The organism is Methanothrix thermoacetophila PT (genome assembly GCF_000014945.1).
Classification (GTDB): Archaea; Halobacteriota; Methanosarcinia; order Methanotrichales; family Methanotrichaceae; genus Methanothrix_B; species Methanothrix_B thermoacetophila.
The window spans coordinates 976360-1091702 of record NC_008553.1; the positions used below are offsets into that span (position 1 = coordinate 976360).

The following is a 115343-nucleotide window of genomic DNA, read 5'->3' on the forward strand; positions in this document are numbered from 1 at the left end:
GCCCAGGAAGCGAAGGAGGTTGAAGGTCGCTCACCCAGAGAGATGCATCGGATGTCTGAGCTGCATGTTCGCATGCAGTCGGATAAACACAGGTCGCGCATCGCTTGAGCGCTCGGCGATAAGGATAAAGACGCAGGGTGGGATCGAGGGGGACCCAATAGTAGTGGTATGCCATGCATGCGAGGATCCAGCATGTGTCAGGGCATGCCCGACAGGAGCTCTCTCCAGGAAGGAGGATGGAAGCGTTGTCTTTGATAGAGATCTCTGCGACGGGTGCGGCAGGTGCGTGGATGCCTGCCTCATAGGAGCGATCTCCCTCGACAGCGAGGGCAAGGCTGTGAAGTGCAAGCATTGTGGGGCGTGTGTTGCCTTCTGCCCGCATGATGTGCTCAAACTGATCGAGGTTGATTAGAGGTGTTCAGATGCTAAGAAGAGTTCTTTACATAGATCTCACCCGTGGCGAAAGCTGGGTCGAGGAGAAGCACGACCTCTTCGAGGAGTGGCTCGGTGGGACAGGGGTTGCAACACAGATTCTGCTAAAAGAGACACCCGAGGGCGTTGATCCCCTGTCTCCTGATGCCCCGATCATCTTCAGCATAGGCCCGCTCTCAACGATGTTCCCGGCAATGACGAAGACCGTGGCCCAGTTCAAGTCCCCGCTGACAGGAGAGCTCGGGGAGTGCTATGCGGGCGGAAGGCTCGCGATGGCGATGAGGTTCGCTGGCCACGAGTCGATTGTGATCAGGGGCAGAGCTGAGCGACCCTGCTACATATCCATAGAGAATGATGTGGTAAGGATACGGGATGCCACATCGATATGGGGAATCGGCGCTGCTCGTGTTGGCGTTATCCTGAGAGATGTCGAGAAGGGTGTGGGAAGAAGGAGCATAATCAGGATAGGGCCAGCTGGAGAGAGAATGGTAAGATACGCCTGTGTGGTCGTCGACACATACAGGCACTTCGGCAGGCTCGGCCTTGGCGCCGTCTTCGGATCCAAGAACCTAAAGGCCATTGTGATATCGGGAACAGAGGATGTTGCGATTCCGGATCCGAAGAGATATCGAGAGGTCTACAACCGGATATACAGAATGGTCGTCCAGACAGACGCGATGGAGAAGTACCACGACCTCGGCACCCCCATGAATGTGAACGTGCTGAACCTGCTGAAGGGTCTGCCGACACGCAACTTCCAGTCGACATCGTTTGCGGAGGCAGAGAACATAAGCGGCGAGCGGCTCGCGGAGGAATACCTCTTCAGAAGGGTCTCATGCGCGCACTGTCCGATAGGATGCATCCACGTAGCGATGCTGAAGACGGCGTTCACCCCCCATCACGAGTTCGAAGTGAGAAGGGTCAGCTATGATTACGAGCCGATATACTCTCTGGGGAGCAACCTGGGGGTGACGACTGCCGAGGGGGTGCTGGTGCTGATAGACACATGCGAGCGTCTGGGACTAGATGCGATGAGCACTGGCGTGGTGCTCTCATGGGCGACAGAGGCCTACGAGAAGGACCTTATCACGCCCCAGGAGACTCTAGGAGTGCCGCTCCAGTGGAACAACGTGAAGGGTTACATAAAGGCGATGGAGAATATCGTGGCTGCTCCAAACGAGTTCTATGCCGCGCTTGCGAGGGGTGTTGAGTTCGCAGCTTCCAGATACGGCGGAATGGATTTCGCGATGACCCTGGGGGGCAACGAGGTCTCCGGATACCATACAGGTCCTGCATCGATAGTCGGCCAGCTTGTGGGCGTGAGACACTCACATCTTGATAACGCAGGATACAGCATAGACCAGACTGCTGCGAAGAAGCAGCTCGATTTGAGCTCTATGGTTGATCAGATAATCAAAGAGGATGACTCTAGAAGCGTCTTCAACTCTCTCGTCGGATGCCTCTTCGCAAGAGGGGTTTACACAGAGGAGAACATAATCGATGCTCTGGGCTCAGTGGGCATAACAAAGAGCAAAGAGGAACTGACAGAGCTCGGAAGAAGGATCTTCATGGAGAAGTACAGATTCAAGACCAGAGAGGGCTTTGATCTCTCGAAGGCGAGAATACCCAGGAGGTTCTTCGAGACCGTTAGCACTCTTGGACGTATCGATCCGGAGACCGTGGAGAAGATGATCGCTCTCTACAAGGAGAGACGCGGGTGGGTATGATGCACAACCCCCGGAATCGGAAGATTCTCATGCACAGGAGATGCACGATGAACATCCATATGGCCGAGGTGGAGACCCTGGATCTGCCAGGAGTCCATCAATGACGGGAGATGTGCCATGAACAGCATGCAGGCGATAATACTTGCTGCTGGCGAGGGCTCCAGGATGCGGCCCCTCACCGCGAGCAGGCCGAAGGTCATGCTCCCTGTAGGCGGAGCCCCGCTGCTCGAGGAGCTCGTACTGAGATGCAGAGAGGCGGGGATAAACAGGTTTGTGTTTGTTGTTGGCTATCGCAGAGATGTGGTAACATCCTATTTCAAGGATGGCAGCGATTTCGATGTGGATATCAGCTACGCGGTGCAGGAGAAACAGCTGGGCACAGGACATGCACTAATGACCGCGAGAGACCTCTCAGATGATCGATTCTTTGTCATAAACGGAGATGTGCTTCCAGACGTCCAGGCGCTCAGACGTATGATCTCAATGGAGGATCTAAGTGTTGCAACGCACAGGGTAGTGGAGGCGAGCCGTTACGGCGTGTTTCTGCTCAGAGATGGGCTTGTGGAGGGGGTCGTGGAGAAGAGCCCGTCGCCGCCGTCTGACATGGCAAACGCTGGAATATATCTGCTTGACAGGGAGATCTTCGAGCTCATGGAGGAGGTGCCTGTCTCAATCAGGGGAGAATACGAGCTCACCGATGGAATTAATGCACTTGCGTCCGCTGGCAGAAAAATCTGGGCCATTGAGCTCAGCGAGTGGGTTGAGGTTGGCGTTCCCTGGGATATACTCACGGCCTCGAATGCTGTGCTCTCGAGAAAGGTCCCTGTCATGGATGGGGATGTGGAGAGCGGCGCCACGCTCAAGGGAAACGTATCAATCGGCAGCGGCACACTGGTGAGAAATGGCGCCTACATCGAGGGCCCGGTGTGGATCGGGAGGAACTGCGACATAGGGCCGAACTGCTACATTCGCGCAGGATCATGCATAGGGAACAGCGTGAGGGTCGGAAATGCGGTCGAGATAAAGAACTCGACCATCATGGACGACACCAAGATCGGCCATCTATCCTACGTGGGGGATAGCGTCATCGGGTATGGCTGCAATCTCGGGGCCGGCACCATCGTATCGAATCTCAGGCATGACAACAGAAACATCCGCTCTTACGTCAAGGGCGTGCTTGTGGACACAGGCAGGAGAAAGCTTGGTGTTATAATGGGTGATGGCGTTAAGACGGGAGTGCATACCTGCATCTATCCGGGAACCGTGATAGAGCCCGGCTATCTCTCGAGGCCGGGCGAGGCCCTCAGGGGATACGTGAAATCCATATAACAGAGCTGTGGGATGAATCCTGGAAGTCGGAACGGTGCGCAGCACATGTTGATGGATGGAGAGCAGGGTTGCAGATTCTCCTCGCTCCTATCCATCTGATAACCTGCCTGTGGAGACGCTGGGCATGCTATGCGCTCCCCGCAAATGGATAATTGCTTATGTATCTAGCAACGTGAGAGCGCAAAGATGTTTGCTGGAAGTACTCATTCATTTGTTAAGAATAGCAGCCCCATTGCCTCTCCTGGACAAATCATCAGATGAACAGTAGTAATTGCTACCATCGACCGACCTGAATGCCAGCAGAGTTGCTGAATATATACGAGATTCTCTTCACATAAAAAACACCCATGACCCAAGGTCACCCATGTGGATGAAAATGGACCTTTGCGAGAACCACTTTCATACCACACGACATGGGTGGTCAACCTCATGTGCCTTGTCGTTCTTGAGCAGGGCTGACCACATCTCAAACGATTTCATCATTTTGGCACGCCTCTGCTGTCGCATGTGGGGTTTACATGAAAGCACTACACTCAGGATTAACCTCCCGTATCGGCACGTCTTTGGGGGAAACCGACCATCATCACAGATGCTTTCATAATTCGCTCTTATGTCTCTTAGCAACTTGAAGGACATACTGGTTGCTGAAATCATTCAGCATCCAGAAGTGCATAGCAGGACCAGTGTCTATTCTGGCAAGTCATCATATGGATAAGAGCGTCATAATTTTGGCATGCCTTTACCGTTGCATGCGGGTTTTCGGTGATTCAAGTCCATAACTACTTTTGCGGTATGACCTATACCATGGTGTATCCACTACCATATAAATAAGACCAAACTGTTGAGTTCTCGGTCTGTTTCAGCTGACCCACCAAACTTTATTTGATCACAGAGCAGTGCTGGCAGACTTGGATGTCTCCGAATAACAGGTTTGAGCCAGAGATACGAGCCTTACAGCTCTTATTCGCCATAGAGCTCATCAAAAAATACATAATGCTCTCGAATCACCCTGAGTATCGCTCTTGGCCACACTGAACAACACAGCCGTGCTCTCTGCCAGGACTTCGGAAGCAATTTTGGAACGACCACATGAGCACTCCATCTTCATAAGGAAATCGTCTCGAAACTATTTAAGCGACGATGTTGATCTGCATCGATCCTGCGCGGAAATACAATCCGGTCGTGTACCCGAATAGCTGAACAGGCTCTCAAAGGCCAGCATGCTTTGGCATAATATTGTATTACCTCCACGGGGTTGCATGTTTCTGATTTCAGTGATACACCCACACGACCTACAATCCAATACGCCCGGGAATTTGAGACGACTTCAAGAGTCCGTAGACTTGGACCTCTCCGAATAAGGACTGAGGATCTCCTCCATCCAAAAGCAACAATCCACAGATTTTCGAATTCAGCTCTTATTGATCCGCAGACTTGACCGATAAGCATATATTCTTACAGGAATAGCAACCTTGCCAGGGGGCAGCAAAGCCTCGGGCGATTGATGGTGACCTGAAATGCCGTCCAGACGCAGCAAAGCGCAGATCATGTCGGATATACTGGAGATATGCATTGATGGGGCGAACAAGACGAAGATAGTGTATGATGCAAACCTGAACTTCAAGATGTTGAATTCATATCTTGATACGCTTACAAAAAAAGGCCTTCTTCATGTCAGGAATGATCGCAGCAATGAATACGTGACCACAGAAGAGGGGCTCAGAATACTCGAGACGTGCAGGTGCATAGATCTCGAGCTCGGGCAGTAAGGATCTCTCATATTCTCATATCGTCTGCCCATCCAGGGTATCTGGAGTTTGACTTTTGCAAAAGCATATTGCTGGACGCAGTCATTCGCCGGCTTGCATTGTTAAACAGCTAATCCATTGGACGAAGTCGTCGGATGAATAAGAATGTCTGTAGCTACTGTGTCGATGTGAAGGAAAACCCATTCAGGGATGCAAACGCCTCATTCACCACGCAGGTTCCCGAAGGCTCTCGCCACAACCTCGCTTATCGCCGGGTGGATAACCTGCGATCTTGCCATCGGCGTTACATCCTGATTCTCGGCGTTCATCAGATACGTGACCTGCTGCACAAGCTCCGGTGCAGAGGATCCTATGACGTGGAACCCCAGGATCCGCCCGCTTCTGGCATCGACTATCGCCTTGGCCATGCCGTCCTCATCCATCGCATAACCCATGGCTGTCTGTTTGTAGTAAGCACGCCCGACGAGGATATCGTACCCGTTGGCCCTCGCCTGCTCCTCTGTCATTCCGACGCCCGCGATCTGGGGATATGTGAAGATGGCATGCGGCACTGCATGGTAATCCACCTTTACCTTCTCCTTTTCTCCTCTGGCAGCATTGATGAGATTGTGGGCCACGATCGATGCCTCGTAGTTCGCGGTGTGCCTGAACATGTGCTTTCCAGTGATGTCTCCGAGGGCCCATATCCCGGGAGCTGTGGTCTCCAGGTGCTCATTCACCCTGACCCAGCCGGCCCTGTCAATCTCCACTCCGCTCTTTTCCGGCTGCAGCATGTCGGTGTTCGGACGCCTGCCGGCTGCCAGGAGTATCTCATCACCCACAAAGCTCACTGTCTCACCCCTGGATCTATCGATCGCTGTCACGACCTTCTTCCCGCCCTCCAGATCCACACGTATCGCCTCCATGTTCGTGTGGATTCGCATGTGTTTGGATAACGCCTTCAGCGCCATATCCGATATCTCGTGATCCTCTGATTTGAGAAGCCGGGGGTTCCGCCCCACTATCGTGACATCAGAGCCCATCGCGGAGAAGAAGTGCCCGAACTCGCATGCGATGTATCCCCCTCCCAGGATGATCAGGCTTTCAGGGGGTTTCGCTAATGAGAAGACGGAGACGTTATCCAGATACCCCGCCTCGCCAAGACCTGCCACAGGAGGAACAAGCGTTCTGGCACCAGCTGCGATGACGATCCAGGGAGCTGTTATCTCCTCCTCACCTACCCTGATGAGATGATCACCGACAAAAACACCTGTGCTGCGGTACCAGCGGAGCTGCTCCTCCTCCCCGATCGCCTTCTCCATCTCCCCCCGCTCGGCCTCGATCAGATCCCTCATTCGTTTCATGATGAATTCAAAATCTATCGAGTCGACGTGTGCCTTTATGCCGAGCCTGCTGCCATCCTCCACCATCCTTACGATATCAGCTGGATGTATCAGCATCTTCGAGGGGATGCATCCGGTGTTGAGGCATGTTCCGCCAAGAGGGCCGTGCTCGATGAGAGCCACCCTGAGCCCCTCAAAGAGAGCCCTCTGCGCAACTATGAGCCCGGCTCCGGATCCGATCACTATTACATCGTATTTGTCATCCATAAAGCACCTTCCTGCAGAGGCATGCTGCGAGGCGCAGGCCGCATGCCAGCATAATTGAACTCAGACGGATGTTATTCGGGCACGCGCTGAATCATTCCTGCAATCCATGCCAGCCGGCTATCGCACTCTGTGATGCAGGATCTCACAGCTGAGATGGTGCGCGCCCGGAACTCAGCATTTTGCTCAGCTCAGATACTTCTCCGGATCCTTATCGAACGCTTTTTTGCAGCCGGGAGAGCAGAAGTAGTACCTTCTGCCTCTGTACTCGCTCACAAACTTCGCGGTCCCCTCGTCGACCTCCATCTTGCACACAGGATCTATTGCCATCTTGAAACCTCTCAATTATTTTTGCACATCTGGTATATACCTTTTGAGCATCAGCGACAGGGAGACGACGGTGACCGAGGAGAGAGCCATCGCGAAACCTGCCAGCTCCGGCCTGAACGTTATCCCGAAACCCGGATAGAGAACGCCTGCCGCAACCGGTATCAGAGCTGTGTTGTACGCAAACGCCCAGAATATGTTCTGCTTTATCCTCGACATCACCTTTCTGCTCAGCTGTATTCCTCTCACAACATCCATGAGATCATCTCTTATGAGAACGATCTCTCCGGCCTCTATGGCGACATCTGTTCCCGAGCCGATCGCTATCCCCAGGTCGGCCTGTGCGAGGGCTGGCGCGTCGTTTATGCCGTCGCCGACAAATGCTACCGTCCTGCCAGCCTGCTGGAGCTTCCTGACCTCAGATGCCTTGTCCTGGGGCAGCACCTCTGCATGAACCTCCTCGATCCCGATCTGCTCTGCCACAGACCTCGCGGAGCGGATGTTGTCCCCTGTTATCATGACGACATCAAGCCCCATGCTCTTCAGCTTCTGCACAGCGGCTTTCGCTGAGTCCTTGATGGCATCGGATATCGCGAAAGCTCCTGCTGCAGCGCCGGAGACAGAGACGAAGAGCACCGTCTGCCCCAGCTCCTCAAGAGCGCTAGCTCTCTCCAGCATATCATCAGGTATCCTGGTTCCGCGCTCCGAGATGAAGGATCTGTTCCCCACAGCAACCTCCACGCCATCCACAACGCCAACAACACCCATGCCAGGGAATGCGTAGAAGTCCTTTGTCTCTGGGATATCGATCCCCTTTGAGATCGCCATGCGCACGATCGCCTCGCCGAGGGGGTGCTCGGATCTGCTCTCGATGCCTGCCGCCAGCCTGAGCATCCGCTCATCACCCACGATCTCGGTGACCTCAGGCCTCCCCACTGTGAGCGTCCCTGTCTTATCGAATATCACTGTGGTGAGTTTGTCTGAGGCCTCAAGTGCCTCTCCGCTCTTGATGAGTATTCCGAGCTCCGCACCTCTTCCTATCCCGACGGTCACTGCGGTTGGTGTGGCAAGGCCGAGCGCGCACGGGCATGCCACAACGAGGACAGAGATCATCGAGGAGATTGCGAACATGAGGATCCTGTCCTCAGGCAGATAAGATCTCCCGAAAAAGTACCATGCCAGGAATGAGAGTATTGCGATTGAGAGGACGATGGGAATGAAAACGCCCACGACTCTGTCCGCCAGCCTTTGAATCTCCGGCCTCGATCCCTGCGCTTTATCGACGAGATCGATTATCTGCGCCAGGAATGTCTCCCTTCCGACGCGCATGGCGCGCATCTTCAGAGCAGCGTTTTTGTTCAGCGTGCCTCCGATCACCTGTGACCCTGGCTTTTTCAAAACAGGAACCGGCTCTCCTGATATCATCGACTCGTCCACATACCCTTCTCCCTCGATTATCTCGCCATCTGCCGGGACCCTCTCACCGGGCCTTATCAGGATGATATCTCCCGGCTTCACCATCTCCGCCGGTATCTCCTTCTCACTGCCATCAACGATAAGTGTCGCAGTTCTCGGCTGGAGTGCGACGAGCTTCTTGATCGCGTCTGAGGTCCTCCACTTCGCTCTGGTCTCCAGATACCTGCCCAGGTTGAGGAAGGATGCCAGCATCACCGCGGTCTCATAGAAGATGAAATCGTGTGACAGAATGCGGAATGTGCTCAGGACGCTGGAAACGAACGCCACGCCGGTGCCCATTGAGTACATCACATCCATGTTCAGGTTTCTGTTCCTGAGCGCCCTGTGAGCAGCTCTGAATATACCGCTACTTACGTACACGAAGGCCGGGGTCGCCACACACATCATCACTATGCTCATGGTGTGTGTCATCGGTGCCAGATACATGAGCGCCATGAGGAGAGCGCTCGCCCCGAATCCCACGATTATCTTCCGCATCCTCTCCCTGAGATCCCTGGCCCTGATCTCGGCCTCGAGGCTCTCGGACTCCTCGCCAACCACGCCCAGGTACTGATATCCGGCGTCCTCCACCGCCCTCCTGATATCATCCAGGCTGACGACTTTGGGATTGTAGGTGACATACGCCTTCTCTGTGCTCAGGTTCACAGTGACATCGGAGACGCCATCAATCTCGCGAATCGCATCTGCGACCGTCGATTCGCATGTGGCGCAGACCATGCCGCCCACCTTCACGGTCGCTCTCTCGTTGATCACATCATATCCTGCATCCCTTATCGCCCTCTCCAGCTCCGAGAGCTTCAGCCTGGATGGATCATACTCCACGTGAGCCGTCTCGCTGCCCAGATTCACGCTGGCGCTCTCGACTCCCTTCTCTCTCAGAGCGCTCTCTATCGTAGATGCGCATGTGGCGCATGTCATTCCGGAGATCCTGATCTCGGCCCTTTTCCTCATTCTCTTCCCCGTTTTAGATCCTCTTTCATCCTGAGGTACTCATCCCTCGTCAGCTCGCCTCTCGCATATCTCTCATCCAGGATCGACTCTGCGTTCCTGATCGAACCGCCTATCTCCTCCCTCTTCAACAGGTAAATGAGGAGAAACAGCATGCCGATCCATGGAAGCACGACGAGGACCGCCCAGAGCAGGCCGTTCATACCCCTGGCTTCAGCATCTTTGTAGACAAGATACGCTATGACCAGAAACACCAGCCAGTATCCGATCATCCAGATGAAAGGGAATATGCCCCATGTGCCCCACCACATCGGCCCCCAGTCCATCATGTGATCCCAATCCATAATGTGATATGATATCATGTTATCTCCCCTAATGGAACTGATTCAGCGCCCTCCGGCGATGGAGTGCTGTGCGCACAATTACATGAACCTCTCGAACCTCTCCCTAGAGGCCTTGCATATCGGGCATATCTCCGGGGGCTCATCTCTGGCGCAGAGATATCCGCAGACCCTGCACCTCCACACTGGCTTGGACAGACCTTCGATATGCGGCTCAGCGGTCTCAGAGGCTGGCCGGGAGCTCCTGGATCCACGCCTCTCCGGCACCGGTCTCAGCCCCTCCTCGCCCCTCGCGACGCGCTCAGAGACATACAGAGCACAATAGCACGCCCCGAACTCCGCGAGATCCTGATCCCTGTAGTCGCATGGGCAGATTATGTCCAGATCCTCTTCCCTCTTCCCGGATGGCAGCCTGCAGGGGCATGCCATGTACCCGAAGCGCTCCTCATTCGTCAGGAGGCCTCGAACGACCCCCATGACGAACTGCCTGTCGGAGTTGAGATGATACCCTGCGGATTCGGCATCATCTTTGAGCCTCTGGTACAGCCGCTCCACATCCTCATCGCTCACCACCTATAATGCCCCCAGCGCGCTCATTATCTCCTTCTCTTTGAATCCAATGATAACCCTGCCATTTGCAACGAGCGTCGGAAAAGTGAGATCCGGGTTGAATTTCCTGAGCTCATCAATTAGCTCCGCTCTCTCAGCGCCACTCGTCAGATCCACGTAAACATAATCGTAGCTCACGCCGAGCTTCGAGAGAAGATCCCTCGTCTTCTTGCACCACATGCATGTGCTCAACGCATAAAGTGTCACAGCACCAGCATCGTGCCCATCGACATGTACCTTTCCCATTCGTATACCCTCTGATATTTACATGAGATCGCCCAGCATGTACTTAGCCAGGCCTCCGCTTCTGGTAGCGTGCAGCTGTGTAAGTGAAATGTGGCACATCCTGAGATTTATATCAACTGTTGTTCTCTGCTTGCGTATAAATGTAATCCATGGACTTCGCATCGCATGAGAGAGTGGCATGTCGCAAACTCCAATCTTCTGAGAGTAGCTCACGCTGACATCTTCGCCGGACAGAGCTTCACGAAATCTAGTACGTCTCGATCAAATCTCCTCGACCGTGCAGAGAATGAGGAAAAGCCGGAAAACCCTGATGGTGCTGCTAGAATTGCTGCGTTGAATAATGTTTGGAAATCCAATTGCAGAGAGCTAATTCATATAACATGAGACTTTAGTAGGAATCGATAGCTATTGGCCACAAGGCATCGAATTATTCAACACAGCAGCTAAAATGAAGCATTTTTATAGCACCTGCCCCCAGCTATCATTGTATCGGCTATATCTGCTGTAAAGAATGAAATGGTGCAGAGCAGGCGGCTTTCGCCCAGACTGGAGCTTCTGCGCCGGTGAGGTGTTATGAGGCACTTTATTGAGACAGTTGCAATACTGCTCATCATGAGCATGCCGATCTGCAGCCCCGCAGGATCCGGTGATGTGCTCTTCCAGGTCTCCACGATATCCGCACTCATGGATGGTGCTTTCGATGGATCGGTGGCATTTGGTGATCTGAAGAAGCACGGGGACTTCGGACTCGGCACATTCGATGCGCTCGATGGTGAGATGGTTGGGCTTGATGGTCGGTTCTATCAGGTAAGAGCCGATGGTTCTGTTCACGAGGTCAACGATTCCATGCTCACGCCGTTTGCAGATGTCACGTTCTTTGATCCCGATGATGCGGTTGCGCTCAGCAGCTCAAACATGACCGAGGTGGAGAGATCCCTGGAGGAGCTGCTGCCGACAAGGAACATCTTCTACGCGATCAGGATCGATGGGACGTTCAGCCATGTCAGAGCCAGAAGCGTTCCTGCTCAGATCAGACCATATACGAATCTCACGATTGCTGTTACAAATCAGAGCATCTTCGAGCTTTACAATCAGAGTGGCACAGCCGTCGGATTCTGGACGCCATCATATGCAAGTGGGCTGAATGTTCCAGGATACCACCTCCACTTCATAAACGACGAGAGAACAGCAGGCGGTCATCTGCTCGATTTTCATTTGACGAACGGTAGCGCTTCCATCGATTACACAGATATCTTCATGATGGTCCTGCCGGCCAATGAGGGGTTCCGCAGAGCAGAGCTTGAGGGGATGGATCTGGAAGCTACGAAGGATGTGGAGAACGTGAGGACCGGATGAGAATCCACATGCAAGAGTAGAGGTGTGCCAAAAGGGTGAAAGCATTTGGGATACGGTCGGTTTCGTCAACAACCCGAGGCAGGAGATTGCTCGGCGAACACCCTCAGCAGAACCTGTCCGAATAAGAGCCGAGGCCAGAAATTTTGACCTTACTGCTTCTGCATCAGAAACACGTAATTCTTATTCGGACACCTCCGCTCAGCATAACATCATGCTTAAATAGCATACCCACAGACCGGACAGCGGGATATGTATGATGCGAATCTCCATCCTGTTCATGGCTCTGATCGTATCTCTGATCTGCGCTGATGCAGCTGACTGGCTTGAGGGAGGGTACGTAGGGTCACCTGACTACAGCGAGATAAGGCAGTACTTCACAGACCCCATATTCTATACAAAGGTCCCCATATCGCAGCCGCTGAGCTTTTACAGACCATACACCGGCGGGTTCTCGTATCCACTAACTGCAGTACAGTCGGACTTCAGAAACAAATCTCTGGCCGCGATGATCTGGGAGCCGTTTGAGGTGAATTGGACGAAGACCATGTTCACAGCAAAGAGCACATCCTCGCTGCGGGTCTTCAAAAATGGAACCTGGCAGAGCCTGTGATGCCTGGCTGAGGTCTCTATATTTTTGAGAATCGAGGCATATTAGGGGCGAGTGAGCTGGAGTTCTATCGAGTGATCCACATATTCCACATATGCAGGTGTTCGATGTCTGGTGATATTCTCGTTAAAGTAATCGAGATCCTGGAGAGAGCCTATGGCGTGCCTGAGGTCCAAAGCGCAGATCCTGTTGATCTCCTGGTTCTGACGATACTCTCACAGAACACATCTGACATAAACTCCAGCAGGGCGTTTGAGCAGCTGAAGAGGAGATTCGGGAGCTACACCGAGATCCTGAATGCCTCCGAGGAGGAGATCGCAGATGCAATCCGCCCAGGAGGCCTGGCCGATATTAAGGCCGCCAGGATCAAGGGGGCTCTCGAGAGGCTGAGAGATGACTTCGGGTCTGTCGACCTCTCGCCGCTGAAGAGGATGAGCGCAGTGGAGGCGAGGAACTACCTCAAATCGATTCCTGGAATCGGACCAAAGACCGCGTCGGTGCTCATGCTCTTCGGATTCGGCATGTCTGCGATGCCGGTTGACACGCACGTATACCGCGTCTCAAGAAGGATGGGACTGGTACCAGAGAACGCGAGCATCGAGGAGACGCAGAGGATCCTGGAGGAGATCACGCCACATGAGAAGTACATCTCACTTCACATCAACCTGATCCGTCATGGCAGGCTAGTCTGCAAGGCCAGAAATCCGCTCTGCAAGAAATGCGAGTTGAAGGGACTCTGCAGATACGCACAGATGCAGCAGTGCTGATTCCAGAGACGCAGGGTTCAAATCTGACCGCATCCCAAACGCTTCACTCCCATTTGCACGTAACTGATCTCGCAGCAGGGTTCGTACTCAGCCGGACTGGAAAAACACCCATGGCCCAAGGTCACCCATGTGGATGAAAATGTACCTTTGCGAGAACCATTTTCATACCAAAGGTGTCCAGTTGTAAATATCAACGCTCATATGTGCGTAGCAACTTGTAGGGCATGCGATCTGGTTGGTGATAGCACTCATTCATTCGCCACGAACGCATAGCATGACCACAGCTCCTTCCGGCAAGTCACCAAATGGATAAGAGCGAAAATCAAATCCTTCCGGGCCTTACCTGAAGAGATCTGTTTTGTGCAGACCTGAGAAGCAGACCCTGTCGCACCTTCCGCATCCAACGCAGCCGAGCATTCCGGTGCGCACCGGCATGTGCTCCAGCTTCTCCATGTACCATGATAGGAGTCTTTCCTCAGGTCTGGCCCTTGGGTTGGCTCCGGATGCCATTCTGTGAAACCCTGAGAGGATGCAGGAGTCAGCACACCTGATTCTCTCTCCATCAGGCAGGCCGAGGTCTGCGATTGTGAAACAATGGCACGTGGGGCAGACAAAGCTGCATCCTCCGCATGAGATACATTCCTTCGACAAAGATCTCCAGTCTATCTCTCTGAGCCTAGGTCTCATGTGGTCCAGAGAGAGCCATGGCCTTGCGCTAACAATCCTCTCGCAGCTTTTTCTCATCAGCTCCCTTTTTCGCACGATCATTTCATCATCCGCTACCTCAAGAAGCTCCTCTGAGACCCTTGCGAGCATGATGCCATCTGGCGATCCTGCCTCCAGGAGGTAGCGTTCCCCCAGATCAGTGAGAAGGAGATCAAAGCCCTCCTGCGCCTCAGGTCCGGATCCCATCTGGGCACAGAAGCAGCTCTCAGAGGGCTCTGTGCAGTTCAGAGCTATGATCGCAGTCGATCTCCTCCGTTCGGAGTAGAGTTCATCAGCAGGCTCGGAGAGCATTATCCTGTCAAGCAGGGAGAGGGCACGGAGATCGCATGGCCTCACCCCCACGATCAGCCTCTTCCTCACATCCGGTACCTCGAAGGTGTAAAGGCCGCTCTCCTGAAGGTATGAGAAGAGCGTCTCACGCGGTGGGAGGAACAGCCGCGTGGGCGGCATGAGCGGATTCGAAGCGCTGAGCGCCAGATCCTCCCCATTCCAGGTCACAAGCTGCGGCTCTCCATTTACGAGGACCGGCGCGATGATCTCGAAGATTGTGCCAGCCCTTCTGAGCATCTCAGGGAGGTCCTTCTTTTCGATGAAGAACATCATGCACCCTCCCTCCTGATGCTGACAGATGTGATCTTCAGACCTGGAATCCTCGAGTGTGGATCGAGCTGCCATCCTGTGAGCATGTTCGCGGGCGATTCCCTGAAGTGGAATGGTATGAACAGTGTGCCTCTTTTGACGTTATCGCTCAGCCTGGCCCTCGCCCGTATGGTGCCGCTCTCCGACTCCAAGATCACGCCGGTCCCGTTTCTTATTCCAAGAGCCGCAGCATCCTCTGGATTGATGTCAACAAACGCCTCAGGCACCTCGCGTTCCAGGATGCATACCCTCCTGGTCATGCTCCCTGTGTGGAATTGGTACTGGCTCCTGCCTATGATGAGCGTGAACTTGTGATGCTGATGCTCACACTGATCCACATGCCTGAACGAAGCATGCCCTCGCGGAAATCCGTCTCTGTAAAGCACTGGCGTTCCGGGATGATCAGGCGTCGGGCATGGCCAGTGGATTCCGCCACCCTCCAGGCGCTCATGTGTGATACCTCCGTAGCTCGGGGTCAGCGATGCTATCTCCCTCATCACATCAGCCGAGGAACGGTAACCGGATGAGAGACCGAAGGCCTCTAAGAGCTTAGCTGCCACGACCCACTCAGGCAGCGCACTCCCTGGAGGATCGATCGCCTTTCTTATTAGCTGGACCTTTCTCTCGGTTGATGTGACGGTTCCATCCTTCTCTGCAAATGATGCGATTGGAAGAACGACATCCGCCATTCTCGTAGTCTCTGTCGGAAAGATATCCGAGACCACCAGGAGATCGAGGGACTCCAGCGCCCTCCTGATTCTTGAGCTGTTCGGGTAACTCAGGAGAGGATTCTCTCCCGAGATGTACATCCCCCTGATATCAGATCCCGCTGAGCCCATGATCTCCACCGCCGTATTGCCCTGAGATGTGGGGAGCTTCACATCCCATGCGTCCTCGAACTTCCCTCTGAATTCAGATACCCTCTGATATCCTGTGTAGTAATCGGGAAGCGCGCCCATATCGCACGCTCCCTGGACATTCTGATGGCCCCTAAGCGGATATATGCCAGATCCATCTCTGCCAAGATTACCGGTTGCAAGCGCAAGGTTGACGATCGCCTGGACGTTGTCCGTGCCATGCGTGTGCTGGGTTATACCCATCGCGTACACGATCGCAGCATTATCTGCTCCTCCGTATAACACAGCAGCATCATGTATGAGATCAGCAGGCACACCGCATATCCGCTCCGCTACCTCAGGAGTGTATTCTGCGATGCGATCACGCGCAGCATCGAAACCCTCTGTCCTGGAGCGTATGAACTCCTCATCGATCATCCCCTCCTGGACCAGGACATTCAGGATCGCGTTTAAAAGGGCGATATCAGTGCCAGGCCTCAGCTGGAGGTGCAGATCCGCGATTTCAGCTATCTGCGTCCTCCTCGGATCTATCACGATGATCCTAGCACCGTTTCTCCTGGCTTCCATGATGTGAAAAGCGACAGCAGGATGCTGCTCTGTTGTGTTCGACCCTATGATCATTATCGCATCAGAGTGGAGCAGGCTCTCCATCGGGTTCGTCATCGAGCCACTTCCCAGAGATGATCCCAGGGCGAAGAGCGTGGGAGCATGGCAGAGGCGCGCGACGTTGTCGATGTTGTTTGTCCCAAATGCTGCGCGGCACAGCTTCATGAGAAGATAGTTCTCCTCGTTGGTCGCCTTCGCAGATGTGAGAACCGCAAGTGCATCCGGTCCGGAATCCCTTTTTATCTCAGAGAAGGATTCTGCTATGTATGAGAGCGCCTCGCTCCAGGACGTCTGAACATAACGGTCGCCCCTGCGAATCAGCGGCTCTCTGAGCCTGTCAGGGTGGTTCACAAAGCCATGAAGGAGCCACCCCTTTGCGCAGAGCCTTCCGCGGGCGGGTGGCTTCAGGGATGGTGTGACAGCTATGACCTTGCTGTTCTCGACGTGGAGATAAAGGCCGCAGCCACAGCCGCAGTAGACGCAGGTCGTCTCGATCGCATCCAAAGCAATCACCCTATATGCACAGGCATTTTCATCGCCATGTGGCTGACTCCGATCACCTGTAACACCGACCCATGCCGCCGTTCGTCTGAATCTGCACAAGCCTGTGCCAGTTCCGCCTCTCCCATAATCTCTGGGAGAGGTCCTCCTCGCCGACCAGCTGCTTCATCCTGTTCGTGAGCATCCTCCAGTTCACCAGATGACCATCGAAATCCGGCCCGTCTACGCATGCGAACCTTGTCTCTCCTCCCACCTCAACCCTGCATGCGCCGCACATTCCTGTCCCATCGACCATTAGGGGCGTGAGGCTGACCACGGTCTTCACTCCAAAAGGCCTTGATGCCTCTGACACAACCATCATCATGAACGGGCAGCCGTGAACGAAGATCCTGTCAACCCTGTTGCCCTCAGACAGATATCTGGAGATGAACTCGTTCGCCCAGCCAGGCTCGCTGCAGCTCCCATCACCCAGAACCACATGCAGCTTGTCACTGAGGCTCCTCAGTCTGTCCTCCCAGAATATGAAGCTCCTGCTGCGCCCCTCCACCACAGTAACAACACGGTTTCCCGCATCCTTCAGAGATTTTATAAGGGGAATTGCCGGCCCGATCCCGAAGCATCCGCAGGCGCATATAACATCGCCGAAGTGGGAGATCTCAGTCGGTTCGCCCAGAGGGCCTGCAAGATTGAGAACACAATCCCCCTCCTTCAGGGATGCAAGCTTCATAGTGCTCGTGCCGAGAACGTAAAACACAACATCAACTGTGCCCTTCTCCGGATCCCATCCGGCCAGGCTCAGCGGCAGCCTCTCGCCCCTCTCATCCACTCTCACGATGAGAAACTGACCTGGACGGGCAGCCCCGGCGATACGCGGCGCCTCGAAGCACATGTGGATTATGTTGGGCGCAAGAACCTCCTTCTCACATATTCTGTACATGCTGCGACCCCTGGATCTTTCTTATGCGAACCGCACAGAACTTGAGCTCCGGTATCTTTGCCACAGGATCTAGACATCTGGATGTTAATACATTTGTGGGAGTCTCGGAGAAGTGGAACGTCATGAACACCGTTCCTTTCGGAGATCTGTCTGTGAGCCTGACCCTCGCCCTGACCGACCCTCGCCTGGATGCGACCTCTACAAGATCGCCCTCATTCAATCCCAGGTTCGCTCCATCCTCGGGGTTTATCTCGACGACCTCCTCGCCGCGCAGGTACTCCAGGTCGTGGACCCTTCTGGTCATCGTGCCTGTATGATAATGGTAGAGGATTCTACCGGTGAGGAGCACCATTGGATACTCGCTGTCCGGAAGCTCCTCCGGAGGCCTGTATCTCAGAACGCTGAATCTGCCTCTCCCATTGGCAAAACCATCCCTATGCAGATATGAGGTCCCCGGATGCTCTGGATCTGTACATGGCCACTGTATACCACCACTCTCAAGCCGCTCGTGGGATATGCCGCCGTATATCCTCGCGACCCTGGAGATCTCATTCATTATCTCCGCCGTGGAGCTGAAGGAGAATCCCTTTCTGTAGCCCATCCTGAGCGCGATCTCCTGGAGAATCCACCAGTCTGGCCTTGCATCCCCGGGCGGAGCCAGGATCCTGCGAACCATCTGGACCCTCCGCTCTGTGGATGTGAACGTCCCGTCCTTCTCAAGGGAACATGCAGCTGGTAGCACAACGTCCGCGAGCTGTGCTGTCTCCGTAAGGAATATGTCCTGCACGACAAGAAAATCCAGATCTCCCAGAGCCTCGATGACATGCCCTGCATCTGGCTCGCTCAGCACCGGGTTCTCTCCTATGATGTACATCGCTCTTATCCTGCCGCTTCTCGCCGCATCGAACATCTCTACGAGCGTCAGACCCGGACGCTCAGGTATCCTCATCCCCCATATGCCCTCGATCATGGCCCTGGCCTCAGCGCTCAACACGTTCTGATACCCTGGCAGCATGTTCGGAAGCGCGCCCATATCGCACGCGCCCTGCACATTGTTCTGCCCGCGGAGCGGATTTATCCCACCTCCGGGCACGCCTATGTTGCCTGTCATCATCGCCAGGTTCGCGAGCGCGAGGACGTTATCGGTTCCACATGCATGCTGCGTTATGCCCATCGAGTAGACTATGGAGGATGGGTTTCCGTTTGCGTAGAGCAGCGCAGCCTCCTTGATGAGCGACTCATCAACACCTGTGAGCCCACAGATGACATCCATCTGAAGCTCATCGAGAGATCGCGCGAAATCCTCGAACCCCTCGGTTCGATCCCTGATAAATCCCATGTCCGCAAGCCCAGCGTCTTTTATGGATTTGCACATCCCCAGAATGAGGGGCAGATCTGTGCCCGGCCGGTTCCTGATCCAGACGTCTGCGATACCACAGAGCTCGATCCGGCGCGGGTTTGCAACTATGATCCTGGCGCCCCTCCGCTTTGCCTCTTTTATGCGAAGGCCGATCACAGGATGCTGCTCTGTGGTGTTTGATCCTATGACAAGTATGCACCCAGCGTTCCTGAGATCATCTATGGAGTTGGTCATCGCGCCGCTGCCTATTGCAATTGACAGACCTGAGATCGTCGAGGCGTGGCACAGCCTTGCGCAGTTATCTATGTTGTTTGTGCCCATGACAACTCTGGCGAATTTCTGAGCCAGATACACCTCCTCATTGGTGCACTTCGCAGAGGCCACCATGCCGAACTCATCGCCTTTGTAAGAGCTGAGACGCTCTGCGATCAGATCCAGCGCCTCATCCCAGGTGGCGCTCACGAGCACACCATCTCTTCTAATCATTGGAGTTTTGAGGCGATCCGTGCTCTCTGCGAACTCCAGCCCGAACCTCCCCTTCACACAGAGCTGCCCCTCATTCGGGCCTCTTTGACCCCTGACCCTCACGATGTGGTTGTTCCTGGCGCCAACCTCGATCTGGCAGCCGACCCCGCAGAAGGGGCAGGTCGTCACCGCGCTATGCTCAGCCCGCTCCCACTTCTCGATCCTCGCGTACAGAGCGCCTGTAGGGCATGCATCGACGCATGCCCCGCAGAACTTGCAGGTGCTCTCGATGAGCGAGTCCGGGCCGATCCAGCTCCCTCTGTGATAGTCTGCAATCATCTGCAGAACACCCTCACCCCTCAGCTCGGAGCATATCCTGGCGCATCTGCCACACATTATGCACAGATTGTAATCCCGGTCGAAGAATGGCTCCCTGAACACCGGCAATCCCTTGTATGAGACAGGGTATCTGATCCTCTCAAGACCAAGATATTCCGCTGCCCTCTGGATCTCACACTCTCCATCCTTCGGGCAGTACTTGCATCCCACAGTGGCTGGAAACTTCCGCATGCACTCCTTTAGCTCTGAGCAGTCGCGCTTGCGCTCGCATATCAGGCAGCTCACAGGGTGGCTTGTAATCGCAAGCAGGAGTTCCAGCGTGTTCCTCCTCATCTCCTGTATCTCAGAGGTATCGGTGCGGACGACCATCCCGTTCTCCGCATATGTTGTGCATGATGTCGGATACGTCTCCCAGCCCGCGATCTCGACTATGCAGAGCTTGCAGATGCCTATGGGCTTCAGATCCGGGTGATCGCAGAGCGCCGGGATGTAGATGCCGGCCTTCCGTGCTGCATTCAGGATCGTTGTCCCTCTCGGGACACTCACCTCAACACCATCGATCGTAAGGCATATCTTGTCCATGTCAATACCGCTCGCGAGATCACTCCGCCGCGGGTTTGGGCTGATTGTATTAGAATATTGCCAGTGAGCCGCTGCGCGTGTTCGCAGTCTCTTAATTCGGACCTGTCCAAATAAGATATGATTTAAGAAATCTGTGGCTCACTTTGGATGGAGGAGAATACTCAATCATTATTCGGAGAGGTCCCTCAATTCAATCGCAAACCTGCGATATGAGGCTGGATGATCTGCTGCTCGAATAGTGGTGCAGCAAAACCGGCATCCATCGCATTCATTCCTGAATGCAGCAGATATCGATGGCTGAAAAAGAAGATGATGCGGGCTGAGAGGACTCACATCATGCCTGGTGGAAATCCGCCCATTCCACCCATTCCTCCCATTCCACCCATCCCACCCATTCCCGACATCTGGCCCTCCTTCTCCTCGCCTTCTTCCTTCTTCTTGGCAGCGATCACATCATCTATTCTCAGTATGAGGGAGGCAGCATCTGTCGCGGAGTAGATAGCCTGGACCTTGACCCTGAGAGGCTCGACGACACCGATATCCCACATGTCCACGATCTCGCCTGTGTATGCGTTGAGACCGTAAGTGCTGCCAAACTTCTCGTGCTTGCTCCTCAGAGCGACCATCTTGTCGATAGGATTGAAGCCAGCGTTCTCTGCTAGCGTCTTTGGCACAACCTCTATCGCCTCGGCGAACTTCTCGACCGCAAGCTGCTCCCTCCCCTTGAGAGAGGCAGCATACTCTCTCAGCTTTATGCCCACAGCAGTCTCTGGTGCGCCACCGCCTGCGAGAAGCCTGCCGCTCTCAATCGCTGTTGCGACCGCGTGGAGTGCATCATCCAGCGCCCTCTCCAGGCTGTCCACAACCTGCTGTGTGCCGCCGCGGAGTATCAGCGAGAGATACCCCGGATTCTTGCACCCTGTGACGAATGTCATGGGTCCAGCGCCCACAATCCTCTCCTCTACGAGAGCGGCCTCGCCGAGATCCTCTGGCTTCATCTCATCCAGGTTTGTTATGAGCCTGCCTCCAGTGGCGCGGGAGAGCTTCTCGAGATCGCTCTTTCTTATCCTGCGGTACGCCATGATCCCCGCTTTAGCCAAGAAGTGCTGAGCGAGATCATCGATGCCCTTCTGGCAGAAGACAACATTGGCGCCGCTTCTTATGACCTTGTCCACTACCTTTTTGATCTCCTCCTTCTCATGGTCCATGAAGAGCTGGAACTGGTCTCCGGATGTGATCGATATCTCCGCCTTCGTCTCCGTGTCTCTCCTCTCGATCGGGACGTTCAGCAGCGCGATCCTCGCGTTCTCCACCCTTCTTGGCATGTTCTGGTGGACCCTCTCCTTGTCTATGATCACTCCGCGGATTAGCTCAGAGTCCTCGATCCCGCCGCCAACCCTCTTCTCAACCATAACATTGTCCAGATCGACGACCGTTTTCCCATCAAACTTGTCAACTGTTGAGAGCACAAGATCGACAGCATACCTGGCCACTTTGTGGCTCGGAGTCTCAGCGAGCTTTCCAGTCATCGCGGTTATCGCAACCTTCTCCAGAAGCGCTCTGTCCTTCTCTGAGACGTCTCGCGCTATGCTGTTAAGATACTCCACAGCCTTTTCTGCTGCCATGCTATAGCCTCGCGCAATCACCGTGGGATGCAGACCCTTCTCCATGAGCTCTCTCGCATGCTTCAGCAGCTCGCCTATCAGTATGGCCACTGTGGTGGTGCCATCTCCTACCTCCTTGTCCTGGGTCTTCGCTGCCTCCACAACCATCTTGGCAGCTGGATGCTGCACCTCCATCTCTCTGAGTATTGTGACACCATCATTGGTTATCGTGACGTCCCCGAGCGCGTCGACAAGAAGCTTGTCCATGCCTTTAGGCCCCAGAGTCGTCTTAACGGCATTTGCGACTGCACGTGCAGCCATTATGTTGTTCTCGATCGCCTCCCTGCCGGATTCCCTCTGGGTGCCCTCCTTGAGTATGATTACCGGTACTCCTCCTAACGCAGCCATAAGCTCGCCTCCACTATCGCAGGATCACAGTATTTGATCTTCTATAAAAGAATTTCCAAGCCTGTCTGGGAGGTGTCTGAATAAGGATTACGTGTTTCTGACATGCAGAAGCAGTAAGGTCCAAATTTCTGGCCTCGGCTCTTATCCGGATAGATCCCCTGTCTGCCCGAGGCAAGTCGATAACAGCAGCAGGTATGTTTCCTGTGTATGGCCTGCAGCGCTCGATTGGTCTGGGTTGCTGTTCAGGTCATGTGCTTGAATTATTGATGGAATTCCAGGAATCGATATTATGGCACAAGATCATAACCCCTGTGAGACCATATGCTGTTGGTTCAATTATCTACAAAACCGTGTTGACCGTGTGCCTGTTCGACTGAATTGCTTTTGGTCTGGGTCTCGAATAACTGGTGTGTATTCGTATCAGCGCCCGCCTCCAGCAGCCAGCACCCCCTCTCCTGGAGATTGGAGTTTGCGCCCTGCTATCCCCCATCAGCCCGGAGTTGTGGGATATATCGCCCATAGCTCTCGATTCGGCAGAATCATTCGGCTGCTCGAGGCCGCGATCCAGTTTCGAGACGAACTCAAATCAAACATCTGATTATATCTGAAAATGATCACCTGGCCCCCAAGTTTAAAATACTTTGAGGTTGCATGGGGGAAGCGTGCGTTCCTATCGTCTTCCCACCCCGGCTGGAGAAAACAGGAAGCTTCACCTATCATACACTGGCTTTTTTGGAGATATGATGCAGTTCATCACCCCGATTTTATCCATGAATGAAGTGTGTTCTTGATAGCAATGATACAGGAGGAGGGAGGGACAGCCTCTGGAGCCTGCTGCTCCAGAGGCTGAAAAAGTTCAGGAGGGCGTGGTTATCTGTTTGAGACATTCATAGCATTCCGATATATCAGAAGCCGGAGGCGTCAGACAGCTCTTTCTGTGCTGGCAATCGGACTGGCGGTAGCTGTGAGTGTGACCTCTGTATCGCTCCAGGCCGGCTTTCAGGAGTATCTCCTAGACATAATCGTGAAAGACCTCGCGCATGTCAGCGTTAGCCCCAAGGAGGGTGAGGAGTACATCTACCTGTACAGAACGCTCATGGAGAGGATATGGCAGCTTGAAGGCGTTACCGCGGTCTCTCCACGCCTGAGCACACCCGCATCTCTTTCACACAAGAACAACGTCGAGAACGTCATTCTGATAGGTGTTATCCCATCAGAGATGGAAAGGATCTATCCAAGCATATCAGAGCGGATGGTTTATGGAGAACTGGAGTCGATCCAGCAGGAGAACAGGATTGTGATGTCTAAGAAGCTCGCCGAGAAGCTGGATGTTGAACTTGATGATACAGTGGATGCGAGGTTTCCCGATGCGAATCCGCTCAACCTCATGGTCACCGGGATATTCGATCCCCCTCAGGGCTTTCCTGAGGAGATGACATTCGTATCACTCCGCACAGCCAGGAACTTCCTGGGTGAGGGGGATGTCATAAACGGCATTGATATAAAGCTCCATGACATCTACATGGCGGATCGAATCAGCAGGGAGATATCTGCGACAGGCTACAAGGCAGAGAGCTGGCAGCAGCTGTATCCGGAGATCCTCAGGACCATTGCAATAGAGAACTTTGAGAACCGCATAATCATGCTCCTGATAATGATCATCGCGGCCTTCGGGATAGCGAGCGTGATGTACATGCTTGTTCTAGAGAAGACCTCTGAGATAGGCATGCTCATGGCTGAAGGGGCGACAGGCGCAATGATACGCAACATCTTTCTCATACAGAGCACCGTCCTGGGCCTCATCGGCGGCATCTGCGGCGCTGCGGGCGGCGTTGCCCTTTCTCTGTATCTCAAAGGCATGGAGTTCGAGGTCGAGGCTCCTGGCTGGGAGGAGTTCGTGCTGCCTGTGGTCATAGATCCCTGGAACACACTGATCATAGTGGTCGCCGCGGTCCTCCTGAGCCTAGCAGCAGGCGTGTATCCCGCGCACAAGGCATCGAAGCTCGATCCCGTAATCGCCCTGCATGGATGAGCGAGATGTTTGAGCATATCATTGCATCCCATCATATCATGAGAAACCCAAGGATGGCATTCTTCACAGTGCTCTCTGTAGCCCTGGCTGTGGCGATAATCGTCGTAATGATGGGCCTGATGGGCGGTTTCAGGGAGGAGATCATGCGCACGACCATCGAGAACAACCCTCATGTCGTGATCGAGCCAAAGGAGGGCGAGAACGAGATACATCTCTACAGAACGCTCTCTGCCATCGTATGGACGTATCCAGGGGTGGAGGCAGTCTCCCCCAGGTTGAAAGGAAAGGCGGTCGTCGAGTACAGGGACAGGGCGAGGGGTGTGGAGGTTTTGGGTGTTATCCCCACAGATGAGGATCCCCTCATGAGAGTCGAGAGGGACCTGATCGAGGGGAGCTTCATGGATCTCGAGCTGAGCAGATACTCAACGGTTATCGGCAGCAAGCTCGCCGAGGAGATAAGGGCATCGACCGGCGACAGGATAGAGCTGATCAGGCAGAACAGATCCATAAATTTAGAGATCGCAGGCATCGTGGAGACCGGCACAGCAACCGACAAAACTCTCGTGTACATCCCGCTTAAGACCGCACAGGATATCCTCGGTGAGGGCGATGTCGTCTCAGAGGTATCTGTAAGGCTTTACGACCTGTACGATGCTTCATATCTCGCGGAGGAGATCAACAGAAAAACCAGCTACACAGCCAGGAGCTGGGTTGACATCAACCGTGATATGCTGAACCTCCTCGAGACGCAGTCACGCTTTGTGGTCATATTCTACATTCTCATATTCGCGATAGCGGGATTCGGTATAGCCAATACCATGATAATGATAATAACCCGCAGGACGAAGGAGATAGGCATTTTGATGGCCATGGGCGCCACCAGGCTCTCGATAATGAAGATATTCATTCTTGAGAGCCTGATTCTCGCTCCACCATCCGCCCTCATCGGGTGCATCCTGGCGTACATCGCAGCCAGGCTCATCATGATGTATCCTGTGGAGCTGCCCAGCGAGATATACATGGTATCGAGGATGACTGTGGTGATGAAGCCTGAGTTCTTCTTCTGGGCGGTGATATACTCCATGATCGTCAATCTGGTGGCTGGACTCTATCCTGCCTACAGGGCATCAAGGCTGGATCCGGTAGAGGCCATAGCAGTCGAGTGACATCATCCGGCCACGGCCCAGGCGTTGGCTAAATCAAAGCGCGTCTGGGATCGTAACTGCTCTGGCGATGGCCGCCCTCACCTCACAGTACCTCTCCGGCATGAAGACCGGAGTTTGCGCCCTGTTACTCCCTGTCACATGCCGCCCCACGGAGGCAAGAACACGCGCGTTCGGTGCGCGGGGCAAAGTTTATTTACCGTAAATGCTGCTAGTTCACCGTTCGAGGTATGAAATCATCATGGAGCTGGAGAATCTTCGATTCGGTACGGAGCTGCTGAAGCGCGGCTTTGCCAAGATGCAGAAGGGTGGAGTCATCATGGACGTCACCACCCCTGAGCAGGCCATGATCGCTGAGGAGGCAGGAGCTGTCGCTGTCATGGCACTCCATGCGGTTCCCGCCGATATCAGAAAGATGGGTGGCGTGGCCAGGATGGCGGATCCAAAGGTCATCGAGGAGATCATCGATGCCGTGACCATACCTGTTATGGCCAAGGTCAGGATCGGCCACTTCGTAGAGGCGCAGATCCTGGAGGCGATAGGGGTGGACATGATCGACGAGTCGGAGGTTCTCACCCCTGCGGACGAGTTTCACATCGACAAAACCAAATTCAAGGTTCCGTTCGTATGCGGCGCCAGGAACCTCGGGGAGGCCCTCAGACGTATCAAGGAAGGAGCAGCCATGATACGTACCAAGGGCGAGGCGGGTACAGGTGATGTCAGCCAGGCGGTGAGGCACATGAAGATGATCATGGGCGACATCCGGAAGCTCAAGGGCATGAACAGCGAGGAGCTGATGAAGTTCGCGCGCGAGATCGAAGCAGATCCGGAGCTGGTCGCCGAGTGTGCCCGGATACAACGGCTGCCTGTGGTGAACTTTGCCGCCGGTGGCATAGCAACACCAGCAGACGCCGCTCTGATGATGCAGCTCGGCGCTGATGGTGTGTTCGTCGGCTCCGGCATATTCAAGTCCGAGAACCCGGAGGCGATGGCTTCCGCAATAGTCGAGGCTGTGCATCACTACGACGAGCCTGAGGTTCTAGCCAAGGTCTCCAGAGGTCTTGGAAGGCCGATGAAGGGCATAGACGTCGGCACCCTTCATGAAGGAGAGGCGCTGCAGGCAAGAGGCTGGTGAGCCTCAGATACCGGCTTCTTGCCTGGGAGGTAGCGTGAGGAGAATCGGGGTCATAGCTCTCCAGGGAGACGTTTCGGAGCACATCAGTGCGATAGAGGCTGCAGGCGGCCAGGCAGTCCCCGTACGCCGGGCAGGCATTATACCCACATGCTCAGGCATAGTGATCCCTGGAGGAGAGAGTACAACGATCAGCAGGCAGCTCGAGAGGACAGGAATTGCCGCTGAGATCAAGCAGGCGGCTGCGAATGGCACGCCGGTTCTCGCGACATGTGCGGGTCTTGTGCTCGCCGCGAAGGAGATCGATGCAGGCGACGTCAAACCCCTCGGACTGATCGATATCTCTGTGGGAAGAAACGCCTTCGGTCCGCAGCGCGAGTCGTTCGAGGCTGAGATAAACGTGGAAGGGTTCGACAGGCCGTACAGGGCTGTATTCATCCGCGCGCCCGTCGTCCTGAGATGTGGAGAGGGTGTGGAGAAGCTCGCACGCTTTGGAGGCCGCACGGTCGCGGTCAGGCAGGGGAACGTCATAGGTCTTGCGTTCCATCCTGAGCTCACCGGGGATCTCCGGTTTCACAAGATGCTCCTAGAGGCATGAGGTGGTTTGTATCTTCGATGGCAGGTTCGCAGTGAAAAGCTACGAGGAGATGCGCAGAGAGATGGAGGATCTCCTGAAGCGTTCCGAGCAGCTGAGAGCTGAGTCAGCATCTGCCATGGAGGAGTCGGACTCCCTTCGCAGAAGGTCTGTTGATATGCGGCAGCTCGACCCGGAGCAGGCCGAGTCCCTCTGGATCGAGTCTGATGAGCTCAGGACGAAGGCCAGGGAGCTCATGCGCGAGTCGGTGGAGCTGCGCATAAAGGCAGCGGATATAAAACACCGTCTCGATATACACGAACAGATAGAGTCGATCCCGGATAAAGCGGAAAAGCTCTGGAGAAAGGCGGTTAGGGGTTAGCGTCTCTTCAAGACGCAGGGCAGAGCGTGAAGTTATTCGAGGCTTATTTTCGTCGATATCAGTCTCATCCGTATCATATGGTGTTATCGAACGATGGCCTACTCTCCTGAAGACTTGAGCTTGCGCACTGCTACCTTTTTTCATGCTGCGGAGCCAGTTGCTTCAGCTCTCTGCGATTCATGTCCACAGCCTCTCGGGAGGGTATATAATTTAAGAGGACGTTTACATATTATCATGGCTGAAATGAAAGAAGCCATGTTTTACGAGAGGCTTGAGGGCAGCGATGTCAGATGCAACCTCTGCAGTCACAACTGCAGGATTCGTCCCGGTCACAGGGGCATCTGCGGTGTCAGGGAGAACATCAATGGAACCCTCTACTCGCTCGTTTATGGCAAAATTGTGGCTGAGCATGTCGATCCTGTGGAGAAGAAGCCTCTGTTTCACTTCCAGCCGGGCAGCAGGAGCTACTCGATCGCCACTGTCGGATGCAACTTCAGATGCATACACTGCCAGAACGCTGACATCTCCCAGATGCCCGTGGACAAAAACATGATCATCGGCAGCGAGAGATCACCAGAAGATATCGTCGCGGCGGCGCTTGAGGCCGGCGTTCAATCTATATCGTATACATACACAGAGCCAACGATATTCTTCGAGTTCGCGCTCGATACCGCTGTTAAGGCTAAGGAGTTCGGGCTCAAGAACAACTTCGTCAGCAACGGCTACATGTCGGAGGCTGCGGCAAGGGCGATCGCGCCATACTTGGACGCGATCAATATCGACCTGAAGGGAGATGATGAGTTCTACAAAAAGATATGCAGCGCCAGGGTGGAGCCCGTGAAGAGAAACATCGAGCTCTTTCCGAAGCTTGGAGTGTGGACTGAGGTCACAACTCTTGTGATCCCCGGATACAACGACTCTGTTGAGCAGCTTAGGGAGATAGCCGAGTTTCTCGCAGGAGTGAGCGTCGACATCCCATGGCATGTCTCCGCCTTCTACCCCACATACAGGCTCAGAGATGCTCCGCCGACGAGCGCGGCCACGATCCGGCGGGCCATGGGCATAGGCAGGGAGGCAGGGATCCGCTACATATACGCAGGGAACATCCCGGGTGAGGGGGAGAACACTCACTGCCACAACTGCAGTGAGCTCCTTGTCGAGCGTTTCGCCTACCGCGTGACTTTGAACAGAATAGTCGATGGCCGGTGCCCCAGGTGCAGGACACAGATCCCGGGCGTCTGGTGAACATAGGAGGAGGCATAAATAGCACATCGCTCAGATCGTGTGGCTCCAGAGGCTGTTGACCCTGACGAGCTGAGTGCATGGTCAGGTTTGTATCGAATAATGAACCGCTCTTATGTATCTGAAGGACATACAAGCTGGTTGCTGAAATCATTCAGCATCCAGAAGTGCATAGCAGGACCAGTGTCTCTTCTGGCAATTCATCATATGGATAAGAGCGTAATGAACAAGCACGCTAGACTTCAGTGCTGGCAAAACTAATAAAGGTAAAGGTATATATTGGTAGCATCGCAGCTTTGCGGAAAGATGTGAAAGCCTGGTGAAGATGATGTTTGAGAAGATATTGATCCCCACGGACTTTTCTAAGCATGCGAGAAAGGTCATAGAGTGCGCTGGTCAGATTCCGGGTGTGAAGGACGTCGTTCTCCTTCATGTCATCAGCAGGGATCCGCTTGCCAGGGTCTGGGACCCAGTTGCGGAGATCCGGGAGGCAGAGAAGAGGCTCGAGGGCGAGGCAGCCCTGCTCCATGGAATGAACGTCAAGGTCAGAGCGGTCTCCGTCTTGGAGGGCGAGGTGGCTAGCGCGATACAGAAGGTGGCAGATGAGGAAAATGTCTCTCTGGTGGCGATGGGTGCAAGGGGTAAGAGCCTGATCGAGAGCGTGCTTCTGGGCAGCGTCTCCAGAAACGTTCTGCGCTACGGTAACACGCACCTCCTTCTGATGAGATACAAGCTACTGGAAGGGGAGCCGGTGGGCATATACTGCGCGAGGCTGCTGCACAAGGTGCTTTATCCAACAGACTTCTCCCAGCCGGCAGAGGCTGCGTTATCGTTCCTGAAGAACATAAGCGAGATCGGAGAGCTGATGCTGCTCCATGTGGTCTCCAGAGGCGAGACGAAGGAGGAGATCGATTCCGCGGTGCAATACGGGACGGAGCGACTGAATGAGATCGCGGCGGAGCTCAGAAAGGGCGGGCTGAATGTGAGCACAAAGATCGTGGTCGGAGAGGCCTGTGAGCAGATAAGATCGGTCGCTGCTCAGGAAGACGTCTCCCTGATCGCGATGAGCTCGCAGGGTGCAACCGCTATCAAGAAGGGCAGGATCGGAAGCACGGCATACGGAGTGGCAAACACCGCAAGCAGGCCTGTTCTCATTCTGAGGAGCTCGAAGATCGCTATATACTGAGCTCTCAGATTTTTATAATTTTATGGACAACAGCCCGGGTGCGGGCGTGTGTCGCACAAACAATAATATTCGCGACAAATAATATTCACAACACCCAGCAAGACGACTGCATCTGCAGCCCCGCGCACTCCTGCGATGATAAAGAGCTTCAGGGCGCAGACCCCAAAAAATGTGGTCACAAGCCACATCTGGCGCCCCAGATGCAGGCTTTCTGCATAATGCGCAATCACCCCTGCTGAACAGAGCCTCCGATCAAGTTGCCTGTGCTCGCAAAGGTGCTCTGTTCTGCGCCTGGCAGGCTCATCAGACGCCTACGGGAACTCCTTCAACTTCAGCTGGACCTCCAGCTCCCTCTTCGTTCCCTTGTACTGTATCTCGATCTTCAGGGGTTCCATGGGAGTGACGCCCAGCGTCCAGTCGTCCCTTGAGACATCGACCCTGCCACCAGCCTCGATCGCAGATGCCAGATCACGAATGAACCTCGCCATCTCGGCGCGCGTCACGTATATCTCCTGCTCGAACTCCTTCTCGGTGCTCAGTGGCACTCCTGAACTTTTGCCAACTCTGCCTGGTATCTGGACCATTGGATCACCTTTTGAATCAGGTGATCCGCAACATAGATATTCTTATCGCTCTCCACAAGCGATGAGATGTCCAACTTCTTAGTAGCACTAGAGGGAGCGTGGATAGTCAGGGATGTGAAGTCTGCTGATGATGCCATCGGTGTCGCGATATCCGAGGCCGGAAAGAGGCTCAATCAGAGCAGCATGGAGTACGTCGAGGTCGAGGTCGGCCATAGCTACTGCCCGAGCTGTGAGGAGCCGCTGGAGGGGGTCCTTCTCGTTGCGGGAACCGCCCTGGTCGGCCTTGTATTCGAGATAAAGATATTCAACGCCGAGAGCGAGGAGCACGCCGGAAGGATTGCAAAGGCTATGATCGGGAAGGCTCTCGGATCGGTCCCGCTGCGTGTGATAGAGGTCGAGAGGCTGAAATAAGAACCTGAAAATCCGGAGGGTGCTCCGGGTTGTGAAATAGAATGGCAGCCGTCATCTGTTCTCGGAAAAGAATAGCGTCTACGCTCTTATCCATAATGATAACGTGCCCAAAGTAGTACTGGTCATGGTATGCATTTGTATCGAATAGATGAGTGCTTTCACCAACCACATCACATGCTGTACAAGTTGCTGCGCACATAAGAGCGTAGCATCTAATGCTTAAAATGACCGTTACACCAAAGGGATGTGCCCTGACAATGGCAGGACCCAGAAATGCAAGCCACACAGCTCTTGTTTGCCATCAGCACTCCATCCCGATTCAGAAATGCCCCACCAAAGCTTCATGCTTTATATATCTGAAGAAGAGTGTTCAGACCAAACCGCTTGGGGTTATCAGGAAATCCGCCGTCTCCCCCTCAGGCTGCGATCTGTGCTTCACTACACGCATCCGCCTCCTTCCTTTGTCGAGCCTCTCCAGTGCAAGTATCGCCTTGCAAAGGTGCTCCATCGATGTGCCCCCAACAGGTCTGAGGATTCCTGTCTCGACATCCATGTACACCTGATTTGTTACCACCACAGGTATGCTGTGCCTTCTGGCGATCTCCTGGAGCTCTGAGAGCTGTGCTGTCAGAGATCTCTTTATCTGGCGGTTGTCATTAGCTTCCAGAGCAGCTCTGTAAAGAGATGTCGCGGAATCGAGGACCACGAGCCCGAAGCCCTGACCGACGATTCTGGATGCATCCCTGATCGCCATGTGCTGCTGCTCTAGGCTGAGCGGCTGGAATACCACGATCTTCGAGGCGATCTCCTTCGCGTTCTCCCCCGCGATCTGGACGAACCGGTCAGGAGAGAAGCCCTCGGTATCTATGAATATAACACGCGATCCGAGCCTCACTGCCTGCACAGATAGCTGTATCACTATGTTGGTCTTCCCGGTGCCGGATTCGCCGTATATCTGTGTTATTATTCCGGCCTCAAATCCGCCACCGAGGAGATCATCGATGCTCTGGCACCCGGAGGGAATCCTCTTTATCATCGGCGAGAAGATGATGATGGAATACTATAAGGATTCCTGCAGAAGGGATGCTGAAGGGGGCCGCCAGGTTGGCGGTGTCGGCTGGTTGTTTTCCAGCGCGCATGCATGGAACATGCATCGCATTTTCTCAATAAATGCAGCGATATGTGCTTGCCAGTGGAGATTCACCCGTCCCTGAGTGGCACATCGATCCTCATCAGATCCGATGCTATCAGTGTCTCAGGAAAGACCTTCCGGGCATCGTTCAGAAGCGGCGTAGTGTCCTCCGAGTACCTGGAGCTTATGTGTGTCAGAACCAGTCTTCTCACACCTGCTCTTGCTGCAAGCGCAGCGGCCTCTCCTGCGGTTGTGTGCTTCGTCTCCACCGCCCACTCGAGCATATCATCTGCCAGCGCGCCGTCGTGTATGAGCAGATCCGCGTTCCTGCTCGCCTCCTCGATCTCCGCAGTCGGCCTGGTGTCCCCGCTGTACACGATCTTCCTGCCAGGCCTGGGAGCGCCCAGGACGTCCTCCGGCCTCACAACCCTTCCGTCGATCTCCACGATCTCCCCCTTCTGGAGCCTTCCAAACATGGGTCCAACAGGAACACCGAGCTCAATCGCGCGCTCCTTGTTGAACCTTCCGGGCCGCATGTCCTCCAGCAGCATGTACCCAAGGCTCGGCACGCTGTGCTGGGTTGCGATCGCCGTAACTGTGTATCCATTCATCCGCACAGCATCTCCGGGCCTCATCTCCATCGCTCTGACCTCGAAGTCACGCGTGCAGCATCCCAGGCTGTTCAGGATGCTCACCATCCTCGCCGTGCGCGGAGGGCCGGCTATCACGAGCGGGTTCTCTCTCCCCTGGAATGCCATCGTCTCCAGAAGCCCTGGTATTCCAAGTATGTGGTCCGCATGAAGATGGGTCAAAAATATGTGGCTCAGCCGCATCATGCCGGTCCTCGCGATCATCATCTGCCTCTGGGTGCCCTCACCGCAGTCGAAGAGAAGAAGATCACCCTCCCTGTTCACAAGAATAGCCGGCAGGCTCCTGTCAGGTGTGGGCAGAGAGCCAGCTGTACCTAAAAAGATGACCTGGAGCAAAAGATCACCATCGCATCAGTGCATGTAGCTGTCGAGCCGCCTGAGACCTTCCATCTCGCTCCTGTCCATCCCCGAGATCTCTATAATCCTCTGCTGGATGTGGATCGGCGCCTTGGCCCTTATCGCCAGCGCAAGACAGTCGCTCGGCCTTGCATCGAGCTCGCTCCTCTTGGAGCCGTGCACCAGCGAGAGCCTGGCATAGTATATGCCCCCCTCGAGATCGTCTATGAGCACATCCGAGATCGTCGCCTCCAGGCATTCCAGGACGGATATGAAGAGATCGTGCGTCATCGGCCTGGGCGAGACCTCTCCGGAGAGGGCATTGTGGATGGATATCGCCTCTGAAAGCCCGACGAATATCGGAACTATACGTGACTTCTCATCCTCCAGGAGGACCACGGGTGAGGGGGATCCGCCAAGCGTCTCCGCTATGTAAACGCCCTTCACGCGCACAGGCACAACGCTATCCTCACCAGCATCCTCATAGATTTCATCTGACATTTGACTTCCTCTCAAAGAAGGGAGATCGTACTTCGCCCATGGGGTTTCAGGCTCTTGCCACTGAGACCCTTATCTTTACGCCGTCCACCTCCCAGTCCTTGGTAAGTTCTCCCTCAAGATCTAAATCATTTCCTATTCTTAAGAGAGTCGCCCTCACTTCGCTGCTTATGTAGTCCCTCCAGCCTGATACGAGATCGACTACCTCATTGCTGTTCAGCGCGACGGAGACCCGGATCATCTCATCCACCTTCAGATCCAGATCCTTCCTCATATCCTGTATCCTCCGTATTATCTCGCGCGCGTATCCCTCTGCCCTGAGCTCGTCTGTAAGTGATACATCCACGTAAACAGTACCCTTTGAGAACTCAGCCGGTATGAGGTTCGCAGGAGGTATCTCCCTGAACTCAACCATCTCCTCTGTGATCATGTAGCTCCTGCCCTTCCATTCCAGTGGCTCTCCACTCTCGATGATCCGCTTCACCTCCTTCGGATTCATGGATGTAAGAGCCTCGACCACATCCCTCGACTCTCCCTTGAAGACAGGCCCTATCTTCTTCTGGACGACAGAGATCTCCAGGTTCATCTCAGGCTTCTCTCCAGGCGGGAGGATGATCACCTCCTTGGAGTTTGTCTGCGTCCTGAGAACGTGGAGAAGATCCCTGAGATCGAGCTGCTCATCAGATGCGATTATTATCCTGGATACCGGCCAGCGGAGCTTTCTTCCTCCCTTCTGCCTCGCATTGGCTGCAGCTTCAGAGATCTCCCTGACGTAGCTCATGCTCTCCTCGAGCCCTTTGTCTATCAGATCCTCTCTGTAACCGGGCCAGTCGCACATGTGAACAGACTCAGGGGCGCTTGGATCCAGACCCCTCACAAGGTTCTGATAGATGCTCTCAGCGAGGAACGGCGTGAATGGAGCCATAAGCTTCACAAGGGTTGACATGACATTGTAGAGGGTTGCATAGGCTGCGAGTTTATCCGGATCCTCTGTCTCTATCCAGGTCCTGGGCCGCACCAGCTGGATGTACCATCTCGATAGATCCTCAAGTACGAACTCCTGCAGAGATCTCGTCGCCCTGTGGAGCATGTATCCGGACATATTCTCCTCGATCTCCTTTGCCAGCGAGTTCACCCTTGAGATGATCCAGCGGTCCTCAGGTCTCAGGTCATACTTGCTCGTATCCGCTTTTGATATGTCAAATCTGTCAAGAACCATGTAGGGCAGGGGGAAGCGGTAGGCGTTCCAGAGGATGTTCAGCATTCGATTCACATTCATCGCCCCCTCCCAGCTGAAGTGGAGGTCCTCCCAGGGCGCATTCGATGAGAGGACGTAGAATCGCAGGGTGTCTGCGCCGTATCTTTCAACAACATCCTCCGGATGCACGACATTGCCTATGCTCTTCGACATCTTCCTGCCCTGCTCGTCGAGGGTAAAACCATGCATTAACACACTCTTGTACGGGGCTCTTCCGAATGCGACCATGCTCGCGCCGAGCTGCGAGTAGAACCAGCCTCTTGTCTGGTCATGCCCCTCTGTTATGAAGTCTGCAGGCCACCAGACTCTGAACTCCTCCTCATCTCTAGGAAAGTTCAGCGTGGCCCAGGAGGCGACGGCGCTGTCGAACCACACATCGAAGACGTCCGGTACTCTTTCCATCGCACCGCCGCAGCTGCATCTCAGCCTCACATCATCCACGGCGGGTCGGTGCAGATCCTCCACAGGCCGGCCAGCCCTCGCCTCGAGCTCTGCGGCTGTGCCGATGACATCCATGGCGCCGCAGCTCCTGCAGATCCAGATCGGCAGGGGTATTCCCCAGTACCGCTGCCTCGATATGCACCAGTCGCGTGCATTCGATATCCAGTCTTTGAATCTCGCAGATCCCGCCCAATCCGGGTACCATGAGACCCTCTCGATCTCCTTGAGCATCTGATCCCTGAGCTCAGATATCCCGATGAACCACTGCCTCGTCGCTATGAATATTATCGGCGTCTTGCACCTCCAGCAGTGGCCGTATCGATGCACCAGCTCTCCGCTCGCGAGGAGTGCCCCTCTCTCCATGAGATCCTCCACGACCTCTGGGTTTGCGTCCCTGACATACTTCCCCTCGTACTTCTTGCCCGCCTCTGATGTGTATCTCCCGTCCTCCCCGACTGGACAGAATATCGGGAGCCTCTTCTCGAGACCCAGCTCGTAATCCTCGAGGCCGTGGCCTGGGGCTATGTGCACGATTCCGGTGTTCTCAGCGGTAACGAAATCTGCCAGGTGAACTCTGTGGACGATATCTCTCTGCGCTGGCACCAGATCCTGGAGCGGGTTTTTGTACGTCAGCGAGAGCAGGTCCTCCCCCCGCATGCTCTCCAGTATCTCATAATCCACGTACCTTCCCTGCTTCAGGACATTCTCGATCAGGTCCGTTGCCATTATGAGGATCTCATATGTGCCATCCCTGCGCCAGGCCCTGACCTTTGAGTACATGAAATCTTTATGAACAGCGACAGCAACGTTCGCTGGAATTGTCCAGGGTGTTGTGGTCCATATCACGATGTATGTGTTATCCTCGCCCTCCACGGGGAACTTGACATATATCGATGGGTCGCTCTCATCCCAGTACTCGACCTCGGAGTCGGCGATGGCCGTCTGGCACCTCGGACACCAGTTAACCACCCTCAAACCCCTCTCCAGCAGCCCCCGTTCATGCGCTCTCTTCAGCGTCCACCATGCTGCCTCTATGTACTCGTTCTTCAGAGTCATGTACGGGTTGTCCCAGTCGAGCCAGACCCCCAGGGACTTGAACTGCTCCGTCATCTCGTCCTTCTGTCTCAATGCGAAGCTCTTGCACTGCTCGATGAACCTGTCAACTCCATATGACTCGATATCCCTCTTGCTTCTGAATCCGAGGTGCTCCTCGACTTTGACCTCTATCGGGAGGCCGTGCATGTCCCATCCGGCCCGGTCCTTGAGATCGTATCCTCTCATGGACATGTATCTGAGAATCGAGTCCTTGATCACCTTGTTCCAGGCCGTGCCGAGGTGAATCCTGCCGGTTGTGTACGGTGGGCCGTCAACGAAGAAGAACCGCCTTCCACCTGACCGCAGTCTCCTCACCTTGTGATAGGTATCCTCTCTATGCCAGAACTCCCTGACCTCATCCTCGACATTCTTGGGATTGTACTGTCCTGGAACCTCGACGATCACACCCAGTCCTCCAGTAAAACAGCTCGACCATTTGGCGATGCTCTATTTAGCCTTTATGCGGTCTCTGATCTGCCCGATTTTTGCGAGATTGCGTCACACTCCCAGATCTTAATGTTTTTATGCGCTCCAGGAGCCTGTGGTCAGGCAAACGCAGTCGATCTTCTATAAAAATGACTCTTGGCCACCTCTGCTGTGAGAACGTATACGGCCACAATCACGACGGTTGCAGCCAGAAAGCTCAGGGGCAGCGGCGTGAACATGAACAGACCTCCCAATGGCGTGTATGGCAGCAGAAATGCAGCCGCTCCCACTGCAAGAGTTGATATGATGAGATACCTGCTCGGCACCGATCTGAAGAACGGCCGCCTTGTGCGTATGACCAGGACAACCATCGAGGCGGATATCACGGACTCCATGAACCAGCCCGTTCGGAACTGAGCTGTGGTGGCGTGCAGGAGAAACAGAAGCGCTCCAAAGGTCAGATAGTCGAACAGAGAGCTCAGCATCCCGAATACAGCCATGAAGTTGCGGATGAACCGTATCGACCAACGTCTGGGCCTGACCAGATATTCAGGATCAACAGAGTCGCTGGCTATGGCCATCTCCGGCAGGTCTGTGAGGAGGTTTGTCAGGAGCACCTGGACAGGAAGCATGGGGAGAAACGGCAGGAAGATCGAGAGCAGGGCCATGCTGAACATGTTTCCGAAGTTGGCGGATGTCGCCATGAAGACGTACTTCATAGTATTGGCGAATGTCTTCCGGCCTGCAACCACTCCCCTGTGAAGAACGTTCAGATCTTTTTCCATGAGAACGATATCAGCCGCATCCTTGGCAACATCCACCGCATTCTCGACGGAGATGCTGATGTCCGATGCATGCAGGGCAGATACATCGTTGATGCCATCCCCCATGTAGCCGACCACATCGCCATTTCTTCTGATGGCAAGGATTATCCGCTCCTTCTGGTTCGGCTCGACCTCCGCGAAGATATCCACATCGCGAACTAATCTCTGAAGCGCCTCGTCGCTGACCCGTCTGAGGTCGCTGCCTGTGAGAACGATCTCCTTTCTCAAGCCGACCTGTTCACCAACAGTAGATGCCACAAGTTTGTTGTCCCCTGTGATCATCTTGAGGCTCACGCCAAGGCCTGCGAGGTCTGCTACCGTTTTGGCTATTCCCTCCTTTACGGGATCGAAGAATATCAGAAAGCCGAGAAATGTCATATCGCGCTCATCATCCTTCGTCACTGGTCTTCCAGATATCTTCCTGAAGGCGATACCCAGCACCCTGTATCCCTTGCTGCTGTAATCGCTGAATATCTGCTGTATGTTCTCTTTTACGGAATCGAGAGCAACGATGCCATCTGATGTCTGGGCTGAGCTGCACACCTCCAGAACGTTTCTCAGGGCGCCCTTGGTGATCATAATGTTCTCTTCATCTCTGGAGACGAGGATGCTCAGCCTCTTGCGAACAAAGTCATACGGGACCTCGTCAAGCTTCTCGAATCCTGAGACGTCTGGCTGGCGATAGCTGAGTATCGCCTGATCTATGGGACTGGTGAAGCCGGTTTCGTGAAATGCGTTGACATATGCTAAAAGGAAAACGTTCTGGTTCTCCTTTCCATCCACATCCAGGGCAGCATGCATCTTTGCTGCGCCTTCGGTGAGCGTTCCGGTCTTGTCGCAGCAGAGGACGTTCATACTGCCGAAGTTCTCTATGGATGCAAGCCGCCTGACGATCACCCGGAGCGTGGCCATCTCCCTCGCTCCATGTGCCAGGTTGACGCTAACTATCGCCGGGAGGAGCTGTGGTGTCAGGCCCACGGCCAGTGCAAGGGAAAACAGAAACGACTCGAGCACAGGCCTGTTCAGATAAACATTGATGGCGAATATCGCCACAACAAGCAGCAGCGTGAGCTCCATGAGAAAATACCCAAAATTCCTGAGGCCCCTTTCAAAATCTGTCTCCGGCCTTCTGAGCTCAAGATGATGTGAGATCCTGCCGAACTCGGTATCTCTTCCTGTATGCACCACGATGGCAGTTGCCCTTCCGCTGACGACATTTGTTCCCATGAACAGGCTGTTGCGCCTTTCTGCAAGGGGTGCATCCGCCGGGAGATCTTCATCAATCTTCTCAACGGGATACGTCTCGCCCGTAAGCGCGGCCTCGTTGACAAAGAGATCTCTGGACTCGATGATGCGGCAGTCACCCGGGATGATATCTCCTGCTTTGAGGATTACGATATCCCCCGGCACGATATTCTCAACTGGGATCTCCTTTTCGGAGCTCGCCCGCAGGACGGTTGCACGGACCTGAACCATGGCCAGAAGCCTGGCTATTGTGTCTGCAGCGGTTCTCTCCTGCCAGAATCCCAGGATCCCGCTGGCGAAGACTATTGCAAGCACAATGCCAGCCTCTATCGTCTGGTGGAGGTACACTGAGAGCAGCGCGGCGAACACGAGCAGCAGAACTATGGGGCTTCTGAACTGGGAGAGCAGGAGAAATAGATCTCCAGGTCTTCTCATCTCTCTGGGAATGTTAGACCCGTACTTTCTCAGCCTCTCCGCGGCCTCATCTTCCGTCAGACCATCTGGCCCCGTGCCGAGCTCTTCCATCACCCTCTCCGCGCTCAGCGCCCAGAATGCAGAAACATTGCGTTCTGCTCTAAGTCCATCGTGCATATGGCGAAATCCTCTCCACGGTTCTCTTGCGCTGGTTGCAGGCGTGAGGATACTGCATCTCCCGGGACATCTATATGACTCGATATCCCTCTTGCTTCCGAATCGCATGGACACCTGAAGCACCAAGCTACTGGAAATGCCCCAGATATGCAGATACCATCCAGATGGCCATGAGGGTGATCGCTAGAACCATAAGAACCGCAGCCATTCGTTGATCTGAGCCTATCACCACCGGAAGAGGGCCGATCATGACAACCGCTCCACCCTTGATATCCGTTCTCCGCTCCGCGGGCATCACCGTCTCCTCCATCTCCTCGTATCTCCGCTCACGCATGATGCTATCGAGCATCAGAATCATGATCCCGGAGATGATCATAAGGATCCCAAGCAACAGCAAGGCTATCTCCTCCAGAGCGCTATGGAGATCAGCATGATCGCTATGGCGAGGATCATGGCTGCAAGTGCCATATACGGCGTGGAGCCGAAGACGATCGGTATCGGCCCTATGAGTATCACCCCTCCGAACCCGCTGCTGGAGGGGAGAGAGAGGAGTGAGACGAATGTGATGATGACACCAATCAGTATCAGAGACCAGCCGATCAGGCGGAGCATTCATTCAAAATATGGCCGCAAGATATAAAGGCATTTTTGCGAATCCGTGGATGATGATCCAGAGGCCCAGAGGAACCAGGGACTTCCCGCCTGAGGAGGCTTACAGAAGGCGTGCTGTCAGGGAGAAGATGATCGATGTGATGGAGAGATGGGGCTACCGCGAGGTTGCAACCCCGACATTCGAGCATCTCGAGCTCTTCACGCTCAAATCAGGTGAGGGGGTCATAGAGGAGATATACAGCTTCAAGGACAAGGGCGGCAGGGACATCGCCCTAAGGCCGGAGCTCACCGCACCCGTGATGAGGATGTACGTCAGCGAGCTTCACAGCTCCCCGAAGCCGTTGAGGCTCTACTACTTCGCCAACTGCTTCAGGTACGAGAGGCCGCAGAAGGGCAGGTTCAGGGAGTTCTGGCAGCTCGGCTGCGAGCTCATCGGCGGAAGGCGTCCCGACTCAGAGGCAGAGGTCATAGCGATGGCTGACGAGGTCCTGAGAGCAGTTGGGATCAGAGGGGATATCCACATCGGGTATCTGGGACTGATAAGATCGATGCTGAAGAAGGTCCCCGAGGCGCACAGGCAGAGCATAATGAGGCTCATCGACAAGAAGGAGAGGGATGCGCTCAGGGAGCTGCTCCAGAGCATAGGGGCTGAGGATCTCGGGATCATTGAGCTGATCAGCCTGAAGGGGAAGGATGCGCTCGAAAGAGCTGAGGAGCTGAGCGCTGCCCTTTCATCAATCGAGATTCCCGGAGAGAATGCCAGCGCCGCGCAATCTGTTGCGGCACCAGGAGCGAGCGGGAGAGAGGGTGCACGCGCCTCTGCGAGAGCGGGCAGATCTCCTGAGTCTGAGATGGACCTGAGCGAGTTCAGGGAGATGCTGGAGCTTCTGGATGCATACGATGTTGAGGCGACGATCGACTTCGAGATAGTGCGCGGTCTCGAGTACTACACCGGAACGGTCTTCGAGATCTACGCCTCCGGCCTGGGAGCCCAGAACCAGATATGCGGCGGCGGATCCTATGAGCTTGCAAGTCTATTTGGAGGATCCGAGACGTTCTCCACCGGATTCGGCCTCGGGTTCGACAGGATAATGGAGGTCGTCGGAGAGGTCGATCGACAAAAGCCTCCCGTGGTTCTTGCATTCACCCCCGATGTGAAGATTGATGCGATCAGGATCGCGAAGCGTCTCAGGAATATCGTTCCCGTTGTCATGGATGTCATGGGACGCTCTCTGAGCGCACAGCTGAAATCCGCATCTGCGATCAACGCTGAGCACGTCATAATCATCGGGAGAAGGGAGCTCGACTCCGGGAAGCTCGTTCTCAGGGATATGGTGAAAGGCTCTCAGGAGGAGCTGAGCATCGAGGAGATCGAGGAACAGCTGAGAATCGCCTTTGAACAAACCACCCCTGTGCGAAGATAAGGCGGCTCGTAACCTCCTCTCCTGGAGTTTACACCCTTGCTACCCCCTGAAAAATAGGGGTGCCTGGCAGACCATCAAACTGCGGCATCAACCAGATTTGAGACTGCCCTGAGAGCGCAGATCTCCTCTCCGATTAACCTTCCCGTCTGAAGTATCTAGGGGCGGTCTCGAGCGCCCTGGCGATCAGCTCCGCCCCTTTATCTAGATCCTCCAGGCTCAGGACCTCCACGGGCGAGTGGATGTACCTCGTGGCGATGCTCACAACTCCGGTCTTGACACCCTCTCTCGAGAGCTGGATCGCGGTCGCATCTGTCGTCCCTCCACCTGAGACATCGAGCTGTACCGGTATGCTGAACTGCTCAGCGGTCTTTTGAAGCCAATCGAGCACATCCTCATCTGCTATCAGCCCGCGTCCGGATGCGTCCACGACTGTTATGACCGGCCCCTTCCCCATCTCGAGAGCCGAATCCTTCTTCTCTATCCCAGGGTGATCCCCTGGAATCGTCGTGTCAGTGACTATTGCAAGATCAGGCCTGATGCCGAACGCGCACGTCTTCGCACCCTTCAGGCCGACCTCCTCCATCACAGTGCTGACCGCGTAGACCGTACACTCAGTCCTGGTTCTCTTCATCGCCTCTATCATCATAGCCACGCCAGCGCGGTTGTCAAACGCCTTTCCAGTGACCCTGTCCCCTCTGAGCGGAACAAATGACCTGTCGATGGTTATCGGCACCCCAGGAACGATCCCCATCTCCCTCGCCTCGTTCTGGTCCCTAGCCCCGACATCTATGAACATATCTCTGGAATCGACTGGCTTCTTCCTGTCCTCCTCCTTCATCACATGCGGTGGCTTGGAGCCTATGACGCCGAATACGGGGCCGTTCTTTGTGTGAAGTATCACCCTCTGATTCAGAAGCGTCTGGTCGAACCAGCCGCCGATCTTCACAAAGTAGACGAATCCCTTCTCATCAACGAACTTGACCATCAGACCGATCTCATCGGCGTGTGCTGCTATCATCACCGAGGGGCTCTTGCCCCTTCTGGTCGCGACCAGATTTCCCAGCGTGTCTATTTGAACATCATCAACGTGGGGAGCGAGCTCATCTCTTATGATCTGCATCACGCTCCCTTCTCTCCCTGAGATTCCATGGGCGTTGCTGAGCCTCTCAAGCAAAGATCTCATCCAAATCCTCCTCTCTACGCGGTCCTTATCCTGGCCCCCTCGTTCCTCGATCTTGTTATAATAATCTCTCCGCCGATATCGCCCATCACATCGCGGGCTGCTGACTCTATGTCCCTGGTGTTAGTGTCTGTTACCGCATACACCGTGGGCCCGAAGGAGCTCAGGCCGGCGCATGCTGCTCCAGCTGAGACCATCTCCTGCATCAGCATTTTGATCATAGGATGCTGCAGCTCGACCTCCACGCGCTTGAAGCCCAGCTGCTGTATCCTGTTCACCGCCATCCCGAATGCATCTAGGTCCTCCTCAACAACGGACGGCATCATCCTGACCATTATCTGGTAGCACAGCTCCTGGACCTCTGAGAGCGGGACAGGGCAGTACTCCCTGAATATGTCGATCTCGCGCTGGCCGTATGCGCCCTTCTCTATGTTTGGAACGGCAAGCACTATCCTCCAGCTCTCAGGAAAGTCATGGCGCGCTATCACGGGCGGTGGTCTCACCCCAGAGCTAGCAGATGATGGTCTGAAGTCAGACTTCTCCCTTCCCGGGCCGAATGTGTGACCCCCGTCGACTATGAAGCCGCCCATCTCAAATGCCGCGACACCTATGCCGCTGGTCCCGCCGCGGCTAACCGCAGAGGCAATCTCTCTGATGCTCGCCTTCTCGCCGTAAAGCTCGCAGAGCGCCTTTCCAACCGCCACAGCGAGCTGTGTTCCGCTGCCAAGACCCACATGCGTCCTGTAGCAGCTTCTAACAGATATGCGCGCTCCTCCAAGCCCGAACCTCTCGGCGACCCTCTTCGCCGCCTCCAGCGCTCTCTCAGACTGCTCTCCCTCGACTGATAGATCCCTGTCGATCTCTCCCTCCACGACTATGTTCGGCTTATCGAGCGCTATCCCCACCCCGCCATCGACCCGCCCGGCCTCGCCGCAGAGGTCTGTGAGCGTCATGTGGATCCTCGCAGGCGTCTCGATGATCACCCTTCTTGTATCCTGAAACATGTTGTAGGGGAACGTCTCCCTTATTGCGATCAGCGGCTCCCCCTTTCTTATGATCTTGTATCTCCTTGAGAGCATCAGCTCCTTCGGGAAGATGTTGAAGAGCTGGCTCATCCTATCGTCCGCCTGCTCGCACTCCGTCTGTGTTATATCCCTCCGCGACTCTATGCGGTGCTTGTGGAGTATCTGGCCTATCGGGATGTCCGCGCGCATCAGGTCGTTCTTGAACCCGGGCTCCAGTCTCTTGAGTGGAGTGTAGGAGACCGCGTGTATCAGCGTCTCGCCGGTGCGGGCATTTTTCAGCCGGACGACTCGGTAGTTGACGTCCTCCCCAACATCTATATCAAGCTCCCTCGCGACGTCATCAGTCGCAGGCACCACCCTCTGCTCCAACGTCTCTATTCCCACAGGCGAGCCTGTGATAACCTCCAGCAGGCTAGTCACAGAGCCATCGGTCCCCAGAAGCATCTTCTGTACGGGACTGAGCCTGCCCACGATCCTCTCGAGCTTCGCTATCTCCTGGGCCACAGGAAAGGCAAAGGTCATGTTTATGGAATCCGAGGGAATAGAATAAAGTTTTTCCCTTTCTGAATCCTGGCTGGATGGGGCATTGAGATGATGAGTTCAAGACTTCCGGGATTCTACAAGCTGCCTCCCGATGAGCGGCTCGGGAAGATCGTTGAGGCCTGCGGTGATGCTGAGATAAAGGAGATGATAAAGAGCGGTTTGAGCCTGGACCAGGCAGACAAGATGGTGGAGAACGTGATCGGTCTCTTCCAGGTTCCGCTCGGCGTCGCTACAAACTTCATAATAGACGGGCGTGAGGTGCTGGTGCCAATGGCCACAGAGGAGCCATCTGTCATAGCAGCGGCCAGCAACGGAGCCAGGATGGCGCGCGATGGCGGGGGATTCTTCACCAGCTCGACAGGGCCGGTGATGAGAGCCCAGATACAGGCTGTCGATCTGAAGGATCCGTATGGCGCCAGGTGCAGGATCCTGGAGCATTCGTCTGAAATAACAAAAATCGCAAACGAGGTCGACCCGATGCTCGTCAGGCTCGGCGGGGGAGCTGTGGGCCTGGAGGTTCATGTCATCGATTCCAGAGCCGGTCCGATGGTCGTCACGCATCTCCTGGTCGACTGCAGGGATGCGATGGGCGCGAACGCTGTGAACACGATGGCAGAGGCTGTGGCCCCTGAGATCGAGCGGCTTACAGGCGGGAAGGTTCACCTCCGGATAATCTCAAACCTGGCGGACACGCGCCTCGCCAGAGCGCGGGCGGTTTTCAAGGCAGATGCGATCGGCGGGGCTGAGGTCGTCTCCGCGATCTTCAAGACCGCAGCGCTCGCCGAGGTCGATCCGTACAGGGCCGCCACGCACAACAAGGGGATCATGAACGGTGTTACAGCTCTTGTTCTCGCGACAGGCAATGATACCCGCGCTGTCGAAGCGGGAGCGCATGCATACGCCGCCAGATCAGGGCGGTACGCATCGCTATCGAGATACGAGATCGATGAGAATGGAGATCTTGTGGGCACGATAGAGCTTCCCATGGCGGTTGGGCTTGTGGGCGGGGCCACGCGTGTGCATCCCGTAGCTAGGGCGGCTGTAAGGATGCTCGGGGTGAGATCCGCGGATGAGCTCAGCAGGGTGATAGCGGCAGTCGGCCTCGCTCAGAACTTCGCGGCGCTGAGAGCTCTCGCCACAGAGGGCATCCAGCGGGGGCACATGTCGCTGCACGCAAGAAACGTCGCGCTCCAGGCGGGAGCAAGGGGAGAGATGGTGGAGATCATCGCTGAGAGGATGGCATCCGAGCGGAGGATTAACCTGGAGAGAGCATCCGAGCTTCTCAGAGAGCTGGGTGGTTCCTCTTGAGGATAGGCGTTCTGGGGCCGAGGGGCTCCTACTCGGAGATGGCTGCATCGAGGCGCTTTCCGGATGCAGAGCTTGTATACTTCGATGATATAGAGGATGTCTTCGATGCCGTGGAAAGCCATAAAGCGGATGCAGGAGTTGTACCGCTGGAGAACAGCCTGGAGGGATCTGTGGCTCTGACCCTGGATCTTCTTCTCAGTAGATCCCTCTTCATATGCGGGGAGGTCGTGATCCCGATAAGACACTGTCTTCTGGGTAGAGGAGATCCAGATAGCGTCAGAATCATACTCTCACACCCCCAGGCGCTCGCCCAGTGCAGGCAGTACATCCGGCGCAGGTATCCTGGTGTTGAGATGAGGACCACAGGGTCCACGAGCCATGCGGCCAGGCTGGCTCAGGAGTTCCCGGAGATGGCTGCGATAGCGAACCTGGAGGCTGCGAAGACATACGGTCTCAGGGTGCTGGACAGGGATATACAGGACTCGAAGAACAACATGACGAGATTTGTTGTTCTCTCCAGAGAGATGTCGAAGAGAACAGGCAATGACAAGACATCGATAGTTGTTTATCTGGAGAAGGACAGGCCCGGAGCACTTTTCGCCATCCTCAGAGAATTCGCTGTCAGGAACATCAACCTCACACGGATAGAGTCCAGACCCAGCAGGAAGGAGCTGGGGGATTACTACTTTTTCATAGACCTGGAGGGGCATGTAGAAGATGATGCTGTGCGAGAGGCGCTGGATGGCATCGAAAAGGCCGCGAACATGGTCAGGGTTCTGGGATCGTATCCGAAAGACAATACACCTTCAGAATAAGAATGTGACCGATCTTGCCTGGATAACATGCGCCGATCGGGATTCGAACCCGAGTTTAGGCGTTGGCAACGCCTAGTGATAACCGCTACACTATCGGCGCATCAGCACTGACTGCTCATGCGCTTTTAGGTTTTAAACGTTACGGGCCGTGGCTCGGATGCGTCCGAATAAGAGCTGAATTCAGAAACCTGTAGATAGCTGCTTTTGGATGGAGGAGATGCTCAAGCCTTATCCGGACAGGTTCCGTGTCTCGGATCGGATGGTGAGCTCGCCCTGGTGTTACTAAGGGTGCGGTTTGCCTGATCAGAGTCTGCAGATCATGGTGATAGAAGGTACCGATCGCAAACTCCGATCTTAGATGAGGTCACGCAAGTATATGGCCACTCAGGGTTATGAGCTAGGATTTCTAAAAACCCATCCTTTTGATATAAAATCTAGACGATACTAATCCGCTGCAACCTATACAGTTCGTAAATGAGGGAGTTGATAGAAATCCATGAGCCCCTCAGACCATCCTATCCTCCAGCTCCTCTGTGTGTCTCAGCAACGCTTACCACGGCCGCCGGAACGATCTCTCTCAGACCATCCTATCCTCCAGCTCCTCTGTGTGTAGTGGAACAAAGCTCATGTACTCCCTGACCATCTGAGGGAAGGCCCTCGCCTCCATGAACCTGAGCCCCAGCTGCTCTGCCCATCTCTGAATTCCGAGATCCTGGGATACGACTGCGGCATCGAGGTCCTTCGCGAGCAGCAGGACATCTATATCCGGGGCGCTGTCGAGTATGCCGTATCTCAGAGCCGCCCTGTACTTCTCGCGGAACTTTCTTATTATGCTCCCCACAACCTCCCTCTCGATCTCCTCCCTCATCTGCTCCCGGCCCTCGCCCGTCGCGCTGATGGAGAGACACCGCGAGACAGCCTCCCATATCGCCTCCTCTGAGACGTTCATGCCCTTGTTGATCCTGCTCCTCATGTAGTCCACGTACTCATAGAAGATCTTCGAGGGTATCTTGACCCTGTACCTGTCAGGGGTCTTTTTGACAAGCCATGTATCGATCTTCCCCAGTATGGCTATGTCACAGTTGTTGTTTCTTACGAAATCCCTTATCTCGTTGTAAACCGATGGGTATGGGACATAGCAGCTTATACCCAGATGCAGCCTCGCCTGTGCGACTCTGTGCAGGATCGCAGACATGCCCTCGCAGAGTGTGGTGCAGCCCTCGCTCTCCCACGCCTGCGAGTCTGTGAGGGCTGTGGTGTCAAAAACAAACCTCTGGCGCAACATCTGCTGGATTTATGGATGACAAACTATTAAGATGTGACTGGTCAACCGCCAGACCTGTCCGAATAAGTTGAGTATCTCCTTAATCCAAAAAACAGCGAGCCACAGACTTCTTAAATGATCTCTCTTGACAAGCCCCAATCGCCGGTCTCGATGGCAAATCTTCCAGGAGCCCTCTCCCTGATAGAGAGCAGCAGGGCGCAAACTCCAGGATAGGAGGTCGCCCGAGATTCCCCGGAAGCTGCAGATCCTGCCTTAAGGCAGAAAATGTGCTGTTGTCCTCTCCAGCGCAGCTTGCCGGGAGCCATCGTATCTCAAAGATCACAGAACCCCCAGAATCACATGCATTATCGCGTATGCCGTCCCTGCCAGCGCTATCAGCCCCACGATGATCCTCGCGGCGATCGAGTCCCGCAGATGGCCTCTTTGAGCCACATAGGCAGACTCTGCGCAACCGGTACCAGCAGTGGGATTGTCTCTGTGAGGCTCATCGTAAAATGCACCCTCCTGCTCATAATCCTCGAAGCTCTCGATGACGTATGGCCCCTCAAGCGTAATCTCAGGGCGCACGGTCTCAGGACGAGCAGGCAGCGATGTTGCAGCAGACACAAGCACGGTCTGTGTGGGCACAATGGATGTGTTCCCGAGAGCGCTCTCCACCGGCACATCAACTGCAGAGCCCCTGATGTTCACAGAACCCACCTCTACCACAGGCACCTCTTTCATCTCCGCGATGCTCTCCGCCTTTCTCCTTATCCGCTCGGTCCTTCCAACCGGCCCCATCTCTGAGAGATTCATCGACTCGTCCCATGCGTAGATCCATCCAGTCCTGTCGATCTCCGATAGCAGGCTCTGCGCTGCAGCCCAGCCGATGCTCATGAGAGCCTTTCTGTGAGCTCCATAGTTCAGTATGTCAGACGGACTCATTCCCTGAACAAGCTCGGATCTTCCAGCCATCTCGAGCGTTTCGGCGATCTTCTCGAAGCTTTCAGTCTGTGATGCCCGAAGATGCTCAGCAGCTCTCTTCAGGTTCGCCGAAGAGTCTCTGCGCTGCCTCTCGTCATCTAGCGCCCCGTTGATGGCACCAAGAGCTTCATACATCTCCTTGTACGGTCCCAGGGTCTTAGCAAGCTCCCGAATGCCACCCATCAGGTACTCACAGGCCACGGAGACCATGCTGAGTATCCGCCACGGCTCCGCTGCGTAGAGATCTATGCTCCAGAGCTCCTTTATCCCCTCCAGACACCGGACGAGTGATGCGACCTTCTCCCTGTCCTTCGATGTGGTGCTGGCGATCGTGCTCTCGAGCGCAGATATCGCTCTCTCGCACAAGGCGACGGCCTCATCCCCGCGGGGTTCTGCGCGGAGCTTCACAAGATAGGAAAGCGATCTCGCCTGTCCAGCAGCCGCCTTCAGCTCCGATATGAGAATCCTGGGATGGAGCGCAAGCTCGCTGAAGCAGTCAGATGCATTCGAGTAAAGCTGAGACGACTGTTTCGCATTTCTCTCAGCAGCGTACCTGCTCGCGAGCAGGCTGTAAGCGGCCGCGAGCGCCGCAACCGTGTTCGGGTAAACAGGCAGCATCTCCTTTCTCAACAGCTTCAGCGCGCGCTCCAGGGAAACCCTGGCTGAATCAGGATCCCCCTTCTCCAGGTAGAAGCGGCCGAGGTTTGAGAGGACTATGCCCGCGTTCTGGCTCTGACCGAGATCCTCGAAGATGGACAAACTTCTATCAAAACATCTCTTCGAGTCGTCCCACCTTCCCATCTCTGCGTACACCCTTCCAAGGCGGCTCAGAAGCCAGGCCGCGCTCCTGCGATCCCCGAGCTGCTCGAACATCCTCAGGCTCTTCTCATAATACAAGACAGCAAGCTCCCTCTCGCCCATCTCTGCGTACACCCTTCCCAGGGATCCGGTCATCTGGGCGACGCCGAAGCTGTCGTTGAGCTTCTCAAATCCCTTCAGACCCTTGAAGTAGCACTCCACGGCTCGATCCCACTGGTACGCGCGCCTGTACGCAGATGCTAGGTTCCCCATGACATGGGCAGCGCTGCTCGGATCTCCTGCATACTCGAATCCCTCCAGGGCTTTTTTATAGTATACAATCGCCTTGCTCAGGTCGCCCTTCTGCGCATGGACCTGGCCGAGGTTGTTCAGCAGCACAGAGCGGACATGCGGCTCCTGTGCCTGGGAGAGCGCCTTCGAGTAGCATTTCATCGCGATCTCGGGCATGCCTGCCCTCCGGCATATGTCGCCCAGCCTCTTGAGCTCATAGATATTGCTCAGGCACTCGGAGAGCTCGCGACACACCTCCTCATCGATATCACCATCGAGACAGCTCTGCAGGAGCTTGACCACAAGACTGGCACACCTGCCCTCAACCGCCCTGGGCTCGATATCGCGGAGGGCGCCGGTGCCCCTGGAGAACGACTCGAATATCTCATGAAGCACTACTAATTGGTCCATCAGTATATCTGATGAGTTATATCTTTAAATAGTTTTTGAATGAAGGAGATTCTAATCATTATATTTCACTACTGATTTTAATTAAATTCGGCATCTTATTAAAAACACACAAGATATATTATTTCATATCAATCATATTATTTTGTTCCATAAACAAAAATAAAATTTGGTGTTTCCGCTGCGGACCCTTTGAGGGTCGGGAATATATTGGGCATGCTGCTAACTCTCCACCATGAGTTTCAGATCTTTCCTAGAGGATCTCCGCGCGGATGGCGTTCTGGAGGAGACCCATGAGCATGTATCCACGGAGTATGAGCTGGCCATGCGCGCAACCGGAAGGGGACCGATGCTCTTCCACAATGCGGATGGCCATGTCTGCTGCATAAACATACTCGGGAGCAGGGAGCTTCTCGCCAGGGCCCTGAGGATGGATGCCAGGAACCTCGCGCGCGATCTCTCAGCTGTGGGCTTTGATGGCCATGTCAGAGAGGTCGACTCATCTCAGTTCCAGGAAAACATCCTGGAGCCGGATCTGATGCGACTTCCGGTGCTGAGGCATTTCAGAGGGGATGGCGGGCGGTACATAACATCAGGCATTGTCGTCTCCAGGCTGGATGACAGGATCAATGCATGCGTTCACAGGCTCATGGTTCTCGACAGGAATAGGCTGGCCGCCAGGCTCGTCCCGGGAAGGCACACGCATCAGATGTACTCCAGAGCCATCGAAACCGGGAGGAGGTTGCCTGTTGCGATCGCCATCGGCGTGGATCCGGTGGTTCTCATAGCTGCTTCAACAAGAGTGCCTGAGAACAAGGAGTTTGAGTATGCATCCGCTCTCAGAGGGGATGTTGTTGAGGTTGTGACCCTTGAGAATGGCGTCCCGGTTCCGCATGCTGAGATCGTTCTGGAGGGATACCTGACGGAGAAGAGGGCTCCGGAGGGGCCGTTTGTGGACATCACCGGCACGATGGATATCGTGAGGGAGGAGCCTGTCATAGAGATCACCAGGATCATGATGAGGGATGACGCGATCTATCATGCACTTCTTCCCGCCGGAGGGGAGCACAGGATGCTGATGGGCGTGCCCTATGAGCCGCTGATATACAGAGAGGCATCAAAGGTCGTGAGGGTCAGGAATGTGCTTCTGACGGAGGGTGGGTGCACGTACTTCCACGCGGTTGTTCAGATAGAAAAGCAGGAGGAGGAGGATGGTTTGAAGGCCATACAGGCCGCGATGGCCGCACACGGGAGCCTGAAACATGTGCTTGTTGTCGACACGGACATCGATATCCACGATCCGAGAGAGCTGGAGTACGCGATCGCGACCAGGGTTCGCGGTGATCAGGACATTTACATGTATCCGAACGTGAGGGGGAGCACGCTGGATCCGAGATCTGTGGATGGGATGACAACAAAAGTAGGGGTCGATGCGACCGCAAAGCTCGACAGGCTCTGGAAGTTCAGGCGTGTTGTCAGACCGTGGTGAGATGGGTTTTCGATCCATGCGATCGAGCCGCCAGAAATGCGTGGGATTGATTGACAGATGTCGAGATGTTCTCCTGGAGATCGGAGTTGCGCCATGCTACCCCCATCATGCGAGCTCGGTCTCGCGGCCATCGGGAATCGAGAATGGCATTCCATGTCCGGGAACCACGATCCTGGCGATGCCTGCTATTCTGTGCATGCTCCTCATGGCGAGAGCCCTGTCCACATGTATTCTCGGCGGGAGATCCTTGATGTAGTTGTCAGCGGTCGGCAGGGCATCGCCAGCGATCACGACATTCTCGCTGCACAGAACAGATATGCTGTCCAGAGTGTGACCTGGCGTCTCCATGAGACTCACCCCCTCCGCCAGAACGCAGCCCTCGCGCAGACCTGTGTGGTATGAGAGCACATCTGCGTTTCGGAAGATATCGTTGCAGCCTGTGTGATCCACATGGAGATGTGTGTTGACCACGATCTCTATGTCATCAGTCGATACCCCTGCTCTTTTAAGGCCGTCGAAAACCCTCTCCCGCTCATCAGCGGATCCTGTATCCACCACCAAAATCCTGTCTGAGATTATCAGAGTCACAGATGAGCTAGCGTAAAGAATGTTTCCTGCAGCATCTCTCACCAGAGAGCCTGGCTTTACGAGCACAATTCTCATCTGCATGGCACCCTCTTGTGTCCGAAAGACCCCTGCCGCAAGACCACATGCCACCGGCGGATAAAGCACACTGTGTCACATCAGATCTGCCAGATCCCTGCCACACCTGCAATCACATCCTTGTTATATCAAAGGCCCTGCTCACCTCTATCTCGCTTCTCCCCATGTACTCGGTGAGATGCCCCCTGACCTGCACATGATCTCCTGCTGACAGACTCCCTCTGACCTCCTTCGCGACCCTGGAGGGGAGGAATATCTGCATCGGAGTTGAGTCCAGTGTGATTATGAGATGGCCGCCGGTGCGGGTCTCCCTGATGCTGACAATCTTTCCGCTCAGAGAGACATCCTCATCGGATCCGGAGATCCCGAATGCCCAGTAAGCGACGGCCAGCGTGGAGAGGGCCATCAGAAGCAGGACTACAGCTATCTTCTCCTCCCTCTGAAGCCAGATGCCCACTGCCCCCGCAGCTGTTAATTCTGTTACTTCTTGTTCTCCTTGGGACCGAACCGCTCCTCCCATGCGGCGTTGAGCGCCTCAAGACAGCTCTCGCAAACGCCCTTGTACGCGCCCTCGGGATTCGCAAGTGTGTGCACCTTGACCTTTATCGGTATCAGAGTCGGCTTTGCCACAGTACAGAGATCACAGTCTGCCATAGAGAACTCCTCCTGCTAGACCTGCTGGCGCTAATACAAATTTAAGCTTTCTCTCGCTGCGCACTATCTCACAAACACCGCCTGGCCGGAGACACATGCTCTATTCATCTCTCCGCCCTACCTGTGGTGTGGGATGCGGAGGGGAGAATCCGTGTGCTCACCTCGCCACATCACTCCCCATCACCTTTACGCCAACACGCCTGCGCCTCGGCCCGTCCAGCTCCACAAAGAGTATCCTCTGCCAAGTCCCCAGGAGAGGTATGCCTTTTTCCACAGGAACGACGACGCTGTTGCCCAGGAGCGACGCCTGGAGGTGAGCTGGGCCGTTTTCACCATGCCTGTACCCCACACCCGGCACGATCTCTCTTATTTTATCGATGATATCAATTAAAAGACCGCTCTCCGCCTCGTTCACGATCAGAGCTGTAGTGGTGTGAAGTGTGTACACGAGACAGATGCCGTCAATCACACCGCTATCCCTGACAGCTCTCTGGACCTGTGGGGTGATATCCACTATCTCACAGCCTCTGTTGGTCGATAGCTCTATCATATGATCTGAATCTCCGTCTCGGATTTAAGAACATACTGCTGCACTCCAGGATGCTGATATGATTAATTGTTGCATCAGGTTGTGTGTCAGAATTACAGAAAAACGCTCATGACGCAAGGTCATCTATATGGATGAAATGGTCTGCGTTCATGCTATTTCGTAGCAAATGATCATACCAATCAGGAAATTATTAGCTTATACGAGGTTTGCACATGCGAGGGTGAACATGAGCTTCCCGCCGGAGCATTACGAGCCGATCTACGACAGGGGCGCCAGGATCTACAGATTTCGCTGAGGGCCTCTTCTGATACATCGATGCCCTCTCCATGCTCCTCTGAAATCCCGCATCTTCGGGTATCTGGCTGGGGGGATACGTGGCGCATTTCAAGAGCAAAACATCGAAACTTTGATATGTTTTAAAAATAGGCAACAATCGAGCAGGATGGAGGAAGTGCTTTACATCAGCGTTCCTGTCAGCGTTGCAGCGACATGGATAGCGACGTGGAAGTGGATCCGCAAGGCTCCAGAGGTCGGTCTTCTGGGATGGGACATGCACAAGCCCGGGCGGCCGAAGGTGCCGGAGATGGGCGGCGTGCCTCTTGTGTTTGGCTTTGTGCTCGGGGTTCTTGTCTACATCGGAATCGAGACGTTTTACCTGAACTCATACAGATACACGCCGATACTGGCGGCACTGTGCACGGTTTTGATGGCGTGCATCATAGGGATCATGGACGACATCCTGGGATGGAAGGCGGGCTTGAGGCAGTGGCAGAAACCGATGTTCATGCTTTTCGCAGCGATGCCGATGATGGTTATCAATGCAGGCCATACAACGATGAGCCTTCCCCTGATCGGGCGGGTCGACTGGGGGATACTGTATCCTCTCGTGATCATCCCGATAGGGGTTGTGGGAGCCTCGAACGCCTTCAACATGGTCGCTGGATACAACGGCCTTGAGGCCGGGATGGGTGTGATTATATTCGCGGCTCTTGGCTATGCTGGTCTTGTCATGGGGAAGACGAGCGCAGCTGCCCTGTCCATCATAATGCTCGGCTCGCTGCTCGCCTTCCTGTACTTCAACCGGTATCCTGCCAGGGTATTCCCAGGGGACACGATGACCTACTCCGTGGGAGCTCTGGCTGCTTGCGTGGCGATACTGGGGGATATTGAGAAGATAGCTGTGACACTGTTCATACCGTATGCGATCGATTTCTTCATGCAGGCCAGAGGGAGATTTGGAAAGGAGGCGTTCGCAAATCTGGGAGATGATGGCAGCCTATCTCAGAGCGGTATCTACCACCTCACCCATCTGGCGATCGCTCTGCTCAGGCGCCTGAAGGGGAGGGTCTACGAGAGGGATGTTGTGCTGTTCATGTGGGGCGTGGAGGCTGTGGTGGCGATGCTGAGCATTTATGCGTACCTCTGATGGTGGTCTGAATGGATGAGAGAATGGATGACGAGATAGATCTGCGTGACATAATCCGTGTGCTGTGGGAGAACAGGTTCCTGGTAGTGGGCATTTTCCTGATCGCGGTGGTGGCTGCAGGCGCGGTGAGCATCATGATGCCATCGGTCTACAGGGCATCGTGCCTCGTCGCTCTCGGGAACTTCGGGGATCCGGTATACACGATTCAGTCTGGGGCATCTGAGATCCTGACGAGTGATGCGTTTGTTCTCGACCTTCTCTCCCGGCTCAACCTCAGCCTCTCTCCTGGCGAGCTCGCCGAATTTAAGGATAGGATGAGGATTGAGCCTGTTAAGGGTTCAGACCGCCTACTCAGCATCTCCATGGAGACCACGGATCCAGAAGAGGGGAAGCGGATCCTGCGGGAGATGGTCAGCTTATTCGAAGACAGGAGCAACCAGAGCTACACTGAGCAGAGGGGTCTCCTGCTGGAGCAGCTCTCAGCCACCAACCAGCTTCTGGATTCTGTGGAGGAAAGCATCAACCAGACTCACCAGGCGATGAAGGAGATTGAGGGCGCCACGGGCGTATCTTCGCTGGAGAAGAGCATGTTGCTCTCATACAAGCTGGATTACCTGCAGAATGCAGAGTCTCAGCGTCTGGGCCTTATGGATCGTTACATGAATCTACATAAGCAGCTCATCCTCATGAAGTCCCTGGAGATAGTCGAGGCGCCTGCGGTGCCACTCCAGCCGGTGAAGCCCAGGAGAATGCTGATCGTCGGGGTCGCAGGCATGCTCGGGCTGATGCTCGGCGTATTCGCAGCATTCCTGAGGGTGGCTCTCAGAAGAGAGGAGCAGCGCACAGGAGAGTAACAGAGGGTGTCGCATGCCTCCTCGATCCTCGGCGCCAGCAGATAGCTGACATGGGAGCAGCGCACATGAGAATTACAGAAGGTGTCGCATGTGGTGGGTGCGCTTCTGCAGGGAGATCGATGAGCTCTACGAGTTCGCCTTCCGGACCGCTCAGGCGTACGAGGACTTCAAGCACATATACCGTGAGTACCTGGAGGAGGCCGCGCGTGCTGGACCGTGAGCGGGTACTCGCGAAGATCGATGAGCTTGAGGGATATCCGGGCGAGATGCGAGAGATCGCGCCTGCAAGCTTCGAGGATTGTATGAGGATCGGGAAAAGGAGAGCATGTGAGCGTCTTCTCCAGATCTCGATCGAGACTATTCTATATAGCTCATTCTGGTTGCATGCCTCAGGCTGGGACTGGCAGCAGATGAGGACCTGTTTGAAAAGCTCGCAAGTTCTGGGGTTCTCTCCAGAGAGGTGGTGGAGAGAGCGAAGCGGATGAAGGGATTCCGCAACATACTGGTTCGCAGATACAGGTACGTGGATGATCGTCTATGAGATGGTGACTGGGCATCTCGACGACTTTGACACCTTCAGAAAGGAGGTGCTGAATGTGCTCGCTGACGAGCGGTGTGGCTGAGCAGAAGCCGTAAGGCTCAGCCTGAGCTGTGGCTTTGCAGAACCTCCTGAGGCAGGGAGAAAACCGTTCAGAGATTGGAGGGAGCCTACCCCAGCAGGACTGATATTTTTGTCCGGGATATTTTCTTAGAGTGCGGGAGAGTTCGCTGGCTGTTCACAGGTTGAAGGTGCCAGCATAACTTTCCGGCATTCTTGCTCTAAGCCCAGGGAATCGTCCTGCTCTTCGGGCGTCTTCCGGAACACATTAATAGGATCTATGAAGTGATAATCACGATGAAGGTAAGGGCGCTGATACGGGGCCAGAGGGTTCACGGAGTGGGTTACCGCAACCATCTTTTTTCCGAGGCCGACAGCCTGTGCATGGATGGTTTCTCCGCGCGGAATCTCAGGGAGAATGGTCTCCAGCTTGTGGAGGTCCTCTTCGAGGGAGATGATAGGCAGGTCTCGTCCTTCATGGCATTCATCAGATCCAGCTGGCCGAAGGCTGCTGAAGTCTCAGAGATATCCTTCGAGGAGTACGATGGTCGTGTCGAGAAGCTCACCAGATTCGCCATAAGGTTTCAGGCCATCCAGCTGTCCAAGGGCGTCGAGTCAATCCTGAGAATAGAAGCAAAACAGGATCAGATGCTCGAGAAGCAGGATCGAATGCTTGAAAAGCAGGATCAAATGCTTGGGAAACAGGATCTCATGCTCGAGAAGCAGGACGAGACTGTGGAGGAGTTCAGGGGAGTGAGGTCTGATCTCAAGGAGCACATGGAGAAGAGGTTCGCCAGGATCGAGGGAGAGATCGCTGAGATCAAGAGGGTGATAAGGGAGCTCGGGGGCAGCTGCGTCTGAGCGCGATGCTTGTACCATCTGTCTGAATCGGCACACCAGATAGGATGGTGGAAAGGGATGCTTACAGCGATCTGGTCTTCTGGGAAGATTTGGATCCGGACGCAGAGGAGGGAGACCTTCAGGCCCTGAAGGAGATGATCGAGCGCTGTTCCTCTGTGCTTCGAAGAGGAGCTGGACTTTGTGGAGTTTTTTCTGGAAAAGAATGCAAAGGGGGCCAGAGCGGAAGCCCGGGATCGACTGGGGCGGGGCGCTCAGGGATCTTCGTGATCGTTATACTTCGTTGAAGCTTCAGCACGAGACTGCACGATAAAGGAGCTTACGGACTGAGCGCGCTTCATGGAGCTTGCTCAGACGCCTCAGGTCAGCTATTTGTATGAAGAGCTAGAATATGTGTGATAGATATGCGTCGTGTTGAGATCATCGCTAAGGGGGACGTCCAGAGGGTCGGCTACCGGGATGCTGTCCAGAACATCGCCAGAAGGCTCGGCGTTTCCGGCATCGTCCAGAACGTGGAACCATATGATGTGAGGATCGTCGCCGAGGGGGAGGAGGATGCCCTGAAGGAGTTCCTGAGGGCTATAAACATCCAGGAGAGGCCGATCAGGGTTGAGGAGCTTGAAGTGAGATGGGCGGATGCGACAGGTGAGTTCCAGTACTTCAGGATCCTGAGAGGCGACTGGCAGGAGGAGCTCGGCGAGAGGTTCGATGTCGCGATAAGGTATCTCCAGAGAAGCATCGAGCTGGGCGAGCAGAACCTTGCTGTGGGCAGGGAGAACCTGTCCATTGGAAGGATGATGCTCGAGAAACAGGATCAGATGCTCGAGAAACAGGATCAGATGCTCGAGAAACAAGATGCGATGCTGGAGAAGCAGGACGAGACGATCGAGGAGCTTCGAGGGGTGAGATCCGATCTCCGTGAGCACATGGACAAACGGTTCGCCCGCATTGAGAATGAGATTGCGGAGATCAAGAGGGCGATAAGGGAGCTCGGGGGCAGCTGCATCTGACCTGCCCAGTGCGATCAGTTATTTGTATGAACAGCGACAAGATGCGTGACTGATATGCTCCGGGTTGAGATCATCGCTAAGGGGGATGTCCAGAGGGTAGGATACCGGGATGCTGTCCAGAACATCGCCAGGAAGCTAAGACTTTCAGGCACCGTCGAGAACGTGGAGCCGTACGATGTGAGGATCGTCGCCGAGGGAGAGGAGGATGCCCTGAAGGAGTTCCTGAGGGCTATAAACATCCAGGAGAGGCCGATCAGGGTTGAGGAGCTTCAGGTGAGATGGGCTGATGCGACAGGTGAGTTCCAGTACTTCAGGATCCTGAGAGGCGACTGGCAGGAAGAGCTCGGCGAGAGGTTCGATGTCGCGATAAGGTATCTCCACAGAAGCATCGAGCTGGGCGAGCAGAACCTTGCTGTGAGCAAGGAGACTCTGGCAGTGAGCAAGGAGAACCTCTCCATAGGAAGGATGATGCTCGAGAAGCAGGATCAGATGCTCGAGAAGCAGGACCGTATGCTAGAGAAGCAAGACGCAATGTTAGAGAAACAGGATCAGATGCTCGAGAAGCAGGATCAGATGCTCGAGAAACAAGATGCGATGCTGGAGAAGCAGGACGAGACTATCGAGGAGCTTCGAGGGATGAGATCCGATCTCCGTGAGCACATGGACAAACGGTTCGCCCGCATTGAGAATGAGATTGCGGAGATCAAGAGGGCGATAAGGGAGCTCGGGGGCAGCTGCATCTGACCTGTCCAGTGCGATCAGTTATTTGTATGAACAGCGACAAGATGCGTGACTGATATGCGCCGGGTTGAGATCATCGCTAAGGGGGATGTCCAGAGGGTCGGATACCGGGATGCTGTCCAGAACATCGCCAGGAAGCTAAGACTCTCAGGCACCGTCGAGAACGTGGAGCCGTACGATGTGAGGATCGTCGCCGAGGGGGAGGAAGCCGCACTGAAGGAGTTCGTGAATGCCGTGAACATCCAGGAGAGGCCGATCAGGGTTGAGGAGCTTCAGGTGAGATGGGCAGATGCCACAGGCGAGTTCCAGTACTTCAGGATCCTGAGAGGCGACTGGCAGGAGGAGCTCGGCGAGAGGTTCGATGTCGCGATAAGGTATCTCCAGAGAAGCATCGAGCTGGGCGAGCAGAACCTTGCTGTGGGCAGGGAGAACCTGTCCATTGGAAGGATGATGCTCGAGAAACAGGATCAGATGCTCGAGAAACAGGATCAGATGCTCGAGAAACAGGATCAGATGCTCGAGAAACAGGATCAGATGCTCGAGAAACAAGATGCGATGCTGGAGAAGCAGGACGAGACGATCGAGGAGCTTCGAGGGGTGAGATCCGATCTCCGTGAGCACATGGACAAACGGTTCGCCCGCATTGAGAATGAGATTGCGGAGATCAAGAGGGCGATAAGGGAGCTCGGGGGCAGCTGCATCTGACCTGTCCAGTGCGATCAGTTATTTGTATGAACAGCGACAAGATGCGTGACTGATATGCGCCGGGTTGAGATCATCGCTAAGGGGGATGTCCAGAGGGTAGGATACCGGGATGCTGTCCAGAACATCGCCAGGAAGCTGAGACTCTCAGGCACCGTCGAGAACGTGGAGCCGTACGATGTGAGGATCGTCGCCGAGGGGGAGGAGGATGCCCTGAAGGAGTTCGTGAATGCCGTGAACATCCAGGAGAGGCCGATCATGGTTGAGGAGCTTGAAGTGAGATGGGGTGATGCGACAGGTGAGTTCCAGTACTTCAGGATCCTGAGAGGCGACTGGCAGGAAGAGCTCGGCGAGAGGTTCGATGTCGCGATAAGGTATCTCCACAGAAGCATCGAGCTGGGCGAGCAGAACCTTGCTGTGAGCAAGGAGACTCTGGCAGTGAGCAAGGAGAACCTCTCCATAGGAAGGATGATGCTCGAGAAGCAGGATCAGATGCTGGAGAAGCAGGACCGCATGCTCGAGAAACAAGATGCGATGCTGGAGAAGCAGGACGAGACGATCGAGGAGCTTCGAGGGGTGAGATCAGATCTCCGTGAGCACATGGACAAACGGTTCTCCCGTATTGAGAATGAGATCGCGGAGATCAAGAGGGCAATAAGGGAGCTCGGGGGAAGCTGTATCTGACGTTATATCGGATGTGATGAAGATCTCAGCAGATACTCCGAGGATGTGGGCAGGAATCCCTGGATGCTGTGACTCTGAATTGTGTATGGCCGGACCAGAGCGCCGGCGGCCTGCGGCCCGGGATCGTGGTCTCTCAGGTCAGGTCTTCCCGGAGGATGGATTTCATGCGTATTGCCATAATCGGTGCCGGGTACGTTGGGCTCACGACAGGAGCTGCGCTCGCGTATCTGGGGCACCATGTGACATGTGTGGAGAACGACGGCAGGAAGCTTGCTTCCCTCAAAGGTGGCAGGTGCCCGATCCGGGAGCCTGGGGTGGAGGAGATCATGAGGGATGCGGGGGAGAGGCTGCTCTTCACCAGCGACATCAGTGAGGCTGTGGGCGCGGATGCGATCATGATTGCAGTGGGCACGCCATCACGCGAGGACGGGAGCGCTGATCTGCGATACGTCGAGGGCGCGGCGCGCGAGGTCGCGGAGGCGATGAGGAGTGGGCGGAGGTACACAGTGGTCATGAAGTCGACGGTGCCTGTGGGCACAAACCGGCGCGTGAGGGATATGATCAGAGAGATCTTGAGCGAGCGGGACAGCACGGCTGAGTTCCAGGTCGTCTCCAACCCGGAGTTCCTGAGCGAGGGGCAGGCGCTGCGGGATTTCCTCTATCCAGACAGGATAGTCGTGGGCGCGGATGGCCCGGAGGGTTTGGAGGTGATGCGCAGGATGTACCTGCCGGTTCTGGAGCAGTCGTTCGAGCCGCCTGTCTGGCTCCCGAGGCCGGCGAATTACACCAGACCATCACTGGTTGCTACAGATCCGGCCAGCGCCGAGATGATAAAGTACGCGGCGAATGCGTTTCTAGCTTTAAAGGTCTCATTCATCAACGAGATGGCCGGTCTCTGCGAGCGGGTCGGAGCTGATGTGAGGGAGGTGGCTCGAGGAATCGGGCTCGACCCAAGGATAGGTCCGAGGTTCCTGCAGGCAGGAGCTGGCTGGGGCGGGAGCTGCTTTCCCAAGGATACTGCTGCTCTGATCGCTCTCGGAAGAGATAATGGATACGAGATGCCGATAGTCTCGGCGACGCGTCTCGTGAACCAGCGGCAGCGCGTGCATATTGTTGATAAACTCGAGGATGCCCTGGATGGTTTTGCCGGAAAGACAGTGGGGGTGCTGGGGATCGCGTTCAAGCCAGGCACTGACGACATCAGGGATGCGCCGTCTCTCGATATCATGCGGCTTCTGAGGGAGAGGGGCGCGCGCGTGAGGGCACATGATCCTGCGGCGATGATGAATGCGCGCGCTGCGCTGGATGGGCTGAGGCGGTTTGTGGAGTGGATGCAGTCTTACAATGAGGGCACGACATGCGCATCCTGATCTTCGGCGCTGAGGGCCAGCTCGGCACAGAGCTGTGCAGGGTTCTGGGGCATCATGATTTAGCTCCTTTCTCTCACATAGAGGCGGACGTTGCAGATCTGGGTGCTGTTTTAAGGCAGACGGAGCGCATCAGGCCTGACGTCATCATAAACTCTGCTGCATACACAGATGTCGATGGATGCGAGTCTGCCCGGGATAAAGCGGTTCTTGTGAACGCAATTGGCGCCAGAAATGCTGCAATCGCAGCCCGCAGGGCTGGGGCGAAGTTTGTGCACATCAGCACGGATTACGTCTTCGACGGGAAAAAGGATGGGCCTTACGTTGAGTACGACCCGCCGAATCCGCTAAACGTCTACGGCTGGTCGAAGCTTCTTGGAGAGAGAATGGTTTTAGAGCAGAATCCAGACAGCTTCATACTCAGAGTGGCCTGGCTTTATGGTCCTGCAGGCAGAAACTTCGTGAAGACCATGCTCTCGCTCGCGCGAGCAAGAGACGAGCTCAGGGTTGTAAATGACCAGCGGGGCACACCGACGTTCGCGGGCGATGTCGCGAATCAGATCGATTTGCTCATCGAAACTGAAAGCTATGGTTTATACCACTGCACATCCCAGGGAGAATGCACCTGGTATGAGTTCGCAGTTGAGATATTCCGGCTTCTCGGCATGGATCTCAGGGTGGTGCCTGTGAGCACCTCTGAGTTCCCGCGGCCTGCAAGACGTCCTGCGAACTCCGTTCTGGATAACCTTCTTTTGCGAGTTCAGGGCATGGATATCATGCCGCACTGGAGGGATTCTTTGAGGGACCACATAAGTGAGGTGGCTGGGCGGGTATGAAGGCGCTTGTTCTCTCAGGAGGGAAGGGCACGCGGCTGCGGCCGCTAACGTACACGATGACGAAGCAGCTCGTGCCGGTGGCAAACAGGCCGATACTCCATTACGCGATGGATCAGATCAGGAGCGCGGGCATAGAGGACGTCGGGGTGATCATAGCCCCCGAGACGGGTGAGCAGGTGAAGGAGTCACTGGCTTCAAACCCCTGGAACTTCAACCTCGAGTTCATACCGCAGGACGCGCCCAGAGGGCTTGCGCACGCGGTGAAGGTCGCCCAGGACTTTCTGGAGGACGACCCGTTCCTCATGTACCTGGGCGACAACCTGATCGGGGAGAGCATCGTCCCGTTCGTCAGGGATTTTGAGAGTGGCGGATCAGATGCGATGATACTCCTGAAGGAGGTCGAGGATCCCAGGATGTTCGGGGTCGCGGAGGTCGATGCGTCAGGGAACGTGCGGCGGCTCGTGGAGAAGCCGAAGGATCCGCCATCGAACCTTGCTCTTGTCGGCGTTTACCTCTTCTCCCCGGCAATTCATGATGCAGTATCTGAGATCAAACCGTCCTGGAGGGGTGAGCTCGAGATCACGGATGCGATCCAGCGGCTCCTCGACAAGGGATTGAGGGTGAAAAGCTACATACTCAGGAGATGGTGGCTCGACACGGGCAAGAAGGACGACCTGCTTGAGGCGAACCGCGTTGTCCTGGACGAGCTCGTGGACGAGGACATCCAGGGGGAGATCGACGGCAGGAGCAGGGTCGTGGGCAGGGTCTCTCTCGCGAGGGGCGCGCGTGTTATCGAGAGCACGGTCCGGGGGCCCGCGGTCATAGGCGAGGGCGCTGTGATAAGGGGATCGTTCATAGGCCCATACACAAGCATCGGTCGGGGATGTGTTGTGGAGAGCTCAGCGATCGAGCACTCCGTGGTCCTGGATGGTGTGGTGATCAGAAACATAGACAGGCTCGAGGACAGCGTGATCGGGAGGAACACTGTTGTCTCCAGGGAGAGGATGAACAGCCAGGCTCTGAGGCTGATGATAGGAGACGACGCAGAGGTGAGGTTCTGATGCCGTTCAGCTTCAAGAGACTTGATATTTATGATGTGATCCTGATCGAGCCCAGGGTATTCAGGGACGAGCGCGGGTTCTTCATGGAGAGCTACAAGCACTCGGAGTTCGCTGCGTTCGGAATAAAAGAGAGGTTCGTCCAGGACAACCACTCTCGCTCGAGAAGGGGTGTTCTGAGGGGGCTTCACTACCAGAACCCGCCGAGGGCTCAGGGTAAGCTCGTTCGCGCTGTGAGTGGCGAGATATTCGATGTCGCTGTGGATATCAGGAGGGGCTCGCCGACGTACGGGAGATGGGTTGGCGTTAATCTCTCCGAGGAGAACATGAGGATGCTCTACATACCCCCTGGATTCGCCCATGGTTTCATGACGCTCAGCGATGTGGCCGATGTCATGTACAAGACCACGGACGAGTACTCGCCGGAGCATGAGGCCGGGATCATATGGAACGATCCCGGGATCGGGATTGAGTGGCCGGCGTCCAGACCGGTGCTCTCGCCCAGAGATGCGAAATGGCCTGGCCTGCGGGACGCTGTGAACGGTTTTGTTTATGAGGGGAGATGATGAGGCTTCTGGTCACTGGCGGCTGCGGGTTCATAGGGAGCAACTTCATACATTACGCGCTCAGGGAGCATGACGACTGGGAGGTCGTGAATCTCGACAGGCTGACGTACGCCGGGAACCCTGCGAACCTTAGTGATATCGAGGGGGATGAGAGGTACAGGTTTGTGAGGGGGGATATCGCGGACAGGGATCTTGTGGATGGTCTCTTCAGGGATGGGCTGGACGCGGTGGTGAACTTCGCGGCTGAGACCCATGTTGACAGGAGCATCCTCGACCCATCGCCGTTCATAGATACGAACGTGAGGGGCACGCAGGTGCTGCTCGAGGCTGCGAGGAATCACGATGTGGGGAGGTTCGTTCACATATCCACAGACGAGGTCTACGGGTCCGTGACTGAGGGAAGGTTCACAGAGGACTCGCCTCTGAGGCCTAACAGCCCGTATGCGGCGAGCAAGGCAGCTGCAGATCTCCTCTGCAGGGCGTACCACATCTCCTACGGCGTGCCTGTGATGGTCACGCGGAGCTCGAACAACTACGGGCCGTACCAGTTCCCTGAGAAGCTCATACCGCTGATGATAAGAAACGCTCTGGCTGGAATGGATCTTCCTGTCTATGGAGAGGGCGCGCAGGTCCGGGACTGGCTCTATGTGGAGGACAACTGCAGGGCGATCGGGGTGGTGCTAATGAAGGGCAGGCCCGGGGAGATCTACAACATCGGAGGTGGATCTGAGAGGAGGAACATCGAGGTTGTGGAGATGATCTGCAGGGTGCTTGGAGAAAGATTGAATAGAGATCCTGAGGATTTTAAGAGACTGATAAAGCACATCCGCGATCCCAGGGGCGCGGCCCATGATTTCAGGTACGCGCTCGAGTGCTCTAAGATGAGAGGGCTCGGCTGGATGCCGCAGGTCACGTTCGAGGATGGGCTGGCCCGGACTGTGGACTGGTATCTTGCGAACCAGGACTGGGTCGAGGGCGTGATAACAGGGGAGTACCTGGAGTACTGCCGGAGGGTGTATGGGGACGGCTGAGCTGGACTCTGAGGGAGTCTGGAGGGTGAGAGAGCATGGCTGGAAATGAGACGTATCACTTCGATGATATCCTCGATGCTGTGGAGAGGCTGCCGCCCGATGATCAGGAGTCTCTGATCGAGATCATTCGCATGCGTCTCATCCAGCGCAGGTGTGGATTGGCGGATGAGGTTGCTGAGGCCAGAGAGGATTACCGGCAGGGCAGGGTCCGCCGGGGCAGTGTGTCAGATCTGATGGAGGAGCTGGCGGATTGAGAGCGATCGTCTGGAGCAGGGCGTTAGTGGGGGCCTTCAAGAGAGCTATTTGCGTAGTCCTGAGCTACGGGACAGAATTGAAGCGAACATTGAAGCAGCTTGCTGAAGATATCCACATTAGAAGAGGTGTTTGGTATTGGAAAAGTAATGGTGGAGATAGCTGCTCTTGTGTAAGTGGTCTCGTGTAAGTGGATGCCTACGGTGCCCTGCGATCTGATATTTAGTAAATAGCATAGTAAAATAGGAATTATTTCCTTGCACCGGAATGACAACCCATGCAGACTGAGGACAAAGCTAGGATCGATCAAGGTTTCGCCACGCAGCTCCCCCGTAACCTCGCTGCAAACATCGTTTACTTCCTAGCCAATATCGTTATAGGCATCCTCCTAGTGCCTTATTTCATCAAGACCCTTGGTGTTGGAGCTTATGGACTCATTCCGCTTGCAACCTCGATCACCGGATACGTGGCGATCATCGTCCAATCGCTCAATACTGCAGTCTCCCGGTTCCTCACTATCAACCTGCAGCAAGAAGACTATGTAGCTGCGAATAAAACCTTCAACACAGCTCTATTTGGGCTCACTGTGGTCATACTTCTGATGATCCCGGTTATCCTAATTATCGCTTACTTTGCCCCATTGCTCTTCCACGTGCCGGCCGGTCAGGAGACTGGCGCGGTTCTCCTGCTTCTCGGAGTATTGGCCGCCTTTCTCATACGCTCCTGGAGTGGGAGCTTCACGGTTCAGCTCTTTGCATACAACCGGCTCGACCTTCAGAACTTGGTCAACATCACGAACCTTGTTGTGCAGACAGGATTGATCATAATACTCTTCAAACTTCTCGGTCCAGACCTTGGCCTTGTCGGTGGGGCCTACTTGGTTGGGGCTCTCGTGGCGTCAGGAGTTTCAATCATCTTAGCCCGCCAGGTTTGCCCACACCTCCGGGTCTCAATCCGCTACTTTGACCGCAGGGCGATCAGAGATTTGTGCGAGATGGGATGGTGGGTGGTCGTCAATAATATTGGCGCCTTGCTTTTCCTCCAGATTGACCTTATCGTAGTGAACCTTCTCTTCGGTGCAACATCCGCCGGGGAATATGCAATTGCTCTCCAGTGGTCCAGCTTCCTGCGGGCGATGGCCGGCATGCTTTCAGGCGTCCTAGCGCCGTCTATCATATCCTGCTATGCTCGGAGGCAGACCGAGACTCTAATACGGGCTACGAAAAGCGCCGTCAAGCTGATGGGACTCGCCATGGCTCTACCAATCGGCCTTGTCTGCGGTTTTGCTCCCGAACTTCTCACCATATGGGTGGGAGATGAGTTTGCTTTTCTCTGGCCGCTTATCGTCCTCTTGACAGTGCACCTCACAATCAACCTCGCAGTGCTACCAATCTTCCTGATCAATATTTCCCACAATCGGGTGCGGGTCCCTGGAATCGTGACATTATTCATGGGAATAGGGAACTTCGGTCTCGCAGTCTCTCTCCCGCTACTGACTGGGATGGGCTATTATGGGGTCGCGGCAGCAGGGGCGATCGTCCTTACCCTGAAGAACGCCTTCTTCATTCCCTGGTATGCAACAAGAGTGCTTAGAGTCGCATCACACACCTTCAGCCGATCGATGATTCCCGGGATCACAGCGACCGTCCTCATCGCGATCTCGGCGGCTTTACTGGGCGAGGTTATCACCTTTCCTGTTACCTTAGCCATTGCCAGTGCTGCCATTACCTCGATTTACTTTGTGGCGATCTGGATATTCGCTCTTGATGGGTCAGAACGCCAGCTCTTTAAGTCGTATCTAACGCTAGCACGCAGGAGGATTGTTGCATGAAATTATCTGTCGTATCAAGCACCGTTAAAACTGATCTCTGCATCGGCTGCGGTCTCTGTGCTGCTCTCTGCCCGCAGAATATTCTTGTAATGCAATGGAACCGCTACGGTATGTACAATCCGGTGGAAGTCTCTCCTTGCCTTAAGGAGTGCGGCCTATGTATGAAGGTCTGTCCCTTCGCCGATTCTGAGGAGAATGAGGATACAATTGGAAAGAAGCTCTACGGAGCAGTCCCTGCGATCCAGCATCGCCCTGAGACCGGATATTACCTCGCCACCTACGTCGGTTACTCAAAGAAGCACCGGCCGATCAGCGCATCTGGTGGGGTGGCAACCTGGCTCCTGGAAACGCTGCTCAGTGAAGGGGTCGCCGATTATGTCATCTGCGTTGTCCCAACTGGCGATCCGGATAGGCTCTTTGCTTTCCGGGTCTTTGACGCTCCAGGAGAGGTGCATGCTGGGGCGGGTTCGGCTTACTATCCGGTGGAGATGTCTAGGGCCGTTAGGCAGATCCTCACAATACCTGGGCGGTACGCTATTACAGGCCTTCCCTGTTTCATTAAGGCGATCCGGCTTGCCCAGCGACAGAACAAGAAACTTCAGGAGAGGATCGTTGTCACCATAGGCCTAGTATGTGGGCAGCTGAAGAGCAGGCATTTCACCGATTATGTCGCAGCCATCGCCGGGGTTCAGGGAAGTGTGATGAGAGTGCGCTACCGCGGAAAGAGCCCTGACCAGCCGGCGAGCAATTACCACTATACATTCACAATCTCAGATGGTGGGGAGCGAAAAATCTTCTGGAGCGATGGAATTTCAGAAGCTTGGATAAACAGGTGGTTCACGCCGAAGGCATGCAATTACTGCGACGATATCTTTGCCGAGTGTGCAGACGTCACATGCATGGATGCCTGGTTACCGGAGTATTCGCAGGACAGTCGGGGAACGAGTCTTGTGTTGGTTCGGTCGCCGGTGGTACGAGAGGTGCTCGAGCGAGGAACGGGAGTCGCTCTTAAACCGATCTCGGTTGAGCGGGTGGTAGAAAGCCAACGAGGAATTGTTGCGATCAAGCGGCATCACCTAGCTTACCGACTGCATCTAGATCCAGAAGGGGTACCGAAAAAACGAGTTGCACCGACAAGACCGATTAATCCCTTCCTGTGGCAGGAGATTGTCCTGAAGGAGCGGATGCGGTCTTTGAGTATGGATCTATGGAGCGCCGAGAAGCGGGACGTAGAAAGCCTCCGGGAAACGATGGCTCCTCATCTGAAACGTCTGGCAATGGTAAGGTTAATATCAAATGTTATTACATTACCTGTAAGAACGCTAAGGCGCATTCAGAGGAAGGTTGGGTGGCATTAACTAATGGGTGGTAATAGATTACGATTTATTCTGGCCGGGAATGGCCCCTACGAGAACCGCGGGTGCGAGGCGATTGTGCGAGGGACTGTGAAGATCCTGCGTGAGCACTTTAAAGACCCACAATTCATCTGTCTTAGCCATTTTCAGAACGATGAGCAGTTTAGAAAGCAATGCTTGGAAGAGAGCGATCCTTCTATTACCCACTTACGTTCATACATATTGAGTAAGAAAAAAGCCATCAAGAATTTTTGGAAACCAGGAACTTGGTCATACGTCTACCGGCACTTTTTCAATCGGCCGGCACTCAAATACCATATCTACCGTGATATGCTCTCACATCTTGATGATGCTGCTGCAGTTCTCTCTGTCGGCGGGGATAACTACTCTCTCGACTACGGTGTTCCTCAGTTCTTCACAGACCTTGATGACATCGTCCTTGAAAAGAAAAAACCTCTATTTCTCTGGGGTGCCTCGGTTGGACCTTTCAGTGCAATACCTGAGTACGAGCGATATATGAGACACCATCTAAAGGAGGTTACTGGAATCTTTGCCAGGGAGTCGCTCACGATTAATTACCTCAAAAGTATTGGCGTAACCGAGAATGTCTACTCCGTCGCGGACCCAGCGTTCCTAATGGAGCCAGTTAAACCACAGGGAATCGATGCCAAGCTTCCTATTAACGGAGAGGCAATCGGCATAAACCTCAGTCCGTTGATGGCGAAGTATGTGACCAACGGCGATCTTGAAGTGTGGAGCAGTATGGCAGCATCGATCATTGAGAGCGTAGCGCAAAAGACGGGGCTATTAATATACTTGATCCCACATGTGACCCAGCCCAACCAATTTTCGAACGACTACGCATTTATGCAGCGTGTTCTCTCTCAGATCAAAGACAAATACAACATAATCATAGTCCCCCCAGTATATAATGCCGCAGAAACAAAATGGATTATTAGCCGGATGACTCTTTTCGCGGGGGCACGGATGCACTCAACGATTGCTGCAATATCATCAGGGGTACCAACCCTAAGCTTCGCCTACAGCATCAAGGCCCGAGGAATCAACAGAGACATCTTTGGCCACACCAACTACTGCATGGACCCTGAATATCTAGATTCGAAGGCAGTTGCCGGCCGAGTGACATCCATGCTGGACGAGGTCGCTACGATTAGGAAAGAATTGGCGTGGAGGATTCCGGAGGTTCAGAGGGCAGCGCAGAATGCTGGTATGTTACTGAGACATCTCATTGGAGATAACTGATATCCTTAACTTTGCATTAGTGGCACATACTCAAAGCAGATTGAATCGCATATGTAATAAAATGATGATAGAACCAATAACCACAAAAGGGGTACAGAAATGGTGACAGTTAGTGTCATCCTTCCCACCTACAACCGCGCGCATGTGGTGGGCCGGGCGATCCGCAGCGTGCTTGAGCAGACCTACGAGGACTTCGAGCTCATCGTGGTTGACGACGGCTCCACGGACAGCACCGAGGAGGTGGTCAGGAGCTTCGACGACCGGCGCATCCGCTATATCCGCCACAAGCAGAACAAAGGCAGATCGGCAGCTAGAAATACTGGTATAAAGATCGCAAAAGGTGAATATATTGCATTTCAAGACAGCGATGATGAATGGTTACCCGAAAAGCTAGAGGAACAGATGGAGGTATTTAAGACCTCTTCACCACAAGTCGGGGTTGTTTACACCGGATTTTATCTATTTTATGATGATAAAAAAATATATATACCATCGGCTAATGTAAAGACGAAAGATGGTAATATCTATGATGAGCTTCTTAAAGGAAATTTTGTTGGCACTCCTGCGGCAGTAGTCAGAGCTGAATGTTTAAAAAAAGTTGGTATGTTTGATGAAAGTCTCCATTGTCTTGAGGATTGGGAACTATTTATACGAATATCTAAAGAATATATATTCAAATACATTGATAAAGCATTAGTAAACGCATTTCGTTCACCTAATAGTATCTTGTTAGACCCAGATGCATGTGCAACGGCGATGATGCTAATAATGGAAAAACACATTTATCCTCTCGGTGATCAGAGAAGATTAGCAGAAATGCAGTATTCAATCGGGAATTATTTATTTAAATCAGAAAAAATATGCGAAGGTAGAGCACGTCTTTTATGTGCTTGGAAGTTAGATCCGCTTAATATCAAGTATTTCCTAGCATATCTTGCATCTTTGTTGGGGAAAAATGGCTACGTCACCATTGTTAGATTAAAGCGACTGCTCTTATCCGTCCGATAACTCATCAATAAGAGGTACTGTTCATGCTAAGTGCTTCGGGAGTGTGAACAGGTGCTTTCAGCAACCAATAAGCACACAAAAGTGGAGTGAACCCCTCTGAGTGGACAACTGGTTAAGCAATGCCAACTCCAGGAGGGGATTGCATGAGGATTCCTATAAACCATTCATAGAAAGCTTTATATACTTTAAATACTATTATTAATTATGAATTCTTTTATGGATTGGGCTCTTTTTGAGCTTAAGAAGAAGAACGCGGCACGCAAGCGAGACACGAAGCTTCTTCAGGTCTCAGAGTTATAGGGCAGTGTGCCGAAATTGCTGTAATTTCGGCACACTGCCACTGGCTTATGCATTGAGAATTTTATCAAGATTTAGTATAAAATAAATTTGAATGATAGACACACCCTCAGTAGGCGAAAGATCTTTCTAGCAGCTCGATCGGTAAGGTGGTTGTAAAGCTGCGCGGAGGATGTATTAAGATGATCCGTGGTCCACAGGGTGTGCAGGCTTTGGGCTTTCATCAGCTCACGACTGTGAGGAGCGCGCGGTGGATGCACGCCGCCTCTGCCAGCATCCGCCGCGACAGCTCTCTCCCGCACGGCTCGCCCGCGCGCGCAGGGGTGCGCATGCGCCTCCAGGGGCTCGCGTTCCAGGCGATCGAGCACGCGCGCGGCGGGGGCGAGGAGGTCGTGATGGTCGCGGGGAGGCGGGGATGGAGAGAGAATCAGACAATAGATCCATGCTTAATTTGAATATAAATTATAGAATTATTGCTAATCCGTTCATTGCATATGTATATGTTAATTTGATAGTCTTTATATTGTATCAACTACGTTGGTCAAATTTGCTACCGAAATTAAGTACTGAATTGGTCTATTTTATATTTTTTACTGTCTATATAATGTTGTTTATCGGACTTCTTTCAATTAAGTTAGCAATTATCCCAAAATATAAACCAATTAATATGACACATAATCCATTTAAAGTAATAATTTCGATAATTATTTTAATTATTATAGAATTTATTCATAATAATGGAGTGCCATTGTTGTTGCTAATTAATGGCATAAAATATAATTATATGAGTTTCGGTATTAAAACATTGCATGTTTTTATTTTGACATTTATATCATTTTATGCTGTATATCTTTTTCATCTGTTCGTGTCGCAAAAAAATAAAAAAATTTTATTATATGTAATTATATTATGTTTTTATCCTATATTAATAATTAACCGAGGTGCATTACTCATCATTTTAACTTCGATCATTTTTATTTTTTTAATGAATATTAGAGGATTGAAGTTGGAACATTTTATATATATAGTATTATTTTTAATATTGGTGGCATATGGTTTTGGATTATTGGGTGACTTAAGACATGGGAACGAAAATTATTTTATTTCGATATCTCACCCAAGTAAAGAGTTTTTTGATTCACATATTCCAAAAGAATTTTTATGGGCGTATATGTATGTTGTCTCACCTTTAGGAAATTTGCAAACAACCATTAATGATGTAGAAATTAGTTATTCAGAGATCGAATTTATTCTGAGGTGCTTAGTGCCAGATTTTATATCAAAGCATTTTGATTTTAACAAAACACCTCTTATTCAAATAGCTCCAGAACTTAATGTTGCTACAATGTATGGAGCAGCTTATGCAAGCATGGGTTGGTTGGGTATGATATTCATATTTATTTATATGATATTAATTGTTTTATTATATTTAATCTTTTTACCAAGAAATACCCCTTATACAATATCTGGCATAGCTTTGCTTACTACTCTCATAGCATATACTTTTTTTACTAATATGCTTGTATTTACAGGAATGATAGCTCAACTTGCATATCCTATATTATTTGGGTATCTTTTTAGGGTTGGACGTGATAAAAATGTATAAAGTATTCGCAATAATTGTAACATATAAACCTAATGTTCGGGTTTTAATTAAAACAATATATAGTCTTAAAGATCAAGTTTATAAGATAATAATAGTTGACAATACAGAGGATGGTTTTAATTTTCAACAAATCCTAACAGCCAATAACTATAAAATAAAAATAATAAAATTGTGGAATAACTATGGAATTGGTAAGGCACAAAATATCGGCATCAAAATAGCAATAGACGAGGGTGCTGAGTATATAATGCTGAGTGACCAAGACACCGAGTACCCGCCAAATTACATAGAAAATATGATTAAAGCAATTGGGGATCTTTCTTATAATAATTCACAGATTGCCGCGATCGGTCCATCCTATGAAGACCTAAATAAAGACGGCAGAAGAGGATACTTCGTTATTTTTAATAGCTTTTTTATAAAAAGAATTTATGCAAAAGAGGGATGCCTTCCTGTTTCACAGCTTCTTGCTACAGGGATGATAATTCCGGTAAAAATTTTAAAATCTGTTGGATATATGAGGGAAGACCTATTCATAGATTGGGTTGATATGGAATGGTGTTGGAAAGCAAGATCCATGGGGTATCAAATATTTGGTAATGCTAATGTAGTCGTCAAGCATGTGTTGGGCGACAAGTCGGTTAAGGTTGGTCCTAAATATTTCAATCTTCGCTCTCCGAGTAGACATTATTACATGATTAGAAATGGATTATATTTAGCGCTAAATTCTTCCTATATAAATTGGCAGATGAAATTGCGACTTCTTATATCTATGTTTTGTCGAGTGTTATTCTATGCTATTTTATCGAAACCACATTCCACGCATCTGAAGTACTGCCTTCTTGGCATATATCATGGATTCATAGGGAGGCTGGGTAAACTATGAGTATAAATATATCTATTGTAACATATAAATCAAGTCTGGATCTTGTTAGACGGGTTGTTACTTGCTCTTTGAAAAGCAATTTAGTTAAGAAATTATATATCCTCGATAATTCTCCTACTGCCGAGCTACAGGAACTCACCGCTTTAGATTACAGGATAAAATATATTTTTAATAATAAAAATTTAGGATTTGGTAGAGCGCATAATATTGCTATGCTTAGGTCTATTAAAGAAAATGTAAAATATCATCTTGTTTTAAACCCAGATATATCTTTCCATGAAAATGTTATTGATGAACTCTATGATTACATGGAAGCAAATCCTGATGTAGGTTTGGTGATGCCCAAGGTACTCTACCCCTCTGGAGAGATACAGTATTTATGCAAACTTTTGCCAACACCATTCGATCTATTCTTCAGAAGATTTATGCCATTTAAAAAATTGAATGAAAAAAGAAACAATATATACGAACTTAGATTCACAGGATATAATAAAATTATGAATGTACCTTATCTTTCAGGATGCTTTATGTTTTTAAGAACAAAAGCACTTGAAGATGTCGGGCTGTTTGATGAAAGATTCTTTATGTATCTAGAAGATACAGACCTATGCCGACGAATATACAGTAAATACAAAACGGTCTTTTATCCGAATGTAAGCATCTACCATGAATTTGCAAGAGGGTCATACAAGAGCAGTAAGCTGCTAATGGTACATATAAAATCCGTAATTTATTATTTTAATAAATGGGGGTGGTTTTTTGATAGAGATAGAGATAAAATAAATAAACAAGTGTTAATGGAGCTGAATGCACGAAACTATTAACTCAATGTTATCGCTAGCCAATTTGTTAAGTGATATCAAGATTTTCGAGAAGAATCTGTGGTGCAGCCACGCAAATCAGTTGCGTTAGCAGATGCTATAACCCAATTCACGAACCTCGCTTTGGGAGAAAACCAGCTAGTGCTCCATAACAAAATGTTTTAACCATTGCGTTGATCTATCCAGGCTATGGGTAGAAAGAGAGTTCATGAAGTGAGTTTGAAAGAAGGCGAACGAGATGAGCTTGAGAGTTTCATCAGGAAGGGTAAAGCCTCCGCGAGGAGTCTGACGCGTGCGAGGATACTGCTTCTTGCGGATGATGGCAGGAGTGACAAAGAGATAGTAGATGTGTTGAAGGTTTGCAGGGGTACGGTGCGTAATACACGTGACAGGTACTGGAAGGGTGGTCTTGATTGCGCGCTGAATGAGAAGCCGCGGAGTGGAGCACCATCCAAGATAGATGGGCGGGTTGAAGCTGAGCTGACGCTTCTTGCGTGCTCCGATCCACCAGACGGCAGATCGAGATGGACTGTCATGCTTCTCAGAGATAAGCTTGTTGAGATGGGCGTTGTGGATTCGATATCTCATATGACAGTGTACAGGACATTGAAAAAAAAAAAAAAAAAAAAAGCTCAAGCCATGGCTCGAGAAGAGGTGGTGTATAGGTAACATCACGGGCGACTTCATATGGCATATGGAGGACGTGCTGGATGTTTACGAGCAGCCCTATGACCCGAAGCGTCCTGTGATCTGTTTTGACGAAAGAACATGTCAGCTGTTAGGCGATACGATAGTCCCGATACCCATGAAGCCAGGCAGCCCGAGGAAGGAACATTACGAGTACGAGCGCAACGGCACTTGCTGCGTATTCATGGCGTTTGAACCTCTTGCTGGCAGAGGGATTGTCTCTGTCAGGGAACGTCGAACAAAGATCGATTATGCAGAGTTCATGGTGGATCTCGCGAATCAGTATCCGGATGCAGAGAAGATCATCGTCGTCCAGGACAACCTCAATACTCACACCATGGGCTCATTCTATGATGCAATGCCTCCAGATGACGCTTTCAAGCTCGCAAAACAGTTTGAGTTCAATTACACTCCAAAAAAGGGTAGCTGGCTCAACATGGCTGAGATAGAGCTATCGGCATTATCAAAACAGTGCCTCGACCGGAGAATACCTGACATCAACAAACTGAGAGACGAAATCAATATCTGGCAACAGGAACGAAATGCAATCCGCGCAACTGTACAGTGGAAGTTCAGCAAAGATAACGCCAGAGCAAAACTCAAACGACACTACAATACGGTTAAAAATTAATGTTAAGGAGCACTAGTAAATCAAGAGCAAATATTTGATCAGCTTGTGTGTGATGAGGAGGAGCTTTACGATGGGGCAACTCTTAAGTAAGATGATGTAGGAGGAATTCCGTGATGCATAAGCTAGGCCGCTTGTTTCGGAGCTTTATAAATGCCAATACCAAAATCAGCCATTGGTTTGACAGTTTGCTTCCTGCGAAGTATCGTATTGAGGGATATCAGGATGTGCTACACTCCGTCATACCCAAATATGTTCGTGATGACTGGGTCGTTTATGATATTGGTGGCGGAAAGAACCCATATGTAACGATAGACATGAAATCAAAGCTTAATCTTCATATCATTGGAGTCGATATCAATGAGAATGAGCTCAACACCGCACCTCTCGGTGTTTATGACAAGAAGATAGTTGCTGATATAACTAAGTACGAAGGTACTTGTGATGGCGATTTAGCTGTATGCCTTGCAGTGCTGGAGCATGTCCAAAATGTCGAAGCTGCATTGCGGGGAATTAACAGCTGTCTCAAAAGAGGTGGGCTTTGTGTGATATTTGTACCATCTAAAAATGCTATTTATGCTAAAATTAACAGGATATTGCCACAAGATTTGAAGAAAAAAATACTGTTCTCCATATTTCCAAATTGCTGTGTTGGATAAGTAGCTTTATATTCATATATTCTCTCTTATTCTTTCAAGAATCTTCGTCATAATGTTATACGCTTAAAATTATAGTATAAAATGTGAACATCCTGCGTACTTCGCGAATCATGCCTTCCTTCGAAGTGGCCCTCACAGTCTCGCCAAATATCCTCTTAATTGCTGAGAATACACTTTCAGCCGCCCACCTTCTTCCATATCCATGCACAATTTTCCAACTGTGGTATCCATACTTCATAAACTCAAGAACTGGTTCGGCTCTGGACGAGCCTGCTTTGACGATAGCATTCTTCCTGATCTTGATTCCAGGCATATCTACGCCCTTCTCTTTCATGAAATCGAATACCCCCTCCTTATCATAAGCTCCATCCATCAGTGAATCTTCAAGCTTAACATCTTCCAGCAGCGGTTTTACCATCTCATGATCAGTGACGGTCTCATCGGTTATCTCGAAGGTTACGGGCTTCCTTGTTTCAACATCTACGGCGATATGCACTTTTATCCAGCCTCTGCGTTCAACACCATGACTTTCTCTCATCCAGTCGCCTCTATTCGTAACCTTCATTCCTGTTGAGTCAACTGCGACCACTAAATCGTTATCAGGTATTGGAATATTCAACTCCAAATTCGTAATCCTCTGCCATAATGTCGAATAATCGGCAGCCAACAGCCCAGGAACAAATCCGCTTAGCGCCTGAATAAATCCTTCGAGCTGCCTGTATGGTAAATGAAGAAAGGCGTATGCTAAACCACAAAATTGAATAAATGTCTCAGGATAGCGATAGGGTCTGCCATTCTTGTTCTTATTCATCTTCAGTAGCTCTTCATCCCAATTATTCACAAAGTCAGTGCTAAGGTAAAACCATCCTCGCCTAACCAATTTCTCATTGTATTCGCGCCAATTGCGGTTATCCTCATAGGCCATGAAATATATTATATATTTTCCTAGTTTAAATAGTTATCCAACACAGCAAACTTTTTCATACTAAGTAGATATTTTATTAGTTTCTATATGAGTATTTCGGTTTCTATAATACGTTTTTAGTTATCCAGATGGATACTTTTTCATGTATATGTAATGACTTGACATTGTTCTCTACTACTATCTTCCGGCAACGTTAAAATAAAATATTTTCAATTTATATTGCCTTTCTACTTTAGAAAGGGGGTAGAGGCGATTGAGGTTTGATTTGAGGAGGCGAGATCTTTTTGTGTCTATAACTATATTGAGATATATTTGTATGAAGTATAACGATATTTTCTGGGTTGGGACATGCGATGTGAGCAACCGTGGACGTTAGTACGTGGAGGGTTTGCTGTTAAACCGCGGTCAAGGGAACTGCACCAGGTTTGCGAAGACTGTAAGGAAGAGCACCTCGCAGTCGTTGCAGAACTTCATCACGGATTCGCCGTGGGACGAGAGGAAGGTCATAGAGAGGCTCCAGAGGGACATTGCAGAACTGATCGGAGATCCAGTTGAAGGTTCGATACACATAGATGAGACAGGATTCCCGAAGCAGGGCACCCATTCGGTGGATGTTCAGAGGCAGTACTGCGGCCGGCTTGGTAAAGTCGATAACTGCCAGGTGGGTGTCTTTCTCGGATACGTAAACGGCTCACGTCGAACACTTATCGATGGTCAGATGGTCAGCTGTATCTCCCAGAGGAGTGGGCGAACAACAGCAGGCTGCGCAACAAATGCAAGGTTCCGAAGGATGTGAGGTTCAGGACGAAAGCCGAGATCGGGCTCGATATGGTGCTCAACGCCCGTAAAAACGGAGTCCCTTTCGGCTGGGTCGGAATGGACTGTTTCTACGGCGAACAGTCACATCTCCGGAAGAAGCTCGATGAGGAAGGGCTGGTCTATATCGCAGACATAGCCAGGGACACTCGAGTCTGGATCAAAATGCCTGAGATCGGCATACCAGAACGAAATGGAGATCGAATTCCATCGCGCAAACGGGTTCTCGACGGCGAACCTGAGCCGATAGAGGTACAGAAGCTCAAAGACCAGATTCGGGATTGGTCTATTGTAACAGGGATACAGAGCGAAAGGTGCTCCAGATCGAGATCGCTGCCATACGAGTCCATCCGGTCGAGGAGAGACTGCCAGGCAAGGAACAATGGCTCATAATCAGAAAAGATTCTGGAAGCTCATCATTCAAGTACCAGGCTATCGAACGCACCATGTGATACTGAAATCGAGCGACTCGCCAAAATGTCATGCAGCCGCTACTGGATCGAACGCGCGTTCGAAGATGCTAAAGGTGTCGCATCACTCGCAGATTATGAGACCCGATCGTGGAGATGCTGGCATCACCACGTCAGGTCTTCCTCGCAATGCTCGCTGTACTGATGATGCAGATCCAACTCGGTTCAAAGGCAGATCTGCTGACAGTCCAGGACGCAAGGAGATACTCGAGGTCATACTCCCAAGAGGAATGATCGATGATCGCACACTCCTGGAAATCATAAAGGCCAGGCATAAAGCAAGAGTCTCTGCCAGAGTATCGCACCACCGAAGATCTGCAGCATCGTCCTCTAAATAGTAGTAGGAGATGACAGTGTCAAGTTAATTTGGCTTTTTATACCCAAAGTCTGCTTATGCCTGGTGGGAGCGTTCCGGAACGAAAATGGAATTGCTGTGGTGCCTCAGGTCGTCGGGTTCGGTGACGACCTCCTGGAGGAGGCGAACAGAGCGCTGAGGCTGTGAGAGCGCTCGCGATGAGGTGCATATTGTGGAGAGGCCCTTTATCCAGAGCTGGGCTGCTGCACATCATACCATCATCTGTGCTCCGATATCCCCATGCTGCCCATCGAGGGTTGCCGGCTATTTTGAGCCAAGCTCAAAAAATATTTAAGCAAGATACACCATCTAAGTAATATTGAACGCTCTTATGTGTTTGGCAACTTGGAGGCTGTGCGGTGTGGCAGATGTAAACGCTCATCCATCTGCCATGAACGCATAGCAGGGTCATTGCCTCTTCGGGCAAGTCACCAGATGGATAAGAGCGATCATTAAAATTGGACCTGAGGTGAGAATATTTCTGCCAGTTCAGATATACTAAAAAGAGGTGAGCTAGTTCGAGCGCTAGTGCTGGCAGTCCTTCTAATTTTCGTAGCAGCTACAGCCAGTGCAGTCACAGGATTGCAGAAGGAGCAGTCGGCCTTAACACCAGCACAGTCTATTGGGGCAAGGACCGGTTACACAAACGAGTTCACAAATGAGACAATTATGGCTTTGGATTTGTACTATACAGACGCGAAGGAGTCCCCCGGCTCTGTCTACCACGCGGGAACGCCGCATCCGCATTACACAAGAAGGAGTGGAAACATCTACAGCTTCCTATTCCATCCAGGGGTACCTGAGAAGCTTTACTTTGTTAATGCTAACGAGAACAAGATCTATTTAACAGTCTTAACCAGCTTGGGCTATTCGGCAGAGGAGGTGGTCTACACACAGTACCTACGTAAGGGACATAGCATTCGCGCTGGATGACGCCGGTAATCCGCATCTCTACTTCAGCGAGGCCACAGGTGCTGGAGCTAACGGCATGATTTACAGGCTTGAGGGCAACGGCACAGCGACTCCATTCTACGAGGTCAGGCTTTCTGATGTCGGCGGCTCGTGGGCGGTGACTTTGCATTCGATACTGCGGGGAACCTGTACCTGAGTTCTGGAAACCGCATACCTGCAAGCATATACAGGGTAAGATCGGGAACCGGTGCTGTTGAGACTGTCTATACCGATAACGCAGAGCCGATCAAAGGGCTGATCGTGCAGGACGGGCACATATACTACGCAAATTGGAGAGACACAATTTATGATCTGAATCTCACAGATGGGAGAAAGATCGACATCTACATGGACCCGAACAGAACCTGGCTCTCCGATGTGGGATTCAGGCGCGTTCTGAGTGCTGATGAAATACCAAGAGCTGGGACATACGACAGATTGCAGCTGAGAGATTTTACGAGGACAATGACCAGAGCAGCTATCCACAGATAGCCACCCATACGTCATCGGTTAAGATCGACATGTGTAGAATTGGACTTAATAGTCTTATCCCCCCTCAGTACTGCTATCAGGACTCAAGTCCACAGGTGGTCGATTTGAATCAGACTCTCCAATCTGGCGTGATCACAATTTGTTAAATTCCATGGTCAATATATTTACATACCTTAACCGATGACCAATGAAATGGATTTACATAAAGTTACGCAAAGGACTATAAATCATAAGAACTGATAAGTAGATATTATTAAATAGCAAAAAATCCCAATACCAATGTAGCTACACTCTCTCCAAGGCAGTGTTCATCAAAATAAGATTTAGAGGGAGGAAGAACATGGGAACTGCAAAATCGATTAGCGCGTTAATCGTGATATCGTGCTTTATCATTACCCAGGCGTCGGCCGGGAATTTTGTACTGCACATATTCGGAAATGCGAACATGGATGACCGTATCGACGAGAACGATCTGGAATTCATTCGGATGGTCATCCAGGGCGAGAAAAGTGCCACCGAGCTTTGCGATGCCGATCATAATGGCGTGGTGGATGCATCTGACATCACCCAGGTAGAGCGCATCATTAACGGAACTGCAACAGAGATAACGGTGATCGATTCTGATGGAAATGTGGTGACCCTTCCTCAGCCGCTGGAGCGGCTGGTGATCTACAATCATCAGTGCGCGGAGGTACTCCAGCTCATGGGTGTGGACGACCGGGTGGTGGGCGTCAGGGATACTTTTGCAGAGCAGCGGAACCGTTTCCCCAGGCTGAGTCAGGTGACCAGCATAGGAAGTGGCGGCGAACCCAACATCGAAGCGATACTTAAGGTCAAACCCCAGGTGGTGCTGGCATACACATTCTATCCTGTTGAGGATGCACTTGACGCAAAGCTTCCTCCAGATGTAAAGGTTCTGCGTCTTGACTGTGAGTGCAGTGGTATCGGGCCAGATGCCATGCGGGAGAAGATCACCATGATGGGATACATATTTGGCACCCAGGACCGAGCGGAGAAGTATCTGAAATGGCATGATGCTATCGTCTCCCAGGTTGAGGAGAGGGTGAAAACGATACCTGAGGATAAGAGGGTGCGCGTGTATCTCGAAAGCACGCCGGAAGGGAGCAACCCTCAGACATCAAGAACCGCCATAGGTAGTGGTCACGCCGCAAACAAGCTTATTGAGATGGCTGGCGGCGTGAATATAGCAGTTGGCCACCTGCCAAAGTATCTCGATACCCCTACGGAATACGGGGAGATTGAGACGGAGTGGGTGATATCCCAGAACCCAGATGTAATAGTCGGAAGGGCTATGGGAAAGGGAATACGACCCTACGAGAACGTGAACTCCAGCCTTCTCCAGAGCTACGATAGGGAGATCAGGAATCTTCCTGGTTTTGACAGGGTTAAGGCAGTGCAGGATGGCCGTGTGTACATAATCACCAATGATTACGCTGTGACACCGAACTACCCGTCTGCGCTGCTGGCACTGGCCAAGTGGTTCTACCCGGAGCTCTTCCAGGATGTTGACCCGGTGGCTGCGCATCAGGAGTACGTCAATATGATGGGACTGGATTTCGATGTGAGAACAAGAGGCGCCTTCACGTTCCATGCAGGTAACTCATCCTGAGGAACTCGCCCCATTTTTGCTTCTGACGAAATAGCAAAAATTTGACATCATTATATTTTATCGATTCTTTTTTATATGGATACGTGGGTCGTCCGCATTACGTCGAAGTCGTCTCAAAATTCACAGTCTCCTCCAGATAATGAGAAATGCGACCAGCTGCAGGAATCCCAGGAAGCAAACCAATGCATCCGGTTACAAGCATATACAGTATCCCATTGATGGTCTTCCGGTCGTCGGCTCTCTTTCTGCCAACTGCTGGCTGCATGGGTAAGAGTGGTTTGATGAACAACCACCGCTCATCGGTCAGCTCTTTATAGTTATCCGCATAACTGTGTATAACCTATTGCTCCGAGGAACCGTTGTATCCATGATCCGGCGTAGCTCATGGAGTGCGCGAATCTGGACCAACCCTCTGAGATGACTCTTTTTGCGTCTTCCAGGTTTTTTGGTAGTCTGCCATTATCAAAGGCAACTGCCCAGATTCGCGTGAAGGTCAAACGCATACTCCGGAGGCATGGATATCCGGTGGACAGACAGGATGAAGCTGTGCTCACCGTCCTGGAGCAGGCAGAGGCGGTGGCCGCGGAGTGGGCCTCACGAGCCTCTCACTCCGATTTCAATCCTTCATCTTGATACCTTTCCATGCTCCAATCTGCTTTTCGCCCACTTTTGGATAGCAAGCCAAAAAGGGATGATAGTCTGATCCATCATGCGTGAACCAAATGCTTTCATATACCGCGCTGGAGGGAAACCTCTGAGAGGGCATTATTGTCACAGTCGCAGGAACTGCTCGTACTTCTCCCGCCTGGTGGCATCAGAGATGTGCATGTACCGCATGGTGGTGTGAACATAAGAATGCCTCATGAGCTCCTTGACTGTCACGATATCGCAGCCACGCTTCACCAGGAGGCTCCCAACGCTGTGCCGCGAGAACACATGCACCCCTCCCTGCTTCTCGATACCTGCGAGCCTCTTGTAGTACATGAACATCCGGTACACCCCACGGCGCTCCCAGCGTTTTCCGAAGTCAGTGTAGAAGAGCGGTCTGCGCCCCTCAATCAGGAGCGGAGGCCGGACCTCAAGGTAATGCCTGAGGGTCCTTGCGCAGTCATCGGTGATGTAGACCACTGCGTCCCTGCCACCCTTACCACCACGCACGAAGACTGTCAACGCCTTCAGATCCACATCAGAATCGTCCAGGTTGACAGCTCGCTGGCACGGAGACTGGCATAAAACATGGTCTTCAGCATCGCAAGATGTTTTATGTTACTGCACACACTGAATATTCTTGTGATATCCAGCTCATCAAAATAGTACGGGAGGGTGTTGTTCGGCTTGATGAACTTGAAGCTGACATGCTGCCCGAGCATCTCGTGGTATTTCCGTATCGAGAACGAGTAGTTGTTGACCGTGCTCCGTGATAGCCTCATGTCATGGAGATGATCCCTGAAGCGGGCAAAATCATCTGCACTCGGCGAATCAGTTCCCGCGAATTCCATGTACTTCCTCACATGCAGCACATACATGGGTATGGTGGACGGTCGAAGCCCATTATCCTCCAGGTACCTCCTGTAACGCTTCAGAGCGGGCATGAGATCTTCAGCATCACGCTTCCTCTTCCAGTTCACATTCATACGCTTCTTGGACATGCCACATCATCCCTGAAGCAGCGAGCGCGAAAGAGAACCCTGCATCCCAGATATAAATTCTATGGGAGTTATGAATCAAAAATCGATATGCTTAAATGCGGGGGACGGGAGTCGAACCCGCGAACCCCTTCGGGACAGGGTCCTAAGCCCTGCGCCTTTGACCTCTTGGCAACCCCCGCATCCCTAAAGAGGCCTGCGCCCCACCATCCATTCCAGGACAGCCTTTGATGTGTGAAGCCTGTTCTCGGCCTCCTCTAATACAACACTCTGCGGGCCGTCCATGACCTCGTCCGTGATCTCCTGGCCCCTGTGCGCCGGCAGGCAGTGCATCACTATCGCGTCCCTTCCAGCAATCTCAAGAATCCTCTGATTTATCTGATACCCGCTGAAGCTCCTGAGACGCTCAGCCTCCTCTGCCTCATCACCCATCGAGATCCATGTGTCTGTAACGAGCACATCAGCATCATGCGCTGCCTCTGATGGCTCAGCGGTGATCTCCGGCACGCCGCCGAGCTCTCTGGCCCTTTCTAATATTTGGCCCTTTGGCTCATAACCCCTGGGCGATGCCACGATCATCCTCATATTCAGCATGGCAGACGCCAGGATCAGTGAGTTGCACACGTTGTTCCCATCCCCGATCCACGCTATCCGAAGACCCTCGAGATAACCAAAGTGCTCCCTGATCGTCATCATGTCCGCCAGGATCTGAAGCGGATGCTCCTGGTCTGAGAGCGCGTTTATCACAGGCACGCTCGAGTGAGCTGCAAGCTCCTCCACAGTTCTGTGAGAGAAGACCCTGGCGGTTATCCCATGTACATATCTTGAGAGAACCCTCGCGGTGTCGCCAATCGTCTCGCCGCGCCCGAGCTGGAGCTCATTTGCGCTGAGATAGAGTGGATGCCCGCCGAGCTCTGTGGCTGCGACCTCCAGGGATACGCGGGTGCGAGTCGACGGCTTCTCGAAGATCATCGCAACGCTCTTTCCTGCAAGAGGCAATCTATCGCCAAACGCACATCCGCCCCGGCCGGAGCGCTCTGCCTTGAGATCCTCCGCCCTGTCCAGGAGTGCCACGATCTCCTCAGGAGAGAGATCGGCTATCGATATCAGAGAGCGATTGCTCATGAGACCAGCTCCCTGAGAAGGTCCTCGACTGTTGGAACTTTATCGTCTGTCACGCTTACCGTCGCGCTGATGCTCTTGTAGCTGGGTATCCGGGTATCATCTGTTTCCGCTGGGACCAATCGGTTCGACCAGGGGCTGTTCGGCATGAATGCCAGACCGGGATGCGCATCATCAGAGATTCTGGCCACCACGACGACCCTCCCGTTATCGCTCTCCACGAGCACATTCGATCCGTCTTTTATTCCAGCCTTCGCTGCATCGCTCTTATCAAGAAAGACCACAGCGCTCATCCTTCTGTAGTCCTCGCCGAACCTGTCGACCTCCTGAACCTCGCTCTGGAATATGTCTCTGAACGTCACGATCGTAACCCTCATTCAGATCTCCTCCAGGATCTTCGAGAGAACCTCTTCATCTGATGGATACTCGCTCTTCATGATCGGATCGAACTCGATCCTCACACCGTCCATCCTGAGAGCGCTTCCGCCTGCCTCGATGCCAGACAGAGCTGTTGGTATCACAACCCTCGAGAGCTCGGTGGTGAGAGTCCTGTGCGGATCGAGGGTGATCATCGGGACCCTCGCGAGCGCCTTCGCGATCCCTGCTGGAAGGGATGATATAGGATCAGTTCCCACAACCAGAGCGAGATCGCAGCTCTTCAATGCCTCAACCACGCTGTACATCGGCCCGTGATCAACACCATCACCAAACGATACCCTGTTTATGAAGCCTGTCTCATCGAAGAGGAGCTGGTTGAACCCTCGCATGTTGTAATGCCCCACCATCGGTATGACATTGTATCTGGTGGTCTCGTTCAACCTGCTTACCAGCGCCTTCAGGCGGTCCATTCTCCCCTTGAGGGAGTACGCAAGGCCCAGCCCGGGGAATATAACGCCCATATCCGCTTTTTTCAGAGTGGTTATCATTGAGATCATGGCCTTCTTGTCTCTCACCTTGGGAATCTTCCCATCGAGGACAGCAAGCATCGCCTCGATGAGATCTGCATCCCCTCCCGGAGAGATCTGTATGAAGTTCCCGGCGAGTATCTTGGCTGTGGGAGATGTCCTGATGTCTATCAGAAAAGCGGTCCTGTCCTCCTCATGCCCCCTCTGGAGCTTCTCCCCACGCGGGAAGTATGAGAAGCGTGACATGTGTCTTGGGTGGCTGCTCGATGGATCACACCCCCAGAAGATCAGAGTGTCTCCGTAGTTTCTCACATCGTCCAGGGTGCAGGTCGGGAGCTCTCCGCGAATAATCATATCCACGATCTCACCCTGGCATATGGAGGAGGTATCATCGATGATTGCCCTGGTCTTCCTGGCGAGCTCGATGCCCTTCCTCTGCGCCTCCAGTGTCGAACACGACCAGCCGAATAGCAGAGGCCTCTTCGCATCTCTCAGCATCTCCGCAGCCCTGGAGATTGCCTCATCGATGCCGACCTGCTTCCCATCAACCCTCGGCACAGATCTGTCGGAGGTGAGGGATCTGTACCTGCCGAAGCCCTTCCTGCATAGGTTCTTCGTCTTGGCTATTCTTCTTCCATCAATCGAGACCTCGATATCATCGCAGAGAAGGGAGCATCCTGTGCATACAGCCATTGAATCACCTCAGACGAACTCTATGGCCTTGCTCGGGCAGGTCGCAGTGCACAGATTGCACAATATCCTGTTCGGGCCGAACCGCCTGCACTCCTTCGGGTTGAGGCACTTCACAACACCATCCTCCACGACCAGTATGACCTTATCGCTCTTCGGCCCCAGCCCGATTGCAGATCCCTTCGGGTCGTTTGCCACGTTCACCGGGCAGGCCACCACACAGTTGCCGCAGCCGTAGCACCGATCCTCGTGGATTATCAGCCCGGTCTCTGTGGCGCCTGCAACCGGCGCCATCACCTCTCTGAGCTTCTTCAGCTTCTCCTCGTATTTTGGCTCCAGCAGAGGCGTGCAATCCTCGATCTGCTTCTCCCTGGCAAGAAGGGCAACAGCGAATGCCATGCATGTCGGCAGGCCACATTTCTTGCAGTTCAGCTTTGGTGTTAGCTGATATATCTCCATAACGCTGACCATCAAATATCACCTGCCCTGGAAGGGTTCTATTTCCATGCGTAATAATTGTATCCATTGGCGGGCGGGGTGTCCGGATAAGAGCTGAATTCAGAAATCTGTGGATTGCTGCCGACAGTGGTGCAAAACCGTCTTCAAACACGTGGACAGGGATAAGAGCTGAATTCGGAAATCTGTGGATTGCTGCGTTTGGATGGAGGAGATACTCAATACTTATTCGGACAGGTCCGGCGGGCGATGTGGTGTACACAACTCTGATATTCCCATGCTGTTTTGAATATTCAGGATCAGACAGGCATCTCAATACAAAAAATTTAATATAAATATGATGCTCTTGTCAGAGCTTCCTTATGCGCATCAGGCACCCGCTCTCAGATAGCTCGGTCTCCAGGCCAATTCCCATCTCTCTGAATGCTGATTTCCAGTGCATCTCTGAGCAGGTCCTGCAGTGCTCCTTTGCGACAAGTGACGCTCCGAGCCTTGAGAAGGCCTTGGCGCCCTCGAGGATCGCACATCGTTCTCTGTTTATAACCACAGATCCGTCGTCTTCTGTCACCTCAATCTCGGAGCCGAACATGTTCTTCTCGTTCGTTGCTATCGCCACCGCCACATCCAGTGGCTCTGTGAGATCGAGGCGCTTGAATGTCGCTGCCACCTGCCTGGCGCCAAGCTCCAGGAACTCCCTGATGCCCTTCTTTCCCAACCGCTTTCCTACGTAGCCCATGCTCCCGTAATAGTTGCCAAGCCACCATCCGACAACGCGCTGCTGTATCTCTGACAAGGTCAGTACTGGTATGTCTGTCATCTTGCTCTACCAGGCTTTTGCCCTTCAGCTATAAGAGCATCGTGATGAACATAAAGCGCCACCAACCGTAGAAGATCCCTGCCGGCGACGGTAAAGAGGTCAATACCACAGAACCCTTTGCCGGTCCAGAGCCTCCACTCACGGTGCAAAATCTCTGCTTTAAAAACGCCAGACAACAAATTGTGGCAGGAGGCCTAATGGGCCTCGCCGACGATGTCCTTTCCTGCCTCCTTGCCTGTCACTGTCTCCAGCTTGCAGACGTCCTTGCAGACGATCGTATCCTGCTCCTGGTACTTGGTGTAGGGGTTCTCCGGAATCGTCACATCGAGACCCATCGCAGCTGCCACGAGCTCCACGACATCCAGGACCTTTATCGGAGAGTTCACCGAGTTCCTGCCGTCCATTATGTTGCGCCTGCAGAACGGGCATGTGCTTGCTATGATGTCTGCCCCAACCTGCTCGGCATCCCTGAGCCTGTTAACCGCGCAGTCAAGCGCCAGGTCTGGAATTCCGGCCTTCACGCCGCCTCCTGCGCCGCAACACCTCTGGAACTCCCTGCTCCTCTCCATATCGATGAACTTCAGCCCGGGTATCGACTGGAGGACATCTCTTGGAGCCTCGAACGCCCAGTCCCTGCCCTGGATGTGCATTAGATGGCGGCCACTGTGGCAGGGATCGTGGAATGTCACTGTGTATTCTATGCTTCTCTTGTAATCCACCTCTCCAGACCTTATCTTATCTCTTAGATATACTGAGAGAGGCACGTTCTTGTATGGTATGTAGCCTTCATACCATCGGGGCCAGTCTATGGTCGCAGTTCTCATGCATCCAGCACAAGCGTAGAGGACCGTCTCGACTCCCCTGTCCTTGAGGGCGTCTATGTTGTGAACCGCATGCTCCTTCATCACATCTCTCTGTCCAGTCCTGACAAGCGCTGAGGCGCAGCACCACTCATCCTTGCCGAGCATGCAGAAGTCCACACCGAGCGCGTTCAGCACCCTCACCGTCGCAACACCGAGAGCCTGCTGCCTGTATGCCGCTGTGCATCCTGCGAAGTAGGCGATCTTCCCAGACTCATCGACCTTCGCGTCCTTCGGAACCCAGCAGAGCCTGTCCTCCTGCTTCGCCTGATACGGGTTTCTGTCCGTCTTGAGCAGCTTCGGGAAGAAGGACTGTTTTCCGTAAGGGCCGTTGCCTCTGACCACAAGATTTGGCCTTATCGCCTCCCAGAGCTCCACGGTGAGTATCGCGGACTCGCAGACAGTGCCGCAGACGCCACATGTCGTGCAGTAGTATGTATCCTCTGTGTACTTGTTTATATCATCCTCATGGAGCGGCTTGGGTCCAAAGAGCTTCGCCCTAAGACCATACTGGCTGTCGAGGAGCTCTCTGAACTTGGCGATCTTGTACATCGGGGTTATCTCAGGCCTGTCTGGGCGTACAGCGTAAGTTGGACACCAGTTCATGCACTCCTTGCATCTCGTGCAGGCGTTCAGCTCCATGAGCTGAGTGGACATCAGGAATCCTGATATGAGGGGCTTATTGTTGGTCTTGTTATTCGCCAATTTACTCGCCTCCTCTGTTTGCGAGGATCGTCATCGGCGCTGCTATGACGTGAAGGTACCTGCTCCACGGGAGTATGAATGCGAATAGACAGAGCGCCAGTATCGTGTGTATCAGTGCGAAGTGTGGAGCATAAACCGGATTTGCGAAGACATCTCCCACCAGGAACGCGTTTCCGCGCATCCACTCCGCATAGAAGCCCGTTATTGTTATCAGGAACACTCCACCGATGAGCACCACATCGTAACCAGTTGTCGCGTCCCTGACCTCTTTGAGCAGGATCCTGCGAAGTATCGAGATCGTGGAACCGAAGAGCAACAGATATCCAAAGATGTCAAAGGGCAGCTCCATAGCCTTCTTCACCATCTCAGCCTGATGAGCCATGCCAAGAATGTTAAAGTGCTCTATAATATCCATGAAAAGACCGAGACCCGAAAGCGCAGCAAGTGTCACAAATCCATAAAAGATGGCCATATGCATGACCCATCTGACGGGGCTTCTTCGCAGAGTTCTCCTGAGGAGAAGCACATCCAGTATAAGTGTTCTTATAAAGACCCATACTCCGTCCTTGAATGCCTCATGAATCCAGGTGGCAATGAACAGCCAGAAGCTGTGGGCGAGCGGCTCTTGGTATCCTGTGGAGCCAATGCCCCACTTCTTGAAGTTGAAGTACATGCCGTAGAGCCAGATCGCCAGCACAACGACTGTCAAAGCTATCACGATGGAGAAGGTGAGGCCCAGTGTGTAAAACGCCATCTGATTTCCTCCTACGCCAAATCTGTTTTACGAGCAGCCGTTATCGGCGAATTAGTTACCAGTCACTAATACTTAAACATTCCTCCAAGCTGGATGTGATGCTTCCGAAGTGTATTCGAGAGTTCCACCGCGCTGGTTCTGATAGCATATTCTGTGATTCGACCACACGACCCGATAACCATCATTAGGCTTTACAGCAGATAGATGCGAGATTAATATTACTAACATATAGATTGAATGCACAAAATAAACTATTTATATTATAACAACAATACACAATGCTAAAAGAAGACCGTGATGTGCATGAGACAGTTCTCTGTAAGGGTTCTCGATGAGAGGGACGCCGAGTTTGTGGAGACTCTGGTCTCCGTGGGCATACCCAGAAACGTGGCTGCCATGATAACATACCTATCCAATGTGGAGGAGGCCACATCCAGGGAGATCGAGATTGGCTCAAACCTCAGACAGCCAGAGGTCTCAGTTGCGATGAGAACGCTCAGGGCGAACAACTGGGTGGAGGAGAGAGAGCTGAAGAAGGACGGCAAGGGCAGGCCCATGAAGGTGTACAGGTTGACTGTGAGCCTCGACGAGATCATAAAGCACTTTGAGGAGGAGAAGAAGAGAGAAGCTGCAAAGATAATGGAAAGCATACAGAGGCTGAGAGAACTGGGCAAGAAGCTCAGCCCGAGGGGATCTAGCCAGCAGATACAACCCGGATGATCTCGATCTCTCCTGGAAGCACTAAGTCATTAAATGGAACGGGAACCCCGTCCCTCGTAATCGCCACGGTCTCTGGGTTTATACCAAGAAGATCCAGAATCTCGTAGTACGAGGTCCCCTCAGGCAGGACGAGCTGCCTCTCAGACTCGACACCAGCGAATATTCTCACAGATACTGATATCAAAACCCCTACTCCTCACCGCCTGCGCCCTTCAGCTCATCCAGGTGTGTCTTCAGCAGCTTCTCCTCAAGGCTCTCCATCTTCTTACCGCCCTTCCTCTCGGTCTCGCGCTTCTTGAACTTAGGCACAAGCATCACCAGAAAATGATATATCCTCAACTGTATTAAGTTTTATCCTTTTCAGAAGGAGCAGTCCGAACAAGAGCTCAAGCCAGAAATTTGGACCTAGCTCCTTGGATGTCTGAGATACTTATTCCTAATCGGAAATTCCTTCCAGAAAGATGGTGACGCGGCAGAGTCGCTGTTAATGAACGTTATGGGTGCACCAGGATCGTGCATAGAAATCGATCAATACGTTTCAAACAACAAGTCCTCTGAGATCACATGGTGACCAGGAAGCCAGACCAGTGCACCTGCTGGGGCTGAATGCTGAGCAGTTTACTGTGAAAGCACGACCTGAAGGAATCCACCTCCGGTATATAGACACGTTTTTTGGAAGAAACCATCCCGAATGCTTTCGTCCTTTCGGCACGCATCTACTGTTGCACGCGGGTTTCCGGACGACTTAATACCTTACCGGAGTCTGTCTTTTGAGATAGAATTCGTCTCGAAACTATTTAAGCAACGATGCGGATCTGCATCGATCCTGCGCGGAAATACAATCCACATAAATCAATACGCCTGGGAATTTTGAGACGACTTCATACAATGCTTTGGATGCACGGTGCTTCAAAGAACATTTGCATGGAGAGCCTTTTTAAAATATGAGCTACATCTTTCCACCATGGGAAGACGAGCAGAGCGTCCCATGCTGTGGATGCTTCTTGTGATAATCTCGGTTCAGGTCCTCTCGCTGGGTATGATGCCTGCGCTTTCGGCGAGTGAGGTTCGGGTCTTCGAGGATCCATCTGCGACGTCAAATGCCATACTCTACATTGTGCTGGTGCTGATATTCACTGGATTTCTTCTTTTAGCGACAAGGCTCGGCTGGGGCTGGCTCGTCTCAGGAACCGTCCAGCTCTGCCTATTCCTCAGCGTATTTTACGTTCTCGGTGTATACCTGCCTTGGGTGCTGGCTTTCTCGATCTCCCTTGCTCTCATGCTTGCGATGGTATACTACCCAGAGTGGTACGTTGTGGACCTGCTGGGGATTCTTGTGAGCGCGGGGGTCAGTGTTCTCTTTGGCCTCAGCATGGAGACCCTGCCTGTGGTCGTTCTCCTCGCCATTCTTGCTGTCTATGATGCGATATCTGTCTACAAAACAAAGCACATGGTAACGTTGGCTGAGAGCGTGATAAATATCAGGGCGCCTCTGCTCTTCGTCATCCCGAAGAGCAGGAGCTACAGCTTCCGGGGCAGGGGAGCTGATAGAAGAGAGGCGTACTTCCTGGGGCTGGGAGATGCGATAATGCCATCTGTGCTTGTTGTATCCGCGAACTGGTCGCTTCCCGCGGGTCATGAGATCTTCGGCGTTGCCCTGCCGGCGATCGGCGCGATGCTCGGGACGTACATGGGATTCATGTTTCTCGCAACGACATCGGGCGAGAAACCGCAGGCTGGATTGCCCTTCCTCAACGGCGGTGCTGTAATCGGATTTCTCGCAGGATGCATGCTATCAGGCGTGCGGCCATTTTGAGCGTGCTGCATGTGGATCTCTGGGTCCAGACCGAGCCCTTTGCATCGGCGCTGTTGCATGAAATCAGAATCCTCTCGTCAGTCGAAGGGACTTTCTGGGCACTCTAGCGAGGTACAATCTGAAAGTCAACTCTGCTCCTCTTTCCCAAGAGATATGGAGCAGATTGCGCGCGCACCATTACTGGAAGACCGCTCTGAAGCAACTCTTCGTGTTCAAGGGGTTCCACGACGGAGACGTTAATAGTCTCACCATTGATATTCTGCACGACATCTGATGCCAGTTGGAGCCTCTCCGAGTACTCCAGATCCACGATCTCTTTGCCATCGATACAGACCGCATCCCAGATTATGATCGAGGGCCTGATCGATGATCTCCTGGCGCTCCTCCTCCGGTTTATCAGTCTGGTGATCTGGGAGAGATCTTCCCCTGTATGCATTTCTCCCTCAAGCATCGCAGATCTGCTCGCCTCTGTTTTAAGACCGCTGAGGACATGGCTGATATCCCTTCGTCTGTTGGTGAACAGCCAGGATCTCTCCTCTGATACGTGGAGCTGGACCCTGATGCCTCTTCTTGCATAGCAGATGATATCCGATTTGGCAATGGAACCGTGCGCAGACGTGATCCTCACATGTGGAATCTCCATCATGACGAACGGGATACCGGGTGTGAGCCTTATAGTGTCCAGAGAACCGGTAGATGCAGCCTCCGCCACATGCCCCATCTCCGGCAGCCTCGAGTATGCTGCCCATACCTTTTCGACATCCACCCCATAAGCTCTTGATATCGCTGCTGCAATCGTCCTCGGCCCGATCCCGGATCTGAGCCCCGCTGCTGTGAGAGCTATGTATCTCCCCTCGAGCGGCGGTGATGATAGCAGGAGGCCCGTGAGCATGGACCTGCGTCGACCCTCAGATCCCCGTCCCTTCGACTTCATGATCTTGTTAAGCACGCTGTGGACGTAGCAGATGGTAAGAGACGGCTCGCCTATGCCTCTCTGGCGCTTGTGGCGGATCGCGTGCTCTGCCATCTCTCCCATATCCCCACCCTCAATCCGATCGGAGATCGAGAGGATCGCGTCCATCAGTATATCTCTTCCGGTGAGCTCCCCCGGACTCCAGCTCGGCCTTATTCCACCTGTCAGGAGCCGCACCGCAGGGCAGATCTCCTCTTTAGAGATAGATCTCAGGAGAGATGCGAGGGCGCCGATCCTGTCCCGCTTCCTGCAGCTCAGAAGCTCTGCAATTCTCGTGTATTCTGTCATGATCCTCCGCGGGTGACGGCGGTACCTGCATTTTCAGATCCGGCCATCACCCAAGTCCTGCCTTTACCTTATCTGAGAATCCTTACGATCACGAAGATCCCGCATGCGTTTATGGCCAGCATCAGGAGAGCGCCGACGAGCCATCTGGGAATCAGTCCTCTGTCGGGCTGGCGGAGATCCAGTGTCGTGTCATCGAATAGGACGATGGATCTCAGATGCCCATCGAGATGGAGATCGTAAACTCCTCTCTCCAGCCCCCTGAATGTGTAGCTGGAGGAGCCGCTGTCTTCTGCAATAAGAGAGCCGTTTCTGTAAATATCCACATCACCCGGGCGCGGCAGCTCCACCCTCAGGCTGTAAGTCTTTCTTATGGGGAGGCTTCTACCATCGCTCATCGGGAGATCCCCCTCTATTCCGAGCAGCGCGAGAAGCGTTGGGGCGATATCCGCCTGCGACCACTTGCCGCCCACGATCACATCGTCCACGCCAGGGCCGATTGCTATCAGTGGTATCCTCAGACTCTCCAGACGGTCAGAGTAGTTCTCTCCCGCATGCCCTCCACGGGATCCTTTGAAGGACATGCCATGATCTGCGGTAACGATGAGCAGCACATCTCTCTCCCTGCAGGTGCGAACCAGCTCCCCCAGCCCCACATCCAGCGCCCTTACAGCTCTGATATACTCGTCGAACCCTCTGTAATGACCAGCTGAGTCGATGCCGCCGAGGTTTACGATGAGCAGAAAGGGCAGGTCCAGCCTTCTCACGATATCTGTGGCGGCATCAAGCCCCCATCGATTGTATCTTGGATAGCTGGAACTGTAAAATCGGTAGGCGTGCATCCATTCCTCCAGGATCCTCCTCGCATCCTCAGGGAGATCGCTTCTGGATCCCATGATGGGCTCAGCTGAGAGAGAATTGTTCTCAAAATAAAGAACGCCATCCTGCTTCAGGAGCATGCTCATGAAGTCGCCCCTCTGAAGTACCGCAAGGCAGATGTATCCTCTCTTTCGGGCTGCGTCGAATATCGTGGCGTTATCCATTCCCACAAGAATCTCATCAGCACTCGAGCACCCTGTGACGATCGTGCTGTGCCCTGGAACAGTGGACGGCACCGGCGCCCGGATGTCGAGAACCCTGGCGCCATCGCTGATATTGAATAGCACTGCCTGCTTGAGGGGCCTCCCCTCTACAGAGTATGGGATATGCTCGGGATAGATGTAGCTCGACCCGAGTCCATCGACGATGAGAAGGACAGCCCCTTTTGGAGACCCCACACCGTCCGGAGATATGCCGTCGCTGGCGCAGATTGCTGGAGATATGAGAAGAAAAATGATGAGCGGTAGCATCAGCAGCATCAGAAGTCTGTCATGATCCTGTACTGATCGATCTCGCTCTTCTTCAGCTGGCTCAGGAACTGCTCGGTCATATCTCTTACATCCTTTGATCTCGTTATTGCTCTGCCAACCACGATTATGTCTGCACCAGCCCTGAGTGCGTCCCTGACGTTATCCACCCTGATCCCGCCGGCAACTGCAACCAGGATTTTTCCCCCGAGAGATTTGATCTCAGGGATGCTCTGCCACGCATGCTCGCTGTTCTCCATGTCAATCGCCCTGTGGAGCTCAACCACGTCAGGAAGCACCGAGAGGCTCCTGAGAACCTCAACCGGATCGCGCACGTTGAGCATATCCACTATGGAGTATATGCCGGTCTTCTTCGCCTCCTTGATCGCGAGCTCGATTGTCTTCCTTGGCGCCAGTCCGGAGATGACAACAGCATCCGCAGACGCATCAGCAGCAAGCCTGACCTCGAGATTCCCTGTGTCCAGGGTCTTCAGATCGAGCACTACAAACGATCCAGGTCTCGCTCTCCTCACCTCCCTCACGACCTGAACACCATGCATCTTCACCAGCGGCGTGCCCATCTCTATCAGCAAATGATCGCTTTCGGGGATCTCAGACAGGACCCTCTTCACCTCGGCGAGATCGACGATATCGAAAGCTATCTGAAGGTAAGGCGGATCCCACAGCCTCATGACCCTGTAGCCCATCACAGGATGCACAGATCTCTCCTTCTCGTAGAGAACCTTGTCGACGTCCGGGAATCCCTCCATCGCCCTTTGTATGGCGAGCTTCGTCGCGCCGTAGTTGTACCTGTAGATCGCGTCGTAGTCCTTCGCATCAGGGTGGATGAAGACGGATACTATGATCACCAGCTCCTCAGCACGCTCCTTTGGGATCACACCCTCCTCCACTGCATCTGCCACGGCCTTTGCCACCGCAGTCTGGGCCGGACCGAATATGATCGCCGCCTGTTCCATGTTCTTCACGGTGACCTTCGGAACTATCAACGTCGATGGCTTTGCCAGAAGGTTCGGCCGTATGACAGAGAGAAGCGGGGTGTGCCCGGCTGACAGCTGCGTGAGACCATTTGCAAACGCAATGCCCACCGGACCGTTCTTATCCCCGATAAGCAGATCGATGTGAGCTACCTCGGGCTCCTTCCCGATAAGAGCCTCTCCTACCAAAAACAATCCTACACCTCTCATCCCGAAAAAGGCTGCTGACGTATTAATCTTTCCGCCGGTCTGAAGTGGGGCTATACGTACTCAGCGCATTGATTCAGATGTTGGATGGAGCGCTCGGGTTGCAGCCGACACGATTCATGGAATCATCACGGAGAGCAGCATGTGGCCACAACGGATGAATGTATCAGAACGTATCTCTCATCCGCCGGAGCATCTCCTGTATAACCCCAGACATCGCAGCTCTCCGTCTTGCCTCGCTGATGAGCATCCTCGAGACGCGCTGCTTCGTGTAGCGATCCTCCTCCCATTCCAGGTCGCTGTAGCCGACATCCATCAGCATCAGCCCCTCCGGCGGTGCTGTGGGCGCGCCGTGTGGGGTCGATGGATCGAGAAGCTCCAGGATCCAGTCCACGGGTTTTTCGCCAATGCCTATAAGCTCGAGGGCCCCGACGATGCGTCGGACCATGTTCCAGATAAACCCCTCAGCTCTCACATCAAATACGACAATCCCACAATGCGCATTCACATCGATGGAGATGATCCTGCGAACAGTGTCCACCTTTGACATGGAGAAGTTCCGAAAGTCATGGGTGCCGACGAGATGCCCTGCAGCCTCTCTCACAGCGCTCAGATCGATATCAGGAGAGAAGAGGAAATACCTGTACTCCCTCCATAATGCGCTCCACCTGGCGCTGAACCCGACCGGCGCGACAGCCCTGGCCCATGCCCATACATCTGATGGCAGTAAACTATTTATCACTCTGGGGAATGCGAGATACGCTCTATCCTCTTCAATCCAGAAATCGATAACCTGGCCGAGCGCGCTTACGCCTCTGTCCGTTCTTCCCGCATAGCAGAAGTCCCCGTTTGCGACCCCGATTCTCAGAAGGGCATCTCTCATGACAGACTCCACTGTGCGAAGCCCCGGCTGCCTCTGAAATCCGTAGTACCTATCTCCGAGATATGCGATCTTCAGTGCAATCTTCATCGCATCAGAAATAAAATGCGGACTTCGCAGGGGACGTCGCGGCCCCCTGCACCGCTCAGATCTTCTCTTCTGAAGTGGGTTTTGCGAATCTCAACCGCTATCAGATCTCCCTCGGATCTGTGATCTCTCCTGTTATGGCGCTCGCCCCTGCGACTGCCGGAGAGCAGAGATAAACCTCGCCCTTCGGGCTGCCCTGCCTTCCGACGAAATTTCTGTTCGATGTTGACAGGGAGACCTCTCCAGGCCCGATCAGCCCAAAGCTTCCACCCATGCACGGGCCGCAGCAGGGAGACTCGACGATCGCGCCCGCCTCCATGAACTTCTCGATGAGTCCTGCCCTGAGTGCCCTCATGTATTCCTTCCTGCTCGCAGGGATTACTATCATCCTGACTCCCCGTGCGACCGGCTCATCACCCATCACCTCTGCGGCGAGCTTCAGATCCTCAAATCGTCCGTTCGTGCATGACCCGAGGAAGATCTGGTCAATCTTCACATGAGGGAGCCTGCTGACAGGCACCACATTATCAACACGATGTGGCATGGCCACCTGTGGTTCGAGATCGTTCACATCCCAGTGTTTTTCTTCGAAGATTGCGTCCTCATCGCCCCTGATCGGCTCCTCTGTGAGCCACTCCTTTAGGTATGTCATGGTCACCCTGTCAGGCTCCACGAGCCCTGCCTTCGCGCCCATCTCTATCGACATGTTGGTCATGGTCATTCTCTCTGCGATGCTCATCCTCTCGACCGCAGATCCGGCGAACTCGCATGCGAGGTAGTTCGCACCATCTGCGCCGATGTCGCCGATGATCCTGAGAATCACATCCTTTGATGTGACTCTCCTACGTAGGCGCCCGTCTATCACAAGCCTGAGGGTCTGAGGAACCATAAACCAGAGCTTTCCTGTGGCGAAGACGCTGGCCATATCTGTTGAGCCAATGCCGGTAGCGAATGCACCCAGCGCGCCGTAGGTGCATGTGTGAGAATCAGTGCCGACAATGAGCTGTCCTGGAAGCACATGGCCGTTCTCCGGCATGACCTGATGACATATTCCGCTAAACACATCGTAGTTTATGATGCCCTGCTCTTTTGCAAATGCCCTCAGCATCTGATGGTTCTCAGCTGCCTTTATGCTGTCTGCAGGCACCTGATGATCGAAGAGGATCACGATCCTGGAGGGATTCCAGACCCTGGCCCCTTTGCCTGCAATCTCATAGAAGCCCCTGACAGCAAGGGGTCCGGTTATGTCATGTATCATCGCGCAATCTATCGAGGCCATGACGAACTCGCCAGCCCTGGCCTCCTTGTTCGCGGCCCTTGAGAATATCTTCTCGGAGAGGGTTTGACCAGCCATGCTCAGGCCCATCACGCCCATGATAGATAAATCTTGACCCTGAAGCCGCTTTGAGGTAGTTCATTCAAGTGGTGCCGATGGGACCGGACCTATCTGAATAAGGATTACGTGTTTCTGACATGCAGAAGCAGTAAGGTCCAAATTTCTGGCCTCGGCTCTTATCCGGACAGGTCCATGGGACATGTGGAATAAGGTAAAAGCCGGAATTGGTTATAAATTCACTGAAATACGCCCTCTATCATTCACATACACGGGATACCTTGCATCATGGGCGTGTTCTCCCAGAACCTCATGAACTGCACCTACTCTTCCGAGATAAGCCTCTCGTAGCAGCGCTGGGCTTCATCAAGTATCTTAGCTTCACCCTCGATCACGCCATCCCTCATGAGCACCCTTCCGTTGCATATCGTGTAGCTCGCCTCTCCCGACATGCTGTAGACCAGATGTGAGATCATCGATGTCACAGGTATGAACCATGGTCTTCTCATGTTGATCAGGGCGAGATCCGCGAGGGCCCCTCTCCTTATACCCATATCAAGGGAGAATGCCTTGTATGCATTCTCTGTGGCCATCCGCCAGACAGCATCAGCCGGAAGTATCGCTGAACGCCCGACAGAGCACTTCTGGACCACGGCTGCAACCTTCATCTCCTCGAAGATGTCCAGGTTGTTGTTGCTCGAAGCTCCATCCGTTCCAAGACAGACGTTCACCCCATGCTCGATGAGGGTCGCGACCGGAGCGATGCCTGATGCGAGCTTGAGATTGCTTATCGGGCAGTGGGCGACGTTCACATGCCTCTCCGCAAGGATCCTGATGTCCCTCGGCGTCAGCCACACGCAGTGCGCTGCCACCACTCTCTCGCTGAGAAACCCAAGGTTTTCAAGATACTCCACAGGGCTCATGTGCCGCTGGTTCACAAATGTATCGACCTCATCCCTGGTCTCTGAGAGGTGGATGTGGATCTTGACATCATACCTCTCCGCGATATCCTTTGCCCTGAGAAGCGTCTCCTCTGAACACGTGTAGACAGCATGCGGGCCCACAGCCGGCTTTATGAGATCGTCATCTCTCCATTTTTTTATGAATGGCTCGACATCATTGATGAACTCCGGCCGCATATCGAATAGCACGCCTGAGAGCACACCCCTGATCCCCATCTCCCTGGTGGCAGCAGCAGTCTCATCCATGAAGTAGTACATGTCATTGTAGCACGTCACGCCGAATCTTATCAGCTCCAGGCAGCCCAGCTTCACTCCAGCACGAACATCAGATGGCTTCAACCTCGCCTCCAGCGGCCATATCTTCTCCTGAAGCCAGGGAATGAGCTCCATATCATCTGCGTATCCCCTGAGAAGCGTCATGGCCAGGTGTGTGTGGCTGTTCACAAGACCCGGAACTGCGAGCATGTTTCTTGCATCTATGATCTCATCATCATTCGGCCTCAAATCTCTTCCAACCTCAGAGATGCGGTTCCCCTCGATGAGAATGTCGATGTTCTTCAGCAGAGACCCGTTTCTAATGATGGATGCACTGCGAATTAGCATGGACGGATGTATAAGCGGTAGATATTAATACCCTCTTGCCCGGAAAAATGTGATGGGCTGAGGTAGCCAAGTGGCCTACGGCGCTGGTCTTGAGGTTCCGTAAGGAACAGGCTAACCAGTGGTGCATCGCACCGCGTGAGTTCGAATCTCACCCTCAGCGTATACAAATTTCTCCGACAAAAGATGGTGTTATGCCCTCTGAAAATCCAACCGATAACTGCATCGCATCCGATCTCATCTCGACTGCCGTGAGAATCCTCCGGCTCGGCCCGATATGCGACAGCTGTTTTGGCAGGCAGTTCGCCATGCTTGGGACAGGCATGACAAACAGCGAGCGCGGGCGATCGATAAAAACGCTCATGGTCATGAGTGCAGATCTCCAAGCTTCTGATGAGTCCAGGGAGATGCTGCGCGCACTCGCACCGTCCTGCAGGCAGGCCAGGCTCAGGCTGGGGGTCGAGGGCGACGATGAGAACTGCTGGGTGTGTCTTGGTCAGATGTATCCGGAGCGCCTGGAGGAGCTCGCAGACAGGGCTGTGGATGAGCTTAAAGGAATAGAGTGCAGCAGGTTTCTGGTCGGCACATTCATGAGCGGTCTTCTTGCTGAGAATGAGGAGCTCCTGCTCGCGGATGGTTGCTCCAGGCATGCAGAGCCCATGAAGTCAGAGATCAACCGCGAAGTGGGGAAGCTCATAGCATTGAAGAGCGGGAAGCAACCAGATCTCAACAATCCTGAGGTTGTTGTGCATCTTCATCTCTCAGACGGGCACGTCGAAATACAGATCCAGCCGCTTTACATCTACGGGAGGTACAGGAAGCTTCAGCGCGGATTTCCGCAGACGAGATGGCCGTGTAGGGTCTGTGGCGGAAGGGGCTGCGAGAGATGCGGCAACACAGGGCGAATGTACCAGGAGTCTGTGGATGAGCTCATAAGGGGCCCGATCGTGGAGGCGGCGGACGCTGAGGACACGGTTTTCCATGGCGCTGGGAGAGAGGACATAGATGCCAGGATGCTTGGCAGCGGCCGGCCCTTTGTGGTCGAGGTCGTGCGTCCACGCAGAAGAGATCTTGATCTGAACGCGCTGAGGGACGAGATAAACAGACGTTGCAGTGGCAAGGTAGAGGTCAGCGATCTCATTTTCGTTGACAAATCCATGGTCGAGATGGTGAAGAATGAGAGGTTCGAGAAGACCTACGAGGCTCTAATCGAGTTCTCCGTACCAGTGGAGGAAGAAAAGCTTAAATCCGCCCTGTCCAGATTGATAGGTTTTGTAGAACAGCGTACGCCAACTCGCGTCTCTCACAGAAGGGCGGATAAGGTCCGCAGGAGGGCGGTGCATAGCGCCGAGCTGGAGGAGTTCAGCGGCAGAACGGCAAGGATAACCGTCCGCTGCGATAGCGGGCTCTACGTTAAAGAGCTGATATCAGGGGATGCTGGCAGGACCAGGCCCAGCCTTGCGGAGCTTCTAGAATCAGACGCCAGGGTCGTGGAGCTGGATGTAATAGATGTAGGTGGAGTGCCTAATGCCAAAATCACACGGATTTCGTAAGAACACCAGGGATAAGCTCAAGAAGAGCGTCAGGGAGAGGGGAATCTCTCCTGTAGTCAGGGCGATACAGGATTTCGCCGTTGGTGAGAAGGTTCACATAATAATCGATCCCAGCATTCATAAAGGGATGCCACACCCGAAGTTTCATGGCAGGACCGGAACTGTGGTGGGCAGGAGAGGAAGAGCTTACGTGCTGGAGGTCCCGGATCAGAGCGCAAAGAAGCTCGTTATAGCCTTACCCGAGCACCTGGTTGCTCAGAAGTAGAAGATGATAGTCAAGAACGTTCTGAAAGATGAACTGCTCACGATAGCAGAGGTGAATGCGCTTCTCAAAGAGATCCGGGAGAGAAGGTCGGGCGAGGCCGAGGAGCTCGGATATGAGCTCAGGCGGGCCATGCGCCATGCAGAGCTCTTCTCCCACAGCACGCCTGAGGAGAGCAGGCAGCTTGTGGAAGCTCTCCTGGCTCTTGAGAAGGTTACCCCCGAGATAGCTGTGAAGATAGCGGACCTCAGGCCCATGACCAGGGACGAGCTCAGGGCAATCTATGCGAAGGAGAAGTTCTCGCTGACAGAGGAAGAGCTGGACGCGATTCTGGATATAGTGCGCAGGGGGTAAGTCTCTCTTGCCCGATAGCAGGCCTCCAAGGAGGGAAACAGTAGCCCGGATACTTGACTATCTCCCCTACGGGCACGTTTCGGAGGCCATAACAAGCTACCAGAAGCGTCCGCTTGTTCAGGCAGTGGGCGAGGGAAACTTCGTTCTGATGGAGATGACCCCAAAGGAGGGGGTGGTTCCGACTGTCGGGCAGCGGGTGAACCTGACAGCACGCGATGTGATCGAGCGCGTGAACAGGAGGATCACCTACGGCGATCTCACAAACAGCGCCAAGCTCGAGCTCGGGTATGAGATACAGAAGATAGTGCTCGATAACGAGGACAGGTTCATCAGGTACTTCAACGAGGCTGGACCGATAACAACAAGAATGCACGGTCTCGAGTTACTCCCGGGTATAGGGAAGAAGCTGATGTGGGCCATACTCAATGAGAGGAAAAAGGGCCCTTTCAGGAGCTTTAAAGATCTCTCTGAGAGGGTGAAGGGTCTGCACAACCCTGAAAAGCTCATCGCGAAGCGCATCGAGGAGGAGCTCATGGACGACCGGATCAAGTACAGGGTGTTCACAGCAGAGCCGAAGGAGCCGAGGCCTGCCGAAACCCGCAGAAGGCCATGAACACAGGGTGCAGAGACCGGTTCCGGGGGAGCTGGTCATCCCTTAAATGAGTAGGGTCTCCTTGGTGTTTCACATGAAATCCGGGCAGCATTTTCTAACGGACAGAGGGATCGCGGAGAGGATAGCCGGCTACGCTGAGATCTCTCCCTCGGATAGAATACTGGAGATCGGCCCCGGGAAGGGGAGTCTGACGGAGTTTTTGGCCGCCAGGGCGGGCAGGGTTTACGCTATAGAGGCGGATCCTGAGCTCGCCCGCTATGTGGAGGAAAGCTTCCCAAACGTCGAGGTGATCCAGGGTGATGCGCTCCGTGTAGATCTGCCGGAGTACAACAAGGTCGTATCAAATCTCCCCTACCACATCTCGACAAAGATAACGCTGAGGCTGCTCAGGAACCCCTTCGATCTCATGGTGCTGATGTACCAGAGAGAGTTTGTGGAGAGGATGCTCGCCTCTCCCGGCAGCAGGGAGTATGGACGGCTGAGCGTGAATGTCTCATACTACGCTGATGTCGAGGTTCTTGAAACCGTGCCGAGATCCGCGTTCAGGCCGATGCCGCATGTCAGCTCATCTGTTGTCAGACTCCGGCCGAGGAGAGACAGGGAGTTGGTCGACGAATTGATCTTCTCATCGATAAGCAGGGATCTCTTCACCAAGAGGAGAAAGAAGGTCAAAAACGCGCTGGCGTCGATAGGCGTTGCTGATGATGTGATGCTCGATCTCGACCCCTCAATACTCGATGCGAGGCCGGAGGATCTTGGGGTCGATGAGTTCGTTCAGATCGCCAGGGTGGTCTCGGAGCATCGGTCGAGAGACTCGCTGTGATGAGCTCATCAGGAGCGCTATCTCGCAAGGAGTGTCGAGGCGGGTGAGTGCTGACGTTTGCGTGACATCGTGAAAAAAGAACGTGCGCGATTTTCAAGCTCGATCACCACAGCGCATATCCGAAGTATCTCGCCGCGAAGAGCACTCCGAGTGTTATAACAAGAATCCCGAAGATCTTGGTAATGTAGCTGCCCGCCGATATGTATCTGTCGGCTATTCTTGCAGCTGCAGACCTTGAGAGTGCTGCCATCGGTATCACCGGCACACCATGTCCGAGACCGAAGACGAACAGCATGATCCCGCCGCCCAGGGGCGAGATGTCCTGTGAGATGAGCCAGATTATCACAGGAAACACGAGCGATATCGCGCATGGAGCCCAGCCCAGAGAGAAGAACGCGCCGAGGAAGAACGCGCCCAGGGTCGAAGAGCGCTCGAATATTTTTAGCGATACGTTGATCAGGCGCTCTAGATAGCTCTTTTCAGATCTCCGGAAGCTGAAGATCGGGCCCACAAACTCGCTCAGGGGGATGATGCTGTTCACACCCAGCACAACCAGCAGCAATCCGGCGGCGAGATCGAAGAGCCTGGAGCTGCGCATGAATATGCCGAGCTGGGATACGAAGAGCCCGATGACAAAAAACACCGCTGCCATGCCGATTGTGAATGCGATCCCGATCGCCAGCCCCTCTCTGTAACCATCTGCAGTGTCACGCCTCCTTCTGGAGATGATGTATGAGAAGAGCGCCGCGAGGAGCGCCACAGAGCATGGCGAGAGCGATGTCATCATCCCGAGCGCGAACATGCCAATGGCAGAGGTCCCGGCGCGTGAGGACGAGAGCCAGCCTGAGCTCCTTTCATCGGCGCTCCTCAGATCTGCATATAGTTTATCAGAGCTCTGGATGCCATCTATCAGCCCCCTGCCTATCTGGTAAACGCGATAGACCTTGACCACATCTCCATCTGAATTTAATACTATTATCGTCGGGTTTGAGAAGCCCGTGCCCGAGGACCAGTAGTCCATGTACCGTCCTGCAGCAGGATACGGCTGGAAGTCTTCCACCCAGGGCCATGTCACGTTAACCCCCCACCACGAGAGGGCCAGAGAGCTGCCGTTCTCTGAGTATGGATTCTTCCGTATGTTTATCGAGAAGATCTCCACATCAGGATGCTCTGCCGCGAGCCTTGCTATCTCAGCTGTCTGTGTGGAGAGGACCTCCTCACATTCCCTGCATATCGGGCTCTCTATGTTTGTGATGTACAGAAGAGAAGGTCCCTGGGTGCTCTCCACGGCAGCCTCTGCAGCAAATGAAGAGCAGACCAGCAGGATTGCCAAAAAATGAACCGAGCGCATCAAGCTCCAGCCCAGCCATCTCTGTTTTCATTGTACAGATCAATCGCGTCGTCCAGGTAAGACCTGATCCAGTCTTCCCCAGTGATGTCCTCAGAGCTGTGCCATCCAACCCTCACATCACCGTTGTCGTTCACGAGGGTGACCACCACAGTGAGTGGCACGAGTGCCTTCCCGCCGTCCGGATCATAAACCAGGACATCAGCAGCACGCGCATCGGAATCCCCGGAGAGATCGAAGAACGTCACGTCTCCGGCGTAATCCTGCATCACGCTATCAACAGCCTCCTTCTGTGGCGCACAGTAATCGCAGTTCAGGTGCACGAAAATCAGAACCGGTTTATCCTTTAGAGCATTCAGAACCCACTCTGGATGATTCACAGAGCCACCTGCATTGGTATTATCCTCCGGATACGATACCCACCAGTCGTCTTTTCCAGCGCCAACAGAGTGCTCTGCCCCCATCGCTGAGAGCGAGAGCACCAGCAGAACCACTATCAAGCTATATGGCTTCAACATACGACCCCCAGTGCGGCCTCTCCGCATCAGCAGTGCTTTCATTAGTCTACATAAATCAATTTCGGTTCAACATGCGTGGATATGAGGGGGTATGTTCGAATGAGGATTGAGCACCTCCGCCATCCGAAAGCAGCGAGCCACAGATTTCTTAAACACAGATTTCTTAAATCATCTCTTGTTTGGACCAGGTCTCATCCAAAAGCAGTAATACTCAAATTTCCGGCTTAAGCTCTCAGCTCTCATTTGAACATCTCTATGAGGTGGACCGCAAAGTATCTATTCGCGGAGATCGAGAAGATGCTGTGGATTGCATGTCACTCTCACGGAATCCGAAAGGGGAAGCTGGCATGAGGCATTTCCCAGTCCTGGTTTATGTGCTCGTCTTAGTCCTGATATGCCTCAGTGTGGGCCCCGCATCCGGTGGAGGCAACCGCACCCTGACCCAGCACTCGTATCTGTTTGTCAACGGCTATATGGACGAGACAAAGATATACGAGACTGACTACGGGTTCAAGGGGCAGAAGCTTGTTGTCGGTACGCGGGGCAGCGGGACCGTCTCCAGAAGACAAACAATCGACTTCTGGAGCAGCAATACATCAGATGAGAGCGAGATGTATTTCAACGAATGGGGTTACTTTGAATACCATCCGTATTCAGAGGGTCCGTCTGAGAGCGATCTGAAGAACGCGCTCTGCGCGAAGAACTACGATGTCGGTAGCGTGGTCTCAGAGAGCTACTCATCCATAAAAGATCTGGTCAAGGACACCACCATATATCAGAGCGAGAACGTCTCGCTCTACCAGATCAACTCATATCTCCATGGCACTGCCAGGATAGGGGCGCGGTTTGTCAACAAAACAGACAAAACAACCAACATGCTCATGGGTGGCCTCTACATAGGCGAGGTCAATATACGTGAGGAGATAGAGGTTGGCGAGAATCCACCGCTGACGCTACCATGCGCCTGAGCGGGATTCCGACGCAGTCTGCAGTCCAGTTGTGGCCCCGATCAGGTGAGCTGCCTTTCAGGTATTCGCATTCACAGATACGGCACATAATGCATGCTTTTGATCTCGCAGATGTGAGCTTCGAGGTACACCGGGAAGAGATGATTGTCGTATACAGCAGGGGCTTTGAGAAGCGGTATCCCACAAATCCTGTTGAGAATCCTGACAGAGTCAGGCTTACAGCCCAGGAGCTCTCTGGCTACGAGTTTTTCGAGCCAGCTCCAGCGAGCCAGGAGGAGATCGCATCGGTCCATACCTCAGGGCATATTGAGCGCGTCAGAATGCGAGGGCTCTACGGGGCTGCAGCCCTTGCAGCTGGTGGCGCTGTTGCAGCCGCGAGGATCGCACTGAGAGAGCCGGCCTTCGGGCTGATCCGCCCGCCAGGACATCATGCATCCTCTGATCACTCATGGGGCATGTGCTTCTTCAACAACATCGCTGTGGCTGTGAAGGCCATCAGGCCTCATGTCCGAAGGGTCCTTATCCTGGACATCGACCTGCATTTCGGAGACGGCACTGTGAGCATATTTCGATGGGATCCGGATGTGAGCGTTGTCAACATCGGCGCCATCGACATTAACTTCGATTACATAAATCTCGATAGCATCGGATATATCGAGCAGGTGAAAAACGCGCTCGAATTCCACGAGTACGATATCATAGGCGTGTCAGCGGGCTTTGACACATATCGTCTGGACTGGGGCGGTATGCTCGATATAGACGACTACAGGAAGATCGGTTCCCTGATAAGAGATGCATCTGAGGAGAGATGCGGCGGGCGCAGGTTCGCTGTTCTCGAAGGCGGGTATCATCAGGATCTGAGATACTGCATCAGGAGTTTCGTTTCCGGATTCGAATGATCCGAATGCAGGGCGAGCTGGCAGCATGCATATGAGATCGCCTCCAAACCTCGTCTTCAAAATACATGCACACCGCAGCAGACTTGACAGAGTTTATATCAGAGGGATTTGCAGGAAGCCTCTCACATCCCTCCGATCAGCCTGAGGGGCACGAGGTTTTTCATCAGATGGTGCATACAAGAGTTCATGATGCCTGCATTTATTATCGCAGGAACCCACAGCGGGGTAGGCAAAACCACTGTCACTCTGGGACTGATGGCAGCTTTGAGAAGAAGAGGAATGACAGTACAGCCCTTCAAGGTAGGGCCTGATTTCATAGACCCGACACACCACACTGCAATATGCGGCCGGCACTCTCGCAACCTGGATACGTTCATGATGGGTGAAGATGGAGTGAGACGGTCGTTCCTCTCCGCGATAAGAGGCGCAGACGTCGCGGTGGTTGAGGGGGTGATGGGGCTATACGATGGGATCGGTGGTGGCGAAGAGGCCAGCACCGCGCATGTTGCAAAAGTTCTCTCCATTCCTGTGGTGCTTGTGGTTAACGTGCACGGCATGTCAAGATCTGCAGCTGCCCTGATACACGGCTTCAGGTCATTCGATCCCTCTGTGAATATCATCGGGGTCATACTGAACCAGGTCGGGAGCGAGCGACATTTGGAAGCGCTCAGAGAGTCCATAAATTTCAGGATATTCGGAGCACTTCCGAGGAGGAGGAGCATCTCGCTCCCGAGCAGGCACCTAGGCCTGGCAATGGGCTTCGAGATAGATCATGATGTGAATGCGCTTGCGGATCTCGTTGAGGAGAACGTCCTGCTGGATGAGCTGCTCGAGGCTTGCGCGCTTCCGGTCGATGTGCCAGAGAGGGAGAGCACAGGAAGCGTGGAGAGCTGCGTGCGCATCGCGATCGCCCTCGATGAGGCGTTCTGCTTCTATTACCAGGATAACATCGATCGCCTGAGGAGTACTGGCGCGGAGATAATACCGTTCAGTCCCATTCGGGATGCGCTTCCAGATGTTGATGGCATCTACATAGGTGGTGGATACCCCGAGCTACACGCGACCGCACTTGAAGCTGGAAGGTGCATTCCTCAGATTAGAGAGGCTGCATCTGATGGCATGCCGATCTACGGAGAGTGTGGGGGTCTCATGTATCTTGGGGAGCATCTGGTCGTGGAGGACAGGAGCTATAAGATGACAGGGGTCCTTCCAGCCTCGACTATGATGACCAAACGTCTCCAGGCTCTGGGATACGTCGAGGCTGAAGTCGTGAGAGACAATCCATTCTCCCAAAAGGGCAGTGTGATAAGAGGGCACGAGTTTCACTACTCGAGAATGGAGTGCGACAGGGACGCAAAGTTCGCATACAGGCTCAGGCGCGGTAGGGGAATTGAAAACGGCATGGACGGTTTGATCGAGCACATGACCCTCGGCGGATACCTCCACGCGCACTTCGCCTCATTCCCCCTGGAGAGGTTCATGGAGAGCTGTATCGCATACAAAAGAAGGTGAGCGGACTGTAAAAATCGGCAAGACTGGATCTTTAGGAGAGATGCAACAGATACAGAGGAGCCGATCTCCGCGTCTCTCCTAGCCATTCCCTGCAGCCCGACCAGGCGTAGACACCCTCCCCTCCTGCTTTAAGACTCGCCTACCTGCTCTCTATCACACGTCCATCGACGTGGATCCCGAGATCTCTCCTGCCAGGGGTTTAGATATCATATCCCTCGCCTCATCTAGACTCGAGGCGTTCGCGAGGAGCCACATGAGCTTGACCAAGGCCACCTCAGGGAGCATGTCCTCTGCCTCAATTGCTCCCGCTGCCAGCATGTCCCTGCCCGTATCGTAGACCCTGTCGCAAATCCTCCCGCGGAGGCACTGGGACGCCACAACCACGGGTATGCCATTATCCGTGGCCTTTTTTATGAACGGTATCCAGTCGGTGGCCACATGCCCAAGACCCGTGCCCTCGATGACTATCCCCCTGTAGCCCAATTCTATGAGGTGATTGAATATCTCTGGATCAGCGCCGGGGAAGTACTTTATAAGGGCGCATCTCGGCTCGAGCCTGTCGAAGAGCTGGAGCTCACACTCTCCACGCTTTCTGTAATCCGAGAATATCTCAATCCTTCGTGTGGTGTAATCGACCCTCCCGATCGGCGGATGGTTGATGGACTGGAACGCGTCCCTTCTCGAGGTATGCATCTTGCGGACCCTGGTGCCCCTATGGATCAAACAGTAATCATCGCTGGTGCTTCCGTGCATCACAACACAGACCTCTGCGATATCGCTTACTGCAACAGTCGAAGCGCAGATCGCGTTCATCGCCGCATCGCTGCTCGGCCTGTCCGAGCTCCTCTGCGAGCCGACGAGCACCACTGGCACCGGAGTCCTGAGCATGAATGAAAGAGCCGCTGCCGTATACGTCATCGTGTCCGTTCCGTGGGTTATCACCACGCCCTCCGCACCGTTTTGTATCTCCTCAGCGACAGCTCTTGCGAGCTCGATCCAGTACTCCGCGCGCATGTTCTCGCTGAGGATTGTGTAGAGAACCCTTGCGTGATAGCGCGCGATATCTCCAAGCTCCGGTATCGCTGAGATGATCTCCTCAGCAGAGAACTGGCTCGTCACAGCTCCGGTCCTGTAATCGACCTTGCTGGCTATCGTGCCTCCTGTTGAGATTATTGTGACGAGCGGCAGATCCTCGCGCATCCGGATTTGCTCAGGCTGCTTCTCATGCTTCTGCGCCCTTTCCAGGACCTCTATACTGTCAGGAACGAGCCCGATGTTGTAGCCGTTGCTGAGCTTTATCACGACGTGATCGCTGCGCGAGGGCATCAGTATCCCCTCGTACCTCATACCACCCTTTATTACAGCCACTCTGTCTCCCAGCTCCATGGGCCACACCTCAAAGCGTCTTTGCAAGCTCCAGAGCCTCTCTCAGATTGAGAGTGCCGGTATATATTGCGGTCCCTATCACAGCTCCTGCCGCACCCGCATCGCTGAGAAGCTTTATATCATCAAGAGAGCTGACACCACCTGCTGCGATGACCGGTATGCTAACTGCCTCGACCAGCTCTCTTGTAGGTTCGGGATCGACACCACGCTGCTGACCCTCTGTATCTATGTTAGTGAAGAGTATCGAGCCTGCCCCGAAGCTCTCGAAGACGATGCCAAGCTCGATCGCATCAAACTCCAGCGTCCTCTGCCAGCCCTCTGATGTAACGCGCCCATCTCTCACATCAAGGGCAACCATGATGCGATCTGGTCCGTACTCCTCTGCGAGCTCCTTCACGACTGGAGGATCCCTGAGGGCCATCGTGCCCAGTATGACGCGATCCACGCCTGTATCCAGGACCTCTGCAACATCTGAGCGGCTCCGTATCCCCCCACCGACCTGGACGAAGACCTCCAGCTCTCCGACGATTCTCCTGAGTATCGGCGCGTTCAGCCTGGTGCCCTCTATCGCGCCGTCCAGATCTATTATGTGAAGATGATCAGCGCCCATATCCGCCCATCGGACCGCCTGAACCAGCGGATCGTCCAGGGACACAACCTCGCTGCCAGGCACGCCCTGGACGAGCTGGACGCATCTTCCGCCGCGCAGGTCCACAGCGGGAAATATGTCAAACGTCATAATGGCTGGTGAGTGAAAGCTGCAGTGATATAACACTTGGCCTGAGCCGATAGATAAAGCATTTAGGCCAGCTCGCGTTCAGGAGATGGGTGATAGATTGGAGAAGAGCATCGTGAAGGATATCACGCTCGCGGACGCCGGTGCGCGAAGGATAGAGTGGGCGAGGAGGCACATGCCGGTGCTCCAGCTCATAAAGGAGGAGTTCGAGAGGGAGAGACCTCTTGAGGGCATAAGGATAGTCGCATGCCTGCATGTGACGGTAGAGACCGCCAATCTGATAGAGGCGCTGCGAGCAGGGGGCGCGGAGATCGCTCTCACGGGATCGAACCCGCTGAGCACCCAGGATGATGTCGCAGCTGCTCTTGCATCCCGTGGCATACATGTGTACGCATTCCGCGGCGAGAACGAGAGTGAGTACTATGAGTGCATAGAGCGCGCTCTGGAGCTCCGCCCGAACGTGACGCTCGATGATGGAGCTGACACGATAGCAGTTGTCCACAAGAGCCATCGCGAGCTCATCCCCGAGATACTTGGGGGATGCGAGGAGACCACGACAGGGGTCATGAGGCTCAGGGCCATGGCAGATGACGGCGCTCTGGCATATCCTGTGATAGCTGTGAACGATGCCGAGACGAAGATGATGTTCGACAACAGATATGGTACAGGGCAGTCGACGTTGCACGGGATAATGAACGCGACGAACTTCCTCTTCGCCGGAAAGACCGTGGTTGTCGCAGGCTATGGCTGGTGTGGCCGCGGGTTCGCGATGCGTGCCAAGGGATTGGGAGCAAACGTGATCGTCGTGGAGACCGAGCCGAGGAAGGCACTTGAGGCTGCGATGGACGGCTACAGGGTGATGTCGATGCGATCCGCAGCGCCGCTTGGTGACCTCTTCGTGACGCTCACAGGCGATATAAATGTGATAAGAAATGAGCACTTCGAGCTGATGAAAGATCAGGTGATACTTGCGAACAGCGGGCATTTCAACGTGGAGATCGACATCCCCGGACTGGAGAGCATGGCCGTCTCCACTGACGAGATTCAGCCAAACGTTAAGGAGTACGTCATGCCTGACGGACGCAGGATATACCTGCTCGCTGAGGGGAGACTGATCAACCTGGCAGCTGCATACGGCCATCCTCCCGAGGTAATGGACATGTCTTTCGCAAATCAGGCGCTTTCAGTGAGATACATAGTCGAGAACGGAAGGAGGCTTGAGCGGAAGGTGTATCCGGTACCTGTGGAGATAGACAGGAGGGTGGCAGAGCTCAAGCTGAAGGCGATGGGGATAGAGATCGAGAGGCTGACTCCAGAGCAGGACAGGTACCTGCACAGCTGGCAGATGGGGACGTGAACATGGACATAAGCAGGGATAGCATTGAGAGATACCTGAAGAGCATATTCGGGGATGGTGCCAGGTTCACATCCATAAGAAAGATGGGTGAGACCATCCCGACCACAGGGGACGTGAAGGGCTTTGGTTACGGCAGCCCGCTGCTGATCGAGTATTTTCTCGATGGCAGGAAGGAGTATCTTGTTCTCTCGACCATGCGGGTGCAGCACGGCTTTGGGCACGATCATTTCTCAGACAGGGCGCAGGTCATGCTCTGGCAGCACTCGACGTTCAACAAGCTTCCAAAGCATGTAAGATCGATAGATGTCGGGTACTTCACACCCTCCGGGGATATGAGATCCTGCGGCGATGCACAGGAGTTCTTCCTTGTGATGGAGAGGATCGAGGGGAGGGAGTACTTCTTCGATCTTGAGCGGGTCAAGGAGAGCGGGGCTACAGAGCTTGACAGAGCGAGAGCTGCTGCGCTCGCGGAGTATCTTGCTGAGATACACAGCGTGAAGCACAGCTGCCCGCCGCTCTACAGGCGCAGGATCAGGGACACGATCGGCCATGGAGAGGGTATCATGGGCATTCTTGACGATTATCCGGATGCGCCTGAGTTCCTCGAGCGCGGCGAGCTCTGCGAGATCGAGAAGCGGTGTGTGGAGTGGCGATGGAAGCTGAGGTCAATGACCCACAGGCTCTGCCAGGTCCACGGCGATTTCCATCCGTGGAACGTGATGTTCAGGGAGGGCAGCGATTTCTCTGTGCTTGACAGGAGCAGGGGTGAGTGGGGCGAGGCCGCGGACGACCTGAGCGCGATGTCGATGAACTACATATTTTATTCCGTCCAGAAGGAGATGAGGCTTGCAGGAGGTCTCAGGGATCTCTTCGAGATCTTCTTCGAGAGGTATCTGGATAGGACAGGCGATGAGGAGGTTCTCGATGTCATAGCTCCGTTCTTCGCGTTCAGAGCTGTTGTCGTGGCCAGTCCCACCTGGTACCCGCTCCTCTCATATGACGTCAGGAGGACGCTCTTCAACTTCCTGGAGAACGTTCTGGATGACGATTCGTTCGATTACAGGAACGTGAACGGGTATCTGAGATAGTTGATGAGAAGCGATCACCTCCCGGGTATGGCAAAGCTCTACGCCTTCGAGCTCTCCGGAGAGCATCCGACGGTACCGAGGAGTGAGGTGCTTTCGCTCCTCAGAATCCATGCTGCATACTTCAGAGAGGTGGCTGAAGTAGATCGCTGTCTGCTTGTGGAGGCGGATGATCTTGACTTGAGAATCCTGGAGCAGAGGCTCGCGATGACCCACAGGATTCTTGAGGTTCTCAAGGTATGCGATGCCAGCCCCGAAAACATTGAGAAGGCACTCCGCTCGCTCGATCTCCCAAGGCTGAGATACAGGATGAGGGCCAGCCGTCTCGGAGAAGGATTCGTCAAAAGCCACGATCTCGAGCGAATGGCTGGAAGGGTGCTCCACTCAATGGGTTACAGAGCAGATCTCGAGAACCCGGAGATGGACATCCGCGCGATCATATCCCGCAGCAAGGTTGTGTTCGGATACGAGGTTGCGAGGCCTGACAGGGGTGGATTTGAGAGGCGCAGGCCGCATCTGAAGCCCTTCTTCTATCCCGGAGTTCTTATGCCGAGGATGGCGAGGGCCCTGGTCAACATCACGATGGTCAGACCTGGAGAGCTGCTGCTCGATCCCTTTTCTGGGACAGGTGGGATTCTGGTCGAGGCCTGCCTAATAGGAGTCAGGGGCGCGGGCGTGGATGTGCAGGAGAAGCTGAACAGGGGTGCCAGGGCGAACCTGGAGGGGCTGGATGCGGATCTGATACTCGGGGATGCGAGATGCCTTCCATTTAAAGACGCTTCTGTGGACGCAATAGTCTCTGATACACCATACGGCAGATCCGCGGTGATAAAAGCGAGATCGAAGGATGAGATCCTCTCCAGAAGCTTCGAGGAGATGTTCAGGGTTCTAAAGGCCGGAAGGCGTGCGGTGATCGTCACAGACAGACCTGCAGAGGAGCTGCTGAGATCGAAGGAGTTTCGAATAGTGGAGCTCCACAGCGACAGGGTCCACAGGAGCCTGACGAGATACATTCACGTGTGCGAGAAGCCCGCTGACTTTTGAAATGCAGGCTACATATTAATACAGGGATTCTAAACTCTGACTCGGCATTCTAAGGGGTTCGGCATGACGGTATGCGATGACTTCGATCTTGCAGAGGATCTGCTCAAGGGATTCACCAGATCCGCAATACGTACCAAGGTCCTTCTCTCGCTCAAGGATGGAGAGCTGACCGCAGGAGATCTCGAGAGGCTGCTGGGAACAAGAGCATCGACGATACTGCATGCAGTCAAGGATATGATCGAGTCCGGGACAGTCGTCAGGGGCCTCAGGGGATACACGCTCACAAACACGGGTCGCATTCAGGCGTTG

At 53.5% G+C, this 115343-nt stretch carries 115 protein-coding genes, 3 tRNA genes and 1 pseudogene (2 of these 119 only partly in view); 66 read left to right on the plus strand and 53 right to left on the minus strand.

Annotated elements, in window-relative coordinates; all coding sequences use genetic code 11:
- The 4 genes from MTHE_RS04680 to MTHE_RS04695 form a co-directional block, all read left to right on the plus strand.
- Window positions 1-412, plus strand: partial view of a 4Fe-4S dicluster domain-containing protein gene (locus MTHE_RS04680; RefSeq protein ID WP_011696082.1) — the 3' portion only. It extends 47 nt beyond the left edge of the window; only the last 412 of its 459 coding nucleotides appear in the window; its start codon lies beyond the left edge, outside the window; its stop codon occupies window positions 410-412.
- Between the two features lie 10 nt (window positions 413-422).
- On the plus strand, window positions 423-2159 hold the full coding sequence (locus MTHE_RS04685; RefSeq protein WP_011696083.1) for an aldehyde ferredoxin oxidoreductase family protein: 1737 nt from the start codon (window positions 423-425) through the stop codon (window positions 2157-2159).
- Between the two features lie 117 nt (window positions 2160-2276).
- Window positions 2277-3488: a bifunctional sugar-1-phosphate nucleotidylyltransferase/acetyltransferase gene (gene glmU / locus MTHE_RS04690; RefSeq protein WP_011696084.1), complete on the plus strand. Its 1212-nt coding sequence runs from the start codon at window positions 2277-2279 to the stop codon at window positions 3486-3488.
- Between the two features lie 1517 nt (window positions 3489-5005).
- The gene (locus tag MTHE_RS04695; RefSeq protein ID WP_011696085.1) at window positions 5006-5257 is read left to right on the plus strand and encodes a winged helix-turn-helix domain-containing protein; all 252 of its coding nucleotides are present in this window, start codon (window positions 5006-5008) and stop codon (window positions 5255-5257) included.
- A gap of 200 nt (window positions 5258-5457) precedes the next feature.
- Here the strand turns inward: MTHE_RS04695 and MTHE_RS04700 are convergent, their stop codons facing one another.
- From MTHE_RS04700 to MTHE_RS04725, 6 genes are all read right to left on the minus strand, one after another.
- Window positions 5458-6846 carry a dihydrolipoyl dehydrogenase gene (locus MTHE_RS04700; protein WP_011696086.1) on the minus strand — a complete coding sequence of 463 codons (1389 nt, stop codon included), beginning with the start codon at window positions 6844-6846 and terminating at the stop codon, window positions 5458-5460.
- A 183-nt stretch (window positions 6847-7029) separates the two neighbouring features.
- Entirely contained in the window at window positions 7030-7173 is a 144-nt protein-coding gene (locus tag MTHE_RS04705; RefSeq protein ID WP_011696087.1) for a YHS domain-containing protein, read from the minus strand.
- A 15-nt stretch (window positions 7174-7188) separates the two neighbouring features.
- Complete coding sequence (locus MTHE_RS04710; RefSeq protein WP_011696088.1) at window positions 7189-9597, minus strand: heavy metal translocating P-type ATPase; 2409 nt, start codon at window positions 9595-9597, stop codon at window positions 7189-7191.
- Window positions 9594-9938 carry an SHOCT domain-containing protein gene (locus MTHE_RS04715; protein WP_175265804.1) on the minus strand — a complete coding sequence of 115 codons (345 nt, stop codon included), beginning with the start codon at window positions 9936-9938 and terminating at the stop codon, window positions 9594-9596. Before MTHE_RS04715 ends, MTHE_RS04710 begins: the two co-directional genes overlap by 4 nt.
- Window positions 9939-10016: 78 nt before the next feature.
- Window positions 10017-10508: a ferredoxin-thioredoxin reductase catalytic domain-containing protein gene (locus MTHE_RS04720; RefSeq protein WP_011696090.1), complete on the minus strand. Its 492-nt coding sequence runs from the start codon at window positions 10506-10508 to the stop codon at window positions 10017-10019.
- On the minus strand, window positions 10509-10790 hold the full coding sequence (locus MTHE_RS04725) for a glutaredoxin family protein (RefSeq protein WP_011696091.1): 282 nt from the start codon (window positions 10788-10790) through the stop codon (window positions 10509-10511). It abuts the gene before it with no gap.
- A 573-nt stretch (window positions 10791-11363) separates the two neighbouring features.
- On the opposite strand from MTHE_RS04725, the gene budA reads away from it, so the two are divergent.
- From budA to MTHE_RS04740, 3 genes are all read left to right on the plus strand, one after another.
- Window positions 11364-12146: an acetolactate decarboxylase gene (gene budA, locus MTHE_RS04730; RefSeq protein WP_011696092.1), complete on the plus strand. Its 783-nt coding sequence runs from the start codon at window positions 11364-11366 to the stop codon at window positions 12144-12146.
- 277 nt (window positions 12147-12423) lie between these two features.
- A complete protein-coding gene (locus MTHE_RS04735) occupies window positions 12424-12756 on the plus strand; it encodes a hypothetical protein (RefSeq protein ID WP_175265805.1) in 333 nt (110 codons plus the stop codon).
- A 104-nt stretch (window positions 12757-12860) separates the two neighbouring features.
- Window positions 12861-13520 carry an endonuclease III domain-containing protein gene (locus MTHE_RS04740; protein WP_011696094.1) on the plus strand — a complete coding sequence of 220 codons (660 nt, stop codon included), beginning with the start codon at window positions 12861-12863 and terminating at the stop codon, window positions 13518-13520.
- 339 nt (window positions 13521-13859) lie between these two features.
- Here the strand turns inward: MTHE_RS04740 and MTHE_RS04745 are convergent, their stop codons facing one another.
- The 5 genes from MTHE_RS04745 to thsB all read right to left on the minus strand — a co-directional run bounded on the left by MTHE_RS04745 (window position 13860) and on the right by thsB (window position 22544).
- Complete coding sequence (locus MTHE_RS04745) at window positions 13860-14849, minus strand: 4Fe-4S dicluster domain-containing protein (protein WP_011696095.1); 990 nt, start codon at window positions 14847-14849, stop codon at window positions 13860-13862.
- Window positions 14846-16852 carry a formate dehydrogenase subunit alpha gene (fdhF, locus tag MTHE_RS04750; protein ID WP_011696096.1) on the minus strand — a complete coding sequence of 669 codons (2007 nt, stop codon included), beginning with the start codon at window positions 16850-16852 and terminating at the stop codon, window positions 14846-14848. Before fdhF (MTHE_RS04750) ends, MTHE_RS04745 begins: the two co-directional genes overlap by 4 nt.
- Before the next feature lie 52 nt (window positions 16853-16904).
- The gene (locus MTHE_RS04755; protein ID WP_011696097.1) at window positions 16905-17786 is read right to left on the minus strand and encodes a sulfide/dihydroorotate dehydrogenase-like FAD/NAD-binding protein; all 882 of its coding nucleotides are present in this window, start codon (window positions 17784-17786) and stop codon (window positions 16905-16907) included.
- On the minus strand, window positions 17770-20532 hold the full coding sequence (gene fdhF / locus MTHE_RS04760) for a formate dehydrogenase subunit alpha (RefSeq protein WP_011696098.1): 2763 nt from the start codon (window positions 20530-20532) through the stop codon (window positions 17770-17772). The genes MTHE_RS04755 and fdhF (MTHE_RS04760) overlap by 17 nt, the downstream gene beginning before the upstream one ends.
- A 329-nt stretch (window positions 20533-20861) precedes the next feature.
- The gene (gene thsB / locus MTHE_RS04765; protein WP_011696099.1) at window positions 20862-22544 is read right to left on the minus strand and encodes a thermosome subunit beta; all 1683 of its coding nucleotides are present in this window, start codon (window positions 22542-22544) and stop codon (window positions 20862-20864) included.
- 937 nt (window positions 22545-23481) lie between these two features.
- Between thsB and MTHE_RS04770 the strand changes: the two genes are divergently transcribed.
- Complete coding sequence (locus MTHE_RS04770; protein ID WP_011696100.1) at window positions 23482-24576, plus strand: ABC transporter permease; 1095 nt, start codon at window positions 23482-23484, stop codon at window positions 24574-24576.
- A 38-nt stretch (window positions 24577-24614) separates the two neighbouring features.
- Complete coding sequence (locus tag MTHE_RS04775; protein WP_232840818.1) at window positions 24615-25742, plus strand: ABC transporter permease; 1128 nt, start codon at window positions 24615-24617, stop codon at window positions 25740-25742.
- A gap of 33 nt (window positions 25743-25775) precedes the next feature.
- Here the strand turns inward: MTHE_RS04775 and MTHE_RS04780 are convergent, their stop codons facing one another.
- Window positions 25776-25928: a hypothetical protein gene (locus MTHE_RS04780; RefSeq protein ID WP_175265807.1), complete on the minus strand. Its 153-nt coding sequence runs from the start codon at window positions 25926-25928 to the stop codon at window positions 25776-25778.
- Window positions 25929-25980: 52 nt separating this feature from the next.
- Between MTHE_RS04780 and pdxS the strand changes: the two genes are divergently transcribed.
- The 5 genes from pdxS (at window position 25981) to MTHE_RS04805 (ending at window position 30255) form a co-directional block, all read left to right on the plus strand.
- Window positions 25981-26874: a pyridoxal 5'-phosphate synthase lyase subunit PdxS gene (gene pdxS, locus MTHE_RS04785; protein WP_011696102.1), complete on the plus strand. Its 894-nt coding sequence runs from the start codon at window positions 25981-25983 to the stop codon at window positions 26872-26874.
- Window positions 26875-26908: 34 nt separating this feature from the next.
- Window positions 26909-27469, plus strand: coding sequence for a pyridoxal 5'-phosphate synthase glutaminase subunit PdxT (gene pdxT, locus MTHE_RS04790; RefSeq protein ID WP_011696103.1), 561 nt, complete (start codon window positions 26909-26911; stop codon window positions 27467-27469).
- A 1-nt stretch (window position 27470) separates the two neighbouring features.
- Window positions 27471-27827: a hypothetical protein gene (locus MTHE_RS04795; RefSeq protein ID WP_011696104.1), complete on the plus strand. Its 357-nt coding sequence runs from the start codon at window positions 27471-27473 to the stop codon at window positions 27825-27827.
- 243 nt (window positions 27828-28070) lie between these two features.
- Entirely contained in the window at window positions 28071-29072 is a 1002-nt protein-coding gene (gene amrS / locus MTHE_RS04800; protein ID WP_011696105.1) for an AmmeMemoRadiSam system radical SAM enzyme, read from the plus strand.
- A gap of 325 nt (window positions 29073-29397) precedes the next feature.
- Window positions 29398-30255 (plus strand): universal stress protein, encoded by an 858-nt coding sequence (locus MTHE_RS04805; RefSeq protein WP_011696106.1) that lies wholly within the window; start codon window positions 29398-29400, stop codon window positions 30253-30255.
- Between the two features lie 311 nt (window positions 30256-30566).
- Here the strand turns inward: MTHE_RS04805 and MTHE_RS04810 are convergent, their stop codons facing one another.
- Complete coding sequence (locus MTHE_RS04810; RefSeq protein WP_011696107.1) at window positions 30567-30839, minus strand: amphi-Trp domain-containing protein; 273 nt, start codon at window positions 30837-30839, stop codon at window positions 30567-30569.
- A gap of 66 nt (window positions 30840-30905) precedes the next feature.
- Between MTHE_RS04810 and MTHE_RS04815 the strand changes: the two genes are divergently transcribed.
- Window positions 30906-31250 (plus strand): DUF555 domain-containing protein, encoded by a 345-nt coding sequence (locus MTHE_RS04815; RefSeq protein WP_011696108.1) that lies wholly within the window; start codon window positions 30906-30908, stop codon window positions 31248-31250.
- Window positions 31251-31620: 370 nt separating this feature from the next.
- Here MTHE_RS04815 and radB read toward each other — a convergent pair whose 3' ends face one another.
- The 7 genes from radB to MTHE_RS04850 form a co-directional block, all read right to left on the minus strand.
- Window positions 31621-32286 carry a DNA repair and recombination protein RadB gene (gene radB, locus MTHE_RS04820; protein WP_011696109.1) on the minus strand — a complete coding sequence of 222 codons (666 nt, stop codon included), beginning with the start codon at window positions 32284-32286 and terminating at the stop codon, window positions 31621-31623.
- Window positions 32287-32450: 164 nt separating this feature from the next.
- Window positions 32451-33368, minus strand: coding sequence for a ribonuclease Z (locus MTHE_RS04825; RefSeq protein ID WP_011696110.1), 918 nt, complete (start codon window positions 33366-33368; stop codon window positions 32451-32453).
- Between the two features lie 15 nt (window positions 33369-33383).
- The gene (locus MTHE_RS04830; RefSeq protein WP_011696111.1) at window positions 33384-33869 is read right to left on the minus strand and encodes a bifunctional nuclease family protein; all 486 of its coding nucleotides are present in this window, start codon (window positions 33867-33869) and stop codon (window positions 33384-33386) included.
- A gap of 46 nt (window positions 33870-33915) precedes the next feature.
- Window positions 33916-37065: an isoleucine--tRNA ligase gene (ileS, locus tag MTHE_RS04835; RefSeq protein WP_011696112.1), complete on the minus strand. Its 3150-nt coding sequence runs from the start codon at window positions 37063-37065 to the stop codon at window positions 33916-33918.
- A 140-nt stretch (window positions 37066-37205) separates the two neighbouring features.
- Window positions 37206-39746: a magnesium-translocating P-type ATPase gene (gene mgtA / locus MTHE_RS04840; protein WP_011696113.1), complete on the minus strand. Its 2541-nt coding sequence runs from the start codon at window positions 39744-39746 to the stop codon at window positions 37206-37208.
- Between the two features lie 127 nt (window positions 39747-39873).
- Window positions 39874-40137, minus strand: coding sequence for a TIGR00304 family membrane protein (locus MTHE_RS04845; protein WP_175265808.1), 264 nt, complete (start codon window positions 40135-40137; stop codon window positions 39874-39876).
- Window positions 40138-40145: 8 nt separating this feature from the next.
- Window positions 40146-40358, minus strand: a complete 213-nt coding sequence (locus MTHE_RS04850) for a TIGR00304 family membrane protein (protein WP_011696115.1) — start codon at window positions 40356-40358, stop codon at window positions 40146-40148.
- 53 nt (window positions 40359-40411) lie between these two features.
- Between MTHE_RS04850 and hisS the strand changes: the two genes are divergently transcribed.
- Window positions 40412-41782: a histidine--tRNA ligase gene (gene hisS / locus MTHE_RS04855; RefSeq protein WP_235619447.1), complete on the plus strand. Its 1371-nt coding sequence runs from the start codon at window positions 40412-40414 to the stop codon at window positions 41780-41782.
- 133 nt (window positions 41783-41915) lie between these two features.
- Here the strand turns inward: hisS and MTHE_RS04860 are convergent, their stop codons facing one another.
- The gene (locus tag MTHE_RS04860) at window positions 41916-42965 is read right to left on the minus strand and encodes a M42 family metallopeptidase (protein ID WP_011696117.1); all 1050 of its coding nucleotides are present in this window, start codon (window positions 42963-42965) and stop codon (window positions 41916-41918) included.
- Between the two features lie 14 nt (window positions 42966-42979).
- Window positions 42980-44509 (minus strand): beta-ribofuranosylaminobenzene 5'-phosphate synthase, encoded by a 1530-nt coding sequence (locus MTHE_RS04865; RefSeq protein WP_011696118.1) that lies wholly within the window; start codon window positions 44507-44509, stop codon window positions 42980-42982.
- 69 nt (window positions 44510-44578) lie between these two features.
- Here MTHE_RS04865 and MTHE_RS04870 point away from each other — a divergent pair, with 69 nt between their 5' ends.
- Both MTHE_RS04870 and pheA read left to right on the plus strand, forming a co-directional pair.
- The gene (locus MTHE_RS04870; protein WP_011696119.1) at window positions 44579-45838 is read left to right on the plus strand and encodes a hydroxymethylglutaryl-CoA reductase, degradative; all 1260 of its coding nucleotides are present in this window, start codon (window positions 44579-44581) and stop codon (window positions 45836-45838) included.
- Window positions 45835-46653 carry a prephenate dehydratase gene (gene pheA, locus MTHE_RS04875; protein ID WP_011696120.1) on the plus strand — a complete coding sequence of 273 codons (819 nt, stop codon included), beginning with the start codon at window positions 45835-45837 and terminating at the stop codon, window positions 46651-46653. The genes MTHE_RS04870 and pheA overlap by 4 nt, the downstream gene beginning before the upstream one ends.
- A 28-nt stretch (window positions 46654-46681) precedes the next feature.
- Here pheA and MTHE_RS04880 read toward each other — a convergent pair.
- The 3 genes from MTHE_RS04880 to MTHE_RS04890 all read right to left on the minus strand — a co-directional run bounded on the left by MTHE_RS04880 (window position 46682) and on the right by MTHE_RS04890 (window position 50401).
- Window positions 46682-46753 (minus strand) — tRNA-Gly (locus MTHE_RS04880).
- A 477-nt stretch (window positions 46754-47230) separates the two neighbouring features.
- Window positions 47231-47938: an RNA ligase partner protein gene (locus tag MTHE_RS04885; protein ID WP_011696121.1), complete on the minus strand. Its 708-nt coding sequence runs from the start codon at window positions 47936-47938 to the stop codon at window positions 47231-47233.
- A 318-nt stretch (window positions 47939-48256) separates the two neighbouring features.
- A complete protein-coding gene (locus MTHE_RS04890) occupies window positions 48257-50401 on the minus strand; it encodes a tetratricopeptide repeat protein (protein ID WP_011696122.1) in 2145 nt (714 codons plus the stop codon).
- 232 nt (window positions 50402-50633) lie between these two features.
- Between MTHE_RS04890 and MTHE_RS04895 the strand changes: the two genes are divergently transcribed.
- A complete protein-coding gene (locus tag MTHE_RS04895) occupies window positions 50634-51887 on the plus strand; it encodes a UbiD family decarboxylase (RefSeq protein ID WP_011696123.1) in 1254 nt (417 codons plus the stop codon).
- A 105-nt stretch (window positions 51888-51992) separates the two neighbouring features.
- Here MTHE_RS04895 and MTHE_RS04900 read toward each other — a convergent pair whose 3' ends face one another.
- The 4 genes from MTHE_RS04900 to MTHE_RS04915 all read right to left on the minus strand — a co-directional run bounded on the left by MTHE_RS04900 (window position 51993) and on the right by MTHE_RS04915 (window position 53754).
- Window positions 51993-52556, minus strand: coding sequence for an MBL fold metallo-hydrolase (locus tag MTHE_RS04900; protein ID WP_175265810.1), 564 nt, complete (start codon window positions 52554-52556; stop codon window positions 51993-51995).
- Window positions 52557-52662: 106 nt separating this feature from the next.
- The gene (locus MTHE_RS04905; protein WP_175265811.1) at window positions 52663-53007 is read right to left on the minus strand and encodes an OB-fold nucleic acid binding domain-containing protein; all 345 of its coding nucleotides are present in this window, start codon (window positions 53005-53007) and stop codon (window positions 52663-52665) included.
- Window positions 53008-53030: 23 nt separating this feature from the next.
- The gene (gene fpoO, locus MTHE_RS04910) at window positions 53031-53204 is read right to left on the minus strand and encodes a F420H2 dehydrogenase subunit FpoO (RefSeq protein WP_175265812.1); all 174 of its coding nucleotides are present in this window, start codon (window positions 53202-53204) and stop codon (window positions 53031-53033) included.
- Window positions 53205-53361: 157 nt separating this feature from the next.
- Window positions 53362-53754: a secondary thiamine-phosphate synthase enzyme YjbQ gene (locus MTHE_RS04915; protein WP_011696126.1), complete on the minus strand. Its 393-nt coding sequence runs from the start codon at window positions 53752-53754 to the stop codon at window positions 53362-53364.
- Window positions 53755-53920: 166 nt separating this feature from the next.
- Here MTHE_RS04915 and MTHE_RS09215 point away from each other — a divergent pair, with 166 nt between their 5' ends.
- The 26 genes from MTHE_RS09215 (at window position 53921) to MTHE_RS05035 (ending at window position 76778) form a co-directional block, all read left to right on the plus strand.
- Complete coding sequence (locus tag MTHE_RS09215) at window positions 53921-54049, plus strand: hypothetical protein (RefSeq protein ID WP_268741185.1); 129 nt, start codon at window positions 53921-53923, stop codon at window positions 54047-54049.
- Window positions 54050-54196: 147 nt separating this feature from the next.
- Window positions 54197-55180, plus strand: a complete 984-nt coding sequence (locus MTHE_RS04920) for an MraY family glycosyltransferase (RefSeq protein WP_175265813.1) — start codon at window positions 54197-54199, stop codon at window positions 55178-55180.
- 11 nt (window positions 55181-55191) lie between these two features.
- Window positions 55192-56034, plus strand: a complete 843-nt coding sequence (locus MTHE_RS04925) for a Wzz/FepE/Etk N-terminal domain-containing protein (RefSeq protein ID WP_011696128.1) — start codon at window positions 55192-55194, stop codon at window positions 56032-56034.
- A gap of 88 nt (window positions 56035-56122) precedes the next feature.
- Window positions 56123-56254 carry a hypothetical protein gene (locus MTHE_RS09220; protein WP_268741186.1) on the plus strand — a complete coding sequence of 44 codons (132 nt, stop codon included), beginning with the start codon at window positions 56123-56125 and terminating at the stop codon, window positions 56252-56254.
- 198 nt (window positions 56255-56452) lie between these two features.
- The gene (locus MTHE_RS09320) at window positions 56453-56575 is read left to right on the plus strand and encodes a HepT-like ribonuclease domain-containing protein (protein WP_394296055.1); all 123 of its coding nucleotides are present in this window, start codon (window positions 56453-56455) and stop codon (window positions 56573-56575) included.
- A gap of 354 nt (window positions 56576-56929) precedes the next feature.
- A complete protein-coding gene (locus MTHE_RS04935) occupies window positions 56930-57493 on the plus strand; it encodes an acylphosphatase (protein ID WP_175265814.1) in 564 nt (187 codons plus the stop codon).
- Between the two features lie 401 nt (window positions 57494-57894).
- The gene (locus MTHE_RS04940; protein WP_011696131.1) at window positions 57895-58500 is read left to right on the plus strand and encodes an acylphosphatase; all 606 of its coding nucleotides are present in this window, start codon (window positions 57895-57897) and stop codon (window positions 58498-58500) included.
- A gap of 54 nt (window positions 58501-58554) precedes the next feature.
- Complete coding sequence (locus tag MTHE_RS04945; RefSeq protein WP_011696132.1) at window positions 58555-59244, plus strand: acylphosphatase; 690 nt, start codon at window positions 58555-58557, stop codon at window positions 59242-59244.
- Window positions 59245-59298: 54 nt separating this feature from the next.
- Window positions 59299-59946 carry an acylphosphatase gene (locus tag MTHE_RS04950; RefSeq protein ID WP_011696133.1) on the plus strand — a complete coding sequence of 216 codons (648 nt, stop codon included), beginning with the start codon at window positions 59299-59301 and terminating at the stop codon, window positions 59944-59946.
- 54 nt (window positions 59947-60000) lie between these two features.
- Window positions 60001-60627 (plus strand): acylphosphatase, encoded by a 627-nt coding sequence (locus MTHE_RS04955; protein ID WP_011696134.1) that lies wholly within the window; start codon window positions 60001-60003, stop codon window positions 60625-60627.
- 68 nt (window positions 60628-60695) lie between these two features.
- The gene (locus MTHE_RS04960; protein ID WP_217417044.1) at window positions 60696-61997 is read left to right on the plus strand and encodes a UDP-glucose dehydrogenase family protein; all 1302 of its coding nucleotides are present in this window, start codon (window positions 60696-60698) and stop codon (window positions 61995-61997) included.
- The gene (gene rfbD, locus MTHE_RS04965) at window positions 61985-62830 is read left to right on the plus strand and encodes a dTDP-4-dehydrorhamnose reductase (RefSeq protein ID WP_011696136.1); all 846 of its coding nucleotides are present in this window, start codon (window positions 61985-61987) and stop codon (window positions 62828-62830) included. The genes MTHE_RS04960 and rfbD overlap by 13 nt, the downstream gene beginning before the upstream one ends.
- Entirely contained in the window at window positions 62827-63891 is a 1065-nt protein-coding gene (locus MTHE_RS04970; RefSeq protein ID WP_011696137.1) for a glucose-1-phosphate thymidylyltransferase, read from the plus strand. Before rfbD ends, MTHE_RS04970 begins: the two co-directional genes overlap by 4 nt.
- Window positions 63891-64454 carry a dTDP-4-dehydrorhamnose 3,5-epimerase gene (gene rfbC, locus MTHE_RS04975; RefSeq protein WP_011696138.1) on the plus strand — a complete coding sequence of 188 codons (564 nt, stop codon included), beginning with the start codon at window positions 63891-63893 and terminating at the stop codon, window positions 64452-64454. The genes MTHE_RS04970 and rfbC overlap by 1 nt, the downstream gene beginning before the upstream one ends.
- Entirely contained in the window at window positions 64454-65485 is a 1032-nt protein-coding gene (gene rfbB, locus MTHE_RS04980) for a dTDP-glucose 4,6-dehydratase (protein WP_175266039.1), read from the plus strand. Before rfbC ends, rfbB begins: the two co-directional genes overlap by 1 nt.
- A gap of 35 nt (window positions 65486-65520) precedes the next feature.
- Entirely contained in the window at window positions 65521-65739 is a 219-nt protein-coding gene (locus MTHE_RS04985; protein ID WP_011696140.1) for a hypothetical protein, read from the plus strand.
- A gap of 275 nt (window positions 65740-66014) precedes the next feature.
- Window positions 66015-67568, plus strand: coding sequence for an oligosaccharide flippase family protein (locus tag MTHE_RS04990; RefSeq protein WP_011696141.1), 1554 nt, complete (start codon window positions 66015-66017; stop codon window positions 67566-67568).
- Window positions 67565-68926 carry a Coenzyme F420 hydrogenase/dehydrogenase, beta subunit C-terminal domain gene (locus MTHE_RS04995; RefSeq protein WP_011696142.1) on the plus strand — a complete coding sequence of 454 codons (1362 nt, stop codon included), beginning with the start codon at window positions 67565-67567 and terminating at the stop codon, window positions 68924-68926. The genes MTHE_RS04990 and MTHE_RS04995 overlap by 4 nt, the downstream gene beginning before the upstream one ends.
- Window positions 68927-68929: 3 nt before the next feature.
- Window positions 68930-70186: a polysaccharide pyruvyl transferase family protein gene (locus MTHE_RS05000; protein WP_011696143.1), complete on the plus strand. Its 1257-nt coding sequence runs from the start codon at window positions 68930-68932 to the stop codon at window positions 70184-70186.
- 99 nt (window positions 70187-70285) lie between these two features.
- The gene (locus MTHE_RS05005) at window positions 70286-71194 is read left to right on the plus strand and encodes a glycosyltransferase family 2 protein (protein WP_011696144.1); all 909 of its coding nucleotides are present in this window, start codon (window positions 70286-70288) and stop codon (window positions 71192-71194) included.
- A gap of 479 nt (window positions 71195-71673) precedes the next feature.
- The gene (locus MTHE_RS05010; RefSeq protein ID WP_175265815.1) at window positions 71674-71946 is read left to right on the plus strand and encodes a hypothetical protein; all 273 of its coding nucleotides are present in this window, start codon (window positions 71674-71676) and stop codon (window positions 71944-71946) included.
- 590 nt (window positions 71947-72536) lie between these two features.
- Window positions 72537-73097 (plus strand): hypothetical protein, encoded by a 561-nt coding sequence (locus tag MTHE_RS05015; RefSeq protein WP_175265816.1) that lies wholly within the window; start codon window positions 72537-72539, stop codon window positions 73095-73097.
- A complete protein-coding gene (locus tag MTHE_RS05020) occupies window positions 73081-73983 on the plus strand; it encodes a glycosyltransferase family 2 protein (RefSeq protein ID WP_232840920.1) in 903 nt (300 codons plus the stop codon). Before MTHE_RS05015 ends, MTHE_RS05020 begins: the two co-directional genes overlap by 17 nt.
- A complete protein-coding gene (locus tag MTHE_RS05025; RefSeq protein WP_011696148.1) occupies window positions 73980-74807 on the plus strand; it encodes a glycosyltransferase family 2 protein in 828 nt (275 codons plus the stop codon). The genes MTHE_RS05020 and MTHE_RS05025 overlap by 4 nt, the downstream gene beginning before the upstream one ends.
- Before the next feature lie 186 nt (window positions 74808-74993).
- Window positions 74994-76122, plus strand: a protein-coding gene (locus MTHE_RS05030) for an IS630-like element ISMth1 family transposase (RefSeq protein ID WP_076611373.1) whose coding sequence is annotated in 2 segments (ribosomal slippage) — window positions 74994-75413 and window positions 75415-76122 — 1128 coding nt in all. Because the reading frame shifts where the segments join, the coding sequence is not laid out codon by codon here.
- Between the two features lie 185 nt (window positions 76123-76307).
- Window positions 76308-76778, plus strand: a complete 471-nt coding sequence (locus tag MTHE_RS05035) for a class I SAM-dependent methyltransferase (protein ID WP_175265818.1) — start codon at window positions 76308-76310, stop codon at window positions 76776-76778.
- 55 nt (window positions 76779-76833) lie between these two features.
- Here the strand turns inward: MTHE_RS05035 and MTHE_RS05040 are convergent, their stop codons facing one another.
- Complete coding sequence (locus MTHE_RS05040; protein WP_011695394.1) at window positions 76834-77703, minus strand: IS5-like element ISMth3 family transposase; 870 nt, start codon at window positions 77701-77703, stop codon at window positions 76834-76836.
- Window positions 77704-78082: 379 nt separating this feature from the next.
- On the opposite strand from MTHE_RS05040, the gene MTHE_RS09225 reads away from it, so the two are divergent.
- From MTHE_RS09225 to MTHE_RS05065, 5 genes are all read left to right on the plus strand, one after another.
- Complete coding sequence (locus MTHE_RS09225; protein WP_175265819.1) at window positions 78083-78499, plus strand: transposase; 417 nt, start codon at window positions 78083-78085, stop codon at window positions 78497-78499.
- Window positions 78430-78912, plus strand: a complete 483-nt coding sequence (locus tag MTHE_RS09230; RefSeq protein ID WP_268741206.1) for a transposase — start codon at window positions 78430-78432, stop codon at window positions 78910-78912. The genes MTHE_RS09225 and MTHE_RS09230 overlap by 70 nt, the downstream gene beginning before the upstream one ends.
- 1101 nt (window positions 78913-80013) lie before the next feature.
- The gene (locus tag MTHE_RS05055) at window positions 80014-80277 is read left to right on the plus strand and encodes a hypothetical protein (protein WP_175265820.1); all 264 of its coding nucleotides are present in this window, start codon (window positions 80014-80016) and stop codon (window positions 80275-80277) included.
- Between the two features lie 129 nt (window positions 80278-80406).
- Window positions 80407-80787, plus strand: coding sequence for a hypothetical protein (locus MTHE_RS05060; RefSeq protein WP_175265821.1), 381 nt, complete (start codon window positions 80407-80409; stop codon window positions 80785-80787).
- A 445-nt stretch (window positions 80788-81232) separates the two neighbouring features.
- A complete protein-coding gene (locus MTHE_RS05065; RefSeq protein ID WP_232840820.1) occupies window positions 81233-82417 on the plus strand; it encodes an ABC transporter substrate-binding protein in 1185 nt (394 codons plus the stop codon).
- A 97-nt stretch (window positions 82418-82514) separates the two neighbouring features.
- On the opposite strand, the gene MTHE_RS09325 is transcribed toward MTHE_RS05065, so the two are convergent.
- Entirely contained in the window at window positions 82515-82754 is a 240-nt protein-coding gene (locus MTHE_RS09325; protein ID WP_394296056.1) for a transposase, read from the minus strand.
- A 137-nt stretch (window positions 82755-82891) separates the two neighbouring features.
- Between MTHE_RS09325 and MTHE_RS09330 the strand changes: the two are divergent.
- Window positions 82892-83050, plus strand: a pseudogene (locus tag MTHE_RS09330) (type I restriction enzyme endonuclease domain-containing protein); the annotation flags it as partial.
- Window positions 83051-83188: 138 nt separating this feature from the next.
- Here MTHE_RS09330 and MTHE_RS05080 read toward each other — a convergent pair.
- From MTHE_RS05080 to MTHE_RS05125, 10 genes are all read right to left on the minus strand, one after another.
- Window positions 83189-83602, minus strand: a complete 414-nt coding sequence (locus MTHE_RS05080) for a tyrosine-type recombinase/integrase (protein WP_175265823.1) — start codon at window positions 83600-83602, stop codon at window positions 83189-83191.
- Complete coding sequence (locus tag MTHE_RS05085) at window positions 83593-84066, minus strand: site-specific integrase (RefSeq protein ID WP_175265824.1); 474 nt, start codon at window positions 84064-84066, stop codon at window positions 83593-83595. Before MTHE_RS05085 ends, MTHE_RS05080 begins: the two co-directional genes overlap by 10 nt.
- Before the next feature lie 96 nt (window positions 84067-84162).
- Window positions 84163-84245, minus strand: a tRNA-Leu gene (locus MTHE_RS05090).
- A gap of 4 nt (window positions 84246-84249) precedes the next feature.
- Complete coding sequence (gene argF / locus MTHE_RS05095) at window positions 84250-85188, minus strand: ornithine carbamoyltransferase (RefSeq protein ID WP_011696154.1); 939 nt, start codon at window positions 85186-85188, stop codon at window positions 84250-84252.
- On the minus strand, window positions 85185-85562 hold the full coding sequence (locus MTHE_RS05100; protein ID WP_011696155.1) for a molybdopterin dinucleotide binding domain-containing protein: 378 nt from the start codon (window positions 85560-85562) through the stop codon (window positions 85185-85187). The genes argF and MTHE_RS05100 overlap by 4 nt, the downstream gene beginning before the upstream one ends.
- The gene (locus MTHE_RS05105; RefSeq protein ID WP_011696156.1) at window positions 85563-86783 is read right to left on the minus strand and encodes a formylmethanofuran dehydrogenase subunit B; all 1221 of its coding nucleotides are present in this window, start codon (window positions 86781-86783) and stop codon (window positions 85563-85565) included.
- Between the two features lie 9 nt (window positions 86784-86792).
- Complete coding sequence (locus tag MTHE_RS05110; RefSeq protein WP_011696157.1) at window positions 86793-87251, minus strand: (Fe-S)-binding protein; 459 nt, start codon at window positions 87249-87251, stop codon at window positions 86793-86795.
- Window positions 87252-87585: 334 nt separating this feature from the next.
- Window positions 87586-88053 carry a hypothetical protein gene (locus MTHE_RS05115; RefSeq protein ID WP_011696158.1) on the minus strand — a complete coding sequence of 156 codons (468 nt, stop codon included), beginning with the start codon at window positions 88051-88053 and terminating at the stop codon, window positions 87586-87588.
- A gap of 194 nt (window positions 88054-88247) precedes the next feature.
- Window positions 88248-89570: a (Fe-S)-binding protein gene (locus tag MTHE_RS05120; RefSeq protein WP_011696159.1), complete on the minus strand. Its 1323-nt coding sequence runs from the start codon at window positions 89568-89570 to the stop codon at window positions 88248-88250.
- 49 nt (window positions 89571-89619) lie between these two features.
- Window positions 89620-90372, minus strand: coding sequence for a heterodisulfide reductase (locus tag MTHE_RS05125; protein WP_011696160.1), 753 nt, complete (start codon window positions 90370-90372; stop codon window positions 89620-89622).
- A gap of 303 nt (window positions 90373-90675) precedes the next feature.
- On the opposite strand from MTHE_RS05125, the gene MTHE_RS05130 reads away from it, so the two are divergent.
- Window positions 90676-91092 (plus strand): hypothetical protein, encoded by a 417-nt coding sequence (locus MTHE_RS05130; protein WP_011696161.1) that lies wholly within the window; start codon window positions 90676-90678, stop codon window positions 91090-91092.
- Here MTHE_RS05130 and MTHE_RS05135 read toward each other — a convergent pair.
- Entirely contained in the window at window positions 91067-91276 is a 210-nt protein-coding gene (locus MTHE_RS05135; protein ID WP_011696162.1) for a MoaD/ThiS family protein, read from the minus strand. The genes MTHE_RS05130 and MTHE_RS05135 overlap by 26 nt on opposite strands.
- Before the next feature lie 5 nt (window positions 91277-91281).
- Window positions 91282-91410, minus strand: coding sequence for a hypothetical protein (locus MTHE_RS09235; RefSeq protein ID WP_268741187.1), 129 nt, complete (start codon window positions 91408-91410; stop codon window positions 91282-91284).
- A gap of 646 nt (window positions 91411-92056) precedes the next feature.
- On the opposite strand from MTHE_RS09235, the gene MTHE_RS05140 reads away from it, so the two are divergent.
- The gene (locus MTHE_RS05140; protein WP_011696164.1) at window positions 92057-92908 is read left to right on the plus strand and encodes a presenilin family intramembrane aspartyl protease PSH; all 852 of its coding nucleotides are present in this window, start codon (window positions 92057-92059) and stop codon (window positions 92906-92908) included.
- Between the two features lie 103 nt (window positions 92909-93011).
- On the opposite strand, the gene MTHE_RS05145 is transcribed toward MTHE_RS05140, so the two are convergent.
- From MTHE_RS05145 to MTHE_RS05170, 6 genes are all read right to left on the minus strand, one after another.
- Window positions 93012-94169 carry an ATP-dependent DNA ligase gene (locus tag MTHE_RS05145; protein WP_011696165.1) on the minus strand — a complete coding sequence of 386 codons (1158 nt, stop codon included), beginning with the start codon at window positions 94167-94169 and terminating at the stop codon, window positions 93012-93014.
- Window positions 94170-94237: 68 nt separating this feature from the next.
- On the minus strand, window positions 94238-95524 hold the full coding sequence (locus MTHE_RS05150; protein WP_011696166.1) for an alkaline phosphatase family protein: 1287 nt from the start codon (window positions 95522-95524) through the stop codon (window positions 94238-94240).
- Window positions 95524-96702: a bifunctional 5,6,7,8-tetrahydromethanopterin hydro-lyase/3-hexulose-6-phosphate synthase gene (locus MTHE_RS05155; RefSeq protein WP_011696167.1), complete on the minus strand. Its 1179-nt coding sequence runs from the start codon at window positions 96700-96702 to the stop codon at window positions 95524-95526. Before MTHE_RS05155 ends, MTHE_RS05150 begins: the two co-directional genes overlap by 1 nt.
- A gap of 178 nt (window positions 96703-96880) precedes the next feature.
- Window positions 96881-97684, minus strand: a complete 804-nt coding sequence (gene truA, locus MTHE_RS05160) for a tRNA pseudouridine(38-40) synthase TruA (RefSeq protein WP_011696168.1) — start codon at window positions 97682-97684, stop codon at window positions 96881-96883.
- A 100-nt stretch (window positions 97685-97784) separates the two neighbouring features.
- Entirely contained in the window at window positions 97785-99035 is a 1251-nt protein-coding gene (locus MTHE_RS05165) for a 3-isopropylmalate dehydratase large subunit (protein ID WP_232840822.1), read from the minus strand.
- 302 nt (window positions 99036-99337) lie between these two features.
- Window positions 99338-100579 carry an amidohydrolase gene (locus tag MTHE_RS05170; RefSeq protein WP_011696170.1) on the minus strand — a complete coding sequence of 414 codons (1242 nt, stop codon included), beginning with the start codon at window positions 100577-100579 and terminating at the stop codon, window positions 99338-99340.
- 56 nt (window positions 100580-100635) lie between these two features.
- Here MTHE_RS05170 and MTHE_RS05175 point away from each other — a divergent pair.
- From MTHE_RS05175 to rsmA, 6 genes are all read left to right on the plus strand, one after another.
- Window positions 100636-100739 (plus strand) — tRNA-Ser (locus MTHE_RS05175).
- A gap of 31 nt (window positions 100740-100770) precedes the next feature.
- Entirely contained in the window at window positions 100771-102129 is a 1359-nt protein-coding gene (locus MTHE_RS05180; protein ID WP_011696171.1) for a tRNA pseudouridine(54/55) synthase Pus10, read from the plus strand.
- Entirely contained in the window at window positions 102104-102394 is a 291-nt protein-coding gene (locus MTHE_RS05185) for a 50S ribosomal protein L21e (protein ID WP_011696172.1), read from the plus strand. Before MTHE_RS05180 ends, MTHE_RS05185 begins: the two co-directional genes overlap by 26 nt.
- 3 nt (window positions 102395-102397) lie before the next feature.
- On the plus strand, window positions 102398-102745 hold the full coding sequence (locus MTHE_RS05190; protein ID WP_011696173.1) for an RNA polymerase Rpb4 family protein: 348 nt from the start codon (window positions 102398-102400) through the stop codon (window positions 102743-102745).
- A 7-nt stretch (window positions 102746-102752) separates the two neighbouring features.
- Window positions 102753-103358, plus strand: a complete 606-nt coding sequence (locus MTHE_RS05195) for a DUF655 domain-containing protein (protein ID WP_011696174.1) — start codon at window positions 102753-102755, stop codon at window positions 103356-103358.
- Window positions 103359-103431: 73 nt separating this feature from the next.
- Entirely contained in the window at window positions 103432-104181 is a 750-nt protein-coding gene (gene rsmA, locus MTHE_RS05200) for a 16S rRNA (adenine(1518)-N(6)/adenine(1519)-N(6))-dimethyltransferase RsmA (RefSeq protein ID WP_011696175.1), read from the plus strand.
- Window positions 104182-104284: 103 nt separating this feature from the next.
- Here rsmA and MTHE_RS05205 read toward each other — a convergent pair whose 3' ends face one another.
- Complete coding sequence (locus MTHE_RS05205; RefSeq protein ID WP_232840823.1) at window positions 104285-105469, minus strand: cytochrome c biogenesis CcdA family protein; 1185 nt, start codon at window positions 105467-105469, stop codon at window positions 104285-104287.
- A 62-nt stretch (window positions 105470-105531) separates the two neighbouring features.
- Window positions 105532-106047, minus strand: coding sequence for a hypothetical protein (locus tag MTHE_RS05210; protein ID WP_011696177.1), 516 nt, complete (start codon window positions 106045-106047; stop codon window positions 105532-105534).
- Between the two features lie 347 nt (window positions 106048-106394).
- Here MTHE_RS05210 and MTHE_RS05215 point away from each other — a divergent pair, with 347 nt between their 5' ends.
- From MTHE_RS05215 to MTHE_RS05225, 3 genes are all read left to right on the plus strand, one after another.
- Window positions 106395-107015, plus strand: coding sequence for a hypothetical protein (locus MTHE_RS05215; protein WP_011696178.1), 621 nt, complete (start codon window positions 106395-106397; stop codon window positions 107013-107015).
- Between the two features lie 140 nt (window positions 107016-107155).
- The gene (locus MTHE_RS05220; RefSeq protein ID WP_011696179.1) at window positions 107156-107914 is read left to right on the plus strand and encodes a histone deacetylase family protein; all 759 of its coding nucleotides are present in this window, start codon (window positions 107156-107158) and stop codon (window positions 107912-107914) included.
- A gap of 186 nt (window positions 107915-108100) precedes the next feature.
- Window positions 108101-109426 (plus strand): cobyrinate a,c-diamide synthase, encoded by a 1326-nt coding sequence (locus MTHE_RS05225; RefSeq protein ID WP_175265825.1) that lies wholly within the window; start codon window positions 108101-108103, stop codon window positions 109424-109426.
- Between the two features lie 153 nt (window positions 109427-109579).
- Here MTHE_RS05225 and gatD read toward each other — a convergent pair whose 3' ends face one another.
- Both gatD and hisA read right to left on the minus strand, forming a co-directional pair.
- Window positions 109580-110812, minus strand: a complete 1233-nt coding sequence (gatD, locus tag MTHE_RS05230) for a Glu-tRNA(Gln) amidotransferase subunit GatD (protein ID WP_011696181.1) — start codon at window positions 110810-110812, stop codon at window positions 109580-109582.
- A gap of 10 nt (window positions 110813-110822) precedes the next feature.
- Window positions 110823-111551, minus strand: coding sequence for a 1-(5-phosphoribosyl)-5-[(5-phosphoribosylamino)methylideneamino]imidazole-4-carboxamide isomerase (gene hisA, locus MTHE_RS05235; RefSeq protein WP_011696182.1), 729 nt, complete (start codon window positions 111549-111551; stop codon window positions 110823-110825).
- An 85-nt stretch (window positions 111552-111636) separates the two neighbouring features.
- On the opposite strand from hisA, the gene MTHE_RS05240 reads away from it, so the two are divergent.
- From MTHE_RS05240 to MTHE_RS05255, 4 genes are all read left to right on the plus strand, one after another.
- Window positions 111637-112905, plus strand: a complete 1269-nt coding sequence (locus MTHE_RS05240; RefSeq protein WP_175265826.1) for an adenosylhomocysteinase — start codon at window positions 111637-111639, stop codon at window positions 112903-112905.
- A 2-nt stretch (window positions 112906-112907) separates the two neighbouring features.
- Window positions 112908-113993 (plus strand): phosphotransferase family protein, encoded by a 1086-nt coding sequence (locus tag MTHE_RS05245; protein ID WP_011696184.1) that lies wholly within the window; start codon window positions 112908-112910, stop codon window positions 113991-113993.
- Window positions 113994-113996: 3 nt separating this feature from the next.
- Complete coding sequence (locus MTHE_RS05250) at window positions 113997-115034, plus strand: methyltransferase domain-containing protein (protein WP_232840824.1); 1038 nt, start codon at window positions 113997-113999, stop codon at window positions 115032-115034.
- Between the two features lie 63 nt (window positions 115035-115097).
- A protein-coding gene (locus MTHE_RS05255; protein ID WP_011696186.1) for a helix-turn-helix transcriptional regulator crosses the window boundary here: on the plus strand, window positions 115098-115343 show its start. 564 nt of this gene lie beyond the right edge of the window; only the first 246 of its 810 coding nucleotides appear in the window; it begins with the start codon at window positions 115098-115100; its stop codon lies off the right edge, out of view.

Coding starts and splice junctions, on each gene's coding strand:
- MTHE_RS04685 (WP_011696083.1), top strand. CDS start 423: ATGCTAAGAAGAGTTCTTTACATAGATCTCACCCGTGGCGAAAGCTGG.
- glmU (WP_011696084.1), top strand. CDS start 2,277: ATGAACAGCATGCAGGCGATAATACTTGCTGCTGGCGAGGGCTCCAGG.
- MTHE_RS04695 (WP_011696085.1), top strand. CDS start 5,006: ATGCCGTCCAGACGCAGCAAAGCGCAGATCATGTCGGATATACTGGAG.
- MTHE_RS04700 (WP_011696086.1), bottom strand. CDS start 6,846: ATGGATGACAAATACGATGTAATAGTGATCGGATCCGGAGCCGGGCTC.
- MTHE_RS04705 (WP_011696087.1), bottom strand. CDS start 7,173: ATGGCAATAGATCCTGTGTGCAAGATGGAGGTCGACGAGGGGACCGCG.
- MTHE_RS04710 (WP_011696088.1), bottom strand. CDS start 9,597: ATGAGGAAAAGGGCCGAGATCAGGATCTCCGGAATGACATGCGCCACA.
- MTHE_RS04715 (WP_175265804.1), bottom strand. CDS start 9,938: ATGGATTGGGATCACATGATGGACTGGGGGCCGATGTGGTGGGGCACA.
- MTHE_RS04725 (WP_011696091.1), bottom strand. CDS start 10,790: ATGGGAAAGGTACATGTCGATGGGCACGATGCTGGTGCTGTGACACTT.
- budA (WP_011696092.1), top strand. CDS start 11,364: ATGAGGCACTTTATTGAGACAGTTGCAATACTGCTCATCATGAGCATG.
- MTHE_RS04735 (WP_175265805.1), top strand. CDS start 12,424: ATGGCTCTGATCGTATCTCTGATCTGCGCTGATGCAGCTGACTGGCTT.
- MTHE_RS04740 (WP_011696094.1), top strand. CDS start 12,861: ATGTCTGGTGATATTCTCGTTAAAGTAATCGAGATCCTGGAGAGAGCC.
- MTHE_RS04745 (WP_011696095.1), bottom strand. CDS start 14,849: ATGATGTTCTTCATCGAAAAGAAGGACCTCCCTGAGATGCTCAGAAGG.
- MTHE_RS04755 (WP_011696097.1), bottom strand. CDS start 17,786: ATGTACAGAATATGTGAGAAGGAGGTTCTTGCGCCCAACATAATCCAC.
- fdhF (WP_011696098.1), bottom strand. CDS start 20,532: ATGGACAAGATATGCCTTACGATCGATGGTGTTGAGGTGAGTGTCCCG.
- thsB (WP_011696099.1), bottom strand. CDS start 22,544: ATGGCTGCGTTAGGAGGAGTACCGGTAATCATACTCAAGGAGGGCACC.
- MTHE_RS04775 (WP_232840818.1), top strand. CDS start 24,615: ATGAGAAACCCAAGGATGGCATTCTTCACAGTGCTCTCTGTAGCCCTG.
- pdxS (WP_011696102.1), top strand. CDS start 25,981: ATGGAGCTGGAGAATCTTCGATTCGGTACGGAGCTGCTGAAGCGCGGC.
- amrS (WP_011696105.1), top strand. CDS start 28,071: ATGAAAGAAGCCATGTTTTACGAGAGGCTTGAGGGCAGCGATGTCAGA.
- MTHE_RS04805 (WP_011696106.1), top strand. CDS start 29,398: ATGTTTGAGAAGATATTGATCCCCACGGACTTTTCTAAGCATGCGAGA.
- MTHE_RS04810 (WP_011696107.1), bottom strand. CDS start 30,839: ATGGTCCAGATACCAGGCAGAGTTGGCAAAAGTTCAGGAGTGCCACTG.
- MTHE_RS04815 (WP_011696108.1), top strand. CDS start 30,906: ATGTCCAACTTCTTAGTAGCACTAGAGGGAGCGTGGATAGTCAGGGAT.
- radB (WP_011696109.1), bottom strand. CDS start 32,286: ATGATAAAGAGGATTCCCTCCGGGTGCCAGAGCATCGATGATCTCCTC.
- MTHE_RS04830 (WP_011696111.1), bottom strand. CDS start 33,869: ATGTCAGATGAAATCTATGAGGATGCTGGTGAGGATAGCGTTGTGCCT.
- mgtA (WP_011696113.1), bottom strand. CDS start 39,746: ATGCACGATGGACTTAGAGCAGAACGCAATGTTTCTGCATTCTGGGCG.
- MTHE_RS04850 (WP_011696115.1), bottom strand. CDS start 40,358: ATGCTCCGCCTGATCGGCTGGTCTCTGATACTGATTGGTGTCATCATC.
- hisS (WP_235619447.1), top strand. CDS start 40,412: ATGATCCAGAGGCCCAGAGGAACCAGGGACTTCCCGCCTGAGGAGGCT.
- MTHE_RS04860 (WP_011696117.1), bottom strand. CDS start 42,965: ATGAGATCTTTGCTTGAGAGGCTCAGCAACGCCCATGGAATCTCAGGG.
- MTHE_RS04865 (WP_011696118.1), bottom strand. CDS start 44,509: ATGACCTTTGCCTTTCCTGTGGCCCAGGAGATAGCGAAGCTCGAGAGG.
- MTHE_RS04870 (WP_011696119.1), top strand. CDS start 44,579: ATGATGAGTTCAAGACTTCCGGGATTCTACAAGCTGCCTCCCGATGAG.
- MTHE_RS04885 (WP_011696121.1), bottom strand. CDS start 47,938: ATGTTGCGCCAGAGGTTTGTTTTTGACACCACAGCCCTCACAGACTCG.
- MTHE_RS04890 (WP_011696122.1), bottom strand. CDS start 50,401: ATGGACCAATTAGTAGTGCTTCATGAGATATTCGAGTCGTTCTCCAGG.
- MTHE_RS04895 (WP_011696123.1), top strand. CDS start 50,634: ATGAGTTTCAGATCTTTCCTAGAGGATCTCCGCGCGGATGGCGTTCTG.
- MTHE_RS04900 (WP_175265810.1), bottom strand. CDS start 52,556: ATGCAGATGAGAATTGTGCTCGTAAAGCCAGGCTCTCTGGTGAGAGAT.
- fpoO (WP_175265812.1), bottom strand. CDS start 53,204: ATGGCAGACTGTGATCTCTGTACTGTGGCAAAGCCGACTCTGATACCG.
- MTHE_RS04915 (WP_011696126.1), bottom strand. CDS start 53,754: ATGATAGAGCTATCGACCAACAGAGGCTGTGAGATAGTGGATATCACC.
- MTHE_RS09215 (WP_268741185.1), top strand. CDS start 53,921: ATGATCATACCAATCAGGAAATTATTAGCTTATACGAGGTTTGCACAT.
- MTHE_RS04920 (WP_175265813.1), top strand. CDS start 54,197: ATGGAGGAAGTGCTTTACATCAGCGTTCCTGTCAGCGTTGCAGCGACA.
- MTHE_RS04925 (WP_011696128.1), top strand. CDS start 55,192: ATGGATGAGAGAATGGATGACGAGATAGATCTGCGTGACATAATCCGT.
- MTHE_RS09220 (WP_268741186.1), top strand. CDS start 56,123: ATGTGGTGGGTGCGCTTCTGCAGGGAGATCGATGAGCTCTACGAGTTC.
- MTHE_RS04935 (WP_175265814.1), top strand. CDS start 56,930: ATGAAGGTAAGGGCGCTGATACGGGGCCAGAGGGTTCACGGAGTGGGT.
- MTHE_RS04940 (WP_011696131.1), top strand. CDS start 57,895: ATGCGTCGTGTTGAGATCATCGCTAAGGGGGACGTCCAGAGGGTCGGC.
- MTHE_RS04945 (WP_011696132.1), top strand. CDS start 58,555: ATGCTCCGGGTTGAGATCATCGCTAAGGGGGATGTCCAGAGGGTAGGA.
- MTHE_RS04950 (WP_011696133.1), top strand. CDS start 59,299: ATGCGCCGGGTTGAGATCATCGCTAAGGGGGATGTCCAGAGGGTCGGA.
- MTHE_RS04955 (WP_011696134.1), top strand. CDS start 60,001: ATGCGCCGGGTTGAGATCATCGCTAAGGGGGATGTCCAGAGGGTAGGA.
- rfbD (WP_011696136.1), top strand. CDS start 61,985: ATGCGCATCCTGATCTTCGGCGCTGAGGGCCAGCTCGGCACAGAGCTG.
- MTHE_RS04970 (WP_011696137.1), top strand. CDS start 62,827: ATGAAGGCGCTTGTTCTCTCAGGAGGGAAGGGCACGCGGCTGCGGCCG.
- rfbC (WP_011696138.1), top strand. CDS start 63,891: ATGCCGTTCAGCTTCAAGAGACTTGATATTTATGATGTGATCCTGATC.
- rfbB (WP_175266039.1), top strand. CDS start 64,454: ATGAGGCTTCTGGTCACTGGCGGCTGCGGGTTCATAGGGAGCAACTTC.
- MTHE_RS04985 (WP_011696140.1), top strand. CDS start 65,521: ATGGCTGGAAATGAGACGTATCACTTCGATGATATCCTCGATGCTGTG.
- MTHE_RS04990 (WP_011696141.1), top strand. CDS start 66,015: ATGCAGACTGAGGACAAAGCTAGGATCGATCAAGGTTTCGCCACGCAG.
- MTHE_RS04995 (WP_011696142.1), top strand. CDS start 67,565: ATGAAATTATCTGTCGTATCAAGCACCGTTAAAACTGATCTCTGCATC.
- MTHE_RS05000 (WP_011696143.1), top strand. CDS start 68,930: ATGGGTGGTAATAGATTACGATTTATTCTGGCCGGGAATGGCCCCTAC.
- MTHE_RS05005 (WP_011696144.1), top strand. CDS start 70,286: ATGGTGACAGTTAGTGTCATCCTTCCCACCTACAACCGCGCGCATGTG.
- MTHE_RS05010 (WP_175265815.1), top strand. CDS start 71,674: ATGATCCGTGGTCCACAGGGTGTGCAGGCTTTGGGCTTTCATCAGCTC.
- MTHE_RS05025 (WP_011696148.1), top strand. CDS start 73,980: ATGAGTATAAATATATCTATTGTAACATATAAATCAAGTCTGGATCTT.
- MTHE_RS05040 (WP_011695394.1), bottom strand. CDS start 77,703: ATGGCCTATGAGGATAACCGCAATTGGCGCGAATACAATGAGAAATTG.
- MTHE_RS05055 (WP_175265820.1), top strand. CDS start 80,014: ATGGCTTTGGATTTGTACTATACAGACGCGAAGGAGTCCCCCGGCTCT.
- MTHE_RS05065 (WP_232840820.1), top strand. CDS start 81,233: ATGGATGACCGTATCGACGAGAACGATCTGGAATTCATTCGGATGGTC.
- MTHE_RS05085 (WP_175265824.1), bottom strand. CDS start 84,066: ATGTCCAAGAAGCGTATGAATGTGAACTGGAAGAGGAAGCGTGATGCT.
- argF (WP_011696154.1), bottom strand. CDS start 85,188: ATGAGCAATCGCTCTCTGATATCGATAGCCGATCTCTCTCCTGAGGAG.
- MTHE_RS05100 (WP_011696155.1), bottom strand. CDS start 85,562: ATGAGGGTTACGATCGTGACGTTCAGAGACATATTCCAGAGCGAGGTT.
- MTHE_RS05105 (WP_011696156.1), bottom strand. CDS start 86,783: ATGGCTGTATGCACAGGATGCTCCCTTCTCTGCGATGATATCGAGGTC.
- MTHE_RS05110 (WP_011696157.1), bottom strand. CDS start 87,251: ATGGTCAGCGTTATGGAGATATATCAGCTAACACCAAAGCTGAACTGC.
- MTHE_RS05115 (WP_011696158.1), bottom strand. CDS start 88,053: ATGACAGACATACCAGTACTGACCTTGTCAGAGATACAGCAGCGCGTT.
- MTHE_RS05120 (WP_011696159.1), bottom strand. CDS start 89,570: ATGTCCACTCAGCTCATGGAGCTGAACGCCTGCACGAGATGCAAGGAG.
- MTHE_RS05125 (WP_011696160.1), bottom strand. CDS start 90,372: ATGGCGTTTTACACACTGGGCCTCACCTTCTCCATCGTGATAGCTTTG.
- MTHE_RS05130 (WP_011696161.1), top strand. CDS start 90,676: ATGAGACAGTTCTCTGTAAGGGTTCTCGATGAGAGGGACGCCGAGTTT.
- MTHE_RS05140 (WP_011696164.1), top strand. CDS start 92,057: ATGGGAAGACGAGCAGAGCGTCCCATGCTGTGGATGCTTCTTGTGATA.
- MTHE_RS05145 (WP_011696165.1), bottom strand. CDS start 94,169: ATGACAGAATACACGAGAATTGCAGAGCTTCTGAGCTGCAGGAAGCGG.
- MTHE_RS05150 (WP_011696166.1), bottom strand. CDS start 95,524: ATGCTGCTGATGCTACCGCTCATCATTTTTCTTCTCATATCTCCAGCA.
- truA (WP_011696168.1), bottom strand. CDS start 97,684: ATGAAGATTGCACTGAAGATCGCATATCTCGGAGATAGGTACTACGGA.
- MTHE_RS05165 (WP_232840822.1), bottom strand. CDS start 99,035: ATGGCTGGTCAAACCCTCTCCGAGAAGATATTCTCAAGGGCCGCGAAC.
- MTHE_RS05170 (WP_011696170.1), bottom strand. CDS start 100,579: ATGCTAATTCGCAGTGCATCCATCATTAGAAACGGGTCTCTGCTGAAG.
- MTHE_RS05180 (WP_011696171.1), top strand. CDS start 100,771: ATGCCCTCTGAAAATCCAACCGATAACTGCATCGCATCCGATCTCATC.
- MTHE_RS05185 (WP_011696172.1), top strand. CDS start 102,104: ATGCCAAAATCACACGGATTTCGTAAGAACACCAGGGATAAGCTCAAG.
- MTHE_RS05190 (WP_011696173.1), top strand. CDS start 102,398: ATGATAGTCAAGAACGTTCTGAAAGATGAACTGCTCACGATAGCAGAG.
- rsmA (WP_011696175.1), top strand. CDS start 103,432: ATGAAATCCGGGCAGCATTTTCTAACGGACAGAGGGATCGCGGAGAGG.
- MTHE_RS05210 (WP_011696177.1), bottom strand. CDS start 106,047: ATGTTGAAGCCATATAGCTTGATAGTGGTTCTGCTGGTGCTCTCGCTC.
- MTHE_RS05215 (WP_011696178.1), top strand. CDS start 106,395: ATGAGGCATTTCCCAGTCCTGGTTTATGTGCTCGTCTTAGTCCTGATA.
- MTHE_RS05220 (WP_011696179.1), top strand. CDS start 107,156: ATGATTGTCGTATACAGCAGGGGCTTTGAGAAGCGGTATCCCACAAAT.
- MTHE_RS05225 (WP_175265825.1), top strand. CDS start 108,101: ATGATGCCTGCATTTATTATCGCAGGAACCCACAGCGGGGTAGGCAAA.
- gatD (WP_011696181.1), bottom strand. CDS start 110,812: ATGGAGCTGGGAGACAGAGTGGCTGTAATAAAGGGTGGTATGAGGTAC.
- hisA (WP_011696182.1), bottom strand. CDS start 111,551: ATGACGTTTGACATATTTCCCGCTGTGGACCTGCGCGGCGGAAGATGC.
- MTHE_RS05240 (WP_175265826.1), top strand. CDS start 111,637: ATGGGTGATAGATTGGAGAAGAGCATCGTGAAGGATATCACGCTCGCG.
- MTHE_RS05245 (WP_011696184.1), top strand. CDS start 112,908: ATGGACATAAGCAGGGATAGCATTGAGAGATACCTGAAGAGCATATTC.
- MTHE_RS05250 (WP_232840824.1), top strand. CDS start 113,997: ATGAGAAGCGATCACCTCCCGGGTATGGCAAAGCTCTACGCCTTCGAG.